General features: G+C 41.5%; 104 protein-coding genes (2 of these 104 running past the window's edge). 23 read left to right on the top strand and 81 right to left on the bottom strand.

Annotated elements, in window-relative coordinates:
• A protein-coding gene (locus IYN84_RS01215; protein ID WP_210330253.1) for a DUF3524 domain-containing protein crosses the window boundary here: on the bottom strand, positions 1 to 580 show its 5' portion. The gene continues 521 nt to the left of window position 1, outside the view; only the first 580 of its 1101 coding nucleotides appear in the window; its start codon is at positions 578 to 580; the stop codon falls past the left edge of the window.
• A gap of 276 nt (positions 581 to 856) precedes the next feature.
• Here IYN84_RS01215 and IYN84_RS01210 point away from each other — a divergent pair, with 276 nt between their 5' ends.
• Positions 857 to 1978, top strand: coding sequence for an OmpA family protein (locus tag IYN84_RS01210; protein ID WP_196137350.1), 1122 nt, complete (start codon positions 857 to 859; stop codon positions 1976 to 1978).
• A gap of 51 nt (positions 1979 to 2029) precedes the next feature.
• On the top strand, positions 2030 to 2857 hold the full coding sequence (locus tag IYN84_RS01205; RefSeq protein WP_196137349.1) for a mechanosensitive ion channel family protein: 828 nt from the start codon (positions 2030 to 2032) through the stop codon (positions 2855 to 2857).
• Positions 2858 to 2918: 61 nt separating this feature from the next.
• Here IYN84_RS01205 and IYN84_RS01200 read toward each other — a convergent pair whose 3' ends face one another.
• From IYN84_RS01200 to IYN84_RS00955, 50 genes are all read right to left on the bottom strand, one after another.
• Complete coding sequence (locus IYN84_RS01200; RefSeq protein ID WP_196137348.1) at positions 2919 to 4298, bottom strand: chemotaxis protein CheW; 1380 nt, start codon at positions 4296 to 4298, stop codon at positions 2919 to 2921.
• A gap of 10 nt (positions 4299 to 4308) precedes the next feature.
• Complete coding sequence (locus tag IYN84_RS01195) at positions 4309 to 5094, bottom strand: ParA family protein (RefSeq protein WP_196137347.1); 786 nt, start codon at positions 5092 to 5094, stop codon at positions 4309 to 4311.
• Between the two features lie 75 nt (positions 5095 to 5169).
• Positions 5170 to 6150 carry a flagellar motor protein MotD gene (gene motD, locus IYN84_RS01190; protein WP_196137346.1) on the bottom strand — a complete coding sequence of 327 codons (981 nt, stop codon included), beginning with the start codon at positions 6148 to 6150 and terminating at the stop codon, positions 5170 to 5172.
• A 4-nt stretch (positions 6151 to 6154) separates the two neighbouring features.
• Positions 6155 to 6898: a flagellar motor protein gene (locus tag IYN84_RS01185; protein WP_196137345.1), complete on the bottom strand. Its 744-nt coding sequence runs from the start codon at positions 6896 to 6898 to the stop codon at positions 6155 to 6157.
• 7 nt (positions 6899 to 6905) lie between these two features.
• Entirely contained in the window at positions 6906 to 7994 is a 1089-nt protein-coding gene (locus tag IYN84_RS01180; RefSeq protein ID WP_196137344.1) for a chemotaxis response regulator protein-glutamate methylesterase, read from the bottom strand.
• 36 nt (positions 7995 to 8030) lie between these two features.
• Positions 8031 to 10346, bottom strand: a complete 2316-nt coding sequence (locus tag IYN84_RS01175; protein WP_196137343.1) for a chemotaxis protein CheA — start codon at positions 10344 to 10346, stop codon at positions 8031 to 8033.
• 10 nt (positions 10347 to 10356) lie between these two features.
• Positions 10357 to 11106 carry a protein phosphatase CheZ gene (locus IYN84_RS01170; protein WP_210330252.1) on the bottom strand — a complete coding sequence of 250 codons (750 nt, stop codon included), beginning with the start codon at positions 11104 to 11106 and terminating at the stop codon, positions 10357 to 10359.
• A gap of 29 nt (positions 11107 to 11135) precedes the next feature.
• Positions 11136 to 11522 (bottom strand): chemotaxis response regulator CheY, encoded by a 387-nt coding sequence (gene cheY / locus IYN84_RS01165; protein ID WP_196137342.1) that lies wholly within the window; start codon positions 11520 to 11522, stop codon positions 11136 to 11138.
• Between the two features lie 73 nt (positions 11523 to 11595).
• Positions 11596 to 12312 (bottom strand): RNA polymerase sigma factor FliA, encoded by a 717-nt coding sequence (locus tag IYN84_RS01160; protein WP_196137341.1) that lies wholly within the window; start codon positions 12310 to 12312, stop codon positions 11596 to 11598.
• Between the two features lie 76 nt (positions 12313 to 12388).
• Complete coding sequence (locus IYN84_RS01155; protein ID WP_210330250.1) at positions 12389 to 13234, bottom strand: MinD/ParA family protein; 846 nt, start codon at positions 13232 to 13234, stop codon at positions 12389 to 12391.
• Positions 13235 to 13356: 122 nt separating this feature from the next.
• Positions 13357 to 14913, bottom strand: coding sequence for a flagellar biosynthesis protein FlhF (flhF, locus tag IYN84_RS01150; protein WP_196137340.1), 1557 nt, complete (start codon positions 14911 to 14913; stop codon positions 13357 to 13359).
• A gap of 51 nt (positions 14914 to 14964) precedes the next feature.
• Positions 14965 to 17067 (bottom strand): flagellar biosynthesis protein FlhA, encoded by a 2103-nt coding sequence (gene flhA / locus IYN84_RS01145; RefSeq protein ID WP_196137339.1) that lies wholly within the window; start codon positions 17065 to 17067, stop codon positions 14965 to 14967.
• A 45-nt stretch (positions 17068 to 17112) separates the two neighbouring features.
• A complete protein-coding gene (gene flhB / locus IYN84_RS01140) occupies positions 17113 to 18240 on the bottom strand; it encodes a flagellar biosynthesis protein FlhB (RefSeq protein ID WP_196137338.1) in 1128 nt (375 codons plus the stop codon).
• Positions 18241 to 18243: 3 nt separating this feature from the next.
• Positions 18244 to 19023 carry a flagellar biosynthetic protein FliR gene (gene fliR, locus IYN84_RS01135; RefSeq protein WP_196137337.1) on the bottom strand — a complete coding sequence of 260 codons (780 nt, stop codon included), beginning with the start codon at positions 19021 to 19023 and terminating at the stop codon, positions 18244 to 18246.
• Between the two features lie 11 nt (positions 19024 to 19034).
• On the bottom strand, positions 19035 to 19304 hold the full coding sequence (gene fliQ / locus IYN84_RS01130) for a flagellar biosynthesis protein FliQ (protein ID WP_196137336.1): 270 nt from the start codon (positions 19302 to 19304) through the stop codon (positions 19035 to 19037).
• A gap of 13 nt (positions 19305 to 19317) precedes the next feature.
• Positions 19318 to 20052: a flagellar type III secretion system pore protein FliP gene (fliP, locus tag IYN84_RS01125; protein WP_196137335.1), complete on the bottom strand. Its 735-nt coding sequence runs from the start codon at positions 20050 to 20052 to the stop codon at positions 19318 to 19320.
• Positions 20052 to 20453: a flagellar biosynthetic protein FliO gene (gene fliO, locus IYN84_RS01120; RefSeq protein ID WP_210330249.1), complete on the bottom strand. Its 402-nt coding sequence runs from the start codon at positions 20451 to 20453 to the stop codon at positions 20052 to 20054. The genes fliP and fliO overlap by 1 nt, the downstream gene beginning before the upstream one ends.
• Before the next feature lie 64 nt (positions 20454 to 20517).
• Positions 20518 to 20901, bottom strand: a complete 384-nt coding sequence (gene fliN, locus IYN84_RS01115; protein ID WP_196137333.1) for a flagellar motor switch protein FliN — start codon at positions 20899 to 20901, stop codon at positions 20518 to 20520.
• Complete coding sequence (gene fliM, locus IYN84_RS01110; RefSeq protein ID WP_196137332.1) at positions 20901 to 21899, bottom strand: flagellar motor switch protein FliM; 999 nt, start codon at positions 21897 to 21899, stop codon at positions 20901 to 20903. The genes fliN and fliM overlap by 1 nt, the downstream gene beginning before the upstream one ends.
• Positions 21900 to 21905: 6 nt before the next feature.
• Positions 21906 to 22409: a flagellar basal body-associated FliL family protein gene (locus IYN84_RS01105; RefSeq protein ID WP_196137331.1), complete on the bottom strand. Its 504-nt coding sequence runs from the start codon at positions 22407 to 22409 to the stop codon at positions 21906 to 21908.
• A 360-nt stretch (positions 22410 to 22769) separates the two neighbouring features.
• Positions 22770 to 24200: a flagellar hook-length control protein FliK gene (locus IYN84_RS01100; protein ID WP_196137330.1), complete on the bottom strand. Its 1431-nt coding sequence runs from the start codon at positions 24198 to 24200 to the stop codon at positions 22770 to 22772.
• Positions 24201 to 24394: 194 nt separating this feature from the next.
• On the bottom strand, positions 24395 to 24730 hold the full coding sequence (locus IYN84_RS01095; RefSeq protein ID WP_196137329.1) for an Hpt domain-containing protein: 336 nt from the start codon (positions 24728 to 24730) through the stop codon (positions 24395 to 24397).
• A gap of 33 nt (positions 24731 to 24763) precedes the next feature.
• Positions 24764 to 26455, bottom strand: a complete 1692-nt coding sequence (locus IYN84_RS01090) for a SpoIIE family protein phosphatase (protein ID WP_196137328.1) — start codon at positions 26453 to 26455, stop codon at positions 24764 to 24766.
• A gap of 35 nt (positions 26456 to 26490) precedes the next feature.
• Positions 26491 to 26793 carry an STAS domain-containing protein gene (locus tag IYN84_RS01085; RefSeq protein WP_196137327.1) on the bottom strand — a complete coding sequence of 101 codons (303 nt, stop codon included), beginning with the start codon at positions 26791 to 26793 and terminating at the stop codon, positions 26491 to 26493.
• Positions 26794 to 27039: 246 nt separating this feature from the next.
• Positions 27040 to 28083, bottom strand: a complete 1044-nt coding sequence (locus tag IYN84_RS01080; protein WP_196137326.1) for a chemotaxis response regulator protein-glutamate methylesterase — start codon at positions 28081 to 28083, stop codon at positions 27040 to 27042.
• Positions 28084 to 28131: 48 nt separating this feature from the next.
• Entirely contained in the window at positions 28132 to 28767 is a 636-nt protein-coding gene (gene cheD / locus IYN84_RS01075; protein WP_196137325.1) for a chemoreceptor glutamine deamidase CheD, read from the bottom strand.
• On the bottom strand, positions 28767 to 29615 hold the full coding sequence (locus IYN84_RS01070; protein WP_196137324.1) for a protein-glutamate O-methyltransferase CheR: 849 nt from the start codon (positions 29613 to 29615) through the stop codon (positions 28767 to 28769). The genes cheD and IYN84_RS01070 overlap by 1 nt, the downstream gene beginning before the upstream one ends.
• A gap of 153 nt (positions 29616 to 29768) precedes the next feature.
• Positions 29769 to 32054, bottom strand: a complete 2286-nt coding sequence (locus IYN84_RS01065) for a methyl-accepting chemotaxis protein (RefSeq protein ID WP_196137323.1) — start codon at positions 32052 to 32054, stop codon at positions 29769 to 29771.
• 58 nt (positions 32055 to 32112) lie between these two features.
• Positions 32113 to 32619, bottom strand: a complete 507-nt coding sequence (locus IYN84_RS01060) for a chemotaxis protein CheW (RefSeq protein WP_196137322.1) — start codon at positions 32617 to 32619, stop codon at positions 32113 to 32115.
• Positions 32612 to 33163, bottom strand: coding sequence for a chemotaxis protein CheW (locus tag IYN84_RS01055; RefSeq protein WP_246722563.1), 552 nt, complete (start codon positions 33161 to 33163; stop codon positions 32612 to 32614). The genes IYN84_RS01060 and IYN84_RS01055 overlap by 8 nt, the downstream gene beginning before the upstream one ends.
• A gap of 12 nt (positions 33164 to 33175) precedes the next feature.
• A complete protein-coding gene (locus IYN84_RS01050; protein ID WP_196137321.1) occupies positions 33176 to 35317 on the bottom strand; it encodes a chemotaxis protein CheA in 2142 nt (713 codons plus the stop codon).
• A 77-nt stretch (positions 35318 to 35394) separates the two neighbouring features.
• On the bottom strand, positions 35395 to 35757 hold the full coding sequence (locus tag IYN84_RS01045; RefSeq protein ID WP_196137320.1) for a response regulator: 363 nt from the start codon (positions 35755 to 35757) through the stop codon (positions 35395 to 35397).
• A gap of 17 nt (positions 35758 to 35774) precedes the next feature.
• Complete coding sequence (locus IYN84_RS01040; RefSeq protein ID WP_196137319.1) at positions 35775 to 36059, bottom strand: lipid asymmetry maintenance protein MlaB; 285 nt, start codon at positions 36057 to 36059, stop codon at positions 35775 to 35777.
• A 272-nt stretch (positions 36060 to 36331) separates the two neighbouring features.
• The gene (gene fliJ, locus IYN84_RS01035; protein ID WP_196137318.1) at positions 36332 to 36790 is read right to left on the bottom strand and encodes a flagellar export protein FliJ; all 459 of its coding nucleotides are present in this window, start codon (positions 36788 to 36790) and stop codon (positions 36332 to 36334) included.
• Between the two features lie 141 nt (positions 36791 to 36931).
• Positions 36932 to 38293, bottom strand: a complete 1362-nt coding sequence (fliI, locus tag IYN84_RS01030; RefSeq protein WP_196137317.1) for a flagellar protein export ATPase FliI — start codon at positions 38291 to 38293, stop codon at positions 36932 to 36934.
• Positions 38283 to 38987 carry a FliH/SctL family protein gene (locus IYN84_RS01025; RefSeq protein WP_196137316.1) on the bottom strand — a complete coding sequence of 235 codons (705 nt, stop codon included), beginning with the start codon at positions 38985 to 38987 and terminating at the stop codon, positions 38283 to 38285. The genes fliI and IYN84_RS01025 overlap by 11 nt, the downstream gene beginning before the upstream one ends.
• Before the next feature lie 37 nt (positions 38988 to 39024).
• Positions 39025 to 40047 carry a flagellar motor switch protein FliG gene (gene fliG / locus IYN84_RS01020; protein WP_196137315.1) on the bottom strand — a complete coding sequence of 341 codons (1023 nt, stop codon included), beginning with the start codon at positions 40045 to 40047 and terminating at the stop codon, positions 39025 to 39027.
• Positions 40040 to 41740 carry a flagellar basal-body MS-ring/collar protein FliF gene (fliF, locus tag IYN84_RS01015; protein WP_196137314.1) on the bottom strand — a complete coding sequence of 567 codons (1701 nt, stop codon included), beginning with the start codon at positions 41738 to 41740 and terminating at the stop codon, positions 40040 to 40042. Before fliF ends, fliG begins: the two co-directional genes overlap by 8 nt.
• Before the next feature lie 146 nt (positions 41741 to 41886).
• Positions 41887 to 42225, bottom strand: a complete 339-nt coding sequence (gene fliE, locus IYN84_RS01010) for a flagellar hook-basal body complex protein FliE (RefSeq protein ID WP_196137313.1) — start codon at positions 42223 to 42225, stop codon at positions 41887 to 41889.
• Complete coding sequence (locus IYN84_RS01005) at positions 42222 to 43577, bottom strand: sigma-54 dependent transcriptional regulator (protein WP_196137312.1); 1356 nt, start codon at positions 43575 to 43577, stop codon at positions 42222 to 42224. Before IYN84_RS01005 ends, fliE begins: the two co-directional genes overlap by 4 nt.
• Complete coding sequence (locus IYN84_RS01000) at positions 43567 to 44895, bottom strand: PAS domain-containing sensor histidine kinase (protein WP_196137311.1); 1329 nt, start codon at positions 44893 to 44895, stop codon at positions 43567 to 43569. Before IYN84_RS01000 ends, IYN84_RS01005 begins: the two co-directional genes overlap by 11 nt.
• A gap of 228 nt (positions 44896 to 45123) precedes the next feature.
• Positions 45124 to 46578, bottom strand: a complete 1455-nt coding sequence (locus IYN84_RS00995) for a sigma-54 dependent transcriptional regulator (protein ID WP_196137310.1) — start codon at positions 46576 to 46578, stop codon at positions 45124 to 45126.
• Positions 46579 to 46798: 220 nt separating this feature from the next.
• Entirely contained in the window at positions 46799 to 47422 is a 624-nt protein-coding gene (locus IYN84_RS00990) for a pseudaminic acid biosynthesis-associated methylase (RefSeq protein WP_196137309.1), read from the bottom strand.
• Between the two features lie 44 nt (positions 47423 to 47466).
• On the bottom strand, positions 47467 to 48534 hold the full coding sequence (pseI, locus tag IYN84_RS00985; protein ID WP_246722561.1) for a pseudaminic acid synthase: 1068 nt from the start codon (positions 48532 to 48534) through the stop codon (positions 47467 to 47469).
• 34 nt (positions 48535 to 48568) lie between these two features.
• Positions 48569 to 49030, bottom strand: a complete 462-nt coding sequence (locus tag IYN84_RS00980) for a GNAT family N-acetyltransferase (protein WP_196137308.1) — start codon at positions 49028 to 49030, stop codon at positions 48569 to 48571.
• Complete coding sequence (pseG, locus tag IYN84_RS00975; protein WP_196137307.1) at positions 49023 to 50120, bottom strand: UDP-2,4-diacetamido-2,4,6-trideoxy-beta-L-altropyranose hydrolase; 1098 nt, start codon at positions 50118 to 50120, stop codon at positions 49023 to 49025. The genes IYN84_RS00980 and pseG overlap by 8 nt, the downstream gene beginning before the upstream one ends.
• A complete protein-coding gene (gene pseF, locus IYN84_RS00970) occupies positions 50117 to 50818 on the bottom strand; it encodes a pseudaminic acid cytidylyltransferase (RefSeq protein WP_196137306.1) in 702 nt (233 codons plus the stop codon). The genes pseG and pseF overlap by 4 nt, the downstream gene beginning before the upstream one ends.
• Positions 50815 to 51963, bottom strand: a complete 1149-nt coding sequence (gene pseC, locus IYN84_RS00965; RefSeq protein WP_196137305.1) for a UDP-4-amino-4,6-dideoxy-N-acetyl-beta-L-altrosamine transaminase — start codon at positions 51961 to 51963, stop codon at positions 50815 to 50817. Before pseC ends, pseF begins: the two co-directional genes overlap by 4 nt.
• 9 nt (positions 51964 to 51972) lie before the next feature.
• Positions 51973 to 52959: a UDP-N-acetylglucosamine 4,6-dehydratase (inverting) gene (gene pseB, locus IYN84_RS00960; RefSeq protein WP_196137304.1), complete on the bottom strand. Its 987-nt coding sequence runs from the start codon at positions 52957 to 52959 to the stop codon at positions 51973 to 51975.
• 71 nt (positions 52960 to 53030) lie between these two features.
• Complete coding sequence (locus tag IYN84_RS00955) at positions 53031 to 54959, bottom strand: tetratricopeptide repeat protein (protein WP_196137303.1); 1929 nt, start codon at positions 54957 to 54959, stop codon at positions 53031 to 53033.
• 873 nt (positions 54960 to 55832) lie between these two features.
• On the opposite strand from IYN84_RS00955, the gene IYN84_RS00950 reads away from it, so the two are divergent.
• The 7 genes from IYN84_RS00950 to IYN84_RS00920 all read left to right on the top strand — a co-directional run bounded on the left by IYN84_RS00950 (position 55833) and on the right by IYN84_RS00920 (position 61325).
• Complete coding sequence (locus IYN84_RS00950; RefSeq protein ID WP_196137302.1) at positions 55833 to 56657, top strand: flagellin; 825 nt, start codon at positions 55833 to 55835, stop codon at positions 56655 to 56657.
• Positions 56658 to 56936: 279 nt separating this feature from the next.
• On the top strand, positions 56937 to 57755 hold the full coding sequence (locus IYN84_RS00945; protein WP_196137301.1) for a flagellin: 819 nt from the start codon (positions 56937 to 56939) through the stop codon (positions 57753 to 57755).
• A gap of 99 nt (positions 57756 to 57854) precedes the next feature.
• Complete coding sequence (locus IYN84_RS00940) at positions 57855 to 58301, top strand: flagellar protein FlaG (RefSeq protein WP_196137300.1); 447 nt, start codon at positions 57855 to 57857, stop codon at positions 58299 to 58301.
• Between the two features lie 346 nt (positions 58302 to 58647).
• Positions 58648 to 60012, top strand: a complete 1365-nt coding sequence (gene fliD, locus IYN84_RS00935; RefSeq protein ID WP_196137299.1) for a flagellar filament capping protein FliD — start codon at positions 58648 to 58650, stop codon at positions 60010 to 60012.
• 39 nt (positions 60013 to 60051) lie between these two features.
• Entirely contained in the window at positions 60052 to 60474 is a 423-nt protein-coding gene (gene fliS / locus IYN84_RS00930; RefSeq protein WP_196137298.1) for a flagellar export chaperone FliS, read from the top strand.
• A 22-nt stretch (positions 60475 to 60496) separates the two neighbouring features.
• Positions 60497 to 60847 (top strand): flagellar protein FliT, encoded by a 351-nt coding sequence (locus tag IYN84_RS00925; RefSeq protein WP_196137297.1) that lies wholly within the window; start codon positions 60497 to 60499, stop codon positions 60845 to 60847.
• Complete coding sequence (locus tag IYN84_RS00920) at positions 60834 to 61325, top strand: GNAT family N-acetyltransferase (RefSeq protein ID WP_196137296.1); 492 nt, start codon at positions 60834 to 60836, stop codon at positions 61323 to 61325. The genes IYN84_RS00925 and IYN84_RS00920 overlap by 14 nt, the downstream gene beginning before the upstream one ends.
• A 24-nt stretch (positions 61326 to 61349) precedes the next feature.
• Here IYN84_RS00920 and flgL read toward each other — a convergent pair whose 3' ends face one another.
• The 13 genes from flgL to IYN84_RS00855 all read right to left on the bottom strand — a co-directional run bounded on the left by flgL (position 61350) and on the right by IYN84_RS00855 (position 73971).
• Positions 61350 to 62564, bottom strand: a complete 1215-nt coding sequence (flgL, locus tag IYN84_RS00915; protein ID WP_196137295.1) for a flagellar hook-associated protein FlgL — start codon at positions 62562 to 62564, stop codon at positions 61350 to 61352.
• 5 nt (positions 62565 to 62569) lie between these two features.
• A complete protein-coding gene (gene flgK, locus IYN84_RS00910) occupies positions 62570 to 64552 on the bottom strand; it encodes a flagellar hook-associated protein FlgK (RefSeq protein WP_196137294.1) in 1983 nt (660 codons plus the stop codon).
• Between the two features lie 12 nt (positions 64553 to 64564).
• Positions 64565 to 65611, bottom strand: coding sequence for a flagellar assembly peptidoglycan hydrolase FlgJ (gene flgJ / locus IYN84_RS00905; RefSeq protein ID WP_196137293.1), 1047 nt, complete (start codon positions 65609 to 65611; stop codon positions 64565 to 64567).
• A gap of 12 nt (positions 65612 to 65623) precedes the next feature.
• The gene (locus IYN84_RS00900; protein ID WP_196137292.1) at positions 65624 to 66724 is read right to left on the bottom strand and encodes a flagellar basal body P-ring protein FlgI; all 1101 of its coding nucleotides are present in this window, start codon (positions 66722 to 66724) and stop codon (positions 65624 to 65626) included.
• Positions 66724 to 67446: a flagellar basal body L-ring protein FlgH gene (flgH, locus tag IYN84_RS00895; RefSeq protein ID WP_210330247.1), complete on the bottom strand. Its 723-nt coding sequence runs from the start codon at positions 67444 to 67446 to the stop codon at positions 66724 to 66726. Before flgH ends, IYN84_RS00900 begins: the two co-directional genes overlap by 1 nt.
• Positions 67447 to 67462: 16 nt before the next feature.
• Positions 67463 to 68251 (bottom strand): flagellar basal-body rod protein FlgG, encoded by a 789-nt coding sequence (flgG, locus tag IYN84_RS00890; protein WP_196137291.1) that lies wholly within the window; start codon positions 68249 to 68251, stop codon positions 67463 to 67465.
• Between the two features lie 32 nt (positions 68252 to 68283).
• A complete protein-coding gene (flgF, locus tag IYN84_RS00885) occupies positions 68284 to 69021 on the bottom strand; it encodes a flagellar basal-body rod protein FlgF (RefSeq protein ID WP_196137290.1) in 738 nt (245 codons plus the stop codon).
• A 46-nt stretch (positions 69022 to 69067) separates the two neighbouring features.
• Positions 69068 to 70357, bottom strand: coding sequence for a flagellar hook protein FlgE (gene flgE / locus IYN84_RS00880; protein ID WP_196137289.1), 1290 nt, complete (start codon positions 70355 to 70357; stop codon positions 69068 to 69070).
• Positions 70358 to 70407: 50 nt separating this feature from the next.
• Positions 70408 to 71085, bottom strand: coding sequence for a flagellar hook assembly protein FlgD (locus IYN84_RS00875; RefSeq protein ID WP_196137288.1), 678 nt, complete (start codon positions 71083 to 71085; stop codon positions 70408 to 70410).
• A 66-nt stretch (positions 71086 to 71151) separates the two neighbouring features.
• Complete coding sequence (flgC, locus tag IYN84_RS00870; RefSeq protein WP_196137287.1) at positions 71152 to 71580, bottom strand: flagellar basal body rod protein FlgC; 429 nt, start codon at positions 71578 to 71580, stop codon at positions 71152 to 71154.
• A gap of 2 nt (positions 71581 to 71582) precedes the next feature.
• Complete coding sequence (gene flgB / locus IYN84_RS00865; RefSeq protein WP_196137286.1) at positions 71583 to 71981, bottom strand: flagellar basal body rod protein FlgB; 399 nt, start codon at positions 71979 to 71981, stop codon at positions 71583 to 71585.
• A 218-nt stretch (positions 71982 to 72199) separates the two neighbouring features.
• The gene (locus tag IYN84_RS00860) at positions 72200 to 73009 is read right to left on the bottom strand and encodes a protein-glutamate O-methyltransferase CheR (protein ID WP_210330246.1); all 810 of its coding nucleotides are present in this window, start codon (positions 73007 to 73009) and stop codon (positions 72200 to 72202) included.
• 35 nt (positions 73010 to 73044) lie between these two features.
• A complete protein-coding gene (locus IYN84_RS00855) occupies positions 73045 to 73971 on the bottom strand; it encodes a chemotaxis protein CheV (RefSeq protein WP_196137285.1) in 927 nt (308 codons plus the stop codon).
• A gap of 147 nt (positions 73972 to 74118) precedes the next feature.
• Here IYN84_RS00855 and flgA point away from each other — a divergent pair, with 147 nt between their 5' ends.
• From flgA to IYN84_RS00840, 3 genes are all read left to right on the top strand, one after another.
• Positions 74119 to 74886 (top strand): flagellar basal body P-ring formation chaperone FlgA, encoded by a 768-nt coding sequence (gene flgA, locus IYN84_RS00850; protein ID WP_196137284.1) that lies wholly within the window; start codon positions 74119 to 74121, stop codon positions 74884 to 74886.
• 49 nt (positions 74887 to 74935) lie between these two features.
• Complete coding sequence (gene flgM, locus IYN84_RS00845; RefSeq protein ID WP_196137283.1) at positions 74936 to 75247, top strand: flagellar biosynthesis anti-sigma factor FlgM; 312 nt, start codon at positions 74936 to 74938, stop codon at positions 75245 to 75247.
• Between the two features lie 103 nt (positions 75248 to 75350).
• Entirely contained in the window at positions 75351 to 75830 is a 480-nt protein-coding gene (locus tag IYN84_RS00840; RefSeq protein ID WP_196137282.1) for a flagella synthesis protein FlgN, read from the top strand.
• A gap of 112 nt (positions 75831 to 75942) precedes the next feature.
• On the opposite strand, the gene rnt is transcribed toward IYN84_RS00840, so the two are convergent.
• Together rnt and IYN84_RS00830 are read right to left on the bottom strand one after the other, a co-directional pair.
• Entirely contained in the window at positions 75943 to 76551 is a 609-nt protein-coding gene (gene rnt / locus IYN84_RS00835) for a ribonuclease T (RefSeq protein WP_210330321.1), read from the bottom strand.
• Between the two features lie 180 nt (positions 76552 to 76731).
• Complete coding sequence (locus tag IYN84_RS00830) at positions 76732 to 79596, bottom strand: molybdopterin-dependent oxidoreductase (protein ID WP_196137280.1); 2865 nt, start codon at positions 79594 to 79596, stop codon at positions 76732 to 76734.
• A 373-nt stretch (positions 79597 to 79969) separates the two neighbouring features.
• Between IYN84_RS00830 and cobA the strand changes: the two genes are divergently transcribed.
• From cobA to IYN84_RS00805, 5 genes are read left to right on the top strand one after another with little or no spacing between them, the layout of a single operon-like run.
• Entirely contained in the window at positions 79970 to 80869 is a 900-nt protein-coding gene (gene cobA / locus IYN84_RS00825) for a uroporphyrinogen-III C-methyltransferase (protein WP_196137279.1), read from the top strand.
• A 19-nt stretch (positions 80870 to 80888) separates the two neighbouring features.
• Positions 80889 to 83510 carry a nitrite reductase large subunit NirB gene (gene nirB / locus IYN84_RS00820; protein WP_196137278.1) on the top strand — a complete coding sequence of 874 codons (2622 nt, stop codon included), beginning with the start codon at positions 80889 to 80891 and terminating at the stop codon, positions 83508 to 83510.
• 28 nt (positions 83511 to 83538) lie between these two features.
• The gene (nirD, locus tag IYN84_RS00815) at positions 83539 to 83871 is read left to right on the top strand and encodes a nitrite reductase small subunit NirD (RefSeq protein ID WP_196137277.1); all 333 of its coding nucleotides are present in this window, start codon (positions 83539 to 83541) and stop codon (positions 83869 to 83871) included.
• 15 nt (positions 83872 to 83886) lie between these two features.
• On the top strand, positions 83887 to 85353 hold the full coding sequence (locus IYN84_RS00810; RefSeq protein ID WP_196137276.1) for a NarK family nitrate/nitrite MFS transporter: 1467 nt from the start codon (positions 83887 to 83889) through the stop codon (positions 85351 to 85353).
• A gap of 31 nt (positions 85354 to 85384) precedes the next feature.
• Complete coding sequence (locus tag IYN84_RS00805; protein WP_196137275.1) at positions 85385 to 87277, top strand: bifunctional protein-serine/threonine kinase/phosphatase; 1893 nt, start codon at positions 85385 to 85387, stop codon at positions 87275 to 87277.
• A gap of 18 nt (positions 87278 to 87295) precedes the next feature.
• Here the strand turns inward: IYN84_RS00805 and IYN84_RS00800 are convergent, their stop codons facing one another.
• Entirely contained in the window at positions 87296 to 88462 is a 1167-nt protein-coding gene (locus IYN84_RS00800) for a bifunctional precorrin-2 dehydrogenase/sirohydrochlorin ferrochelatase (RefSeq protein ID WP_196137274.1), read from the bottom strand.
• A gap of 263 nt (positions 88463 to 88725) precedes the next feature.
• On the opposite strand from IYN84_RS00800, the gene IYN84_RS00795 reads away from it, so the two are divergent.
• Positions 88726 to 89619, top strand: coding sequence for an OmpA family protein (locus IYN84_RS00795; RefSeq protein WP_196137273.1), 894 nt, complete (start codon positions 88726 to 88728; stop codon positions 89617 to 89619).
• Here the strand turns inward: IYN84_RS00795 and IYN84_RS00790 are convergent.
• Positions 89616 to 94337 (bottom strand): hybrid sensor histidine kinase/response regulator, encoded by a 4722-nt coding sequence (locus IYN84_RS00790; protein WP_196137272.1) that lies wholly within the window; start codon positions 94335 to 94337, stop codon positions 89616 to 89618. The two genes, IYN84_RS00795 and IYN84_RS00790, sit on opposite strands and share 4 nt — an antisense overlap.
• Before the next feature lie 276 nt (positions 94338 to 94613).
• Entirely contained in the window at positions 94614 to 96989 is a 2376-nt protein-coding gene (ppsA, locus tag IYN84_RS00785) for a phosphoenolpyruvate synthase (protein WP_196137271.1), read from the bottom strand.
• A gap of 134 nt (positions 96990 to 97123) precedes the next feature.
• Here ppsA and IYN84_RS00780 point away from each other — a divergent pair, with 134 nt between their 5' ends.
• Positions 97124 to 97942, top strand: coding sequence for a pyruvate, water dikinase regulatory protein (locus IYN84_RS00780; protein WP_196137270.1), 819 nt, complete (start codon positions 97124 to 97126; stop codon positions 97940 to 97942).
• 118 nt (positions 97943 to 98060) lie between these two features.
• On the opposite strand, the gene IYN84_RS00775 is transcribed toward IYN84_RS00780, so the two are convergent.
• The 6 genes from IYN84_RS00775 to IYN84_RS00750 form a co-directional block, all read right to left on the bottom strand.
• Complete coding sequence (locus IYN84_RS00775) at positions 98061 to 98822, bottom strand: DUF4097 family beta strand repeat-containing protein (RefSeq protein ID WP_196137269.1); 762 nt, start codon at positions 98820 to 98822, stop codon at positions 98061 to 98063.
• A gap of 393 nt (positions 98823 to 99215) precedes the next feature.
• Entirely contained in the window at positions 99216 to 100082 is an 867-nt protein-coding gene (locus IYN84_RS00770) for an MBL fold metallo-hydrolase (RefSeq protein ID WP_196137268.1), read from the bottom strand.
• Complete coding sequence (gene nhaC, locus IYN84_RS00765; protein WP_196137267.1) at positions 100060 to 101604, bottom strand: Na+/H+ antiporter NhaC; 1545 nt, start codon at positions 101602 to 101604, stop codon at positions 100060 to 100062. Before nhaC ends, IYN84_RS00770 begins: the two co-directional genes overlap by 23 nt.
• Before the next feature lie 78 nt (positions 101605 to 101682).
• Positions 101683 to 102972: an amidohydrolase family protein gene (locus IYN84_RS00760; protein WP_196137266.1), complete on the bottom strand. Its 1290-nt coding sequence runs from the start codon at positions 102970 to 102972 to the stop codon at positions 101683 to 101685.
• Complete coding sequence (locus IYN84_RS00755; protein WP_246722559.1) at positions 102969 to 104375, bottom strand: amidohydrolase; 1407 nt, start codon at positions 104373 to 104375, stop codon at positions 102969 to 102971. The genes IYN84_RS00760 and IYN84_RS00755 overlap by 4 nt, the downstream gene beginning before the upstream one ends.
• 234 nt (positions 104376 to 104609) lie before the next feature.
• Positions 104610 to 106004: a sodium-dependent transporter gene (locus tag IYN84_RS00750; protein ID WP_196137265.1), complete on the bottom strand. Its 1395-nt coding sequence runs from the start codon at positions 106002 to 106004 to the stop codon at positions 104610 to 104612.
• Positions 106005 to 106306: 302 nt separating this feature from the next.
• Here IYN84_RS00750 and IYN84_RS00745 point away from each other — a divergent pair, with 302 nt between their 5' ends.
• A complete protein-coding gene (locus tag IYN84_RS00745; protein ID WP_196137264.1) occupies positions 106307 to 107398 on the top strand; it encodes an isoaspartyl peptidase/L-asparaginase family protein in 1092 nt (363 codons plus the stop codon).
• Positions 107399 to 107494: 96 nt separating this feature from the next.
• On the opposite strand, the gene IYN84_RS00740 is transcribed toward IYN84_RS00745, so the two are convergent.
• Positions 107495 to 108622: a phospholipase A gene (locus IYN84_RS00740; RefSeq protein WP_196137263.1), complete on the bottom strand. Its 1128-nt coding sequence runs from the start codon at positions 108620 to 108622 to the stop codon at positions 107495 to 107497.
• A gap of 136 nt (positions 108623 to 108758) precedes the next feature.
• Here IYN84_RS00740 and IYN84_RS00735 point away from each other — a divergent pair, with 136 nt between their 5' ends.
• Positions 108759 to 109145 (top strand): hypothetical protein, encoded by a 387-nt coding sequence (locus tag IYN84_RS00735; protein ID WP_196137262.1) that lies wholly within the window; start codon positions 108759 to 108761, stop codon positions 109143 to 109145.
• 205 nt (positions 109146 to 109350) lie between these two features.
• Positions 109351 to 110109 carry an SDR family NAD(P)-dependent oxidoreductase gene (locus IYN84_RS00730; protein ID WP_196137261.1) on the top strand — a complete coding sequence of 253 codons (759 nt, stop codon included), beginning with the start codon at positions 109351 to 109353 and terminating at the stop codon, positions 110107 to 110109.
• 90 nt (positions 110110 to 110199) lie between these two features.
• Here IYN84_RS00730 and dinB read toward each other — a convergent pair whose 3' ends face one another.
• The gene (gene dinB / locus IYN84_RS00725) at positions 110200 to 111255 is read right to left on the bottom strand and encodes a DNA polymerase IV (RefSeq protein ID WP_196137260.1); all 1056 of its coding nucleotides are present in this window, start codon (positions 111253 to 111255) and stop codon (positions 110200 to 110202) included.
• A 179-nt stretch (positions 111256 to 111434) separates the two neighbouring features.
• Here dinB and IYN84_RS00720 point away from each other — a divergent pair, with 179 nt between their 5' ends.
• A complete protein-coding gene (locus IYN84_RS00720; protein WP_196137259.1) occupies positions 111435 to 112325 on the top strand; it encodes a hypothetical protein in 891 nt (296 codons plus the stop codon).
• Between the two features lie 56 nt (positions 112326 to 112381).
• Here IYN84_RS00720 and IYN84_RS00715 read toward each other — a convergent pair whose 3' ends face one another.
• The 4 genes from IYN84_RS00715 to IYN84_RS00700 form a co-directional block, all read right to left on the bottom strand.
• Complete coding sequence (locus IYN84_RS00715) at positions 112382 to 113728, bottom strand: ATP-binding protein (protein WP_196137258.1); 1347 nt, start codon at positions 113726 to 113728, stop codon at positions 112382 to 112384.
• 1 nt (position 113729) lies between these two features.
• Entirely contained in the window at positions 113730 to 114410 is a 681-nt protein-coding gene (locus IYN84_RS00710; RefSeq protein WP_196137257.1) for a response regulator transcription factor, read from the bottom strand.
• 58 nt (positions 114411 to 114468) lie between these two features.
• A complete protein-coding gene (locus tag IYN84_RS00705; protein ID WP_196137256.1) occupies positions 114469 to 114837 on the bottom strand; it encodes a PepSY domain-containing protein in 369 nt (122 codons plus the stop codon).
• A gap of 296 nt (positions 114838 to 115133) precedes the next feature.
• Positions 115134 to 115343, bottom strand: the 3' portion of a protein-coding gene (locus IYN84_RS00700; RefSeq protein WP_196137255.1) for an HDOD domain-containing protein. The gene runs 1176 nt beyond the window's last position; the window shows 210 of its 1386 coding nt (coding positions 1177-1386); its start codon lies off the right edge, out of view; its stop codon occupies positions 115134 to 115136.

Raw genomic sequence — 115343 nt, 5'->3', positions numbered from 1 at the left:
GATTCCACAAAATGACTGGCATTGGAGCTCTTTTTTCCTTAGCATTTTCTGGCTGCGACTCTATTGGAACCGGTAGTACAAAACTCTTACTCTCAATTAGCTCTACCAGATTATCGGGCACCTCATCCGGCATTTTCTTTAAGAAGTTTCTTACCCCGCTCAGTGAAGTAGCAAGATTATAGGCTGAATTGAAAATAACTCTGTCAGCACAAACTAAAGTATATATATTAGTAAGCTGGATATTTATCATTTCAGACTGATGAGCTGTTACCGGATAGTCAAATTGATTCTCGTGGCAATATACAAGATTAGGAATACTGGCTAACTTTGGCACCATTCCTCGTAGCGACACCAGGTCCACCATCGAAGTAACAATAAGAAGGTCATAATCTCTGGAAAGTATATCGGCAAACTTTTTGGCAAAAGTAAGACTATTTCCTCTTACTCGCCATTGAAAATAGCGATCAGGGAGAGCGAGTTGAGTCCACTCGAACTCAGGTAAGTTCTTTGCCAATAATTCGCGCCAATACTTGTGGCTTACTGCGTCATAACCAGACAGCAGTAGAATCTTCATATTCATTTAACTTGCATTTTTCGTATCAAACAAAACTTATCCATAAAATATACTGCCAAGCCATGGCTACCACAAGGCAAATAAAACAAGAAATAGCTGTTCCCTATTAACGAAATATCTAATAGCTTGTTCGACCAGTATACAACTCGTATAATTCACCTGGATTATAGAGCTGCATTGCAAGAGAAAGTCTACTCAATACTTTCCGAAAAGTTCTTGTCAAGCTACAACATCTGTGAAGTTAAAAGAGAACAATAAGCACACAATTACGAGGGATTAACCGTGAAACTATTCAAGTACCTAATTATTTCTGCGTTGTCATTTAGTACGCTGAATGCAAATGCCAGCGATAATGAATCATCAGGCCTTCTGGTATCTGTTGGATATGGCAAGTATGCCTTTGACAATACAATTGATCTTTTAGAAGAAGAAGATCTCATCTTAGGCTTGGGTTATCAGATAAATGACCACTGGTCGATTGAGCTGGATTATACTAAATTGGATGCACAATCCTACTCGTTGGTAGACACTGAAGTTGAGTTCGGGTCAATATTTGGCGAATATCGCTTTGACAAAAAGGGTGATAACAGCTGGTACTTACGAATGGGCCTTGGGAGCTACGAAAGTGTGCCAGCGACAATGGATGACTCTGCACTAAAACTTGGCTTTGGGTATGACATAGCACTAAATAATAAGGCTTCTTTTGTACTAGGCACTGACGCTCATTTCATTGATGAGATGTCTGATATGAATGTTGTCGGTTATTTGGGTTTCAAATATCTCTTTGGTGGTTCTTCTGCCAGTCGAAGTCAATCTCCAAAAAAAGCACCGCCGGTTCCGTCCAAACATAAAGACAGCGATAATGATGGTATTTCAGACATGCAAGACAAGTGTCCGACCACCCCTGCAGGTGTGAAAGTTGATGCCAGTGGCTGTGAACTGGATTCGGATAAAGACGGAGTAAAAGACTCGCAAGATCAATGTGCAAATACGCCAGCCGGAGCTAAAGTCGATGACAAAGGCTGTCGCAAAATGCTGACAGAAAATGTTTCGATTACTTTAAATGTTAAGTTTGCAAATAACAGTGATGTAATTGGGGATGAATACGCAAATGAAATAGGCCGCGTTGCATCTTTTATGCGTAGCTATCCCGACACATCGGTGGTCATCGAAGGGCATACTGACTCTCGTGGAGCAGCTACCTACAATCAGCAGCTATCACAAAAGCGTGCCGATGCAGTTCGTCAATTTCTGATTAGCAGGTTTGATATTGACGCATCCAGAGTAAAGTCTATAGGTATGGGCGAGGCAAAACCAGTCGCGACTAACGATACAGCTGAAGGTCGAGCAGCTAATCGCCGGGTACAAGCAGAAATAAAGACCACCGTCACTAAAGCTCAATAAAGTATGACAAAAAGGCCTGTTACTACAGGCCTTTTTGTCCTGGAGAAAAAAATGGAATTGTCACAAGAGTCAATACAACAAATTATAGATAACTATGTTATTCCTTACGGCCTGAATTTTTTATTTGCACTCATCATTTTTATCATCGGTAAATGGGTTGTTAATGCCTTTACCAAGTTAACCAAAAGCCTCATGAAAAAAGCGAGTGTCGATAAAATCCTAATCGACTTTATTTCTGGGATTGTTCATAGCCTGCTACTTCTTTTTGTTATTGTGGCAGCGTTAGGACAACTTGGAGTTGATACTACGTCCCTGGTTGCTCTAATCGGTGCAGCAGGCTTGGCTGTTGGTCTGTCATTACAAAGTTCGCTGCAAAATTTTGCTGCGGGAGTAATGCTAATTGTTTTTCGACCATTCAAAAATGGAGATTTTGTAGATGTTGCAGGTATTGCAGGAGTAGTAGAAAAAATCACTATTTTTACGACTCAGTTGAGAACAGGTGACAACAAGCAAATGATCGTACCTAATGGAAAAATTTATGGCGATGTCATCACTAATTATTCAGCCAAAGAAACCAGGCGAGTTGACATGATCTTTGGTATTGGCTACGACGATGATATCAAAAAAGCCAAAACAGTTTTATTGGACGTATTGGAGAAAGATGATCGGATATTGAAAGATCCTGCCCCCTTGGTTGCTGTTTCCGAACTTGCAGATTCGTCGATAAATTTTGTAGTCCGTCCGTGGGTTAATTCCTCCGACTACTGGAGCGTTTTTTATGACACTCATGAAAATGTAAAGCTGGCATTTGACGACGCAAACATTTCCATCCCATACCCTCAAATGGATGTTCATCTGGATAAGTTGCAAGAAAGTTAATGATAGTAGCAGAGCCTTTGTAATTCAAAGGTTCTGCTTTCCTCCCTACAAAATATTAAAACTAGTCAACAATGGTTTCAGCCAACATGTTGATAAGCTCATCCACTTCAATAAGCGCACTCATATAATCGACAACCATACCTGCAAACCAGGGTCGCCTGGAAGACCTTTCTGACCAACGAATATCATTCTCTGTCAGGTTCTTGGCATCACCAACAGAGTTGCAGGCTAAAGCCCAATTTGAGTCGTCCAGCAGTATCAAGTATTCGTAGTTCATTTCACTCGAAGGCTTGGAGGATTGCTCCGGCATCAAGAATCGCTGAGTATCAACAACCATTAAATTACCTCTGTCATTTGGAACCAATCCAATAAACCAATCGGGTGTTCCGACTAAGGGTGTAATATCCTCCCCGGAAATTTTTACGATTCCACCCAGTTTGAGGAGAGGAACAGCGAGAGGCATTTTTCCTACTTTGAAAATTAAAGTCTGGAAAACATTTGGTAGAATCTTCTTTAATTTTTGAGGAGCGCGCTGCTGAAACGTTGCTTCAGCAGCCTTGGCAGATATTTCGGTTTTAGAAACTTCATCAGAAACGGTGTGTACTTTTCCTTTGCTTCCTGAGTCACTTTTAAGTTCAGTTTCAGGAATATTCACTGCCGGTTGAGAGGCAGCTGAAATTCTCGCAAGTAGTCTTTCTACTCCTGCAAGCCGTTCATCCTTGTGTGGCAAATATTCATCAACAATTTTATTAATTTGACTTGACTCAGCCTCAACATGATTAGTTCTTACAATCTTTTCATGATTACTCACATTTAAATTAAAACTTTCTTTTTGAATACTTTCATCGATATTACTCTTAATGACATCATCACCCCTTGATAATTGATTCTCTATTTCACTAGTAAGAACAGCATCCCATTTCTTTGCCTCTTCTTCTTCAGCTTCCAAGCTAAAATCGTTTGCCTGATGGTGTATCTTGTTATCATTTTCCAAGTTCAGCTCTGAGTATTTCTCATGGTTTTCTCTACCTTCGGAACTAAACTGAGTACGCGGCTTTTTAATCAAATTCTCTTCAGTAGCCTTATCCGATTCATTATTCAACTCCTTAGCTGGTTCCGTTGTAAAGTCCGAGGTATATTCTTCACTCTCAATCGAACTTCGCTCTGAATGCTCTTTAATATTATTTTTCGAAGATGTACTTTCACCATCTTCGCCACCATTTTTGTTAGCGCTTAAAGATTTCTTCGAACTTTCTTCTTTGGGCTTTTCGATAGTTATTAGTTTTGGAATTTCAGAAGCATTCTTTTCGCTACTACTCGAGGCTTCCAATGATTTTTTTGCGTGTATGGGGGTTACGTTAGAACGATCTGTCAGTAGAAAATCGACATACTCTTCCAGAAGCGATTGCTCTTGTGAAACTGGCGGTTTATTTAATTTCATGGCACTTTGCTTACGCTACTTTATGGTCTTTAGATAGCGCCACCAGGGTGTCTGCCAATTTGTAATAGGCCTGTACACCGTGTGTTTCAGGATAGGCATTACTTGGAGTTTGATGCTGTCTTGATGCATCTCTGAACTTTGTGTCAACTGGAATCACTTTTTCCCACAGGTGAATTCCAAATTCATCTCTCATATTTCTAAGCGCTTGTATTGAGGCTTTGGTTCTCCTATCAAACATCGTTGGAACAATAGTATACCCTATCGTATGATGCTGAGCTTTAATCACCATATTTAATGTATTCATCATACGTTCCAAACCTTTAAGCGCTAAAAACTCAGTTTGCACAGGAATCACCAGTTGCTGACAAGCAGCCAGGGCATTAATCAGTAAGACCCCCAGGACAGGAGGGCAGTCTATTAGCACGAAATCAAACTCATTTACCATTAGTTTAAGAACTCGCGAAAATATCAGTCCCATACCTTCTCTTCCAGAAAATCGCTTGTCTAAAGTAGCAAGACTCAAAGAAGCAGGCATAAGACTAATATTTTTCTCGTCAAGCCGAATCAACATATCCACTGCTTGAACTGTTGATGTTGGTGTTTCAGAAAACCAGTTAAACAAGTTTACTTTTAGCTTCTCACTGTCAAAACCAAAGTAAGCAGTAAGCGACGCATGAGGATCGCTATCTATCATTAATACTCTATATCCCCTTTCAGATAGAATGCCCGCAAGTGCGGCAACCGTAGTGGTTTTACCTACACCTCCTTTCTGATTTGCGACAGTCCAAACTTTCAATTTATTTACCTTTATTATTTACCGACAGTCGCCACTTGATAACGATATCGAGTAAAATATCAAACCAATTGTGAGTTAGTTTTCACTCTCCGCAGAGTCATTATTCTTACTAGCATCTGCATTATCTTTTTTATCTTCCGGCAAGTCCTTGCCGCGGATCAAAATTCCGCCTCCGGGAAGCCGAATGACTTTAAACTCGGGCTCTACATCCTTTTGCGGCTTCTCTTGCGTTTTTTCTTCCGCCGAAGGCTCTACCTTCGGCTCCTCATCAACTTTGTCAACCCTCTGCTTTCTTGAAATTGATATCACTACACGACGATTTTTAGCTCGGCCTTCAGGCGTATCGTTACTTGCAACAGGCTGGAACTGTCCGTGACCTTCAACACTCATTCGAGAAGGCTGCACTCCCATATTTTGCAATTTCCGTACCACAGCAACTCCTCGGGCACTCGATAGTTCCCAATTCGATGGAAAACGTTCAGTATCAATGGGTATATTATCGGTATGTCCGTGGACCAATATCATTTGTAAATTGCTATTTAGATGTTTAGATACTTCTTCCATCAATGGACCTGCATTGTCATTAAGATCATCACTTCCTGATGGGAATAACAGACCGCTACGCAAATTAATATTAATCCAGTTTTCATCGCTGGTTATATCCGCCAGTTCCTGTTCGATTAAGTCTCCCAAAGATTCGCGCAAGCCATTCTCGAGTTCTTTAAACTCTTCAGTTGATGCATAGTTTTCAGTTTGTTTTTCACCTGACTCAACTTTTTCTGCTTCAATTTCGGGTCGCTCTTCATTATTGTCGGATACCAGAGCTTCAGATCGGTTAACTTCTCCAATCTGGATAGGTTTCATACTCTTTACCGGAGTATCAAAAGCTTGAACTAATGATTCTGAAAGTATTTTATATTTGGTTTCATTGACTTGTGAAATAGAATACATCACAACAAAGAAGGCAAAAAGAAGGGTGATGAAATCAGCATAAGAAATCAGCCAGCGGCTTGTATCCTGCTCTTCATCCATAAGGTTAGGTTTATTACGACGCATGATTTCACCGCGCAAGATAGCCGCTCAGCTTTCCTTCAATAACTCTTGGGTTTTCTCCTTCTGCAATGCAGGCAATACCTTCAATTATCATCTCGCGATATTGAGACTGTTCTTCGATTACCGCTCTTAATTTATGATAAACCGGAATAAAAAACAGATTCGCAAATCCAACACCGTAGATAGTCGCAACAAATGCTGTCGCAATTCCTGCGCCCAACAATTCAGGATTACTCAAGTTACCCATCACATGAATCAGTCCTAAAACAGCTCCTACGATACCAAGCGTCGGAGAGTATCCTCCCATTGACTCAAAAACTTTTGCGGCTTTCAAAAGTTCTTTGTCGAGAACATCCAGTTCGACATACATTGCCTTGCGGATTGCGTCGGAATCATTTCCATCCACCAGCATATTTAATCCTTTCAAAATAAAAGGCTCTAGTGAGTCGTCGATGTTCTTTTCCAACCCTAGCAAGCCTTCTCTTCGAGCCAGGTTACTCCATGCTGCTACTCTGGTAATCCCCTGTTCTACTGGCTGTGTAGGTGGAACAAATGCCCACACGGAAATTTTCATGGCATTGAAAAATGTTTGACTATGTGATTGCACCATTACCGCTCCGGCACTTCCGCCTACAACGATAACAAAAGCAGCCCAGTCTAAAAGGGCATCAATACTTCCGCCTTCGAGAAGTTGACCACCAAAGATAGCGGCAATTGCAATTATTATTCCCAGGAAGGTTAATCTATCCATAGCATTCCTATTGCAATAGCGCTCTTGAGAATTGTTCAATCGGTAGCTGACTATCCGTAAGGCCAGCTTTGGTGATTGACATTGGCATGCCATAGACAACGCAAGTCGCTTCATCTTGTGCCCAGATAGTACCGCCTTTTGCTTTTATCAATCGCCCACCTTCAGTACCATCAGCCCCCATTCCAGTGAGTACAATCGCCAATATTTTTCCTCCAAAAATTTTTGATGCTGAACCAAATGTTACATCCACTGATGGTGCGAAAGGGATACGGGCATCAGTTGGACGGATTCGAATTCTTGGACTAGAGGTTCCTTCAAAGACCATTTGCTTCCCACCTGGAGCGATATAAACAGTTCCTCTTTCCAGTCGCATACCATCTTGCGCTTCTACAACATTTAAATTACAAAGCGAGTTCATACGTGTCGCAAATGCCCCGGTAAAAGTGCCCGGCATGTGCTGCGTTACGGTGATTGGAAAAGGGTAATTTGAAGGTAAAGGAGACAAAACCTTTTGCAGAGCGACCGGTCCACCCGTCGAAGCGCCTATTACAATTAGCTTTGTATCCGGTTTTATTTTTGAAACTCCACGACTTGGGGGGATCGCTGGTTTTGCTTCGGGTCGTGAGGTTGGAGATGTTGTTTTCTTAGGCTCTGGCTTTTGTGCAGTGGGTTTAGCCGGCTGCAACATCTTAAAGCTTTTTGCTCTTCCTAATTCTCTAATTTTCTTTTGCAGTTGAACAACCAGTCCACTGCTGTCTGACGATAAAGATTCATAAGACTTGAGTAGAAAATCCGTAGCTCCTGCATCCAGTGCATCTAAAGTTATCTTCGCATTTTCATAGGTGAGAGAAGACAACATTAGCACGCGCGCATTGCAAACCTTGACAATTTGTTTCAATGCAGTAACACCATCCATCACCGGCATTTCAACATCAAGAGTAATTACATCAGGTTGCAGCTTTTCGGCTTTTTGTATCGCTTCTTGTCCATTGTTGGCGATTCCCACCACTTCAATATCGTGAGCGGAATGCAAAATCGACCCCACCCTTCTACAAAAGAATTGTGAGTCATCGACTATTAATACTTTAATTGGCATTCACGACTCCAATAAAAAGCGCTATTCAGTTCCAGTTTAACCAGCATAATGTTTTAGTAGACTAGGAATATCGATTATCAAAGCGATACCACCATCACTAGTAATAGTTGCTCCAGCCATTCCTGGTGTGCCCTGAAGAGATTTACCTAACGGTTTTATAACAACTTCTTCCTGTCCAATTAAAGAATCAACTACAAATCCTACCCTTTGAGTTCCTACTTGAACGAGCACTACATGACCTTCTTTTTGTCGTTCCCCATACATTCCATGTTTTGAGAGCCATTCGCCCAGATAGAAAAGAGGAAGAGCCTTGTCACGTACAACAATCACTAGCTGCCCATCGACAATATTAGTTTTGGTTAAATCCAGATGAAAAATTTCATTTACAGAAGTTAATGGCAATGCAAAAGACTGTTCTTTTACTTTCACCATAAGTGTTGGCAGAATAGCAAGTGTAAGGGGAACTTTTATTGAAATTTTCGTCCCAACACCTATCGTCGAATCAATAGATAAAGAGCCATTCAGCTGAGTAATTTTAGTTTTTACAACATCCATTCCAACGCCACGACCTGAAATATCAGAAATCTCCTGCTTGGTTGAAAAGCCAGCCATAAATATCAGGTTATAACATTCTTGTGGAGTTAGCCGATCTGCAGCGTCCTTATCCATCAGCCCTTTTGAAACAGCAATATTCCTGAGAAGATCGGCATCCATTCCTTTACCGTCATCTTGTATTGCCAGGAGAATATGGTCACCCTCTTGAGCAGCAGACAAAATAATTTTCCCGGAGCGAGGCTTACCGGCAGCGACGCGGTCTTCCGGAGACTCTATTCCGTGATCAACAGAGTTTCTGACAAGGTGAACCAAAGGATCGGCTAATGCCTCTACCAGGTTTTTATCCAGATCAGTTTCCTCACCAACCATTTCCAGGTTTATCTCCTTTTTGAGACTCCTCGCGAGATCTCTTACAACTCGCGGAAACCTGCCGAATACTTTCTTGATGGGCTGCATTCGAGTTTTCATTACCGCTCCCTGAAGGTCGCCGGTAACTATGTCGAGGTTAGCAATTGCCTTGGTTAAATCTTCATCCTGGTTAGATTGCCCTAAAGTAATTAGTCGGTTACGGGCAAGCACCAGTTCACCAACCATATTCATGATATCGTCAAGACGTTTTGTATCAACTCTAACGGTTGCTTCTGTAACGTTTGCAGGTGCGTTTTTCTTGGGGATCGGTTTCTTCGCAGCGACAGGAGCAGCCTGTGTCGGTTTAACTGGCTCTTCAGTTGCTTTCTGACTAGCTGGTTTTGCCGTTGCTTTTGATTGGGGTGCTTCTTGACTTTTGCCTGATGAGGCTGAAGTATCTTCTTCGGTCTTGTCAGTCTTTTCCGCTAGCGATGGGCCTTTTCCTGTACCGTGAAGTTGATCGAGCAGAGCTTCAAATTCATCATCATTGATTAGGTCGTCATCTTTGCTCTCTTGTGGAGACTTAGCCGATGAATCCTCGCCTTTAATATTTTCGGTAGTAACAGCACCACCCTTACCATGAAGTTCATCCAGCAACGCCTCAAACTCTTCATCTGTTATATCGTCACTTTCTGGTTTAATCGGTTCGGATTTATTGTTGGCTGTTGCTTCTTTCTTGCCGTCCTGGGTAGTTCCTGAAAACTTTCCTTCTCCATGGAGTTCATCCAGCAGCGCTTCAAATTCTTCATCTGTAATATCATCGCTTGCAGTATTCGATGTTTCAGCTTTTGCCTTCTTGGAACCATCGTCTTTTGAACTAAGCTCATCAAGTAGCGCATCAAACTCTTCATCCGTTATTTCGTCAGACTCAGCAGTTTTGCCTGGTTCATCTGACTCATCAAATAACACTATATCGTCAGCAGTCGCAGCATGACTAGCGCCAGATTCCGTCCCAGCTGTTTCTGTAGGTTGCGCTACCTCCTTGGCTGAGTCGGCAGAATCAGCAACAGCATAGGTTTCTAGTACTTTAAGAAATTCAGGGGCTGCTGCCGTTGGATACTGTCCGCTTCTGACCTCTTCAAACATGTCATTGATGATATCCAGAGCCTTTAGTATCTGGTCCATCAAATCAGCATCGGCAGTTCTTTCTCCATTACGAAGAATGTCAAATATGTTTTCGGTGATATGACATATTTCTACCAATGGTTCGAGTGCGAGGAAACCTGCGCCACCTTTAACAGTATGAAATCCTCTAAATATGCCATTAAGAAGATCCATATCTCCAGGCTCATTTTCCAGGGCGACTAACTGCTCAGACATTGTTTCGAGGATTTCTCCCGCCTCGATTAAAAAGTCTTGTAGGATTTCCTCATCGGCTTCAAACGACATTCATTCACCCCTAAAAGCCCAAACTCGAAAGCAAGTCGTCTACTTCATCCTGACCACTAACTACATCATTCCTTTTATCCTTATTAACAATAGGACCTTCGCTGCCTTTGGGTTGAAGAATTTTTCCTTTGGCGGCCTGGTAACGATCGATACTACCAAACATTTTTATTACATTGACCATACTCTCTTCTACATCATGAACAAGAGTAATAACCTGTCTGATCACTTGTCCGGTTAGATCTTGATAGTCTTGTGCAAGTAACACATCAGAAAGCTCCGAATTGAGCTTTTCCGCTGAGTTCTTATTCTTTTCCAGATGAGACTCGATTCTTTTACATAATTTACGAAAATCCCCGGGCGCTAACTCTCGACGATACAATTTTTGCCACTCGCTTAACAGCTCTTGTGAATCTTTAGCAATAACATCAGCCAACTGGTTACAATGTTCGACCTTATCCATAGTTTTGTTTGCGGCTTCTTCGGTACGTTCTATTACATAATTTAGCCGGTCTTTTGCATCTGGAATTTCAGAAGCAGCAATATCTGTTATCCGTGTATCTAATCTGAATGAGTTTAAAGCCTCGTGTAAGCGACGAGTCAATTTTCCAATTTCGACAAAAAGATCTTCATCACCATTACCTGAAAGTGCTTCAATTTTATCTTGTGCACTTTGGATTTCTTCATTTTCTAGATCGCTTAGTAAAGCCCGAGTAAGCTCAATTGTTTGCTGGAGCTGCTCTTTATCCGAAAGCTTCATCATATGATTTCCTTTTTGAAACCGAGAACCGACTAACCGTCGATTCGCTCAAAGATTTTGCCTAGCTTTTCATTCAGAGTCGCAGCGGTGAAAGGTTTAACTATATACCCATTAACTCCTGCTTGTGCCGCTTCAATAATTTGCTCGCGTTTAGACTCTGCGGTCACCATTAACACTGGAATAGATTTCAGTTTTTCATCCGCACGAACCGCCTTGAGCAGATCAATGCCTTGCATTCCGGGCATGTTCCAGTCGGTGATCAGGAAATCAAAATTACCGGTCTGAAGCATCGGTAACGCAGTGTTTCCATCATCAGCTTCATGAGTATTTGTAAACCCTAAGTCTCGTAATAGATTCTTGATTATTCGACGCATCGTCGAAAAATCATCTACTACCAGGATTTTCATGTTTTTGTCCAAGGTAAATCTCCGTTCGGAATTTTCAATAATTTAATAATAATAATGAGTTACACTTAAATTTAGTCAAGAAACCTTATTTCTTCCAATCTTTTAATCGGGATTGCAATCGTAGCATTGCCTGACTGTTTATTTGACTGACTCGTGATTCACTCACCCCTAAAACCTCGCCTATTTCCTTTAAGTTGAGTTCTTCATCATAATAAAGCGCTAGAACCAGTTTTTCCCGTTCGGGTAAAGACGAGATAGCACCAGCTAGAGAATTTCTAAAGTCTTCCTTTTGCAGTCTTTCGTGCGGGGTCATGGAGCTATCAGATAACCCCTGACTAAAATAGTCCTCAGTCACACCGAGACCTTCAAAGTCCATCATATGACCACTATTAACTTCCATAAGCATCTGTCGATAATCTTCAACTGCTACGCCGATTCGCTCGGCAACTTCCGTATCCCTTGCATCACGCCCGGTTTCCTGCTCTATTTCACTAATAGCCGCTGCAATCGCACGAGAATTCTTGTGTACAGAACGCGGAACCCAGTCTCCTCTTCTAATTTCATCGATCATTGCTCCACGAATACGAATACCCGCAAATGTTTCAAAACTGGCACCTTTGCTCGCATCAAAATTGGATTTTGCTTCAAGAAGGCCAAGCATTCCTGCTTGTAGCAAATCTTCGAACTGTACACTAGAAGGTAGCCGCGCCATCAAATGATGAGCAATACGCTTTACCAGTGGCGCATACCTTTCAGCAAAATTATCTTGCTGGATCTGACTGTATGTATCTGCTCCTGTCACTTCGCTCTGTTTCCTATGCTTTACAGCCCTTTTTTAAAATCAGTATCAATATATGACATACCTGAACCACACTTGACTAACTCGCTCCTGATACAAGCCGCTCCATAAAAAATTCTATGTGCCCACTGGCATCTCTTGGAGGAGGCCACTGTTGAACTTTTTTTGCCAGACTTTTTATTGCAATCGATGCGGGACTCCGAGGAAACGCTTCGACTAAGGCCTTCTGCTTTTTTACAGCTTTGCGGACATTCTCATCTGATGGAATTGAGCCCAGGTAGTCCAAAGTAACATCTAGAAATCGATTACAAACACCACTCAGTTTTGCAAATAGTTCTCGACCTTCCTGGCTCGTGTGAACCATGTTGGCTAGTACATGAAATTTACCGATGCGATGGTCTCTGTTAAGCACCTTCATCAGGGCATATGCATCGGTTATAGAAGTAGGCTCATCACACACCACCGTGAGCACATCCTGTGCTGCTCTGGTAAAACTTACCACCATATCAGTGATTCCCGCCGCAGTGTCCACGATTAGAAAATCCAGATTTTGCCCGATATCACTAAATGCCTGAATAATACCTGCGTGCTCTCTGGCCGATAATTCAGCCATATTTTGAGTACCGGAAGACGCCGGAACAATTTGCAATCCATGAGGTCCATGCACAACAATGTCCTTTAATTCACAATCGCCTCTCAATACGTGAGAAAGGTTTCTTTCGCTTTTCAGACCTAACATTACATCGACATTCGCCAACCCCAGGTCTGCATCGAGTAACATCACTTTATGGCCCAGCTGAGACAAGGCAACAGACAGGTTGACCGAAACATTTGTTTTTCCAACCCCACCTTTACCACCTGTGACCGCTATAACCTTGACGGGCTTTCCAGAGGAATTTTGAGCAATATCAATAACCTGGTTCAAATAGAGCCTCTCATTTATAGTTTTCTAGCATGCTGCAAAGCACAATTTCAAGCCTACCTGTCGCTCTTATTAAGCATAGAACATTTTGAGCCTATTGCGATTAAGTTTAGCCACCAATTGAGCTAAGCAGAGCGCAACTTGCGAAAGTTCTGAGCCAGACTCCAATCATCAGTTTGTTTCGAGTACTTGTTACCCAGCCAAACAGCTTTTGAAACCAAATGATGGCTACGGGCTACGCGAATATCTTCCGGAACCCTTTGTCCGTCAGTCGTATAGGCAACCGGCATTCTTTTCGACATAACGCTAGTTAGAACCTCTCCTAATGAGGTTGCTTCATCAAGCTTGGTAACAATGACCTGTTGCGGCTTAAATCGAGAAAAGAGCTCAAACGACTTTTCAATCGCAGCCTGCTGACAGGACGCAGATATCAGTAAAACCCGATTAATTGCCACAGAAGATTCCAGAAGAGAGGAAAGTTGACTAAATATTGCGGGATCACGAGAACTCACACCCGCTGTATCAATTAGTATTAGTTTTTTGTTCGCATTTCGCTTTATCAAATTATTCAGATTATGTCGCTCAGACACTTTAGCTGTCGGAATTTTTAAAATTTTTCCAAATGTCGCCAACTGCTCGAAAGCGCCTATTCGGTAATTATCTGTCGTTATCAAGGCAACGGAGTCAGGACCATGCTTAATAATAAAACGAGCCGCCAGCTTCGCAATAGTGGTTGTTTTTCCGACTCCGGTAGGTCCCATCAAAGCATATACTCCACCATTCTCAAGTAACGCATCTTCTGTCACTGGAATAGATTTGGAAAGAACAGCAAGAACTTGTTGCCACACACACTCGGTATCCATCTCTCCCAATGTTGAAACTTTTGAAAGAATCGTATCGATAATTTCATTTGAAAGTCCCAGTCGAGTCAGGCGACGAATAATCATCGCGCTGACAGGATTTTTTTCAGCATATCGTCCCCAGTTAATACTGTTTAGCTGTTCAGACATCATACTACGCATCATCCCCAGCTCTTCCCTCATTGCTTGAAGGCTCGGATCCATAGACCATTCAATTTTTGAAGCTTTTTCAAATCCTGGTAAATAAGAATTTCTCAATCCCTGCGCCTGATCATCCTGACCATTTCCTAATAACTCGCGTGCCTGATTTTGAATTGCCTCCCCGTGGCCCTCGAAATGACCTTGAGCGTAGTTCATTGGCTCCTTTCTGGCGGTAGAGTTTTTGCTTACTGATTGCTGAACCAGTTTTTCCAATCCTGCTGAAAAACCAGAGAAATTTTGCGCTTCATCAAGTTTCAGGTCATTTGCGAATGGATTTGTTTGCTGCTCATCTTTTTCAAGAACAACGTTTCGGTAATCACTCCTTTCAAGCGGCTTTTTCACTAAATCTTCATTTATCGATTGTGAGCTTTGGTAGGTGACTTCCTGCGTAGATATATCGACAGAAGAATTTGTGTGAGGTTGCTCTCGATCAGGGTTAGCGCTCTTCGGCTTACTGCTTTTCTGCGGCATTAACGACTCATCGTAATCCAGTGCCGCAATAATTTCGACTCCGCCAGGCACTTTTTTATTGGAAAGAATCGCGGCATCTTCACCAAAAACTTCTGTGACTTCTCTTAAAGCGACTCGAACATTTTTACCGTAGAAACGTCTGATTTTCATTGTCATCTCACATTAGATTACTTTCCATCAACCACAACTGGTTGACTCAATTCAGGTGAGATTGTCAGTGTTACCGACCGTTGCTATTACTTTAATCTGCTTGTTGTCCGGAATTTCCTGATAACTTAATACATGAAGTCCCTTAATTCCAAAGCGAGCAAATTTAGCTAAAGAAGGTCTCAGTGCTGGTGCGGTCAAAAGTATAGCCGGTTGACCTGCAGCTTCTTGTTGTTGAACAACAGACTTTAATGAAGCTTGCATTCGATCCGCTAAACCAGGCTCAATACCAACACTGTCACTGCCATCTCCTGCTAATGATTGTTGCAATATCTGTTCCAACTCAGGAGCAAGTGTAACGACGGGTATTTCTGGCTGTAACCCATTGATATTTTGAATAATTAATCGGCTCAGTGCGATTCTGACTGCCGCCGTTAAAATGGCGGTGTCTTGACTGCGGCCGGAATATTCCGCCAAAGTTTCGGCGATCGTTCGGATGTCTTTGATAGGCACCTGCTCGAGCAATAAATTCTGTAGAACTTTAACCAGAACGCCCAGAGAAATACATTCCGGAACCAAAGTCTCCGCCAGTTTAGGCGCAGTCTTGGCAAGACCTTTTAACAATTGTTCCGCTTCTTCATGACCGAACAGCTCCGCAGCATGGGACTGTAGTAAATGACTTAAATGCGTCGCAATTACTGTGCTCGCATCCACCACGGTATAGCCTAACGACTGAGCATTGTCCTTCTGCTCGGAATTAATCCAGATCGCTTCCAGACCAAAAGCAGGATCGGTAGTCTTAATACCATCGAGTTGTCCAAAAACCTGACCAGGATTAATCGCAAGCTCCTTGTCCGGGAAAACTTCAGCTTCACCTACAGTAGCTCCCAAAATTGCAATTCGATAAGCATTCGGACTAAGCTCCAGGTTGTCTCGAATATGAACCGGAGAAACGAGAAAGCCCAATTCTTGAGAAATCTTCTTTCGAACTCCTTTTATTCGTCCCATTAGTTTTCCGTCCTGATTGGGATCTACCATAGGGATCAAGCGATAACCAACTTCAAGTCCAACTTGATCAACTGGTGGTACATCTTCCCATGAGAGTTCCTTAACAGGTGCCGGTTCCGTCGCTTCAAGTTGTTGCGCTTCAACCAGTTCCCGAGTTTCCTCTTCAACTTCCTGCCTGTTCTGTACCAAGTACCCTAAGCCACCTGATGCTGCGGCTAAAAATAGAAATGCCAAATGTGGCATTCCGGGAATAATGCCTATAGTAAAAAGAACTCCGGAACATACATATAACGCTTTGGGATTACGAATCAATTGTGCCACTAATTGTTCGCTCATGTTTTGCGCCGCATTTTGGCGGGTCACCATAATTGCAGCTGAAGTAGAAAGTAGCAAAGCTGGAATTTGCGCAACCAAACCATCACCAATAGTTAACAAAGCGTAAAATTGCATTGCGGTTGCAAAGTCTAGCCCGTGTTGTCCCATACCAATAGCAACACCACCAAGGATATTGATCAAAAGTATCAGCAGGCCGGCAACAGCATCTCCTCTAACAAATTTAGATGCGCCATCCATCGCTCCGTAAAAATCGGCTTCCTGAGCAACTTCCTTTCGTCTTTCTCTGGCTTCTTCCTGTGTTAAAAGCCCGGCATTTAAATCGGCATCTATTGCCATCTGTTTACCTGGCATTGCGTCCAGGGTAAATCTGGCACTGACCTCTGAAATTCTGCCAGCACCTTTGGTCACAACAACAAAGTTGATAATCACCAAAATAGCAAATACAACCAGACCAACAGCATAATTACCGCCAATGACCACTGAGCCAAAAGACTCAATGACTGAACCAGCAGCGCCAGCTCCGGTATGACCATTGATCAGTACCACCCGTGTTGACGCCACATTAAGGGCTAGCCGCATCAAAGTCGTAACCAATAGGATTGTTGGAAAAACTGCAAAATCTAATGGACGACTTGCATAAACAGTCGCCAAAATAACAACCAGGGCTAAAGAAATATTAAAAGTAAACAGGATATCAAGTAAGATTGTCGGCATTGGCAAAATCATCATCGCCAATAGTACGAGTAATAGCAGAGGCGTTCCCAATCCGGAAAGGCTTCTGGAAGATAAATTTTGTCCTGCTATTTCTGCCATCTTTACTACTCTTATTTCAAAGTAACTATCAAAAACTAGATTGGATTAATGCTTTAACTCTTCTGGTATTGGTAAATTCCTGGGGGTTTTAGGCTTAGCCCCTTTTCCCTGATAATAACTATTTAACTGGAATACATAAGCCAAGACCTGCGCTACAGCCATATACAGCCCATGAGGAATTTCCTGGTCAAGCTCTGTTGTATGAAAGATAGCCCGGGCTAAAGGAGGTGCAGCCAACAAAGGAACATCATTGGCGATAGCAACTTTTCTAATTTGCATTGCAATCACATCGACACCTTTGGCAACAACAATTGGCGCACTTGACCTCATTGCATCATATTTAATCGCAACAGAATAGTGTTCAGGATTAGTCACCACAACGTCAGCATCCGGAACGGCCTCCATCATTCTTCGGTGTGCCATTTCATATTGCATCTGACGAACTTTACTTTTAACTTCAGGTTTACCTTCAGTTTCTTTAAATTCGTCTTTGACTTCCTGTTTGGTCATTTTTAGTTGTTTGGCATGGTTCCAGATTTGATAAGGTACATCAATCAGTGCGATAACAAGAAGAGACAGAGAAATTAAAAAGAAACTTCGTGCTACCAGATCCATAGCCTGACCAATACTCGAATACACGTCTCCGTTGCCTAATTGAGTTAGTTCAGGGAAAACATGACGAATGACCAAAAAGCCAACAAGAAAAACAACGAACACTTTTGCAAGCGCTTTAACCAGCTCCATAAGCGCATGCATACCAAACATTCGTTTGACCCCCTTTAGAGGAGACATTCGATCTAATTTTGGAGCCATAGCCTTCGTACTAAATGTCATTCCGCCGGTTAACATGGTCGATAAAAAAGTAACCGCGTAAAGCAATAAAAATATGGGAGCAACCGAAACCAGAACACCACTAATGAGTTCATACAACGCCTGCAACATTTGATTTGCTTGAAAAATATTTCTTCTGTCAGGAGAAAATGCAGACTTGGCTACCTGTGCAATTCCTTTTCCACTGCTAGACGAAAAAGCATAGAGAGTAAGTGAGGCAGTCATAAGTAATAACGCAGTAGTTAACTCTCTTGATCGCGCCACCTGCCCTTTTTCACGAGCTTCCTTCAGACGCTTGGGAGTCGCCTGTTCTGTACGTTCACCTGCAGGAGATTCAGCCATTTGTTAACATTCCAATGCAACCATCTCACACATCAATTCAGTTGCTCTGGACATTTGAGCTTCGAAATGAGGGAGAAAGAAATTCAAAGTAAACCAGATCAAAATCAAACCTGATACCATTGTTAACGGAAAACCCACTGCAAAAACATTGATCTGTGGTGCGGCTCTGGTCATGACTCCAAAAGAGATGTTGACAATTAGTAGCGATGCAATGCTAACAAGAGCCATCACCAATGCTGTTGCAAAAATCCATCGAGACCAACTTACAATTTGCCAGAACATTTCATAAGAAAAAGGAGAGTTCCCGACTGGTACAGAATAGAAACTCTCAACAACCAAACGAATCATTAACAGGTGACCATCAAAAGAAACAAAAAGAAGGGTACACATCATCAAAAAAAACTGACCAAGAGCTGGAACATTTGTTCCGTTAGCCGGATCGACTAAAGATGCAAAACCTAATCCCGACTGCATAGCAATAATTTGTGCACCTATTACAAAAGTTTCAAGCAGTAATCGCGAAACAAATCCCATTACCACACCAATAATTGTTTGCTCAATTACTAACAGAGCAGCTTGAATCCCGAAAAGCGGTATCGAAGGACTTGCCGGAAGAGTTGGAGCAACCAGCGCTGTTATAGACAAGGCAAATAATAAACGAAACCTCGCGCTGACATTCTTTGAACCGATTAATGCCATAGTCATCAAAAAGCCGGACAAACGGGCAAATGGCAAAATGTACATTGCCATAACTTCCAAAATTTGTTCCGCTTGAATATTCATTAATATAGCCGTCAACCGATAATTTCGGGAATAGAAAGATAGAGCTCCTGTGCAAACCCAATCAGGGTCGCGAAGATCCAGTTTGCCAGATACATTATGGTCGCAAGAGTTACCAGAAGTCTCGGCAGAAATGATAGAGTTTGCTCGTTAATACTTGTAGCAGCTTGAAAAATTGCAACTAGAAGACCGACAATCAAACCAGGTGTAATAACGGCGCCAACAAGCAAAATAATAACGTAGAGTGCGTTTCTAAATACTTCAACAACCGTTTCAGGGCTCATTAGTATTCTCCACTTAAGTAAAGCTATTTGCCAAAGTGCCGACAACCAACGCCCACCCATCGACAAGAACAAACAACATTATTTTAAAAGGTAGAGAAATAATGAGAGGAGACAGCATCATCATCCCCATCGCCATCAAGATACTTGCAATAACCAGATCGATAATCAAAAAGGGAATAAAAAGCAGAAACCCGATTTGGAAGGCTGTTTTTAATTCGCTAATAATAAAGGAAGGAACAAGGACCTTAAAAGGAGGTAGTTCACCTTCTTCAATTTTTTCTGTGCCCGACAAATCCATAAATAGAACCAGATCACTTTCTCGAATCTGCTCCAGCATAAACTCACTAAATGGAATCTGAGCTTTATTCAATGCTTCTGTAACAGAAATAGTATCACTAATATAAGGTTGAACCGCCTCGTCATTAACGCGCTCAATAATTGGTGACATAATAAAAAACGTCAAAAAAAGACTTAATCCTATTAATATCTGATTACTGGGAGTTTGTTGCATACCTAAAGCCTGTCTTAAAATGGCAAAAACAACGGTAACCCGGATAAAGGACGTCATCATCATAATAATGGCTGGCAGAAAAGTCAGTAATGTCATCAAACCCAGCACTTGTAAAGTAATGCTGTATTCCTGATTACCTGACTCATTGGTCTCTACTGAAAGAACGGGAATTCCGTTGTCAGCAAAAACATCTGGAATTACGAACAACAGAACAAAAAATATAATTAGCTTTCGCATCACTCAGTCTCTCCCGCTTGCTTTTTCTTGAAATTAAGCGCTGAGGGTTTAACCAGTTGCTGCATTATCTTTTCAAAATTCAGAACAGTTTTCTTGTCCTCGATGGGATGTTCCAGCTGTGTTAGCATGCTAATGTTATTTGGGGTCACTCCAAGTAGTAATTGCTTATCCTGAACTTTTACAATTAGAAGTTTTTCTTTAGGACCAATTCTTTGGCATTCCAATACTTTAAGCAGGTTGTTCTGGGGCGTAAAATTGGTGAGCTTCTTAAGAAGAAAGGCCAGAAAAAAAATTATTGTGATAACGCATAGCAACCCTAATAGCATTGGCAATAAGCTATCAACCGGAGTTACTTTCTCCAATTTTTCTGCCGAGGACACATATCCGGAAGAAATCAGCAAAAAGATTCCTGCAAATTTGCCAATTGTTGAATACGCGCGAAACAAGACCAAAACTTACTCCTAACTACTTTAGTTTCTGTATTCTTTCTGCCGGACTCATAACGTCCGTTAGACGAATACCATACTTTTCGTTGACCACAACCACCTCGCCATGAGCTATCATAGTTCCATTTACCATGACATCTAATGGTTCACCTGCAAGTCTGTCCAGCTCAACAACGGAACCTTGAGTTAATTGCAATAAAGTCCGTATCGGTATTTGGGTTCGCCCAACTTCCATAGAAAGAGAAACAGGAATATCCAAAATTACGTCGAGTCGCTCATTATTCTGTCCTTGAGGCTTAGCGTCTTCAGTCAAATTCTCCATTTCGGCTGCCCGCGCTTCGGCTTCAGCCTGCTCATTCATTGCGTCAGCCCATTCGTCAGTTTCGTTGTCATCACCAGCCATTACTCGTCCTCAATAATTGTTCTCATAATATGTTCACGTGAAATTTCTTCGATTATCTTAAGTGCCAGATAACCATTGGAAGTACCATAATTAGCTCTAAAACAAGGAGTATCCGCTGCTCTTAAAGTGACATGCTCAGGCATCTCTATTGGTATGATGTCACCTTCCTTAAATTCCATTACATCTCGTAAACTCACTTCTGTTTCTACTAAAGAAGCACCTACTTCAACCTGTGCCGTAAGTACCTCTTCTCTGAGTGCATCAGTCCATCGCTCATCGACATCATCTCTATCACTTTGAATGCCCGCATCGAGCTTATCTCGAATCGGCTCTAACATCGAATAGGGCATGGTCACATGAAAATTGCCACCTCCCCCATCAAGCTCAATATTGAAGCTACACACACACACCACTTCTGAAGGACTGACTATTGTTGCTAACGCTGGATTCACTTCAGAATCCATATACTCAAAATCAACTTTCATCACTGGAGACCAGGCTTCTTTCAAGTCAACAAAAGCCTGCTGCAAGAGTATTTGAATAATTCTTCTTTCAGTTGGAGTAAATTCTCTACCTTCAATTTTTGCGTGAAAGCGACCATCGCCGCCAAAAAAGTTATCTACCAGAATAAAAACCAACTTGGCTTCCAAAGTAAAAAGAGCAGTCCCTCTTAACGGTTTTATCTTAACCATATTCAGACTAGTTGGAACAAACAGACTATGAACATATTCACTGAATTTAATCATCTGAATGCCATTTACAGAAATTTCAGCACTGCGTCTCATCATGTTAAATAGACTAATTCGCATGTGCCGTGCAAAACGCTCATTCACCATTTCCAGCGAGGGCATACGCCCACGTACGATTCTGTCTTGTGAAGAAAAGTCATAAGGACGAGCTTCGGAGGGATCAAGCGAGTCTTCCTCAACATCGATATCACCATCATCTACACCATGAAGTAGCGCATCAATTTCGTCTTGGCTTAATAAATCTGACATATTCGCTCACTGCATAACAAAACTAATAAAAAGCACCTTTTCAACCAGCGGTTCTCCGACTAAAGTTGTCAGCGAAGCCTGTACTGTTTCAAGAGACTTTTGCTGTAAAGCCACTCTACCTTCCGGCGTTCTTAGCTCATCGGCAGATTGCTGACTAACCAGCATTAAAACGTCGTTTTTCAATCTTGGCATATGATCTTTAACTGACTTCACCGCATCGTCGCCTCTAACCATAAATGACATCTTGATTTGAACTGTTCGATTCTTTCGCTTCCCGGCAATATTTGAAGTTATAGCCTCTGGTACAGCTACATATTGAGCGGGAAGCTTCACTTCTTCTGCGGCTTCTTCCACTTCATCACCTGAGCCGCCAGCAAAAATAAAATATGCAGCAACGCCGGCACCAATGAGCAAAACAGCTGCTGCACCGATAAGAATAAATTTTTTGCTCAACCCACCCGACTCATCTTCTTCGATATCGAGTTCCAGGTCTTGATCTTCGTTTGCCATGAACACTCCTAAATTGTTCGTCATTTATTCGGAATTAAAACCATACTTAAACTGCTCAAAAACCGTTGAGTTCGGCTATTTTGAGCCTCTGGTTAACCAACTGCCGATTTATCTAACGCCAATTTATTGATTGATTCAATTTACCTTTAAATATAAGCAATAGATAAAATGCAAAACTCATACCATACAAGCTTTATAAGAATAAAACTCTGTATTTCAAAGAGTTACAGGGGCATTAAGAAAAGTATAGTCAAAAATCTGGCTTGCGAATAAAAACTTGGCAAAGGAAAGCCAAAATTCTGACCTAACGAAGATTAAGGAGTTGCCCCCGAAAATTTTGGGGGCTAAGAATTTAAAGTCTCAGGTATAGGTATCAATAAGAGCGTTATTTTCAATGACGATTGAAGACTCATTTTCGTCACCGACTTCTTCGATGCTGTCAACCAGTTCATCTGTACTTTTCCCATCCTTAGAGTGAGATTCTTCCTGTTGGTGTCTGACCTCAGTATCCGCGATATTAATTCCCTGCTGATTAAGCATTTCTCGCAGCTTACTCAGGTTCTCATCGATTACTTCCTTTGTTGTTTGTTGTGAAACCTGAAATAGAATACTTGTTTCACCATTGGTATGATGGACCTTAACACTAAGCGGCCCCATTTCTGGTGGATCCATCATTATTTCTGCACTTGATAGTGACTGTCGAAACATCCACTTTACTCGTAGCGACAAGTCAGACGCAAAGTTATTTCTGAGATTAAGACCCTGTGGAAAAGCTTGTTCCATTGCTGGCCTGTTCACTGAGCTCAACTCGGCCTTCTGCTCACCAATATTAGTAACACTTAAGCCGGAATAAATATTTTGTACTGTTCCTGTCTCAATGTTACTTCCAGACCTCTCACTTCCAGATATCAAGCGTGAGACCTGGCGCAAACTATCTTGCTTTGCGTTAACCATAGACAATAAAATGTTCTTTTCTGGTGAAATTTTTAACTCACTGTCAAGCTTTACACCTGTCGAGTAATAGTCATTTTTTTCTGAGTTTTTACTTAAAAAAGCATCGCCTTCAAGCACCGCTTTATTGCCAAAACCAGGACTTTCTTTTTGGACCAGATTAAAGCTTTTATCTTCGACTTTTGTATCTTTTCCAGCCAGCTCAAGCTTTCGAAAAACAACGTCTTTTTCTTCTCCGTTTTTCTTCGCTAACACCACTGCACTTCTTTCAAATTTTGAAACATCTTCAGCCGAATTTACTTTTGTTTCAATCGTTGTCTGCCCGAAGCTTTTGTTCTCCGGGCTTTGCATATTAATAAAGTCTCTTAATTTTTCGATCGCAACTTCAATGTCTTTCTCATTGATACTCTCGATATCCTTTCCGCTTTTTAGCTTGAACAAGTGTTCGTCGAATTTCTGAAGATCTTGTTTGAAAAATACTGGCACTTCAGAACTTGAAGTTGCTTCATCGCTAAGGAAGATCGAACCTGTCACTAAAAGAGGTAATGTGTCGCTCTCTTCGGGCTCAAAGCCTGACTGGGTGTTTTTTTCCAAGTCAGGCGGAAAAATATTGCCGTCGGCAAGGATGATGGGATTACCTGGTTTCTCATTCAGAGTCTCCTTACCATCAACAGCCAATATAAAGTCTTTTATAATTTGAGCGAAAGCCTCCCCCTCTTCGCCTTCCACACCGCTCGCTTCTAACTTATTGAAATCAAAAAATAAATCATTATTTTTTGAACTGGGAGCACTGCCAGTAGTAAATAAAAACTGCTTTAAATCCATAGGAAGATTATTCATAAGTTTCAATCCCGTACACCTAACCACCAATTATTCGGGTGCCTGTTCGTATAAATTGATAAATTAAAATAGAGGTAGTAAATACTGTGCAAGGGCAATGCCAGGTTAAGATATGTTTAAAATGAGCAAGGAATCGGGAAGCAGAGAGGTAGCTAACTATTTTTTATGTCGAGAGAATAAAGTCCCGGGGACGGTTAAAACTGTTCGCTTAGAGATTTCAGGGTTAATTCGAGCATATCAACTATCTGTGCAAGAAGCTCATTGCTTTCCTCAAGCTTTCCTTCCCGAGCCTGTTGTTCGAGAGTTTCACATAGGTCGGCCAGCGCTTTTGCACCAACATTCTTACTACTACCTTTAATGCTATGCGCGACTCGCCTGATATCCTCTGCATTCTTTTCTTCAATAACGACAGACAATTCTTTGATTTTTACTCGGCTATCAGCGGCGAAAGTTTCCAACAAAAAGTCAATATCATCGCCCATAATTTCCTTAAGTTCAGCAATTACCTGTGCGTCGAATAAGTTACTCACTTGTGCCTCGATTGAAACTTTAAATATTAAAAACTACTCTTCATCATGTGGTCGCCATCGATAGGTTGCTCGAATATGCCTACCTTCGTCAAAATGTTCCAACTTTTCACATAGGCTTTTTAATAGCGGCAATCCCCTTCCACTATAGGTCTTACTTCCAGCTTCCAAAACTTTTTCGAAATTAAAACCACTCCCACTATCCTTAAAGTCAAACACCAGCTCTCCTCCATCTTTTAGAGGCTTATGATCAATTGACACCTCGACAAAACCATCAGTAAGTCCCATAACGCCTTCGGTTCTCATCTGGTAATACTTGGCAAAACCTTCGCTACCGCTTTTTATCGAGGAATCCAATCCTAATACACCATGCTCTAATGCATTGTTATACAGTTCCGAAACTATGGTGAACAAACGAGAACGATGAGAGTTCAGCTCCCGACATTCGAGCAATGTTTGTAAAAGCATGGGGATAGGATCAAATCTTCCCAAAGACTTTCCTCTAAGGCGCAGTCTGATATTGGAGTCCAGCGTTCCAGTTTGTGCATGAAAGCTACTATCCTCTGCGTCAGGATGTAGCAAGTGGTGATGTGGAAAAGCTACTTCCAGTAAACTTAAATCATCTCCCTGTTCAGCGTCATTGGTATATTCAACGATTTGTTCTACCAGAGCATCACACAAATTATCTTTTTGCAGATTATCCTTGATATAGGCGAGCATACGCTCTTCACCGTACATATCACCCTGCTCATTGGTTGACTCAATTATACCATCGGTTACTGCCAGCAACTTATGATGCTTGGTAAAACGAAAAACGCTTGGCTCAACCTTGAACCTTTGAGGCGACTGAACCCCCAGCGGCAAATGGCATGATTGAACCATCTCTATATCGCCCTTTTCCAAATCGAGCAGATATGCCTGTGGTGCTCCAGCATTCCAGATAGTTATTCTCTCTTCCAAAGTATCGATATCAGCAATAACGACGCAACAGAAAACGCCTCTGGGCAAAACAGAATGAAGTCGCATATTCATTTCTGTCATTACATCTCTTATTGCAAAGCCTTTTTTAGTCATGCCATAAAAAATTTCTGAAGTAGGCATTGCACCAATAGCTGCAGGCAGACCATGTCCGGTGAAATCAGCCAACATGAGCCGCATACCACCCATGGGAGGTTCTGCTGCGAGCATTAGATCTCCATTAAAAATAGACATGGGAGATAAATGGTAGTGAATATTTTCAGCAGCTAAACACCCCCTGTGAGCGATATTATTAAATATCTTTTTAGCTGCCTCCTGCTCTTGAATCAGGTGTTCATTATGAAATTGAATTTCAGACTTTTGTGCCTCGATAGTCTCGTACAGATTAGAAATTCGACTAAATGCATTGACCTTGGCTTTAATAATTACCTTGTTAATCGGTTTGGAAACAAAGTCATCACCACCACAGTCAATACATTTGGCTAAATCATATACATCAGTCAAAGAGGTGAGAAAGATTATAGGAACCCAGCGAACCTGCTTGCTTTCCTTAATAACTGACGCAACTTCATAACCATCTTTGTCAGGCATGAGAACGTCGAGAAACACGAGAGCAGGAGAATGCTCGAAGAAATAGTCAATGGCTTGCTGGCCAGTTCCTGCCTGAACGACTTCGTGTCCTTCTTGCTCAAGAACTTTACACAGGATCAGGCGCTCAACCTTGTTATCATCGGCAATTAGGATTTTCAAAACAGACGGTACTAAATTGTATAATTTATAAACAGCTAAATCTTAAATAGCTGTTCAAAGTTTGAGATCGTCAAGATTTTTCGAATATCTTCATTACAGTTTTTAAGCGTAATGTTTGCAGTATCTCCACCAGCATGATCTCTGAGTAAAAGCAGCATCCCCAAAGCTGAACTATCAAGATAAGTGGTTTCGGCCATATCTACGATAATTTCCGATGGTGTAGGTGTGAGCTTTTCGTACGAATCTCGAAATGCCTGGTGAGCACTGAAATCAAAGCGTCCATTAATAGTGATCGTGAGTACCTTTCCATCAGCAGAAAGATTTGAACCGACAGACATACTTATAAACCCCTTTTTTCGAATATATGAGTAAACCTTTGTTATCGAAGGCTTTATCAGAAAAACCACTTAGCTCTAAGCATAGAACAATCTAAGTCTTTTGACTAATTTTTTTATTCAAATCATTACTTAGACCTCATTATCTCTTACAGAGATTCCCCAAACTAACTTGAATCTCTGCAACAAATGAAAATGGCGAGAATTCCAGGCGCTCTTTACAAGAATTATTTTAAATAATAGTCTGGCTCACTCTGACAATAGCTCAACCAGAGTTTCGGGTATCCTGCTTAAAGATACTACCCGATTTACTGCACCCATTTTTACAGCGGCCCCCGGCATTCCCCAAACTACGCTGGACTCTTCATCCTGAGCAATTGTTATTGCTCCATGAGTTTTGAGGTTAAGCAGCCCTTTAGCGCCATCTTGCCCCATTCCGGTCAGTAATATGCCAATACTTTTTTGACTCGCTGCATTTGCCACGGAATCAAATAAAACATCAACTGATGGCTTATGCCGATTTACCGGCTCTTCATCGCTCAGGTAAGCAAAATATGCAGCTCCGTTCTTTTTAACTTTCATGTGCATATGTCCAGGCGCTAAATATGCACAACCACTCTCCAGTATCTGCGGAGTTCGAACTTCGATAACTTCAATAGCAACCTCAGAGTCCAGCCGCTTGGCATAAGAGGTAGAGAATACATCAGGAATGTGTTGTGCCATCACTATCGGTGGAAGATTCGTAGGAAGTCGTTTGACCAGGTTTTGAATTGCTTCGGTACCACCGGTTGAAGCGCCTACCGCAATAATTTCAAATGCGGAATTCCTTTTTAACAAGGAAACATTACCCTTCTTTGTCAAATTACAGTAATCCAGTGCATTACGATTACACTTTGAAGCTTCCTTTACTTTTCTAATAAGCTCCTCGGAAAGCTCCTTTAGTTTTTCTTTAACTTCAACCGTTGGTTTAGCAACAAAGTCAAAAGCCCCCGCAGCTAATGCGTCTAAAGTTACCTGGGCGCCATCCTGAGTCAGCGATGACACCATAACAACAGGCATTGGCCTTAATCGCATAAGATTCTTAAGAAACGTAATACCATCCATTCGAGGCATTTCAACATCCAGCGTTATCACATCGGGATTATATCTTTTGATTTTTTCTCTTGCTTCATAAGGATCGTTAGCCGTCGCGACAACATTAATATCTTCATCACTTTCCAATATTTGGGACAACAGCATTCGAATCAAAGCTGAATCATCCACAACAAGTACATTGATTGAAGCAGTCGCCATCTTGATTTTCTATTCTCCTAGAGAAGCCTGTGGACAACAATCTGTAGTTTAATCAAATAATTCAACATCACTTTTAACTTCTTCTTTTGAAATTCTAGAAAAGTAGTTTTCATCCCTGGTTTCGATAGTACTATTGTGTGTAGTATATAATTTCTTAATCATTACTTTTCCCGATTTAGGTGAGTAGAGAACTTTTCTAGGATAATTCCCACCAACATCTTCAGCGATCAATTTAAAGCCTTCTATATCAATGTAATCACGAATAAATTGAATATTTCTCTTACCAACATCAGTCATCCCTTTCATGACTTTTCCACCACCAAATATTTTTATTTCCAGATTTTCTCTCTTACCGCCATTGCGCAGAATGTCATTTATCATCTGTTCCATCGCAAAGTTTCCATACCGAGCAGCTTCACTTAAGTTGGTGATGGCCATGTTCTCATTCTGTATCGGCAACATAAAGTGATTCATCCCCCCAATACCAATTACCGGATCTCGGATGCATGCGGAGATACAAGAACCAAGCACTGTTGTAATTAGCTCATCATGCCCAGTGACATAAAACTCTCCTGGTAGTATTTTTGCAGTAGGCTTACCGGTTTTTTTATCCCAGTAACGATTAATATGGTTAAATTCTTGCCAACACGATGGTAGATTTTCTCTATCAAACCCAACAGTCATCAGTACACCTTTCGATAAGTAGTTCTACCAATTGCTGAAAATACATTTTTAGCGGCGCTTAAATTTTCTGAATGCCCTAACATTAAGCATCCATTGGACTTAAGCAGATTTTCATAGCGGGAAACTAATTCTTTTTGTGTCGGTTTATCAAAGTAAATCAAAACATTTCTACAAATAATCAAGTCAAAAGGACCTTTCATAGGCCATTCATGCATGAGGTTCAACTGCTTAAAATAGATTTTACTTTTGAGTTCTGGCACTGCTTCTCGCTCATCGACTTGACAATTTTTAGATTTTACAAAACATTTTTGATACTGAGACTCAACCGACTTCAATTTATCTTCCGAATATACTCCTCTTTTACAAGTTTGCAGGACATTAGTATCTAAGTCGGTCGCCAATATTTTAAAATCTATATCACTCGGTTTATTTGCAATCGATTGCCATACCATTGCAAGCGAATAAGGTTCTTCTCCTGTCGAACAACCGGCCGACCAAAAACGTATTCTTTTCTGTCCACTTTGAATTAGCTCAGGAATATATACATCTTTTAAATAGTCAAAATGATGACTTTCTCTAAAGAAATGAGTTAAGTTGGTCGTCAATGCATTAATGAAGTTCACTTTTTCTTCATCATCTGACTCGAGTAAGGCTATATAAGAATCAAAATCTCTCATACCAAGCCTTCTGATTCGTCTCGCTAATCGAGAATAAACCATGTCAGTTTTTCTGTCTGACAAGCTAATACCAGACAGTCGATTGATCAGGTCTACAATTCTCTCGAAGTTTCTACGGGTAAAAGTAAACTCCCTTTTAACCAGTATTTCAGAACCGTCTAGTCTACCCATTCAAGTTTGACCAATTTCATGTTTGACCAATTTCAAGCATAAACATATATACAAAGTGATTTACTTGAGCCTAACCGCTAGCACTTTAAAATAACGGTCTATATGCTAAATAACATAAACAGCATCAATCGCTATTCCTGTAAATATATCAAGCTAAAACTCTTCCCATTCCTCATCGAGAGGTTTATTAACTTTCCTTGGAGATGGACTAGAAGTACTTTTTACTGGAGAAACAATATCGGCCCCCCTGCTTCCGTATTCATCTCCAGTTTTAAAGAAGCTCATTAACTCCATTAGATTACTGGCTTGCTCATTTAAAGATTCAGCAGATGCCGCAGCCTGTTCTACCAGAGCAGAGTTTTGCTGGGTCATATTATCCATTTGCGAAACGGCCTGATTAATCTGTTCTATACCCGAGGCTTGCTCTTCACTTGCATTTGAAATTTCGCTAACCAGTTCACTGACATTTCGCACTGAATCAACAATTTCATTCAGCCTTTGCCCAGAGTCATTCACAAGTTGACTTCCCTGATCTACTTTATTAACGCTATTGTTAATAAGAGATTTAATATCCTTGGCGGCGCTAGCACTTCTTTGTGCGAGATTTCTTACTTCTGCAGCTACCACAGCAAAACCTCTTCCTTGGTCACCTGCTCTGGCAGCTTCAACAGCAGCATTTAACGCTAGTAGATTAGTTTGGAATGCAATTTCATCAATTACACCAATAATGTCAGAAATTTCCCTGGACGCGTCGTTAATTTCTTTCATCGCCTGAACTGCATCAGCAACAACCTGTCCTCCACTTTCCGCTAGTTTCTCGGTACTTTTTGAGAGTTCATTGGCTTTAGTGGCAGAAGATGCATTCTCTTTCACAGTACTGGTTAACTCTTCCATGCTCGAAGCTGTTTCTTCAAGGCTTGAAGCCTGTTCTTCAGTTCTCTGACTCAGGTCAGTATTACCTTGGGAAATTTCTTTGGCCGAACTTGAAACATGAGCTGATGTTTCCATGATTTCACCGACCATATTGCGTAGATTATCGATGCTGGTATTGATGGAATTTTGTAGTTGTTCAAACATTCCATGATAGCTTCCATCCATACTCTTTTCTAAGTTGCCTGCAGCTAACTGCTCTAAAACAGATTGACAATTTGTTATAGGCTCAACAACCGTATCAAGCATCTCATTTATTCCATTTGACAGGTTTTTCATAAACCCTTCAAATTCATCTGCATTTAATCTTTCTGTTAATTCTCCACGTGAGGCTTTGGCAATCAGATTTTCTACCTGCTCTTGAGCTTTAACCTGTTCAGTAGTATCTATCCATTCCACAGCTGTTCCCAAGTGATTATCACTGCTATCTTTTAGGGCGACAGCAATTAAATCAAAGTGCAATGGACCAACTGTAATGCTCGCTTCGTAAGGCAAGTTTTCCGGCCGAAGAATATTTCTCTGATGTGCAGGATTTTTGTGAAACTCATCAAAACAAGTCCCTATCAAAGTATCTACAGAAAACCCAGGAAGAACAACCTTTAGATCATCTTCCCTTCGCCTTAGCATTTTTTCAACCGCAGGATTAAGGTAATTAATAACTCCATCCACATCAGCCATCATAATATTTGTTGACATTCCCTCCACCGCAGAAACTAGCCTTCCTACTTCTCTTTCCGCAGCGACTTGTTTTGTAATATTCGCCCACTCCAACGAAGATCCTACATGTGTTCCCTCATTGTCGATAATTGCGCAAACATTAAGCTGGATCGAATACTCTCCGATAGTAATTACTGTACGATAGGGCATATTACTGGGATCAGAAAGGATCTTTCTTTGATGTTCAGGCTTCTTATGAAAATCATCAATACATTTTCCTATCATATATTCACTGGTGGCTTCAAAGCCTGGCCAGATTTTTGCAAAAGCGTGTTCTAGCTCTTTTAATAATTCGTAAGTAGCTTTATTACAAAAGGTAACACACAGGTCCTTGTCCACCATCATAGTGGCTGTTTGCGATCCATTAACAGCAGCCTGCATTCTTGAAGCTTGATGGAAAAGTCTCGTTTGTTCTGTAATATCCGAGGCAAACTTTACAACTTTAAAGGGCTTGCCGCTTGAGTCGATTAATGGATTATAAGATGCCTGAATCCAGATCTCCTTTCCATTTTTCCCAAAACGTTTAAACTCTTTAGAAAAAAACTCCCCTCTATTAAGCGCACTCCAAAATTCTCGGTATTCAGAACTTTCAGCGTACTCAGGATCCACAAACATACGATGGTGTTTTCCCTTGATTTCATTCAAGTCATATCCCATTACTTTCAGAAAATTTTCGTTGGCAGTAATGATTGTGCCATCCATATTAAATTCTATTACCGCTTGAGAACGTCTTATGGCATCAATTTGAGCCTCTAGTTCATTATTTTCCAGGGTTTTACCATCAGTTTCCATATCAACACCTTGCTCTTAATAGTAATTTTATTTGAATATTAAAATTATTAAGTTAATACTAATTCTGTAAATCATCGAGATTGATGAGTTTGCCCAGATCGAGTAAAACGATCATATTCTCTTCAACTTTAGCAATTCCTTTCATATAGCGGGTATCTACCCTATTTCCAAAGCTTGGGGCCTCTCGTAAGTTATCTGAAGTGATATCATAGACATCCGATACAGCGTCAACCACGATCCCAACAATTGCTTGTTCAGCAGCATCTTGAATAAAAGCTCTGACAATAATGATTACTGTGGTTTTGTCATACGTTACGGTTTTATATCCGAATCGCACTCTTAAATCAGCAATCGGAACAACAGTGCCTCTCCAATCGATAACCCCTTTAATAAACTCAGGAGTATTTGGAATTGGACGCGGCTCAACCCAGCCATGTATTTCCTGAACAGCAAGAATATCAACTCCGTATTCATCTTTATCCATCAGAAAAGTTAAATACTGGCCATTATTTTTCTCTCTGTTATCGACAACCAGTTCTCTTGTCGTTTCTATAGTATCAACCATTGACAACCTGTCCTCCCGAATACGGGTGCTTGATTAAGTCGAGTTTTAACAAGTTATCCAAATTTAAAAGTGTCACTGCGTTTCCTCCCACAGTCATGATTCCCGATGTAAAGCGACTATCGATATCGCTTCCATACTCAGGTACATCACTAATTTCAGACTCTTCTAAGTTAAATACATCTGACACACCATCAACCACGCAACCCATTAGACAATCCTTACCATTATTCCGGTTTTTTAGAATAATAATGACTGTTGTCGCATTGTAGTTAACCTTCTTAAATCGAAAGCGCATTCTCAAATCCATAACAGGCACTATCGTTCCTCGAAGATTCAATACACCTTTTATATATCCAGGAGAATTGGGTAAGAAAGTGGGGACTTCCCATGCTCGAATCTCCTGAACTTTCAAAATACTTACTGAAAATTCCTCTTCACCGACGATAAAACTCAAATACTGAGAACCGGTTTCATCCGCCATCATATCGGTATCTGAATAAGTTACTTCTTGATTCTGGATGACTTGAACAATTTCGGAAGACATAAGTAAATCCTGTTAAGCGACTCGATTACGATTTCTTGTTGCTCTTTCAGAAGCTCGTTTCGAAAGTCCAACAATATCCAGAATAAGAGAAACTCGTCCGTCCCCTAATATTGTCGCTCCAGAAACGCCTTGAAGAGATTTGTAGTGAGTTTCCAAACTTTTAATCACAACTTGTTGCTGCCCCAGCAACTCGTCAATTCTCAATGCTATTTTTCTGTTTTCACCTTCTACGATCGCTAGAAGGCCTTCGTCGACGCTAGCCATAGGTTGTTTGATTTCAAACTCATCGACAAGATTTAGAATAGGAATATAATCATTGTGAAGTTTGTATACAGGCATATCACCCGCAATTCTTGAAATATCAGTGGTAGAATAAGGTACCGACTCAATAATTGAGACCAGAGGCAATACGAAAACTTCACTTGCCACTCGAATGAGTTGACCATCCAGAATAGCCAGAGTTAACGGCAACCTGATTGTGAAGACGGTTCCTTTACCGGGTTCAGATTCGATATCGACACTTCCTCCCAGATTATTAATATTTCTTTTGACAACATCCATTCCCACACCGCGGCCGGAAACGTCACTAACAACTTCAGCAGTCGAAAATCCGGGCTCCATAATTAAGGATAAAATCTGCTCAGGCGGCATCTCTACTCCATCAGTAATCAACCCTTTATCGACGGCTTTTTTATAAATGATCTCAGGGTCAATTCCTTTGCCATCATCACTCACCTCGATGACAATATTTCCCCCCTGATGAAATGCATTTAAGGTAAGGGTTCCTTCTGCTGATTTACCTGAATCAACCCTTTCTTCTGGTAACTCTATACCATGATCTAATGCATTTCTTACCAGATGAGTCAAAGGATCACCTATCTGTTCCATAACCGTCTTGTCCAACTCAGTAGACTCACCTTTGATCTCAAGGTGAATTTTTTTACCTAGCTGAGTTGATAGATCTCTCACCATTCGCGGTAGACGATTAAAAACAAAGCCTATAGGCAGCATACGGATACGCATAACACTTTCTTGCAGTTCTCGGGTATTTTGCTCTAGCTCACTAAGTCCAGATACAAGTTGATTTATCTTAGACATGGAAAAATTATCACCTAGCTCACTAAGCATTGACTGGGTGATAACTAGCTCACCAACAAGATCGATTAAAGTATCAACTTTATCGATACCTACTCGAATAGAAGCGGTTGATGCTGCCTTTTTGTCTGCTACAAATGACTTTGTTTTTTCGGTTGTAACCATTGTAGTATCAACAGCGACTGCAGTAGGCTGCAGTGAACTAGTACTAGTTTCTTCAAGATTTTCCTCTATTTCAATATCAGTGGACAATTCAATACTGCTTTGTTCAGATTGATCTGCATGGGAGAATTTTTCTTTGTTTAGAGATTGACGGCTGTCTGCCACACTAATCTGAGAGATAGTTAATTCACAGTCATCTTCGACCCATTCAAAGACCTCCATAACAGATTCTTTATCGATTTCAGAATCCAATTCAAGATTCCAGGAAATATGACATGACTCTGGATTTAATTCTTCAAATTCCGGTACCTGGCTTAAATCAGCGTGAACTTTCAAAGCACCAAACGCTTTTAACTCGCGAAACATCCTGAGAGGTTCATTGCCTGTTTCTAGAATATAGCTTTGAGGAACAAACTGAATTTTCCAAAGCATTTCATCACTATTTTTTTCGCGCCCTTCCTGTTCTTGATTTCCCAGATTAGCGATTGTTTCTCCGCCTGCACTACTATTACTCTCGCCTCCAAGCAGTCGATTAAACATATCGATCAGCTCAGTATGTTCATTACCTGCAGAATCGCCATCCTGAATCCTATTGAGCATTCCTCTTAGGCAATCTACCGATCGCAATAGCAGGTCAACAACCTCCTTGGTCACTGGTCGAGCGCCTTCTCGCATTTCATCTAGCAGAGTCTCTAAAACATGAGTAAAGTCTGAAACTTCCTTAAAATTAAAGGTTGCGCTCCCGCCTTTAATAGAATGTGCAGCTCTGAAAATAGTATTAATATTTTCTTTATCAGAATCTTCTTCCAGATTTAGAAGTTCCTGCTCCATTGTATCGAGCCCTTCTAGACTCTCCTCAAAGAAAACCTGGTGAAACTGCCTTAGATCAATTTCCATGATTTCAATACCCTGGTTCCAAATATGCGTTAGATGACAAAACGATTATCAAAACTTATAAACAAGAATAGCTAGCATTACCCAACAACTTTATTGACAGTCGCAAGTAACTGATCCGGATTAAAAGGTTTTACAATCCAACCCGTTGCTCCCGCGGCTCGACCGGCTTGCTTCTTGTCAGTTGATGATTCTGTGGTCAACATTAATATAGGCGTAAATTTATAGTCTGGTAATCCGCGTAGCTCTTTCACCAGGGTCAATCCATCCATATTAGGCATGTTTACATCGGAAATGATCACGTCGAAAGAACCCGATTTGGCAACTTTTAGTGCTTCCACGCCATCAGAAGCTTCCGCCACGTCAAAGCCTGCGGTTTTGAGAGTAAAGCTCACCATTTGCCGCATCGATGCAGAGTCATCGACAGCCAGTATTTTTGTCATTTATAGATCTCCGGTTTTTAAGCAACATCCAGGTAAAGGGCTTCTTGCATTCCAAGAATCTCACTCGCCTGTATCAGGGCGTCACTTGGCTTCTGCCAATTTACCCGATACCCATTTTTTTCAACTTTTTGAATAAAAGCGTATATAAGCTGGAGTCCCGCAGTATCTGCTTTCTCAACCTTGTCAGATATTAGAACGACTGAGAGATTTTTAGCCAGAGCCCCTTCCAATCTTGCTTTCAAGCCGGCAACATTCATGATGTCCAGGGCGCCCCCCAGGCTAACAGTTGTTTTTTTTCCCAAAACGAACTCCTTTTTTATAGCCTCAAGCTATATGCTATTCTCTTTTGCATATACTTAGGTATAGCAGAAAAATGATATGTTAGACCGAATATTGACTAAATTTTTTACTGGTTAGAGGCTGGAAATATACTGGATATCCCTTTTCAGACATGATGAAATGAATACTTTAATTACCAAAGAACAAGAGGCCTGAAGGGAAGCAGCGATATTCATTATCGGTTATGAAAAACAGCTTTCTGACAGAGTGCTGTCAAGTAGCCTTAAGTTGGCGGCTAGTTTTGATTGTTAATCTTTTGTCTACGGATAAATGCTTGTGTAGAGATTTCATCGGTGTTGATGGTTTCTTGCTTTTGCCGCAAAACGTCTTCCTTCGCTTTCAACCGATCAATAGCATTGCCAATAGCCTGGTTTCTACCATGCTCTTTCTGCCAATGCGACTGCTTCGCAGATATACGCTGTTCACAGACTAGTAACACTTCTTTCTGTTGCTTAATGGCAAAGTCCAGCTTACTTAAAAACTGATGATAATGTTGCAAAGAGGCGCCAGAGATACCGGAACTTACCTTCTCGTTCATCGCCGTCATGTATTCAACTCTATAGGTATCAAGCTGTTTTAGTTTATCCTTTTCAAGCTTATAAATTTCAAGAGATTCTCCCAGGCTTCTCGCCGCTTTTTGCTCTTGATTATTCGCCAATTTCTTAATTGGATCTAAACGCTTAGAACTTACCATGACTACTCCAACAAACCATCGACCTACAAGTTTCCTCTTAGAACAAGAATTTCAATTTAAGGTATCTTTAATTATAGCCTTCGAATCGCATTCTCGCCGGATTTGCCTACAGGGTCTGACAAAAAACCTAACACAGGTGTTTTAAAACCTTACAGCGGGCGCTGTTTTTTCTCCCAACATCATCCGTTTTAACTCAGTTACACTATCCTGCATGAGAACCTTTTCATTTAAATTCTGGCAAAGAAACTCCCTAATTCCAGGCATCATATCAATTGCCAGATCAACCGTTTGGTCGCTTCCTTTTTGATAGGCTCCAACCGTAATCAGGTCTTTATTTTGCTGATAATTTGAATACAGAAACTTCAACTGAATAATTGCATCTCGATGTTCTTGACTAGTGATCTGATTAAGTACGCGACTAACAGATTTCTCGATATCAATCGCAGGATAGTGCCCCGAGTCCGCGAGCTCCCGGGAAAGGACCAGGTGTCCATCTAAAATTGCACGAGCGGCATCAACAATGGGATCCTGTTGATCATCACCTTCTGCCAATACTGTATAAAATGCAGTGATTGAACCACCACCTTCATCGCCATTCCCTGCGCGTTCAACAAGCTGAGGTAATAAGGCAAAAACAGAAGGCGGATAGCCTTTAGTTGCTGGTGGCTCTCCGATTGCTAACGCCACTTCTCGCTGCGCCTGGCAAAATCGGGTCAATGAATCCATTAGTAACAGGACATTTTTTCCCTGGTCACGAAAGTATTCTGCAATGGTAGTCGCGGCCATTGCCCCTTGTAATCGCATTAGTGGAGAATAGTCCGCAGGGACAGCTACCACTACCGAACGATTTATCCCTTCATTTCCCAGAATCTGTTCAATAAATTCTTTTACTTCTCTACCGCGCTCACCGATAAGACCCACGACTATGACTTCTGCTTCGGTAAAGCGAGTCATCATTCCCAATAAGACGCTCTTACCAACACCACTTCCTGCAAGTAACCCCATTCTCTGGCCGCGGCCAACAGTTAAGACCGAATTGATTGTTCGAACTCCGACATCTAGAGGTTCTGAAACAGGCTTTCTGTTTAGGGGATTTGTTTCTTGAGCAGCCAGCGGTCGACTTTGCAAACAATGCACCGGGCCCTTGCCATCAATTGGTTTACCCTGACCATCAAGCACTCGCCCCAACAAAGCCTCTCCGACGGGTATCGTCGCCTGACTGTGCGTGGGAATTACACGAGCCCCAGGACCAATTCCGTGGATCTTGCCGATGGGCATCAAATATATTTTATCTTTTGTAAAACCAACTACTTCGGCTTGCTCAAATTTACCCTGAGTAGTCTCGATGTAACATCTCTCCCCTATATTGACACTACATCCCACAGCCTCTAGCGTCATTCCTATCATTCGGGTAAGTCGACCTTCAACAACAATACTTGAAGTATCCTCGATCTTTGTCGGGAAATGCGAAAGATATTCAGCAAATATTTCGTCAGTCAGCATCTATCTCTCCAGCTCTCTGCCCCCCAACCAGCCGGGAAAATAGCACTGCAATCTGTTTGTCAATAGACGCATCAACCGTAGAGTTATCGGTATTCACCCGACAATTCCCTCTTTCAATTGAAGGATCACTCTTAATCGTCCAGTAACTCTTTTCTCCCTCACCAGCTTTTGCCATAACTCCTGAAACAACTTTTTCATCTTCAGGGTGAAGCAAAATCTCTATGCCTTTGGCTCCTACGGGGAGTAACTTCAGCGCTTCTCTGATAATAGCGATAAGCTGAGTGGGGTCCTGAGTGAGCTCTCTTCTTACAATCTGTTTAGCAACAGCAAATGCAAGCTTTAAAAGAGCCTGTTCAGATTGTTCTTTACACACTTTCAAAGGTTCATTTAATTGGGCCCCAATTACCGCCATTAAATCAAGCTGCAATGCAACCTCTTCCTGTGCGGCTCTTAATCCCTCTTCTCTACCGAGCTGAAACCCTTCTTTCCGGGCTTCTTCAATAACCGCCTTACGCTCTTCCTCAAGCTGTCTAGCCAGCTCTTCTTCGTCAATAATTTCCTCTTCTTCCTCATCAACCGGTTGGAAAAAACTCGGCGCGTCTCCAGCTTGAAGTGATGGAATATTCCATGAAGAATAGTTGGCGACATTTTTCATTGGACGTATAGGGTTCTCTGATTTTGCTTTGGTAACCATAGATGTTTACTTTCCTCGAGCGTCGTTCGATGCCTGCTTAAACCATTTCTTCACCGCTTCCACCGAGCACAATTTCTCCAGCGTCAGCCATTCTCCTGGCGACTGTCAGAATTTCCTTTTGAGCAGCTTCGACTTCACTCAGTTTAACCGGCCCCATAGCTTCAAGATCATCACGCATTAACTCAGCAGCACGTTTTGACATATTTTTGAAAATCTTTTCCTTAATTTCTTCATCACAAGCTTTTAGCGCAACAACTAATGTATCAGTAGAAATTTCTCGCAATAGTGACTGGATACCTCGGTCATCTACATCAACCAGATTATCAAAAACAAACATCAAGTCTTCGATCTGTTGCGCCAGGTCCTCATCCGTTTCCTTTATTGAGTCCATAATTAAGGCTTCATTGGCGCCATCCATAAAGTTCATAATATCAGCTACTTTTTTCACTCCGCCGATTTGTCTTGACTGAGTCGAGCCACTTCCTGTGAACTGCTTTTCCATAATGTCGTTCAACTCCTGAAGCGCATCAGGTTGAATGGCTTCAAGAGCAGAAATTCTAAGTGCAAGATCAACTCGAACTTTTTCAGGAAGCAAGGATAAAACATCCGCAGATTGATCAGGATCCAGATAAGAGAGGACTATTGACTGAATCTGAGGATGTTCAAACCTGATTACATCAGCCACGGACCGAGCATCCATCCATTTTAAAGTATCCAAACCTTTGGTATTGGCGCCTGCTAGAATTCTGTCAATTAAGGCGCCCGCCTTATCGTCTCCTAGTGCCGACTTTAAAGTACTACGAATATAATCTTCGGTACCAATTCCAATGCCGGTTTGCTCTTCGACGGCATCCAGAAATTCATCGACAACGTACTCGACAGCTCCCTTTCCTATATTCTTCAAAGAAGCCATTTGCATACCTAAAACCTGTACCTCTTTAGGTCCCATGTGCTTTAAAACTTCTGCCGCAGTTTCTTCGCCAAGAGAAAGCAATAGAATAGCGGCTTTGTCTATGCCGCTCATCTTCATTTCTTTTTTCTTGTTTTCTTCCTCAGTCATTTTCTTCTATCCAGTTTTTAACCAGTTGGGCAACAAGAGTCGGATTATTCGAGACAACACCTTTTGCTTGTTGAAGTTTTTTCACTTCTCCAACTGTTGGTGGAGGAAGCTCAAGGTTGTCATGCCCAGCAAGCACAACCTGATCATCTGCCAGTCCACTTAGATCGGCAGCAGCGCTGAGACCATCAGAGTCGAAACCGCCAAATTCCGCAAAATCTTTGCCTCCACCAGTGCTAGGTACTGTTGACAATCTTTTGAGAGTTGGTTTTAGTACAGCGAATATCAAAATCAGACCTAGCAGTAAACCAATGGCAGGTTTAAGTAATGTTTGAAATAATTCCTGCTCGTAAAAAGGAAGAGGCTCTGGTTCCGGTAATGTTTCCCCTTGAATAAAAGGGAATGATTCAACGCTAACTAAATCTCCACGTTGTGGATTAAAGCCAACAGCAGCTTGAATTAATCTCTGAATTCTCTCTAACTCCAAATTACTGCGAGCCATTTTTTGACCTTGATTATCTGGATCATCAATATAATCTAATCCTACCGAAACACTGATTCTTTTAATTATTCCTACTTGTGGCAAGATATGACTAATTGTGGTGTCCAAATCATAATTTCTTTCCGCTTCCAGCCGACGATTTGCTGAAGCATTTTGACTATTATCATTTGCCTGAGCGTTATTAGTATTTGTCGGAATACTTGCTGCTCCAGGAGGTTGATTACTTAACGCACCAGGTACACCTATAGCTGACAAATCACCACGAGAGTCATCAATCGTTCTCTCACTTCTGACCGCAGGTAGGTCAGGATTAAAGATTTGTTGAGTCTGCTCTTTTTTGGTGAAGTCCATATCTACATTAACTTGGACGGTGTATCCACCGAGTCCTACTATGGGCGTCAATATTTCTTCAATGCGGCTTTTAATATCATCGCGTCGCTCTTTGATGACTTTGAGTTCTTTGCTTGATTGGCGTGATGAAGTTTCCATGGAACCGGAATGATACAAACGACCAAACTGGTCCGTGATTGTCACTCTATTTCTATCCAGATTTGGAATACTGCCCGAGACTAAATCCACCATCGCGTCTACTTGTTCTTCGGAAAGTCCTCCACGGGTATACAGATTTAATAAAACAGAAGCACTAGGCTTTTTACGATTTTTAATAAACGATGACTCTTTAGGAATTGCCAGATGAACCTTGGCACTTCTCACACCATTAAACTGATTAAGTGTATTTGTTAATTGCAACTCCTGATTTCTAAGAAGTCTGGCTTTTTCCATTCTTTGAGAAACACCAAACCCAGAGTCTTTCTTCAGATAAGGATCTTCCGATTGGTCTTCAATAACAATACCTTGAGCGCCTAATTCGATTTGAAGTCTTTTATACTTTTTTTGCGGAACAAGAATTTTGCCATTGGCATCTACTCGATAGGTAATGTCTTGTTGTTCGAGATAGTTAATAACGTCCATTGAGGCTTCTGGGGCTAAAGAGCTTAATGGCCGCATAGGAGGCTCTTTAGACCATAAAGCGATAAATACACCGAGAGCGATACTCGCTGCAATTGCCACGAGAATACCGATCTGCTTCAGGGGCGCAAGGCTGGTCATTCCGGGTAAAATACCCTCGCTAGAAGTTTCAGACGAAGCTTCCTGTTCAACCTGCATCAAATCTGTCGAAGTTGCTTCAGCCAATTTAATTATCTCCAGCTGCTAATACTATTTTAGTTCTCATTGATATTTTCGTTAACAAAGTATCCAATTAGGACTAAGCAAATTGATTTTTGTAGTTATAATGAATAATGACAAGTCTTCCATTCCGGCACATTAACAATGTTGCACTAGATAGGCATATTCATTATATCTTGATAGGCAGAAACAACTTTGTTTCTAACCTGAACTGTCGCTTGAAAAGCAACATTTGCTTTTTGTGAAGCAATAACTGCCTTTACCAGACTAGTTCCACCATCACCAGCCTCAATCTGTCTTGCTGCCTGTGCTGATTCAGCTTGATATTGATTTACCGTATTGATAGCGCTGGTCAATAGGTTTCCGAACTGGCCACCAGGTGTAGCGGTTGATTTGGCCTGATTGACCCCCTGATTAGCTCCTGACTGGGCTAGCCGGTTCAAACGTTGTAACTGTGCCTGTAGCTGTTGTTGAGTCACATTAACTTTCATGCGCATTCTCCTTTTGACGGAATGCAATATCCCAGCTCTCTCATTCGAGCTAACTTGTATCTCAAAGTTCGAGGACTAACCTTCAAAGCTTCAGCAACATCTTTCTTCTTTCCGTTATATTTCTCTAGCGCTTCAATAATTAGCTGAAACTCGTGATGTTGCACATTATTTCCCAGAGTGTTTTCGTCAGGTATTGTGCACGATTCCTCGTTAAATGCTGTTTGACTTTCTGTTTCGTTCTCAAACTGGATATCAGCGGCTTTAACAGCGTTTCCCTGAGTCAGCACAGCCACTCGCTGCATCAGGTTATCTAATTCACGAACATTTCCAGGCCACGGATAAGAGACCAGCTTTGCTTTTGCCTCATTGGAAAGTACCAACCCTCCACGACTTGAAACAAAAGAGTTGTTATTCAGCAAATATTCTGCGAGAGGAATGATATCCTGCGGACGTTCACTGAGAGCAAGACATTTAATCGGAAAAACATTTAAGCGATAGTACAGATCTTCTCGAAAACGTTTCCTTTCAACTTCATGTTTAAGGTTTCTGTTGGTTGTTGCAACGATTCGGACGTCCAGAGGTATTGTTTTCTTTCCACCAATTCTCTCCACTTCTTTTTCTTGAATAACACGCAATAATTTCGCCTGTAGAGACAAATCCATTTCAGAAATTTCGTCTAGCAGAAGCGTTCCCGACTGAGCTTGCTCAAACTTCCCAGCGCTGGACTGATGCGCTCCGGTAAATGCGCCTTTCTCATACCCAAACAAAGTGGCTTCAAGCATATTTTCAGGAATAGCTGCACAATTTATTGCAATAAAAGGTCGTTCCTTTCGAGATGAACTTGAGTGAATAAACTTGGCCATGACTTCCTTCCCGGCACCGCTTGGTCCAGAAAGTAATACATTTGAATCAGTTTGCGCGATTCTTCTGGCATAGTCGTATAGTTCAACGCTAGCAGGATCTTTTACTATAACTTGCTCATCTTCAAATCTTGGCAAATAGCTTTCGATAAGCTGGGTTAGCTCTTTCGCTTCAAAAGGTTTCTGTAAGTAGTCGCAGGCGCCATGCTTCATCGCATCTACAGCATCGCTAACATCGCCATACGCAGTCATGAGAATTACGGGAATATCGGAATTATTCTTTCGCAGATTTTTAAGTAGCTCAATACCACTCATTTTACCCATCTGAATATCCGTTACTACCATATCTGGAATATATTTATCATTTAACAAAGACAAAGCCATTTCTGCAGAATCCGCCGCTTCAGTATTAAAACCACTGATTTTCAAACTGGCAGATAAGGCTTCTCTCAGCGCCGAATCGTCCTCTACAATTAAAACATTAGAGTTCATTGGCGACCTCCTGAGGATATAGAGTGTTTGGTTGACTTGTAACTTGATGGCTATTAGCTGGATGCATATCTTCTGATATATTTTTTGCTGGCAGAAGAATGGTGAAACAAGTTCCTTTGCCTTGGCTGGATTCAACCGAGATTTTTCCACCGTGTTCGATTACCACTCCATGAACGATTGCTAATCCCAAACCATTGCCACTGGATTTTGTTGTACAAAATGGTTCAAAAACTCTGCCCTGAAGCTCATCACTAATTCCACATCCGTTATCACTGACCCTGATGACTATGTGATTATTCTCTTTTTTTAGTTCCAGTTTGACTTTTGGATCTTTAATTCCATCACAAGCCTGGCAGGCATTTTCAAGTAAATTGCTAATTGCCCCCACCAAGGCATCGACATCAGCGATGAGATTCACTTCGTTGAGTTTTTTTGTATTTGTATCTACCGAAACAAAATCAGGTAAAGTGCTAACAATCTTTTCCAATAGCTCTCGCAATTCATTCATTGCAATCGTTTGTTTTTCTTTTCTTTCTCCCTTAACAAAGTTCAACATATCTGTGATTTGTCGTTCCATGTATCTGAGTCTTTCCATTAGATTCTCACTGAACTCCTTTCTGGTCCCACTTTCGATTGCTTGACTGGACAAATGGGAACCATACAGGATCGCAGCTGACAGAGGTGTGCGAATTTGATGTGCAAGAAAAGCAATCATTTTTCCCATGCTTGAAAGTTTTTGTTGCTGACTCAGTTCTGCTTGCAACTGTCTGGTTTTGGTCATATCAGTCAATAAAACTAACTGGCCAGGTTCGGTATCTAGCGCTTTTGTTTCTATATGGATTTTTCGTCCATCGCGTAACGAAATCTGATGTCCATCGTCTGCCTGAGGTGCAAAAGCACGATTGATAACAGAGACCCATAGTTCCCCCAAAAGAGGGCGCCCCAGGAGATCGACCGCCATCGCATTACAATCCTTAACCTGTCCATCACCATCAAGTACGACAACACCTGCAGGCATAATTGCCAGCAAATTTTGTAATCTATCGGATAACTTTATTTTTTCGTCTAACAGCAGTTGCTTTTCTTTTATCGCAAACTGTTTTTCCTGTGACTCACTGTGAAGCTGGTCACTCAACTCAACAACCTGACCTTCCAAATCCTTATATGAGTGCATGAATGACTGCGACAGTTTATTAAGTTGAGACATCACTGTCGCTAGCTGTGGATTATTCTTGTTCAACTCATTTTTATTGAACGCCATTTCAGGAGAACAACCTGAGCTTTGTGATAGACAACTTCGATGACTTGTTTGTGGCATCTTAACCTCGCAATAGCTTTATTCATGTCGACTAACAAGTGTCAAATTATTAGCGACATAAAAGTCTTAATTAAGATAAAGCAAGTAATGTGCCTATTTTTGTTTCATTTATTTTTCAAAGAGTTAAAGATTTAAATAAAAGACTGTGCGCTTAGCGCCAATATAGTGGCGCTAATTTCCGGAGCATTCGGAAATTAATATTCAGTGATGGAAATCAGTGGAATTGGATTAGCTTGCCTTTTGTAAATCATACTTTCGCATTTTCTCTACCAAAGTAGTACGACGCATTCCAAGTCGCTTGGCAGCTCGAGCAACGACCCAGTCTTCTTCAGCCAAAGCCAGCTCGATATAAGATATTTCCAATTTAGCAACGAATTCCTTCAAATTAACGCCGTTTTCAGGAAGGTTGGTTATTGGCGCTGGAGCAGCTCTGGGCGCTTTGTCTTCTTCTTTTTCTTTAGAAATTCTGGATCGTCGGTCTGCCAGGTTTGGCTGAGGATAGGAATCAACGCCGTCATTCTTTTGGTACTCTGACGGCAAGTCTTTTATGTCAACAACACCATACGGGTAAAGAATACAAAGTCTTTCAATCAAATTTGCTAGCTCGCGTACATTGCCCGGCCAGTCACACTGCATTAAAGACTGAATCGCATTGGGACTCAATCTAACCGAGCCACGTTTGTCATTTTCCAGCCTGGCAACCAGCTCATTAATCAATAAAGGTATATCTTCGGCTCTGTTTTTTAACGCAGGCATTTCGATAGGAAACACATTGAGACGATAGAATAGATCTTCTCTGAATCGATTTTCCTTGACCTCAGTTTCCAAATGTCTGTGGGTGGCAGCAATAATTCTCACATCGCATTTAATGGACTGATTGCTGCCAACTCTTTCGAAGGTTCGCTCTTGTAAAACACGTAATAGCTTTACTTGCATCGGAAGTGGCATGTCACCTATTTCATCAAGAAATATAGTTCCTCCCTGGGCTAACTCAAAGCGTCCTTTTCTAGCAGTGAGAGCGCCGGTGAAAGCGCCTTTTTCATGACCGAATAGCTCGCTTTCTAACAACTCCCCAGGTATAGCACCGCAATTTATTGGCACAAATGGCTTGTCAGAACGATTTGATAGATAATGAAGGTTTCTAGCAGCAACTTCTTTTCCAGTACCCGACTCTCCAAGAATAAGAACACTTGCGTCTGTGGTAGCAACTTGTTCGATTAAGCGCCGAATCCCCTGCATGGCATTACTCTTTCCTACCATACTTCTGAATAACTCAAGCGATTTGTTGTGTTCATTAAAAGCATGCTGATTATCACGACAATATTGACAGGAGTGAATGGCTTCAAGTACTTGATTATGTTTTAACGGCCATTCAATTCTTCCAACAATCTGCTGTGATAGCTTGTTAGAAATTCCTCCGGACATTGGTACATCATCCAGTAAAATCACCGGCATTGTTTCATCAACAGCAATAATTTCATTAATAAGTTCAGCTACACTATGATATTCGTCGAGACTTCCCAAGAGCACGCCAACGTATTGCTCTGACTCAAGCAGAACATTTTTCCAGTCTTTGCTACTGGTTTCCAGACAAGATTCTCCAATAAATTCGAAGATCGTCTTTAGGTCGTGACAACGTTCCATATTGTCTTCGATGATTAGAAGTTTTTTATTTTCTGTCATTGGACTGAACTAACCCCGATTACCGCTTCAATTGTGACCCTATAATTATTGGCATTTTGGCCCTTAATAAGATCTAGTAGAGGAATCGGAGTTTGTCAAAGATTTGTCATTACATTATAAAAAGCGTCAAAAATTGACCAGGATAATAGCTGATAAATCTGAGTATAAAAGGGATAAATATTGCTAATATGTTGATTTATTTGGAGTTTATATGAAAAATTTAGTTCTTCTCCTTTTCCAGTAAAAACCAGGTAATATCATCCAGCGGAAATTGATTATCACGATGATAGCAAAAGCCGTAATCCAAAAGTCTCAAGCTATTAAATCTGTCCAACAGCTCTCCTGCAAAATCTCTTTTAAATAACCGGTCTTTATTATTTCGATAGTCGACCGAAACAGGTGAAGGATTATAGTATTCGGCTACCAACAGATATCTACGAGTAGAGGCAAACAACTTGTCGTACACAGAAGGAAGTTCGTCCGGATTTATATGAATCAATACTCCTTTGATTAATACCAGATCAAAAAGATCGACAGGTTGATACTCAAGAATTGATGTCTGATAGACTTCAATGTCATTTAACTCTCTTAACCTGTCGGCAGCTTTTTGGTTTATTTCTATTGCTGACGCTCGTACATTAGGAAGTAAATGCTGTAATGCCCGCAGATTCATTCCAATATTTGCACCAAATTCGATTATTGATTCTATCTTTTCTGTAGCAGAAAGTACTTTACTGAACAGCATAGTATTAGATGCAACTATGGTTTCACTTTCATTTCTAAGCGCATATTCATCGCCAAAATCACCAGCCCAAAATATTTCTTGTTCAGTTTTATATCCCATAAATCAGCTTCTCTATATTCTATTGCAAAATGACGGTAGTAAGTTTACTTACCAATGCAATTCCAGGTCACTGCTTGCCCAAACTCAACATCTTTACTCAAAGTTTTCCCCAGGATTTCATCTAGATATTTGGGCGGCAACCCATATCCTGGACGAATACTTTTAACATTTTCTAAGGTAATCTTTTCGCCAGCTTTCGCGTTCTTGATAAAATAGAGAGAGCGACGAAACTTTAAGTTTTCTTTTTCACTCTTTTTACATTCATAGCTAATTTTCCCTAATGCACTCCAAGCTATACAACTATCTTCACATAGCTGCCTAAGCTCTTCAGGCTGCAGAGAAAAACTATCATCAGGCCCTCCACCACTGCGATCAAGTGTAACGTGTTTTTCTATCAAGCATGCACCTAGAGCTACTGCAGTTATCGCTGTAGTATTACTCAGCGTGTGATCGGACAGTCCTGTCAAAACACCAAATCGTTCAGCCATGTCAGCTATCGTTCTCAAATTGTAGTCTTCAGGTGCAGCAGGATATCCACTCACACAATGAAGAACCACAAGCTGCTCACACCCCGCTTGTTTGGCCACATCTATTGCTTCTTCAATCTCAGAATCGTTAGCCATGCCGGTTGAGATTATCATTGGTTTTCTGGTTGACGCAACGTAGCGAATCAAAGGCAAATCTATCGCTTCGAAGGATGCTATTTTGTATGCGGGCGCATTAAGATCTTCAAGCAAATCAACAGCCGTATTGTCGAACGGCGAACTGAATATTGTAATATCAAGTTGACGAGCTCTATCAAATAAATCCTGATGCCATTCCCACGGTGTATGAGCCCATTCGTACAAATCATATAATGACTTGCCTCTCCAGAGCCCGCTATTTATCTGAAAATCGGGTTTATCACACTTAACAGTAATAGTGTCCGGCCTATATGTTTGAATTTTAATAGCGTTTGCACCAGCAAGCTTGGCATGCTCTATTATTTTAAAAGCATTTTCAATTTCTCCATTATGATTTGCGGAAAGCTCGGCTACGATGTAGGGAGGAACGCCTTCACCAATTTCACAACCATCAATAACAATTCGCTTGCCAGGCTCTTTCATACCCATATATTTATTCTCTCAAAAACACAATTAAACCTTTTTAAAAATTGGTTTGCAGTTCAAAAACTGAATAGTCTTCTTGATTTTTACAATCCTTCTTTGTAAAGCTTAGATTTTCAAAAACTTTCATGGAAGGTAAGTTGCCTTGCTTAACCTTTGCCACGACGCTCTTAACATTTCGATTTTTCATCAAGAGCTTTTCAATTGCACAGCTCATCATTGATGAAGCTAGTCTTTTACCCCTATAATTTTCATCGATTGAATAGTTAACTTCCGCTACTTCATCATCGATCTCAAATCGTACTTGACCAATCGCTGAATTATCCAGCTCGACAACATACAAAATACTTTCCGGTGATTCTAACTTGCCTAAAAACCATACTTTGTGAGTTTTGAATTCAATCGGACTACTTTCAAATGCAGATTCTCTAACCACAGGGTCATTGCGCCAGTCTAAGTAGCGTTGACAGTCTCGCTCATTTGCTAACCTTAAATTAATCAAAATTTATCAGCTCCTCTCTAATACGTTTCGTTCCTTTTCCGTCGCACACTTCAAAGCTAAACTTAACCATTTCCTGATACAACTTTGGATTATTAAGTATAAGTTCGATTGCCTCATTAAGCTCTTGCGCATTACTCCAGGGAATGACCGCTCCCTTTTCGGCTAGAGAACGAATAGTTTTTAACTGATTATCAGCATAAACAAACACTAACGAGGGTAGTCCCAGACAACACCTTTCCCAACTTGCGGTTCCGCCTGAACCAATAGCCAGATCAGATTGAGCCATAAGCTCTGCCATGTTATCAACCTTTTCGAGTATAGTAATTTTATTCTCACTTTTCTCAATAGCAGCTAGTTCTGAAACAAAATTTTTTCTTATTGGCACAACGACCGTAATATCCAAAGCCTTATGCCATCCTTTTTTTATCAATTCAGCCAGCACCGAACCTGCAATATTCTTGCTGTCTTTCCCCCCCATAAAAACTAATAATCTCTGGAGGATAGTAGACTGAGGTCTTTTCTTTTCCATTTCACCTCGTAGAATCTGAAACTCTTTTCTTAGTAACGCATATTGGGAGCCTGTCAATACTCTGCAATCGCTCGAAACCAGGCCAGAATATTCGAAGTTTTCTCGGTTATAGGTTTGATCAAGCAAGATATCACACAAGTAGTTGCGATTGCATAAGTCGTCAATTACCATCAAGTGATAGCACTTTTCCTTGACTAATTTATGCCATTGACTGTCAATACCGTAATGATCGACAATCACCCAATCATCCAGTCCGACAAACTCTAATGTTATTTTTGCGTCCTCTTCAGGAAAGTCACCCAACCAGCCAATATAGCCGACATTTTCATTTACAAACTTTTCACTTCCTTTTAAGCTGCCAATCTGTTGCAAAACAGGGTCAAAAGCATAATTTGCAACGCATGTATTAAACAATTTTTCTTGACCTGCTTCATGACGTCGACAAACAAATATAGTCTCATCAAAGAGATGACTAATCTCCTCAGCCAGGGTCAAGCACCTCATAAGATGCCCTAAGCCAATCTGAGTTGAAAAATCTACTCTGACTACCAATTTCATCATTCGGCCTTTTTCTTTTTTTTCAGGTAATCAAATAGAAACTCTGCAACTTCCCAATCTTCCGGAGTATCAATATCTCGAACGAATATGGATGGAATCACTAACGGCACCGATACAGGTGAATAGATAGTCTTTCCTTCAGCAAACGCATCTCTCTTTCCCCAGTAGAACTGCCCAGCGTCATGATAAAACTCTTTAAGATCCTGAGTTCTGGTCAAGTTGTATTCCGGATGTACACTTTCCAATCTGTTATTTTTATTAATAATTAAGGCTCGTTGAATATTAAAATCAAATGTTGAAACAGGAAATACATAATCAGCATTTTTTGAATTCAGTAAATCAAATGCCTCTTTTAAATGAGTGATTTGCAATAGTGGCGCTGTCGGATATATACAGCATAGCCATTCTGACTTTACTCCTTCTCCTTCAAGAAACTTTATAGCATGCTGAATGACTTCCAGTGTTCCAGTTTGATCATCAGCAAGATGAGCTGGCCTTAAAAAAGGAACTTCTGCCCCAAAAGACTCAGCGACATGTTTAATTCTTTGATCATCGGTTGAAACAATAACACGGTCAAATAAACCACTTTCAATTGCATTCTCAATGGACCATGCGATCATAGGTTTGCCACAAAAATCCTTGATATTTTTCCCTGGAATCCTTTTACTACCGCCTCTAGCTGGAATAATTGCTGTTTTCACCCAAATACCTCTCGAACCACCTCTACCACCTTTTGAGCCTGCGATTCGGACATACTATGAAAAAGTGGAAGCGTGATAGCTTTGGCCGAATATTCTTCAGCAGCAGGAAAGTCACCCACATCAAAACCCAGCTGTCTAAAGTAGGGTTGGGTATGAACTGGTATATAGTGCAAGTTAACCCCAAGACCTAACTCTTTAAGTTTTTCAAATCTGGCCGAACGTTGCTCGGTTTCAACTTGAATAACGTAAAGATGAAAAGCCGAATAAACATTGTCATATACTGCAGGCAGTGTAATCCCAAGATCGGAAAAACTTGAGTTGAAGTATTTAGCAATTTCGTTTCTCCTGGCAACAGACTTATCTAATCGATTTAACTGACTAATCCCAAGTGCAGCGTGAAGATCACTCATGCGATAGTTATATCCAAGAATCTGCTGCTCATAATACCATGAAGCTGCATCATCTTTACAAAGCAGTGCTTTGTCTCTAGTGATACCGTGGCTACGTAGCAGCTGCATCTTTTTCAATAATGTCTCGTCATTGGTGGTCAAGATTCCCCCTTCAGCTGTTGTCATGAGCTTAACAGGATGAAAACTAAACACGGTAATATTTGAAAACTGACAACTACCGATTCTATGCTCATTGTATCGACCACCAATAGCATGAGATGCATCTTCAATAATATGGAAGCCATACTCTTTCGAAAGTTGAGCTATTTTATCCATATCGCAAGACTGTCCTGCAAAGTGTACCGGGATCACTACTTTAGGAAGGGGCAAGCTATTCTTTCTATGGTACTTCAATTTTTTTGCCAGCTTTTCAGCACATAAGTTATAGCTTTTTTCATCGATATCAACAAAATCAATACTGGCACCACAATACAGAGCACAATTTGCTGAAGCAACAAATGTATTCGGAGAAGTCCAAACCCAATCCCCCTCACCGAGGTCTAACGCTAAACAGGCAATATGTAAGGCTGAAGTAGCACTATTTACTGCGCAAGCGAAGGAAACTTCACAATATCGACTAATCGCTGACTCAAATTCCGGAACCTTGGGACCCTGAGTTAAGAAATCGCTACGCAACACCTCAACAACAGACTGGATATCCTCTTCCGTAATTTCCTGTTTTCCATAGGGAATCATTTAACAAACCTACTTAAATAGTTTTATTTCATCAACAGAAAGAAATCTCTCATTATTACCTGAGTTATATTCAAACCCTTGCTCAACAACCTTTGCGCTCTCATTTGCCTTGTTATGCAGGTAATCGTAGTCTTTACTATAAAACTTAATTGTTGGTCGTATGACATAATGATCGTCAAATTCGATGGTTAAGTGGGAGTCATCCGCCGGACACATAATTTCATGCAGTTTTTCTCCAGGACGAATACCTATGATGTGTGTGCTAAGCTTTGGAGCATACGCTTTGGCCAGATCAATAATTCGTACGGAAGGAATTTTAGGAATAAAGATCTCACCACCGTACATTCTTTCGAAATTTTTGAGTACGAAATCTACACCTTGCTGCAGGGTTATCCAGAAACGTGTCATTTCTGGGTGAGTGATCGGAATTGACTCAGCACCCTCTGCTACCAGCTTTTTGAAAAACGGTACTACAGATCCTCTAGATCCAACAACATTGCCATAGCGAACAACTGAAAACCTGCTAGGTCCGCTTCCAACCATATTGTTTGCAGCAACAAATAGTTTATCCGATGCAAGCTTGGTTGCTCCATAAAGATTAATTGGGTTAGCTGCTTTGTCTGTCGACAACGCGATCACCTTCTTAACTTCATTAGCTATAGCTGCTTTGATAACGTTTTCCGCGCCTGTAATATTGGTTCGAATACATTCTGTTGGATTGTATTCAGCGGCAGGAACCTGTTTAAGCGCGGCAGCATGAATAACAAAATCGACTCCTCGCATCGCTTGCATCATACGTTCAGAATCTCTGACATCACCGATAAAATATCGCATACAAGGTTCATTATAAATTTGCTGCATTTCAAACTGTTTTAGCTCATCTCTTGAAAAGATGATTATGCGGCGTGGTCGATAATTCTTTAATAAAGTTTTGGTGTAATGATGCCCAAAAGAACCGGTACCTCCAGTGATCATTACAGACTTATTATCAAACATATTTACACCTTTATTAGACAGAGTGACTTGTTTAATATAATTTCAAATACATTTACTCTGAATTGCGCAATTTAAGATTTACCCAAATTCCGTTCCAATGCTTCTCTTATTAAATCAAGTGATTCAAAAACAGGTTTGCCTACCGACCAAACATATTCAGAATTAGCGTACATAGGATTACTGTTTTTACCATAAACGCCAGCATAGAGTTTTGATTCAGCGAAAGCAAAACACAGACTCTTCTTGCCCAGAGCACCAGTAAGGCACTGAACTGAAGTTAAGGCAGAAAACACAAAATCAGTACTATCAATCAGCGCGGCAAGGTCATCTTGATCATTCTTTAAATCGATATTTGAAAAGTTGAAGAATTTCCCTGGCAGGTGCTCTGCTAAATAGTCAATTTCCTCTTGCGTATAATCATATTGCAGGTTGATGAGGTTAACCTCTTTATCTTTAAACAAAGAAGCGATGGCCTCTACAGTTAAATAGTGACGATTTCTCGTTCTCAAGCTTAAACCTGAGCGCCAGGAAATTCCGATATTCTTTCTTTTTGGAAGCTTTGCTAACTCAATACCCCATTGTTTCTTCAAACTTTTATCAGCCTCAATAAAGCGAACCACTTCTCTTTTATCCGCAGCCTCTTTAATTTTTGGCCAGTATAATAAACCTAAACTACGTTGCAGAATCTGATAGTCAAACTGGCTGAGATCGACGGTATTAATGAACTCACTATCAAATGAACTAAATTTGAAAGAAGGATAAGTTCTCGACAGTAAAGGAATCAGTCTTTTATCCACCTGAAAGGTCACATCAACCTTGTCCTTTTCTAATAACTTGAGATACCATGCAGATTCGATTTGGTCTCCTAAGCCTTGTTCTTTTCTTACTAATACTTTCTTTCCCGAAAGACTTTCACCACTCCAGTTTAACTGTTGATAGCGGATTTTCTGAGATGCAACTCTATTGTGATAGTGCTGAAATGCTTCCTTCAGTTTTCCCTGTCCCATATAAATCATCGCAACATTTACGCTTGCTTGTTCGAAATCGGGATGATTTTGGAGAATCTGTTCATAGATTGAAATGGCTTCTTCAACTCTTTCCTGCTTCTGATAGAGAAATGCAAGGTTAGTTTGAACTGTGGGCATTCCAGGTTTTAGTTCAAGGGATTTTTTATAATAGCGCTCTTCCTTATCTTGTCTGCCAATACTTGCATAGTAAACACCTAGATAAAAATAAGCCTGTTCGGAAGACTTTTTAAGTACAATAAGCCTGGCCAGATATTTTCTCGCTTCTTTATCCAATCCCAAATCCACACAGCAGGTAAATATACCGGCGTTTAAATCAAAATTGTCTGGTTCAACATTCAAACCCTGGCTATATAAATCAATTGCTCGCGGGTAATTAAGCGCTTTTCGATATACCTCACCAAAAAGTTTGTATATTTGAATATTTTCGGGCTCGGAATAAAAGGCTACTTTGAGAAAGTTGATTGCATGTTCCAGTTCCCCAAGTTGAGAAAAACTCTCGGCAACAAGTAGTAATGCCGGAACACTAACCTGTTCTTGAGATGCTGCCAGCAAGGCAAACTGGTTAGATTTCACATAGTCACGCAAGCCAAAAAAAACGCTGGCTATCTGGTAATTAACCTCAACATTGCCGGGATCCAGTTGATGCAGCTTTTCAAGAACCCGTAATTGCTCATCAACGCGCCCCATTTCTTCCATAAGCGCAACCATCAAACATAGCGAATCCACATGCTTAGGCTCCAGAGACAAAGCTCTTTGTAAGGAGAGCTGCGCAAGTAGGTGGTCTTCAAGGCCAATAAAACGTTGAGCTAATTGAAAGTAGCTGTCTGCACCACCATTCCGTTTTTTATTAATTCTTTTTAAAATGTCCAGGGTCGACTTTAGTATCGGTAGATACTCTTTGCCGTATCCTTGCCCGGTTTTAATAATTTGCTTGATGTTTTTTTCCAGTTTTTTGGTATTCAGCTCATTCATTAAAATACTCAGGCCTTTTAACAGATGTTGGAGAAATTATTTCATTTATGTAAATTCTAGTCGAAAGTTACAACTTATTGATAAATTTAATCTTTTATCACAACTATTGCGGAATATACGCAACAGTATTAGGTGTGAGGACATTATTCAGCCCAGAAGAAGGTCGTAACACCTGTTACTCCTTTGTTTTCAAATCTCATGCCAAAAATTCAACAACATCAATAATCAGGTCGACAGGCTAAAATTATTCAGGGATTCGAGCATGGAGGCGGCAACTAGTTGTGAACATTTTTTGCCGTTTCATGGCAATATTCTTCCCAGAAAAAACTAAGGGGCTAATTTCTTAGCCCCTTACCGCACATTGAAGGATTTATAACTCAAATGTTCTCAGCAAATGAATTATCGATTCCCTCTTAAGGGCTCCATAAGCAAATGTTCTCAGCATATGCCACGGTATATCCCTTAGGTATAGCTAACAAGTTATTCTCAGTAACTTGATAACTTTACAAATTGCTCACGATCTATCATGGGTTTTGAAGTTCCGCTTGCAACCTGCACGTAGATTAAAAGCAAGGCATGTGCCAACTTTTAATTAACATTCAGTTATTTTTCTGAAAATTTTTTCAAATAAATTAAAGTCGGTTTTTTTAATACCGATATCTATGGTGACACGATGATATTCTCAATCGTCTCACTGTGTCGGTTTCTCAGACCCTCAGTGCTCTGTCACTTTGATTCAAAGTCAGGTGATAGTTGTACGAAAAGATATTCTCAGTATTTTTTCTCGTTTGTTCAAATAGTTAACTTTGTAGATGCACTCCAATCAGGTTCTCACCCTCTGGATTGCGCATCAGAGTAATTAGGAGTATTAAAATGGGAAATGTAATCCAAACCAATGTAGCTTCACTTAACGCTCAGAGAAATTTGTTTAAGACCAATATTGATCTAACAACAACATTTCAGCGCCTATCATCCGGTTTTCGAATTAATAGCGCGAAAGACGACGCCTCAGGCTTGTTTATCTCAAATCAATTAACTTCTCAGATAAAAGGACTAAACGTCGCGATTCGAAACGCAGGTGACGGTATCTCATTTTCGCAAACTGCTGAAGGGGGTATGCAAGAAATCACCAATATTCTCCAAAGAATGCGAGAACTTGCGGTTCAATCAGCAAATGGTACTAATGGAGCGGTAGAACGAGACGCCTTAAACGAAGAGTTTTCGGCTCTTGAAGCTGAGGTTGCACGTATTACAGACCAAACCACATTTGGCGCGAGAAATGTACTGGACGGCACTTCAGGTAATATCCCCCTTCAGGTCGGGATTAATGCTGGCGAACAGATTACGATCACTGGGACAGACTTGACTACACTTTCGGTGTATACAGCGGCGACCCATACGATATCAACGTCGGCAGGAGCAGACGCTGCATTGGCAGCGCTCGATTTAGATATAAGAGCAGTGGATAGCGCTCGTGCCGGTTTGGGTGCTGTTCAAAATCGACTAATTTCAACTATTGCCAACCTACAGAGCGTTATAGAGAATGCATCAGCTTCTCGTTCCAGAATAAGGGATACCGATTTCGCGCTCGAAACCTCAAACCTGTCCAAAAACCAGGTATTACAACAAGCCGGACTTTCAGTACTGGGACAAGCCAATGCTAGTGGACAAGGCGTATTAAGCTTGTTGCAAGGGTAAGGCAATGACTAGAAACAGGCCCCTTACCGCACAAGGGAACTAATTGTTCATTTATATAGCAGAGACCTCGATATTTTTTCGAGGTCTATCAATATGATTTTAAAGGAAAAATAAAATTAGTTTGAATTAATTTCCAGATTTTTTAAAGACCAGATTTCCGAAGCCGATAATTGTTCTGAGACCAGAATATGTTCTCAGCATATTTTGGTCGGGTTTTATTGTTCACACTTTGTAATGATTGTTTCTCAGGCAATCTATCGAAGGTAACGGAGATCTATCATGGGTAATGTAATTCAAACCAATACCGCGTCGCTTAACGCGCAACGCAACCTATTTAGTACTAACAACAACTTAAGTACCACTTTCCAAAGATTGTCCTCGGGTTTTCGCATTAATAGTGCGAAAGACGATGCTTCTGGCTTGTTTATTTCTAATCAGTTAACTTCTCAGGTTAAAGGATTGAATGTAGCAATTCGTAACGCTGGAGACGGTATTTCTTATGCGCAAACTGCTGAAGGTGGTATGCAAGAGGTTACTAACATACTTCAGCGTATGCGTGAGCTAGCTGTACAGTCTGCGAATGGTATCAACGGTACGGATGAACGTACTGCTCTTGACGCTGAATTTACGGCGCTGGAAGCAGAGGTTGCTCGTATCGTTGACCAAACAGCATTCGGTTCAAAAACAGTGCTAGATGGCTCTGCGGGCCCGCTAAGACTACAAGTAGGTGACGACGCTGGTGAAACTATTACGGTCGCTTCTACCAACTTGACGGCTCTTAGTGCCTATACCGCCGCTGGTACTATCGCTACTTCTGCGGGAGCTGATGCTGCGATTACTGCACTTGATGCGGATATCACAGCCGTTGATACAGCTCGAGCTGACCTGGGTGCGGTGCAAAATCGTTTAAGTTCAACTATCGCTAACTTACAAAGCGTTGTTGAAAACGTTTCAGCATCTCGCTCAAGAATCAGGGATACGGATTTTGCCACTGAAACTTCCAACTTAGCGAAAAACCAGGTATTGCAACAGGCAGGACTTTCTGTGTTAGCGCAAGCAAACGCATCAAGTCAATCAGTGTTGTCACTGTTGCAGTAAGTTAATCGTTAACCTGATTACTCAGTCAATATTGATTTTCAGGTTAGGCGCAGAAGGTAGTTTCGATTACCTTCTGCTGCTAAGAGAAGGAAGTAGACCATGGCCATTAATCCTATGTCAGGCAACTTTCAACCGCTAACTGTGGTAAGCGGCGGCAAGTCGTTGCCGGATGATTCAAAGTCATCGGGTATTCAGGCCAATGCTATATCAAAAGCTGCAACTGAACAGGTTTTGGAAAAGGAATCAATCCAGGAAGTTGAGCTTGCAAAAGCAATTGAAAAGAAACTGTCAGATGGTCAAGGGGCAAGAGAACTTCAGAAGCAATTGGAGAAGTTTGCCCAGGCAGGTCAAAAAATTAGTCGAAGTATACGCTTTCAAGTAGACCAAGATACTGGAAGTACTGTGATTAGTGTTATTGACCGGCAAACGGATGAAACAATTCGTCAAATCCCTCCAGAAGAGCTCTTAACCTTGTCAAAGCGGTTAAAGGAGCTGAACGACGACCTTAGTAAAACCAGAGGCGTTCTGGTTAAAACGCAAGTATAAAGGAAGGAGCAAGCTCCTTCCTTTTACTTTAACCGAACACCAATATTTCCTCCTTGAACCTTTAATCTGAAATATATTCTTAAGCTTGAACCCTAACCATAATCTCTAACCAGCTATGGCACGACTGTTGCAGTTTATTTTTAATGATTTTTTTCGCTCAATAACTGGCATTAAGTCATTGAATAATTTGAATTAAATTAGAAAACAGAAACTAACTTAATAAATATCAATCTATTCATAAAGTCGGCTATTCCATTGCCGATATATTAATCAGTAACTCTCTTGAGCGTTGATTACCGTTTTAGTGAGTAGAATTTATTTTGTTAGATATTAGAGAGAAATATAAATGGGGTTAATCACTTCGGCAGGTATCGGATCAGGCATCGATGTAGAATCGATTATTAGCGCCTTGGTCAACGCAGAAAGAGCGCCTAAAGAAGCCTCTTTAAACCGGCTTGAAAGTGTTACCGAAAGTACACTTTCTGGTTTAGGAACATTAAAGTCAGCTTTGTCTTCATTGCAAGATGCAATCGAAAACTTAACATCGGATGCATTTCAAGCGCGACTTGCGACCTCATCAGACGAAACCCAATTAACCGCGACAGCATCATCTTCTGCTTCCCAGGGAAGCTTCGATGTTACGATTGTACAAACGGCCGACTATACCCAGCTAAGTTCTTCGACCATAGCCGGCGATTCCTCAACTGTTCTCGGTAGTGGCAATCTCACTTTGCAAAATAGTAATGGCGATTCATTTATTGTTGCTGTTGGCGCAACTGATTCGTTAGCTGATATCGTTAATAACATAAATAGTGCCAGCGATAATTTCGGTATAAGTGCTACACTGGTTAATGGCGATAGCGGCACAAAAATTGTTTACCGTGGTGAAGATACTGGTGCTATCTATGATTTTACAGTTACCAATGATAACGCAAATTTAGCGCCCATTTCTGACGGTAATGGAGGTACTTTAACAATTGACCAAACCGCTCAGGATGCCACTATCCAGATTGCAGGACTAGATATTACCAGTACTACTAACACATTCACTGATCCTGTTTTAGGTGTTGATATCACTCTGGATGCTGACGCAGTAGCAGGAACAGTAACTGTCGATGTCGAAAGAGATGTTGATACCGTTAAATCGAATATTGAGGCATTCGTCGACGCCTACAATGAGTTTGTAACAACCACAAATACGTTAGGCTCAGCAGAAGAAGGCGCCGAAGGGGAACTTCTCGGTGATTCAACGTTAAGAAACGTGGTGCGACAAATAAGAACGGTTATTACTGACGCAGTAGTCTCTGCTACCGGAAATTACAACACTTTGGCTTCGATAGATATTACTTCTCTCGATGATGGCACTCTTTCTCTTGGTAGCGACCTGGATGGATTGCTTGCTACTAATTTTGATGATGTCGGTTACTTGTTCAGTGCGACCGATGGTATCGGAGCTCAAATCGACGCAGTCGCCAGTCCGTATACCGACTTCGATGGTTTAATCAAGTCACGAGAAGATTCATTAAATTCGATAATCGATAGAGTTGAAGATGACAGAGTCAACCTCGACTATCGGATGGAGCAGCTTCAAATGCAACTGAGAACCAAATTTGGTGCAATGGATGCTGCCGTTGCACAGTTCAATTTTACTGGACAATACTTACAACAACAGTTTGCATCTATCGCTCTGCAAACAGCCAATAACTCATAATTAAAAACATTTATTTGATTACTATTTCAGAGGTATGAAATGAGCTTGAACAAACTTAAGCAATATCAACAAGCCCAGAATCAATGTGGTATCGCAGCAGCCAACCCCCATAGACTCATTCAAATGTTGATGGAAGGAGCGCTTGAGAAAATGGCGAATGCTAAAGGTTTCATCACCCGGAATGATTTTGCCAATAAAGGAGCTCAAATATCCTGGGCAATCAAAATTATTGGTGGTCTAAAGGAGTCTCTGGACTACGAAAAAGGCGGAGAAATATCAGAAAATCTTGATAAACTTTATGATTTTATGATTTTTAAGTTGTCTGAAGCAAATATAGAAAACTCGGTTGAAAAAATTGATGAAGCTATAACAATCATGAAAAACATCAAGGAAGGCTGGGACGGGATTGAAGAAGAAAGCAAAGCTTTCTTTGAATCATCGGTTAGAGCTGAGTATGCTTAGTCTGGTCTAGAATAGCGATAAAATGATTAATAAACAAAAAATGGACTCTTCGACAAATGAACGCCTGTTAATTTTGGAAGAGGCTCTTTTAAAAACTCGGCAATTTGACAGCTTAATCAGGAACGAAGATTGGGATGAACTAAAAGAACAGACAGAGCAACGACAAAAAATTCTTGAACTTTTTTTCACTAATGAAGTTTCAGATGAGGATAAAACCAAAGTTGCCCAGATTATTGAAGAGATAATTAAACTGGATGAATCCTATAAATCTACTATCTTAGAAAAAAAGACCCTCTCGATTAAGGAAACAGTTGGTATTAAAAATAAATTAAAAGCAGCCAAGGCCTATCAGATAATTAATGACAGACAATAAAATCACAATCAGCTTTGAACAAGCTAATGCGAAAGATCTACCCTTCCTTACGGCAAGTTCACTGGCCCTGCAAGAATTTGAATCAAAAGATGAAGACCTTCCTTTGTCTTTAAATAAAAACTTCGAAAAAGAAATTTATGCCTGGCTTTCAGAAGAGATAAACAACCCTTCCTCTCTACTTTTTCTTATTAACTCAGAAAATAGAGACATTGGATTTGCATTCATCAAGATACTTAGTTCCCCCAATAGCTTTACCGAGTATAAATCTTTTGGATTAATTCAATCCATCTGGATAGAACCAGAATATAGAAAAAAGAACATAGGAAAACAGGTAGTAGCTCTCGCGGAAGAAATATTTAAAGAACAGAATATTCCCTATTATGAAGTCAACTTCACTGCGACTAATAAAACAGCCGAAGACTTCTGGAAACAATGTGGTCTGAGGGTAACATCCAAAACCGCAAGAAAATTTCTATAGCTTTTGAAGTGATAGGAATTGTATTTATAAGAAATTAAACAGATTTAAGTCTCTAACACGTACAAAAGTGGCCTGTGCAGCTTCAAGTGTCGTTAATTGCTGAGAAAAGCGCGAAGATGCTTCAACGACATCAAGATCTTGCACATCGGATAGAGCCGATTTACTGGTCACCAGAAGGGTCAGGTTGCTATTCATTTCAGTATCTATTGCCACAAGACGACTACCCAGACTCCCCCTTATCCGATCAATATTTTGCATATTCATATTTATTGATGCTTCTTGAGCTGCAATCGTACTATTAAAAATAGCTCTTTGGGAAGGTACATCTACAAAATTATCAATCGCGTTAATTACATTTTGTAGACCGGTAAAAAGATCCTGACTACTACTAGGATCAACGGTAAAGACATCTCCTGCAGCAGGCGTACCGTTGATCACAGTTTGAATACCGTTAAAACTGATATCAGCGCCACTTTGAAACGTTGCTGGTCCAGCAAAAATAGTTCCTGAAGTTCTTCCGGTGACGGTATACTCGAGAGCCCCACCTCCTCCGATGGCGAATGAAATATCGTATGGTTCTACCAGAAACTGCGGAGGCGCAGTATAACTACCGGGAACAATGACACCTGTTCCAGTATTTGCCACGTCAGCTCCGGTAATAAACTTGCCATTACCATTTTTCACATCGACAAAAACTTCAAACCCTGAATCTGAAACGGGTACAACAACCCCACTACTGATTCTTAATTTTCTTTGCGTTTGGTCACCGTCATAAATGAAATTTCCTGCATTATCCTGAATAAAAGGTTTCGCCTTAACTTTACTACCGGAAAACAGGTAATCACCATTGGAGTTTTTTGTATTGGCGAGACCTACAAGCTCATTGAGCCTTTCCTGCATTTCCGCCCCAAGAGCTTTTAATTCATTTTCACCGTAGATCCCGTTGCCTACGGACACCATCAACTCCTTCACTCTAAATAAAATATCGGTAATACTCGAAAGCACATCTTCTTCCAGCTCATTTCCACTTTTTGACATTTGAGCGTTCACGTTAAATTGCTCTAACTGTTCTATCTCTGTCTTTAAAAAGGAAATCGAAGTCGCTGCTACAGGATCATCCGATGGAGTTAGCACTCGCTTCTGACTGGATAATTGCAACTGAGTGTACTGCAAATCTGCCTGGCGTAAAAGTATCTGTCTCACACCGGCCGAAGTCATCTGATAGGTTGATAGTCGCATGGTGATTACCTTACAGAATCCAGCACGGTTTGAAATAAGGTTCTCGCGACAGCAATAACCTGAGCACTTGCTTCATAAGCCTGTTGAAAACGAATGAGGTTGGCCGCTTCTTCGTCCAGATTAACTCCTGACGTGCTTGCTTTTCTTTCCGTAGCCTGGAATAACAGGCTTTCCGATGCGTCTCTTTTTATTTCTGAAGACTGCGTCAAAACTCCGACACTAGAAATGATTCGACCAAATGCCTGCTGCAAGTTAGATTGTCCCGAATCCAGTACTGCCTGAAATTGAGTTTCTCCCAAAGCCTGTATATTCGCATTGCTGCCAAACCCATCAACATTATATGAAATATCAAATTGATCTCCGGGTTGAGGATTTCCATTTATTGTCACTTCATAACCGTAAGTGTCAAACGGAGCACCGGCGAGTGCCAGCATGTCATTATTCTGATCGGGAACGAAACCGGCTAATCCTCCTGCCAGCAGAACTGGCACACCTCCACTTATATCGTATATAGAAAACTCGCCAGGAGTCGCATCAAATTCTATTCTTATCGGAGGGTCCAGAGCCAGTGGTATATTACTCATTTGTGGAGTTGATGTGTCATAGACACTAAGACCAGTCACGACCCCTGAGCCAATGTTACTGCTCAGTTGCTCAACTCGTACAGGAGAAGCTGCTGCTATTTGCTCTACAACTGCGACTTCAACATCTATGTCACGGGCAAAATTACGCGAGTTCTGGATTTCGAATCTGTCACCATCTACAGGCGCTCCAGATAAAAAATTAATAGAAAAACCGAAGGCAGTAGCGACAGTTGCAGGTGCTACAGGAGGAGCAAAAGTTGCGACCGTTTGATCGGTATTCTTATCTATCAGCAGAAAATTTCCTCCTGTAAGATAAAGCTCATAATTTGAATCATTCAGCGTGGATACATCATCAATAGTAATACTAACTGCGAGATTGCCAACATTGTTTATAGAAGATATCGCTCGTCCTAGCTCTAATTGGGCGGTGTTAATATCAGTGAAAAAGTCAGTACCGAGATTGTTATTAAGGTCCATTCCCAGGTGATGTTGTGCATTAAATGTGTCTGCCAGTCCCATTGCTACGCGACCCAGGGTATTAAAGGCCGGTTCAATTATCTGGTTAACTGCGTCCAATATTCCGCCTAGCTCACCACCTGTTACATTTCTGGTTATATCGATCGAAGACGAACCCGAAGTAATACTTAAACGCATACTTCTTGGGTCCAATGGATCTACCGAAGCGGTTAAGGAATTAGCAAGAGAACCAACAACTAGCGATTGCCCTGTGCCAATAAATACATTAACGCTACCATCAGATTCCTCAAGCGTTTGTACAGAAACAAGCTCACTGAGTCGATTGATTTCCCGATCTCTTTGATCAAGCAAGTCTGGCGGAAAGTTCCCAGGAGAACCAGCAATCTGATTATTCAAGTTAGCAATAGACTCTGCCAGCGTAGAAATTTCTTTCGCCAGAGAGTCAATGCTTCCGTTGATTTCTGTAATTTGAGTTTCTAGTTGAGAATGAACCAGCTCGAACCGGGATACCAGTGTTTCAGCCTGGCTCAACATGACCTGTCGCGCAGGAATTGATGCAGGATCATTGGCAACGCCTTGTATCGCAGTATAGAACTCTTGAATAGCATTGCTTATTCCAGTATCACTATCAGCTAGTAAAGAATCGACTCTACTCGCCTGATTAAAAAAACTATCATAAGTATAAAAAGCCGAGGTTGCTGCTTGTAGTTCCAGTTGTTGCGATGCTTCAAATATTCGTTTCACATTTCCAATTTCGACTCCAGTTCCAAAGTAATTTCCGCCAATAAACTCTGGAAGACGAGAGGTTTGTATTGCTCTTTGTCGAGAATATCCTTCAACATTAGCGTTAGCAATATTGTGAGAGGTTGTAGCTATCGAAGCCTGATTCGAAAGCAACCCAGAAATACTAATATCAAATAGTCCCATGACAAGCCTCCTCTACTGTGGACCCATATCGAGACTTTGAATGGTCTGATTGTTAAAAATGTTAATAATTTTCTTTGCATAGTCGGGGTCTGTTGCATAGCCAGAATCCTGTAAGGACTGAATATACTCAGCCGGGTCTTGCGTGTTTTCGAGCGCTCTTTGATACCGGCCGTTGCTTTTTATGAAATTTGCATAATCTTGAAAAGATTGTTCAAAATTCCCATAACGACGAAACGCTGCATTAACTTTCTTAAATTCTGCATTTTCAACTTCCAGTGTATCTACACGAATAGATCCACCTTTCCAACGGCTATCCGCTTTAATTCCGAACAGATTAAATCCTGGGCGCCCGTTTTCATCGTGAACTACATGCTTACCCCATCCAGTTTCTAAAGCAGCTTGAGCAAGCAGCAACCTTGGATCCAGATTTAATCTTTTCGCCGCTCGCTTGGCATATGGCATCAAATTTTTCACAAAATCCTTTGCCGAGCTAAACAAGGCTTTTTTCTCTGCTCTGTCGACACCTGGAACTGTGTCCTTTTTAAACTCAGCCTTTAGCGCTTTTTCATAGTTCAGATTCCCCTGTTCCAGAGAAATTGTGCTCACACCTTTCGATTTAGCTTGAGAATATAAAGTCCCACTTCCACTCTTCCTTGTAATCTGCTTTGTACCAGACACGAAGTTTGCTGATTCTGAAGTAGCGGAAATTTTTTGCTCCGATATTCCAAGCTGGCGATATAACTGCTCCATCATTAATTCGGCAATACCCAAACTTCCTTTTTGAGAGAGATCAACAGCCATTTGTTCGTCCATCATACTGACAAACATTTTTTCCTGTTCACTGCCAAAAAGAGTATTCTCTCCCATTGCGTCTCCGGCTTCACGCATAGATTTAAGCATGAGATTTAGAAAATATGCTTCAAATTCTTTCGCAGCAGATTTTATCGCGCCAGCCTCATCAACCAGCCCCTGTTTTCGAATAGCATCAAGGCTGGACAAATCAGAGTGGATACTGGTTTGTTGATTATTTGCTATTGTTAAAAAGTTTGTTGCGTTCATATTAATAACTTTCTAAATAACGATTAATTCACCGTTAATTGCGCCAGCCTGTTTTAAAGCCTCTAAAATAGCCATTACATCACCAGGCGCAGCGCCTACAGCGTTAACGGCTTCGACAAGTTGCTGCAACGTGGCTCCGGGTCTGAAATGAAACATTCTGGTATTGCCTGAATCCAACTCTATACCTGAGTCCAGCGTCGTTACCGTAGTACCTTGTTGAGACAAAGGTGCAGGCTGTGATACTTCTTGCACTTCTTTAATTTTTACGACTAAATTTCCATGGGCCACAGCTGCTTCTTTAAGATTTACGTGTTTACCAATTACAATAGTGCCAGTTCTCGAGTTGACCACTATTTTGCCAACCGATTCTGCAGGCTCGACTTCAATATTTTCCAGCAGTGACAAGTAGTGGATTCTCTGAGCAGAATCTCTTGGCGCATTGACCTGTATCGAAGTTTGGTCGACCGGTCGAGCGGTATTGGGTCCAATTGTCTTGTTGATCGCCTTGGCTAACCTTACTGCAGTGGTGAAGTCGGGCTCATTCAGATTGAACACCAGATGATCTGCTGTTAGAAAATTGGTAGCAACTGTTTGCTCCACAGTCGCTCCATTAGGTACTCTGCCTACAGTCTGGTGATTGACGGAAATTTTTGATCCATCTCCCCCTTGAGCACCAAATCCTCCGACAACAAGATTACCCTGAGCTATTGCATAAGTATTACCATTTGCACCTCTTAGTGGTGTCATTAAAAGAGTACCTCCACGTAAACTTTTTGCTTCACCTAAACTGCTTACTGTTATATCGATTGTTTGCCCGGCTTTGGCAAATGCAGGCAAAGTTGCGTGAACAGCAACAGCGGCAGAGTTTTTCAATTTCAACTGACTTCCCTGAGGAACATTTATTCCAAATCGAGCAAGCATGGTTCTAAAAGTTTGCTCGGTATATTTGGTTTTTTCACCAGTACCGTCCAGGCCCACAACCAGGCCATAACCGATTAACTGGTTTTCTCGTACACCCTGAACGCTGGTAATATCTTTAATCCTTTCGGCAAAAGAATCTAGCGACACAAAGAAACAAATGAAAATCAAAAAAATGTTACGTGAAATGTTCATTAGAAAGGCCACCATCCAGAATTGAAAAATCGAGACAACCATCCTTCCTCATTTGCTTCAGCCAGTGGTCCTGTTCCACCGTAGGAAATTCTAGCGTTGGCGACTCGGGTTGAGGCAATCTGATTATCCTTATCGATATCTTCCGGGCGAATTATTCCAGCAACTCGAATAAACTCACTTCCTTGATTAAGGGAGATCCACTTTTCACCTTTGATTACCAGGTTTCCATTAGGATAAACCTGATGAACTGTAACGGTAATTGTTCCCTGTAGCTTGTTACTTTGCGCAGAATCAGTTTCAGCTTTAAAACTTCTGGAAGCTGTTGCGTCACCACTTAAGCTCGCCTCGTTATTGCTTTGTGTGGTAGGTCCCCATAAACTCACGTTGTTCTTGCCTAAAAGATTTACTTCCGATAAATCCAAACTTGAATCTTTGTCTAACTCGGTGTCTGCAGTTTTTGTTGCATTGGTACTTTCGGTTAAGACGACCGTAATCAGGTCCCCGATTCGATGAGCCTTTTTATCCTGAAAAAGCATTTGTGCTGAACCCGGGTTATAAATAGCACCAGGGTTGCTTTGGCTTGTATCACTAGTTTGCGGCATTGCCGGAGCCCAGTATGGATCATCCTGTTGAGCATCCTGATAAATCGTAGTACAACCGGTAATCATTACAATACTGGCAAATGCAAGGGCAACTTTGATTATGAAGCGGTATGTCATCATTTTGACTCTAGAATGATTAAAGCGTCTGATTAACGAACTGCAACATTTGATCCACTGCCGAAAGTACTTTGGCGTTAGTTTCGTATGTGCGTTGAGTTTCGATCATTGACACTAATTCTTCGACTGTCGAAACGTTTGAAGTCTCCAACATTCCACCTCTGACTGTACCCAAACCATCCAGTCCTGGTGTGCCAATAACCGGAGCACCACTACTACCTGTTTCCAGATAGAGATTTTCACCTATTGGCTGTAAACCCGTGGGGTTAACAAAATCAGCAAGCTGAAGATTTCCTAATATTGTGGGCGCAGCCTGACCTGCTTCCTGTACCGAAATCGTACCATCGATAGCAACATCTAAAGTTACAGACGTTTGCGGAACTGTAATTGCCGGTTGTAGCACATAGCCGCTCCCCTGAGTAACTATCTGACCATTTTCATCCAGAGTAAAATTACCGGCACGAGTATATCCCGTTGTCCCGTCAGGTAGTAAAATCTGAAAGAAGCCCGCTCCTTGAATTGCCATATCTAGCTGATTGTCGGTTGTCTGAAAACTTCCTTGAGTATGAATCTTTTGTGTCGCAACAACCTTTACACCGGTACCAATCTGTAATCCAGTTGGAATACGCGAGTCTTGCGACGCTTGCGCCCCTGGTTGTCTCAAGTTTTGATAAAAAAGATCTTCAAACGCTACCCGAGACTTTTTAAAACCAACGGTACCGGCATTGGCTAAGTTATTTGAAATTACCGCCAAGTCTTTTGTTTGTGCTTCAAGCCCTGTTTTAGAAATCCAAAGTGCGGGGTGCATAGTAGTTACCTCAAAAATAAACTAGCTTTGATCTATGGTTGCAATAATCGATCCAGAACCTGGCCGTTTTCCTCTACTGAAGCCATTAACTTGACCTGTACTTCATATTGACGCGATAAGTTAATCATATTGGTCAACTCGCCAACGACACTAACATTACTCGACTCTAACGCACCACTTTGTAGTGAAACGGCTGCATCGGCAACAAAAGGATTTCCTTCACGACTACGGAAAAGACCATTGGTATCCTTTTCGAGGTCAGAAAGTGCCGGATTAACCATTCGAATGCGGTCAACAATTGCCGTTGCCGTTTCTTCGGCACCTAAAGGAAGAATGGTTATTGTTCCATCCTTTGCAATATCAATTTTTTCAAATGGTGGTAGCGCAATAGGTCCGCCATCTCCGAAAATGGGATTGTCTGCCCCGTTTACTAACTCTCCTGTAGGCAAAATTTTGAGATCCCCTCGACGAGTTAAGCGTTCTTCTCCCTCAGCGTTTTGAGTGACAAACCAACCTTCACCAGAAATTGCAACATCCAGATTTCTTCCGGTAGTTTGGGCACTTCCCTGATCAAAATTATGTCCTGGTCTTTCAGCCATTACAAAAGCACGACTCGGATGTCCATCTCCATAGACAGGCATAGCTCGAAACTGGGCGAGTTCCGCTTTAAAGGCGGTCGTTTTGGCATTGGCTAAATTATTTGCAGAATTGGCCTGTGCCAGAGAAGTTTCTCTAGCACCGGTCATCGCTATATAGAGTAATTTATCCATTTTCGAACATCTCTTAAGTTAATGCTTAAACACCGAAATGATCCCGTTATCGGATGTTAATTATCGCCTGAGTTACTGTATTATTCGTTTCAATTGATTTTGCGTTTGCCTGAAAATTTCGTTGTGCCGAAATTAAATTGACTAACTGTGCAGTTAAGTCCACGTTGGAAACTTCCAAAGCTCCCGAACGAATTTGACCAAAACTAGAAGTTAAAGCCTCACCGACCAGAGGTGTACCTGACTCGATAGTATCCTGCCAGGAGTTATTTCCTATTTGTGCCAGACCTTGTGCATTTTGAAAACGAGACAGGGCTATTTTACCCAGAGCAGTAGTTTGCCCATTGCTGAAGTTTGCTCTAACTACTCCTGTATCAGAAATCTCAACGCCAGTTAAACGACCAATTGGAAAACCATTTTGGTCAAGTACGTTTACTGTAAAAGGCGACGAAAACTGCGTTGTACCGTTGCCAGCATAATTAAATGTCAGAGTTTGAGTCGGATCGGAACCATTACCGAAATCAACTGCGGTGGTTATTATTGGATCAGGCGTATTTGAAAGAAAGCTCCCTGAATTGTCAAAATCGGAAATGTGGTAAAGTTGTCCGCCTGCACCGGCAATTCCCCCTGCGATATCAATAGGCAAAGTAGCACCACCTGCATCTGTGGTATTGTAATAGGTAGCCCATTGATTATCTGCGACTTTTACATAGTAAGCGGTAACAACATGGCTTTCACCCAGGGAATCAAATACAGTCAAAGAAGTTGATGCGTTAAAAGTTGATGCCTGAGTTGGATCAAAAGCCAGAGGGTCGAGAACTGCGCCGGCTGCAGGCAAGTTAACACCAATATCAACCTGTGTAGTAATGGTTGGAACGCCCGCGGTTTGCGGAAGTTGCAAAGCAATGGTACTGGATAAACTTGTAGCCGTTACTGTTCCATCGGCATTTACTGGAAAAACCTGAAGTCTCGCTCCAGCATTGTTGACCACAAAACCATTGCTATCGACGCCTAATTCACCATTTCTTGTAAAAATAGCATTGCTATTATTTTCGCCGGGATTGAGAATGAAAAAACCTTCTCCTGAAACAGCAAGATCGAGTGTGTTGGAAGTAAATTCCAGGTTTCCCTGATTGAACTGTTGCGCCACATTTGCCAGCAATACGCCATTACCGATTGTCGTTGAAGAGCTTCCGAACGAGGTAGTAGAAAATATATCAGCAAACTCCGTTCGCGACTCTTTAAAACCTGTTGTACTAACATTAGCAATGTTATTGGCAGTCACATTCAAATCTGCCTGCGCCGCATTTAAACCACTTAACGCTGTATTAAAAGACATAACAACTCTCCTGCTTTTAAGAAACCTAAAATTTTTTACTAAATTTAAATCTATCCAATCTGTTTAATATCATCAAAATTAACCTGACCTAAGCCGGTCAGATTAACTAAAATTTTTCCGTCGGGACTTCCAAGATTGACACTTTGAACTCTGGCAATGATTGAAGTTTTTAATTGCTCGGTTGAACCGCCTACCTGACCATACGCTGCAACGGTATAGTTCCCTTCAGGTAAAGGCTGACCGCTATCATTCATCCCGTCCCAGATAAAATCAATGTCACCAGCTTCCTGGGTTCCAACCTGTATACTTCGAACAACCTGTCCAGCACTATCTTTAATTTCAAAGCGAATGTTGGTTGTCGTTTGATCAAGATTCAACTGACCTGCTATGCTACCTCCAGGCGTAAGATACCCCTCATTACCTGCTATCAGTACATTTCGACCAACTAATGCCGAAGCCTGAAGCGCTTGATTAGAAGTCAATGAGTTCGATAAGTCAGAAAATTGATTCACAAGTGTTTGCAAACTGTCAACACTTGCAAACTGAGACATCTGCGAAATAAATTCTTTATTATCAACCGGTTCCAGAGGGTCTTGATTCGCTAGTTGAGTCGTCAATAGTGCTAAAAAGTCAGCTTGTCCTAGTTCTTTCTTGATTTCTCTGTTAGCTGCAGAATGTGTATTCAAACCCATCGAAGAATAATCTGTATTATTTACTGTAGTAGTCATGATCTATTCTCTATCTTTACATTGTCAGCGTTTTCTATTTCTCGTAGCGCAGGGAGTAGTTAACTCCTAGCTATTACCTAAGTTGAGAGTTTTGGTTAAAAGATTTTTAGTTAAATTAGCCACTTGAACATTACTTTGATATGAACGTGATGCCGATATCATATTGGCCATTTCTTCAACGATGTTTATATTTGGTGTATATACAAATCCTTTTTCATCAGCTAAAGGATGATCAGGTTGATAACGAGCAACAGCGTCAGCCTGACTCTCTACAATGCCCGCGACCTGCACTCCTGCATTGGGTGATACTCCATGATTTTTTACATCCACTCCATTCATCACTGCCTGAAAAACTGGATGGCGAGCTTTATAAGTTTCATCGGTACTACTAGCAATACTATGAGCATTAGCAATATTGCTCGCGGTGGTATTAAGACGAACGCTTTGCGCGGACATGCCAGAACCACTGATATCGAAGATGTCATATAAGCTCACTTTTACTCTCCTTTAAGGGCCGTTAATAAGCCCTTGATCTTGCCATTTAAAAACTTCAGGGATGTTTGATATTGAAGTGCATTTTCTGCAAATTTGGCCTGCTCAACTTGTGCATCAACAGAATTTCCATCGCCCGTGTCAGGCATGTTAGGAATACGGTAAGAAAGTCCCGGGATTTCCCGACCAAGTTTGGAGTCCAAATGCATATCATGAGTTCTTGCCAGACTTGAACTCAACCCTTCGCTCGCTTGTTTGAGCGCTTGCGTAAAATCAATATCTTGAGCTTTAAAGTTTGGCGTGTCCGCATTGGCGAGATTATTCGCTAATACTTTGGCTCGCTGTGCTCTCAACTCCAAGGCTTGTTCATGAATGCCAAAAGCTTTATCAAAATTGATGGTCATCTCTTATATCTCTTCAAATCAATTTATCAGGGTCTAGACCTTTCAAATCCGAATTCCCTGATTTAGATGTGAAAGTGCAAAGCTTATGCCAATAAAATTAAAGAGAGAAAGAAATTAAGATCCGGGTGCTGAGTTGGCTTATTTAGAGGCTTTAGTGAGGAAAAACATTTTCACTTGTTAACAAAGCGGCAAAGAACAACCGCAAAAGCGGCAACAACCTATACCGATTTTTGATATACCAGTCCGGGATTACAACGAACCATGGATAGGGGCTGACAGTCCCTTGTCAAAGCTTCCGAGGCTCCGAGAAAAAGGTAGCCTCCAGGTTTGAGATTATTGACAAGACCATTGATCACTCTAGTTTTATTTTCATTAGAAAAATAAATTAGAACATTCCGACAAAAAATCACATCAAACTTACCTAAGCCGGCATATGGAAAATTAAGCAGATTCAGAGGTTGAAAACGGATTTTTGTTCGCAGTCGATCGATCACCTGCCAGTTATTATTCGGGGTAGGCTTGAAGTATCGACTTAACTTATCCTGTGGCATTCCGCGGTTAAGTTCGATTTGCTGATAAATACCCTGCTTGGCTTTGTTCAAAACTCTCTCGGATAGATCTGTCGCAATAATCTCAGCATTGTTAAGATTAGCAACTTCGTCCAGTTGCATAGCTATTGAATAGGGCTCCTGTCCGGTAGAACATGCTGCGCACCAAATTCTAAAGTTCAGTGATTTTCGTTTAATCTCTGGGACAATCTGTTTAGTCAGGTATTCGAAAGGATAGCGATCTCGAAACCACAGGGTTTCGTTTGTGGTCATTTTGTCCACAACTTCTTTGAGCAGCCCTGTTCCGCCAATTCTCTCGCTTGCATCAAGCAACTCAGACATACTGGAATAACCTTTGCTTTGCATGAGGGAGCTCAACCTGCTAATCACCAGGTATTGCTTGTTCTCGCCAAGAAGTATGCCGCTCTGTTTCTCAAGAAGAGTTTTAAATCTCGCGTATTCGCCAGCTGAAATTTCCATGAATCAGGATCTTATGAATGTGAAGACCAGGCAATCTAGTCTTCAATTTCCATTCGCTTCTGCACAGCTTGTGCCAACTCATCTGGATTGAACTTGGGAATGAAATCATTCGCTCCAACTTTTTGCACCATCGCCTCATTGAAAACTCCGCTCAGCGAAGTATGCAAAAGGACCCACATATGACTGAGTTTTGGGTTAGCTCGGATTTCGGCAGTCAGTGTGTAGCCATCCATTTCAGGCATTTCGATGTCCGATATCAGCAGTAGAACTTCATCATCAATATTTTTCCCTTCATCAACAATACTGTTTAGCCATTCATAAGCCTCTTTTCCATCTTTGCAAACTTTGGTTTTATACCCAATTTGCTCAATTGTTCGCTTGATTTGGCCACGCGCAACTGCGGAATCGTCAGCAATCAAGACTACTTTATCTTGTGGAGCTCTGTTGATATTTTCTTCAACAATCTCCTGACTTACCTGCGCATTGTTCGGGGTTATCTCAGCCAATATTTTTTCGACATCAATAATTTCAACTATTTCACCGTCAATATCGGTAACGGCCGTCAAATAGCTACTTTTGCCAGACCCCTTCGGAGGTGGATGTATATCACTCCAATTCATATTTACAATTCGTTCTACAGATCGAACCAAAAAACCCTGAACCTTTCGATTATATTCTGCGATTACTACAAAGCAGTTTTTAACATCACCGAGAGAAGGACCTCCGACCGCCAAACTCAAATCAATAACTGAAATGGTAATTCCCCGAATATGAGCGACACCTCTAACTACCGGGTTTCGTTGCGGCAGCTCTGTCAACTCAGGACACTGCAGTACTTCCCTGACTTTAAATACATTGATGCCATAAACCTGCTTTCCACGTAACTTAAACAGGAGAAGCTCCAGCCGGTTTTGACCTACCATTTGGGTTCGTTGATTAACCGAATCTAGAATGCTCGACATTCTTTCACCATCCTATTTTTCGCCAATACTCATTGAAAAGGACCTTCATCATAGTAATGGGCATATTATTTGCTTTATCTTACTAAAAGTTGTCTTCTTTCTGATGAATTTAAGTATAGCCAAAAATTGTCGAAGCACAGGAAAATGATGGAAAAAGGTAAAAAAATCAAAACACAAGCATTCCCCTGGAACTTGGGTAGCCCACTGATTTTGCTCATTTATCTATGCCTGTCATCCCCCTCAGTATTCGCCACACAACAGATTCGTGTAAAGCAGGACCATCAATCGCTTGCAAAAGTTCAACAAGCGGCAAGAATTTTCCTTGAAGAAAAGCAGCATTCTGCCGATAACCAAAGTAGCAGGGTTTCTGTCGATTCTATCGACCCGAGAACCCGTTTGGCTGCCTGTGATGAAAAACTGCAAGTATTCTTATCTCCGGGCTCTAAATTGATCGGTAAAACAACGGTCGGAGTCAAATGCCCGGGAAGCCGACAATGGAAAATTTACTTGTCGGCAAAAGTAGAAGTTATGCAACAGGTTTGGGTTACGACTCGTCAAATGCAAAAAGATGACGTATTTGGCAAGTCTGATTTGATAAAACAGTTGATTTCAATTGAGAACTTCAGAGTCAAGCCTGAGATTCAGATTGAAAAAATACTGGGAACAAGCCCCAAAAGAAATCTACGTGCAGGAAGCGTAGTATTGAGCAACAGTATCTGTATGGTTTGTCGCGGAGAAAAAGTCAATGTATCCGCAAGAAGCGATTTCCTTGCGATTAACGTTGAGGGCATTGCTCTCTCGGATGCCACTCTAGGAGAATCAGTACAGGTACGAAACTCACAGTCAAAACGGGTTTTTGATGCTATAGTTACGGGCAAAAACCAGCTGAGCGTCAAGATAGCAACAAATCAGTAGTTTGACTATCTTGACAATAATTATGGGCAATTTATGGTGACAATTTAATATGGTAATGGATATAAGGAACCTAGTACCTGGTCATGTTAAATCTGGACTGGGAAAAACCAACCGGACCAAATCCAGGGATATTGCCGATAATAGTTCGTCGAGCTCAGATGAAAGTGATGATTCCGTTAGCTTAACCGGCCAAACGTCTCATCTTGCCTCAATTATCCAACAAATGAAATCTTCTCCCGTTGTTGATCCTGATAGAGTTTCTCCAGTAAAAGAGAAAGTAGATAAGGGTGATTACGAAATTGAATACGAAAGAGTTGCTAATAAGATGCTCGATTTTGAAAGTAGCTACTACGACTATTAATCGAAAGTTCTATTCAATTCAACTTCGGTTCGCTCCTATTCAGTTTTACTCAGCATGCACGTTAAACGTGCCAGAGTTAAATTAGCCAAGAAAGGTGAGAAAGATGGATAACAATACACTTTGTTTAACCGTAATAAATCAATGGAAACAGGACTATCAAAACCTGTTTGAAGTTTTATCAAACGAGCAAATGGCGCTAGAAAAGCGAGACTTTGAAGCCCTTGCTGACGCATCTGTTGAGAAACAGCATTGGGTCAATATCATTAATCGACATGAAGTAGCGCCGCAGCTAGTTCAGCAATCTAGTCACGGAGACGCGAAATTTCAGCGCTATACCTTGGTCGATTTTAAAAACCACTGTTATAAAAGTGAGGAAACTCAGCAAGGCTGGATTCAGCTAATGGAGTTGGTATCCAAGTGTAGCTTCCAAAATGAAGTTAACGGTAGACTGCTGCAACTGGTTCAAGAAGCGAGCAAAAGAACTTTTAACTTGATTAGAGGATTCGACCCCGATAACAACATTTACGATTCTTCAGGTAGTCGTTCAATGGTCTCAACTTCAAGAGCGTCTGTGTCAGCCTGATTGGTCATTATTCAGCATCAGGCGACACAAATTTGGTTAAATAAGCAGTTTTAGTTAACGATATAAATTTACTTAACGCTACAATGTAGCGTTTCTATGATCTTGTGTTAATTCAGTCACCTAGCGGCCATCCACCAAGCTTTTTCCAGCGATTGACAATAAAGCAAAAAAGCTCGGCAGTCTTCTCAGTATCGTAGAGAGCCGAATGCGCCTGGTTATTGTCAAAACTGATTCCAGCAGTTTGACAGGCTTTCGCCAATACAGTTTGACCTAATGCTAGTCCCGCCAGGCTGGCTGTATCGAAAGTAGTAAACGGATGAAATGGGTTTCTCTTTGCTTTTATTCGTTCTGAAGCAGCCGAGACAAATCCCATATCGAATCCGGGGTTGTGTCCCACAAGAACACAACGCTGGCACTCGGCTTCTTTTTGTTCAGCTTTCAATCCCTTAAATATCTCATTGAGAGCATGCTTTTCAGAAACAGCTCCTCGTAAGGGGTGAAAAGGATCTATTCCGGTGAATTCAATCGACGCCTGTTCAATGTTGGCTCCCTCAAATGGCTCAACATGGTAATGCCATCGATTGGCGAGATGGAGATATCCTTGCTCGTCGAACTTGAGCGAAACAGCAGCGATCTCTAGCAAAGCATCGGTATTCGCATTAAAACCACCGGTTTCAACATCGACTACCACTGGGTAAAAACCGCGGAATCGGCGGCTCATCATTGTCATAACAGGAAATGGTCCTTAAAACGCCTTTCAGCAGACGCTTATTTTTGATTTTCGTCATTTTAGCAAGGCTTACTATTGAAACCAACAATTAGACTCATTGAGCCCTACATTTATTGACGATTATAGCGCTTACAAGCATTTAGCCTCCTTTTTGATGCATTTACCGGTTAATTATCCGCTCGAACTCTCTCTTAAGTTGAGTGCTGTCCGCGATTGCTCATTATTCAAAGAAAGTGCCATTGAAATCTCGGCGATACAGCTACCGCAGCCTTTTCCGGCACCGGTCGTTCGTATAACTTCTTCCAATAGCTGTTCCTTGTTTTTCTCTTCTTTTGCACAAGTTATTGAATCCAACGATTTAATTTCATGCTCAATATAACTGCGTGAGACTTTTGCGCAAAGACACAGGTAATCTCGATTAATTTCTTTAAGTTCAGAACTTCCGGCTACCAACGCTGCTTTTTGCGACAGGGTCAGCGGACCTTCCAGCAGGGAGTCCATCCATGGAGTTGATACTTTATTGCCAACCTGCCCAATCTGAAAAGCCGCCAATAACGAGCCCTCTTCAAGGATCGCTAATCTTCTAACCTTTTCACTGTATTTTCCTTGCCTGATGATCGATCTGTTTTCACTAGCATTCTGCAAACGCTTCCCTTCGCCTCGCAGTAATTGTCTGGTTCGATTCTCTTCGAATGAGTGAAGATAAGTTCGTCCCATCAACCAACAGTAAAGTTTTTTATATGCCTCATCGATAGTTTCTTCTAATGCCAGAGAGTAGCGATAACCACCTCTGATTTTTATCCTGTACCAATAATGAAAAGGCAACTCTTCAAAGAAAAACGGACTAACCAAAGTTGCTTCACTTTGCATATTCACTGGCTTTATAGAAACTCGAGACTGCTTGAATGCGGGCTGTCCCGACTGAGGATCACATTGTCGATCGACTAGCTGATTAACACCGCCGCTGGACAGGTGATTGTTTGCAAAATGCATAGGAATAAAAAGTTGGCCTCTAGCAACTTCATAAGAATAATTCGCCCGGATTATCATACTTTTCTGAAAACTGGATAGTTCGACAAAACTAGCATCGTTAATTTTGTTTTCAGCGGCATCGATCGGATGCATTGAAACGCATGCTTCTACGACATGGTGGTTTAATTCGGTAGCAAGCTCGGTACGAGTCATCGTGTGCCACTGATCCCGGATACGGCCAGAATTTAAAATAAAACCAGGTTTTGTCTTAGAAGAAGTCAGATGGGATTGAGACAGCAAAGAAACTTTGTTGCTATTTAGATCTTCAACAGAGCGCCAATAATTTACTGCGATCATCTCAGGTCTTTTTGACCGGGTATGAAAGCGGCAATCAAAAAGTGCACTTTGCCCACCCAAAACAATCGATTGGTTGTCAGTTTGCGGCCATTGAACAGGCACCATCCGATCATAGTGTTCACTAGTCAAGTCCTGCAGAGGCTTCAATGCAATGCTCCCCGTCAAGGGATAAGACTCATTCAACAAGGTTATGTGCTCGTTAAAAATCTGGGCAACGTTTGAATAGTTAAAAGCCTTACTAAACCCCATTGCTTTGGCTACCTCACAAATGATCCACCAATCGGGTTTGGCTTCACCCACAGGTTCCATAAACGCCCGTTGTCGAGAAAGCCTCCTTTCTGAGTTGGTCACTGTACCACTTTTTTCTCCCCAGCCTTGTGCCGGCAAGACAAGATCCGCATAGGCCAGTGTCTCACTGGATTGAAAAACCTCATTAACGACAACAAACTCACAAGCATTAAGTGCTTTTTTCACCAGTTGAGTATCTGGCAGAGAAACCAGAGGATTTGTCGCCATAATCCACAGCGCTTTCACTTTCCCTTTCAAAATTCCTTCAAAAATCTCAACCGCTTTTAGACCGGGTGAACGAGGTAGCTGGTGTGACTGCCAAAATGATGAAAGCCAATTTAAATTCTCCTCATTATAATCAAGATGACCGGCCAAACTCGTTGCCATAGCACCGACTTCCCTGCCCCCCATGGCGTTAGGTTGTCCCGTCACAGGAAATGGTCCCATACCGATTCTTGCAATACGGTTGGTATAAAGGTGACAGTTAATGATAGCGCTCGCGGTGTCTACAGCTACTGAGGATTGATTGACGCCTTGTGAAAAAATAGTGACTACCTTTTCTGTGTTCGCGAAAAGTTTCCAAAAATAATGTAATTGCTCCAGAGAAATCCCCGTTTCGTCAATCAACCGCCGAATGTTTCTAAAATCAGTTACTGCATACTCAATTGCGCCTTTTTGAATATCTGGTGAAAAATAATCATTGCAGGCAAGCCCGTGTTGGTGAAGAAACCCTAGCAAGCTGTTAAATAGTAACAGATCGGTCCCGGGGTTTATCGCAAGATGCAGATCGGTAATTTCGATACACGGGGTGATTCTCGGATCAATCAGAATTATTTTCTTTTTCGGGTTTGCTATTTTGGATTCTTTTAGCCTTTGATAAAGCACCGGATGACACCAGGCCAAATTTGAACCAACCAATAGTACAAGCTCTGCCTGCTCAATATCCTGATAATCTGGAACGACGGTATCACTGCCGTAAGCCTTCTTTTGAGCTAATGCCGGTGATGACATACAAAGTCTTGAGTTAGTATCAATGTTGGCACTACCGATAAAGCCTTTCATCAACTTATTGGCAATATAATAATCTTCGGTGAGTAACTGCCCTGAAACATAGAAGGCAATCGAGTCAGGCCCATGCTTATCGATAGTTTGATTAAGCTGACTCGCTACATAGGCGATGGCCTTCGACCATTGAAGATTTCCTGTTGGCGTGTAGGGTTGATGAATTCTCGCATTTCCATCCAGGGTTGAAAGCAAGTTTCTCCCTTTGGTGCAAAGCTTTCCAAAGTTTGCCGGATGAGACTTGTCGCCGCTGAGCGATAGCTTGCCATCGGGACCGCCACTAATTTCTATTCCGCAGCCAACGCCACAATAGGGGCAAGTGGTCCTGACTGGATAATCGCATCTGTATCCTTGCAATTCAATTTCACCTTTAATGATAAAACCATTCGAATTGCAACAAACGATCCAACGAATAATCACCGCTGATACATTCGCTTAAACCCTCATTAACATTGAAAATGTTTTCAAGCGATCTCCTTAATCAGATTCTATTGATTGAAAAATCGCACCAACAGCGTGCAATGATATGACCTTTGACGCTATTTGCGCACAGACCAAGTGCAACCAACTTCATCAATTTAGTTATCGGCTAGTTTGTGTTTTTTCATTCTTAATAATCGAAAGCCCAGAAAAATCGGGCTTATAACAAAAATGAATGCAATCATTTTTCTAGCTGGCATTTTAATTGCTCTGTGTGAACTTATCTTTTCTTATCAGATGAACCGAATCGATGGAAAAAAGTAGTATCTCTAATAAGCACGAAAAACATTTTCAAAAGAGTAACAAGGGCAAAGTGTCTCTAATTGGTGCTGGTCCCGGCGATCCAGAACTACTTACTCTAAAAGCAGTTAAAGCGCTTAATAGCGCTGACGTCATTCTTTATGATCAGCTAGTAGCAGAAGAAATAATCCATGCACTTCCCAAGAGAGTGAGAAAAATTTTTGTTGGAAAACACAAAGACAACCACACTATCTCTCAAAAGAACCTAAATCAACTCTTAATAAAACTTGCTTGTAAAGGCCTCAATGTTTGTCGTTTAAAAGGAGGAGACCCATTTATTTTTGGACGCGGCAGCGAAGAACTACTGGCGTTAAAAGAAAACCAGATTATTGCAGAAGTCATTCCAGGAGTAACCGCAGCATCGGGCTGCTCAAGCTATGCAGGCATTCCTTTAACCCACAGAGGCGTATCTCAGGGTTGCAGTTTTGTTACCGGATTTAGCGCGGAAAAAGACTTAATAAACTGGCAAGCCCTCGCTCAGCTTGGTCATACTCTGGTTTTTTACATGGGACTTAGCCAGTGTTTAAAAATTGAAAATCACCTGCTGGCGAACGGCATGTCAGCGGATACACCAGTAGCGGTCATCGAAAATGGTTGCCGAAAAAACCAAAGAGTCATTCGCAGCCAGCTCGACAACTTGAACAGGTTGCCTGAAAAATTTCAACTAAAGTCTCCTGCATTAATCATTATCGGTGCCTGTGTCGACTTTGCAGAAATATTGAACTGGTTTGATTCAGGAACTCAAGACACTTTTGGCGATGGAGTCTTAAATCCTATAGAAAGTTCAGCACGCTATTCAAGTTCAAACACTCTGGACGCAAGTCCTGTGAAGTCATGGGCAAGGCTATAACTTGCATAAGGAGCAATAAATGAAACACTATGATTTTATCATTGTCGGTAACGGAATGGTTGGCAATAAATTTATCGACTATGCAATTAAATATCGGCACAAAGAAGAAGTTGGTAAGCAATCTAAAGCTCTCTCTTTTCTGGTCCTGAGTGAAGAATCAAAACTGGCATACGATCGAGTGCAACTAAGTAGCTATTTTTCCAATAAGAGCGCGCAAGACCTGTCGCTGGCAAGCGAAGAAGAATACCGAAAAAACAACATTGATTTTGTCACCAATTGCAAGGTGCTTTCGATACATCGCGATGACAAATTAATCTCGACTCAATGTGGCCAACAATTCACTTATCATAAATTAATTCTGGCAACCGGCTCTTTTCCATTTATTCCGGCAATCAAAGGAAGTAAAGGAGAGTCGATTCACGTCTACCGCACATTGGATGATCTCGACGCAATAAAACAAAGCGCCTGCGCGGCATCAACTGGCGTGGTTATCGGTGGAGGTCTGCTCGGTCTCGAAGCAGCCAACGCACTCAACAACTTAAATTTGAAAACCACGGTCGTGGAATTCGCTCCTCGACTAATGCCGGTGCAACTGGACAAGAATGGCTCCAAACTTCTTAAGCAAAAAATTGAATCACTTGGCCTTTCCGTATTACTCGAAAAAAATACCAAAGAAATCATCAGTGGTGAGCAAAGCCGTTACCGTTTGAACTTTACCGATGGCAGTCATTTGGAAACCGACATGATCATTTTTTCCGCAGGTATAAGACCACAGGATAAACTCGCCGCTTCCAGTGGATTGGCTACAGGCGAAAGGGGTGGGATTATGATTGATAGTTATTGCCTAACCAGCGATAAATCAATATATGCAATTGGCGAGTGTGCTTCATGGCAAGGTTCAACTTTCGGTCTGGTTGCTCCTGGATACCAGATGGCAAAAGTAGCTTTTACCCACGCAATAAATACTCTCAAAGAAAATATAGGTAAAACAAAATCCTCGCAAGAAGAGCCCCTCGAATTTTGCGGGTCTGACATGAGTACCAAATTGAAACTACTTGGAGTCGATGTCGCCAGTATCGGAGATGCACATGGTCAAACGGAAAATTGTCTGTGCTATTGTTTTAGCGATGAGACGGATGGCATTTATAAGAAACTGGTAATATCCGCTGATGCCAAACACCTTATCGGCGCAGTTCTTGTTGGTTGCACCAAGGACTATGGACAATGGCTCCAATTATACCTCAACCAGATTGAACTCCCTGCCTCACCGGAAAGGTTGCTTTTTCCAGAGTTTGATGAATCCAGTGAAACCAACGCGAGTGGTGTTCATAGTCTCCCGGATAATGCGCAGATTTGTTCATGCAACGACGTCACCAAAAAACAGATCCATGGATGTATTCAAAGCGGCGTACACGAGCTATCGGTAATAAAACAGGAAACAAACGCGGGCACCGGGTGCGGCGGCTGTACTCAATTGATTGGACAAATTCTTACCTGTGAGCTGGAAAAAATTGGCGTTGCAGTCAATAACCATATTTGCGAGCACTTCGATTATTCAAGACAAGAGTTATTCGATATTGTAAAAACGACCCGAATAAAAACTTTTGCTCAACTCATAAGCGATTACGGACATGGGAATGGTTGTGAACTATGTAAACCGGTTATAGCGTCCATTTTGGCATCACTGTGGAATGAACCAATACTGGACAAGCCTCATCTTGGATTACAAGACACAAATGATGCATTTCTTGCCAATATGCAAAAAGACGGAACCTATTCGGTGGTCCCTAGAATTCCGGGCGGAGAAATTACGCCGGATAAACTAATAGTTATCGGCCAGGTCGCAAAAGATTTTGGACTTTATACCAAAATTACCGGCGGACAAAGAATTGATCTCTTCGGCGCACAACTTCATGAACTACCACAGATATGGAAACGCCTAATCGATGCCGGTTTTGAAACCGGTCATGCCTACGGCAAAGCATTGAGAACAGTAAAATCCTGCGTTGGCTCTACCTGGTGTCGGTTTGGCGTTCAAGATAGCACCGGGATGGCTATCTACCTGGAACAAAGATACCGCGGAGTTCGCTCTCCTCATAAAATAAAAATGGCGGTGAGCGGCTGTGCTCGTGAGTGCGCCGAAGCGCAAAGTAAAGACTTTGGTGTGATAGCAACTGAAAAAGGATGGAACCTGTATGTCGGTGGTAACGGCGGTATGAGACCACGCCACGCAGACCTTTTTGCAACTGACCTTAATGACAAAACTCTTATCCAATATATCGATCGCATCATGGTGTTCTACATTCGTACAGCGGAGCGACTGCAACGAACTTCCGTCTGGCTGGAAAGTCTTGAAGGCGGCCTTGACTATCTAAAAGAGGTTGTAATCAAGGATAAACTTCAGCTAAACGCAGAAATGGAAGATCAAATGAAACATCTGGTAAATAGCTACCAATGTGAATGGAAGAATACCTTGCAAGATACAAAAAAATTGAAACGTTTCAACCATTTTATCAATAGCCGCGCCCCGGATCCGGAAGTAGTATTTGTCGATGAACGAGGACAAAAAAGACCGGCAGATGAAAAGGAAAAGGCGGCAATAAAGAATGCAGCTACAAGTCATTTATTAACCACGGCGTAGTATTCAATTAACTATTCAGGAGATTCCCATGCAAAGCCAATGGCAAGAAATTTGTGAACTTGATGATATTTATCCACATAGCGGAGTCTGTGCAGAAGTTAATGGCCGGCAGGTCGCCATCTTCCGGTTAAGCGAAAACTCTGAGCTTCGTTCAATCGAAAACTTCGACCCTATTGCAAAAGCCAATATTTTATCTCGAGGAATCATCGGCGAACGAAACGGTAAACCGGTTGTTTTTTCCCCGTTATACAAGCACCCATATTGCCTTGACACTGGCGTGTGTCTGGAAGATGAAGGCGTTAGCGTGCCTGTTTATAGCGTTAAAACACTAGAAGAAAAAATCTTAATCCGAGTTAAATAGCCGGCAGGAGTTATCATGAAAAATAGTAGTTTCAAACTGAATCGATTTAGCGGCAAAATGAAAATTCTTCATTTAAGCTGGATGGCTTTTTTCCTGACCTTCCTGGTCTGGTTCAACCATGCCCCACTTCTTGGAGCAATAGCCCAGTCGCTTTCCTTGTCTGCGTCGGAAATTAAGGCGCTATTGATTTTGAATGTCGCCATTGCAATTCCGGCCCGGGTAATTATAGGTATGGTTACGGATCACTTCGGCCCGAGGTTAACCTATAGCCTGCTACTTTTAGTTTGTAGCATTCCTTGTTTTTACTTTTCCCTCGCCGAAAATTTTGAACAAGCAGCAATTGCTCGTTTTCTTCTGGGTTTTATCGGCGCGGGCTTTGTAATTGGTATTCGCCTTGTTAGTGAGTGGTTTCCCGCCAACGAACTCGGAATTGCTGAAGGGATCTACGGCGGTTGGGGTAACTTTGGATCGGCCGCGGCTGCGATAAGCCTTCCTGCATTAGCATTGACTTTTGGGGGCGATGACGGCTGGCGCTATGCAATTTCGATCACGGGGTTACTTTGCGTTATTTTTAGCATCATTTTCTACGTTGAAGTACGAGATACGCCGAAAGGTTCCACCTATTTTAAACCTAAGTCCAGCGGCGCTATGGAAGTTACCAGTCGAGGAGACTTCTTGCTGCTATTGCTCATGAAAATTCCGATGTATCTGGTTTTGGGACTTCTGGTATGGAAACTCTCAAGTTCTCCAATGGTACTATTGTCGGCAAAATCAGCAGAATGGATTTACATTGGTTTGATCCTGGTATATTGCTACGAAGTTATTCAATGCTTTAAGGTCAACAAAAGCATCTTTGTAAAACCGATTGAATCAATCCATCGTTATCAATTCAAACAAGTTGCTATTCTCAATATCCTCTATTTTGCGACTTTTGGCTCCGAGCTCGCCGTAGTTTCCATGCTACCATTATTTTTTGCGGAAACTTTCGAGCTGGACATGGTCTATGCCGGTCTAATTGCTTCAGGCTATGCCTTTATGAACCTCTTTTCAAGACCTGGCGGAGGATGGATTAGCGATCGCTTCGGACGAAAGGCCAGCCTTCTCGTACTCACCAGTGGGCTGGCTGTTGGTTATTTTATGATGGCAATGATATCTTCCCAGTGGCCATTGTTTATCGCCCTTCTGGTTGCCATGAGCTGTTCCTTTTTCGTTCAAGCAGGTGAAGGAGCGGTATTTGCCGCGGTACCTCTAATCAAACGACGATTAACTGGGCAAATAGCAGGAATGACCGGAGCTTACGGCAACGTCGGTGCCGTCTGCTTTTTAACCGTTTTATCTTTCACCAGCTATCAGCTTTTCTTTTTGATCATAGCTCTATGCGCCATGTTGAGTTTGATAGCGCTTATCTTTTTAACGGAACCCAAAGGTAGCATCGCTGAAATTAATGAGGATGGCAGTATAGAATTAATTGGCATTGGTTAAATTGTAATTTGCTAAATCAGGGATTAACCAAATGCAAACGACGAAAAATTACCGAAGCGATAAACATACCGGTGACTTAGCAACTAATACTAGCTTATCAATTTCTATTGGTTGCTTTTCCGCGGCGGGAAAGAAATCTGAAAATCAAGATTGCTGGTCTCTCGGTAAGGCAAAGCAAAAACCAATAGTTTCCAGACAAGAATTGATGGAAACTTATTCGGTTTCATTGACCGATCATTCAATAAGTATTGACGCTTGCGCTCGTTCAGCGCTTCAACCGGAGACAGGGGTTAGCAAAGGGTTAGCTCTCTGTATTGCCGACGGAGTTTCACACTGCCAGGAAGCAAAGGCGGCAAGCGCCTTTGTTACCCGAAAATTTATCGATGAATATTTTAAAACCGAAAAATTTTGGTCTCTTGGGAAAAGCATTAGAGCAACGCTCGACAAGGTAAATTTCCAGCTTTATCAAATGGGAAAAGAAAGCGAGATAGGTAGTTCGACTTCAAATTACTACGACGAATACTCCAGCCGCAACGCCAGACTTACGACGTTTAGTGGTGGAATTATCAGTGGAGAGAATCTGCACCTGTTCCATGTGGGCGACAGCAGAGTAGTTTTACTGCGTGACGGTACTGCCACCCAACTGACTTCAAGTCATAATCAGAAATTAGGCTTTCGAAATAAGGTGTTGACTCGTGCCGTTGGCGCCGACACAAAAGTTTCTGTTGATTATTCCACACATAAAGTTTACCAGTCCGATATATTGATATTGACTACCGATGGCGTTCACGAATTTGTCGATACTACCAAAATTCAAGAAATTGTTGAAAATAACCCGCAATTGGAAGAAGCCGCCAGAATAATCGGCCGGGCAGCTATTAAGATGGGCAGTTACGATAACGTGACTTGTTTAATTGCCAGAATTGACGAACAACCGATCGCCGACATTAGTCAACTCGAAACGACCTTACTAGAACTACAAATTCCGCCAAAGCTTATCCCAGGCAATAGAATTGACAACTACAGGGTAGTCGAAACCCTGCATGAAAACAATCGCTCACATATTTACCTGGTTAACCATATCGATAGCGGTAAAAAATATGTGCTCAAGGTTCCATCGATAAATTTTGCTGAAGACATTTACTATCGGCAAAATTTTAGCAGAGAGCTTTGGCTAGGAGCACAGCTCGACTCTCCATTTTTTATGCGAACTTATCCGAAAAAGGAAAATACCAAGCTATGTTACATCTTATGTGAACATATCAAAGGACAAAATCTACGACAGTGGATCTATGATAATCCCAATCCGTCACTCGCATCTGTGAGAAAAATAGTTTCGCAAATAATCAAGGCACTACGTTTACTTAAACGCCTTGAAATATGTCACCGGGATCTGAAACCAGAAAACTTAATGATCGACACCAAAGGACGAATAAAAATTATCGATTATGGTGCAGCGTCCATCGCAGCAGTGGAGGAATCTTTGCTTAATCTGGCGCCAGACTACCCTGCGGGTACTCAGGGATATATGGCACCGGAAACAGTAAAATATTTAAAACATAATTGGCAAAGTGATTTTTATTCTTTGGCTGTAATTACATTTGAATTGTTGACAGGAAAGCTCCCTTTTAGTTATGAGCACCGGTTCAATCGACGCCCTGAAAAATGGCGATACATTTCGCTCTCGAATTATCGAAATGATTTACCTTTCTGGCTGGATATTGCGTTGGAAAAATCTCTGTCTCAGGATAAAAACTTGAGACAACAATCCTATTCTGAATTTGAGCAGGACATTTCCTGGCCTAACAAAGAAATCGAACGGCTTTATCTTGAAAGACCACTCCTTGAAAGAGATCCGGTTAAATTTTGGCAATACTGCAGCCTCGGACTAACCTGCGCTCTAGTGCTTTCTTTATTCTACTGATCAGCATTTCCATTAAAATCAATGGACCGCCTTAATCAGTTTGATTGAAAATTCAGCTTGAGTAACATGTCTTAAGATTATCTGTTTTATGATTTTGAAGTTTTTCTCAAAAGAATTCCCCTGGCTTAAAAAAAGGATATTCTCTTCGCAGACGATATTATCAAGAATATTTCTTCTCAGTTTGATTTTATCTGGCAGCTCGTTATCCGCCAAATCTTTATTTGCGAGTTCTTCATTTATTCGCTCATTACTGGCAATAACGCTATCATCATTGGAAATGACAAACGATTCTTGTAGTTCTATTTTTTCAGCGTCCCGTCGAAGAAAACTCTGAAGTTCACCTGACATGGAAAAATCATAAATAATACGATCAGCTTTATGCATCGCTCGAAGCGCTGCAACTGTTAGCTCTTCGCTTTGCAACCTGCCTAAGTCACAAAAATAAATCGTTCCTCGAAGTTTCGAACAATGGCCCCGGCAATTATCGACTATTGTTTCATTTTCATTGAATCCGGCTGTTACTTTCAGACTATTTGCGAGCGACTCTATCATAGAGTCTATCTCAGCTTGAGTCTTGAGACTAAACCGAGTGGTTTGTGCAAGATTTTGTGATAGTTTCCAGTCAAGAAGGTCTTCAAACAGTTTTTCCCAAAGAACTCTTCTCATGGTGGGAGATTGAACATTTTGATTAACCCAAGAGCGTTTTGATTCAACCTGTTCAACTAACGTTCCCATTTCGGCGGGTATAAGCCATTCAAATTTTTCACGCAACATTCGCGTTAATACCGGTGTCGCACCACCGGAAGAAATGCCAATTGTCATGGGCGAACGATTGATGATAGAAGGAAAAATAAAGCGACATAATTCGGGAGTATCTACTACATTGACTAGAATATTTTGTTTTTCCGCATCTTCAAACACTTGTCGGTTAACTTGCTCAATATCGGTCGCAGCGATTACCAACCTGACATCCTCAAGTAGTTCAACCTGATAGGTTTGCCTTAACCCGCGGGCTTTTCCACTCTGACAAAGCGCTTGAATGGCACTGTTAATTTGTGGACTGACAAAGGTAACGCAGGCACCAGCATTGATCAGGGTTGTTCCCTTCCGACATGCTACACTGCCACCGCCAACCACCAGCACTTTAATACCGGAAAGCCTTATGTTAATCGGTAAATATTTCATTTCTGGTTGACTCCCAGGTTGTTAAGAGGTCAATAGCGCACCTATAAGAAGCATATTTATTTTAAATATCAATAGGTTACAGATTACCATAAAGTGAAGACTTACAAATAATTCTTACTTAGAACAATTAGATTTAAGTCGTCATTTTTAACGCCGATAACAACAAATAATAGTATTGAAGATTGCTTTCAGTCTGTTAGTAGACGGCTATCATCGTACAGCCTGCAGCAATAGAACTTATTAAAACAAAGGAAAACCTGTTAATGAGGAGTACACGTCAAATTCTTCGTAAATCGCTGCTGGCTATCATCGGAGGAACGATTAGTCTGAGCGCTTTTGCCAGTTTTAAACATTATGAAGCGCCAATGGACGAATCAAGGTGGTACTTCTCAGGCAACCCGATAGAGTGCAAACTAATTCACAACATTCCCATGTATGGCGATGCTGAATTTAGAAAAATTGCAGGTAGACAAGAAATGCTGGGATTCAACCTTGGTTATAAAAGACAGGCGATCGAAAGCAGCAAAGTCGCCAGAGTCATGGCACTCTCGCCTAGTTGGCAACCTCATCAGAACAATAGAGAACTTGGAGAAGTCACACTTAAAACAGGTCCGTATATTGTGAAAAGCTCAGAGAGTTCAAGCTGGCGACTGCTGAACGAGCTCGAAGTTGGCCGGTATCCAACCTTCTATTATCAGGAATTTAATCATCTGGAAGATCAGGTGGCGGTTTCTCTTTCTTCAATTGGTTTCAGACCTCAGTATGATAAATTTCTAGATTGTCTGACCTCGCTAGTTCCTTACAAACTAAATGAACTAACTAAAATGACTCTTTACTTTGATTTTGATCGCTTCAGCGTGAAAACCCTGTATAAAGAAAGACTCTACGCTCTCGCGCAATATATTAAATATGACCCTTCACTAGAAGTTGTATTCATCGATGGTTATACCGACAGTAAAGGCTCTCGATATTACAACCAGAAACTAGCAGAAAGGCGAATTGACTCTGTTAAGAACATTCTGCAGCTTGATGGGGTAAAAGATGAACGTTTTAAAACCACCGCCTTCGGTGAAAAAAAGCCAGCTCAATCGAACAGAACAGCGAAAGGTCGCTCTCTTAATCGTAGAGTACTAATCAAAATTGTGCAAAACGGCTAACGCCTATCGTTCTCCAAATATGACTCAACTAGACGACAAACCTGGTGTAACTTTGAAAGAAAATGACTAAGTTGTTGGTCGTCTAGTGACCGGTCAGAGCTACTTGCTAACTCAAGGCTCAGACAAACCTTCCTGAGTGATTCAGCACCGATAGTCGCTGCCAGCCCCTTTATAGTATGGAAAAAACTTCCCATGCTAATATCTGTAGACTCTTTCTCAATATCTTTTATTGTTCTCATATAGCTGTATTTATCGAAAAACATCCTTAAAACCTCTCGATACAATACCAGGTCATTGTCCATTGAAGCCAGCCCCGATTCGAAATCAATGATTTCTGTCTCGTTAACTTTTTTTATACAGGTTATATCATCCGCCTGTTCAGCATGATTTCGCCTTGAATTTTTTGTAGAAATATTGTGTTCAAAAACTCTCTGGCTTGAGATTTCTTGCAATAACACTGAGAGAGAACGAACTTTGGATTTTTCTTCGTTTAACAGCCAGTTTTTTAAACATTCATACAGTTGCTCAGGCTTAATTGGCTTAGATACATAATCATCCATACCTGCGGCAAGACAACGTTCTTTGTCTCCAACCATTGCATGAGCTGTCATAGCCACAATAGGCTCAGGACCAATCAACTCTTTTTCGCGGATAATTTTAGTCGTTTGAATACCATCGAGTATCGGCATTTGCATATCCATAAAGACCATATCAAAACGTTTTGTCTTTAACTTTTCTATCGCTTCCATTCCGTTATTGGCACAGTCGACATTGATTCCGAAAGCTGAAATCAATTCTCTGGCAACTTGCTGATTAATTTCATTATCTTCGACAACCAGAACTGATTTGGAGGCAAGTTTTTTTATTAACCGTATAGAATCATCTGGTGATAATCGGGCATCTTTTGCTTTTGGCGTCCTTACATCTAAAGTTGACAGCAAGCCATCGTGAAGCTCTGATGGCGTAACCGGCTTTTCAATAATTGTATCGAAAATCCGATGGTGCGCAGGATCAATAATTGTTGAAATTCCGGTCATGAGTAAAACATGGGTACTTCTTTCTCCTAACTTCTGCTTCAAATATTCTCCTATCTCAGTAAAACTCGATGTAGGCAAAGAGCTATCAAGCATAATAAGATTAAACTCAGAAAAGTCGATCCCACTCAACTCTAACTGCCTTGGGCTAATATCGGAGGCAAGATATGGGGTGACATTGATACCAAAAGATTCGAGCATTCTCACCAACGCAACAAGCGTCTCCCGGTTGTCCTCAATCACCAAAACTTTCAGTTGATTAAGAAGAGGTTTATCTTCGAAATAGAGTGATTCTGAATTTGATACAATGCCAAACTTTGCATTGAAACTAAATGTTGTACCTTTTCCCTGTAGACTTGAAACATGGATTTCTCCTCCCATCAACTTCACCAAATGACGACTAAGTGACAATCCTAAACCAGTCCCCCCATACTCTCTGGTAGTTGACATGTCGGCCTGAATAAAAGGTTGAAATATCTTCTGTATTTGATCTGATGACATACCAATACCAGAATCAATAATCGAAACTTTGATCTCAACTTTACTCACCGAACGATGAAGTATTTCGAACTTTAATTCGACATATCCCTCAGCAGTGAACTTTATTGCATTGTTGACCAAATTAATAATAACCTGGCTTAATCTCAATTCATCGCCAACCAGTTTAAAATCGACATCCTCTAAATGAGAAACAATCAATTCCAGTTTTTTCTCGCTTGCTTTCGGAGAAACGACATTTAGCACCTGATTAACAACACTTTCTAATTCAAATGCTCTTTTTTCCAAATCAAGTTTATCGGCATCGATTTTCGAATAATCAAGAATATCGTCAATTATTCTTAACAAGGACTTTGAAGATGAACGAATTTTTCCAATATAATCTTGAAGCTTTTCGTTCATAGGCACTCTTAAAGCCAGCTCACTCAATCCGATAATGGCATTCATTGGTGTCCGAATCTCATGACTCATATTAGCCAGAAATTTTGACTTAAGCTCGTTTGATTTTACCGCATAATCTTTTTCTAACTGAGCAATTTGTCTCGCTTTCTCCATCTCAGTTGCAATCTTTCTCTGTCTAAACACAAACACAACTACTGCGGCGGCAGATACAAGGTAAACAAAGTAGGCCAAATTCGACTTCCACCATGCAGGAAGAATTTCTATTTCCAGTCTTGCGTATTCATCGCTCCAAACCCCACTTCGGTTAGCAGCTTTAACAATAAACGTATACTGCCCAGGATCGAGATTTGTATAAGTTACTCTTCGGTTTTTAGCATCTGTAACCAACCAATCGTCATTAAATCCATCAAGTTTATATCTGAACTTATTGCTTTCTGGTGAGGCAAAATGAAGCGCTGAAAACTCGATCGAAAAAGCATTTTGCAAATAATCCAGAACAATAGAGTCAGTTTGTTCTATCGGAAAAATCAGAACATCGTTGTTCTGGTCTTTATGAGTTACTTCACGATCAAAAAGCATTAGCTTAGTTATTTCAACTTTTGGAGGATACGGGTCTTCAACGATATTTTCAGGCAGAAAGCGAGTTAAACCACTTACTGCGCCAAAATATATAGCACCTCTCGAATCTTTATACTTGGCACCGATATAATAGCCGTCGGTTAATGCTCCGAAACCTTTACCATAAAATTTTATCGTTTCACCATCAGGACTTAATTTTGAGATACCTGTAATCGTACTCGCCCATAAAAAGCCTTGAGCGTCACTATAGACTCCGCCAGTAGGTCCAATAGCCTGTCCTGATTTGGCACCTAGCAATAAAAAAGACAGTTGTTGTCGCTTTTCATCCGACTCTGGAATAGTAACTTTGCTCACGCCTTTATCCGTAGCGACAAAGAAGACTCCAGAATTATCACGATAAATATCATTGATATGATTACTACCAATGTTTCCTTTTTCTTCTGCAAGCTGATAACGCGCAATAACTTTCTTGGAGTTCAAATCAAAAATATCCAGGCCACCGAATTCAGTACCAAGCCAAAGATAGTCTTGTTCAAAAAAGAGACTCACCACCGAGCTATCACTCAAGCTGTCAGTATTTCCCTTTTCACTTAGAAAATTTTCAATTTTTCCTGTTTTAATGTTTAAAAGCGAAATTCCACCACCTCGGGTCGCAAACCATATATTATTTTCAGGACCTTCTCGAATCTGCAGAATTGTATTGCTAACAATTGAGTTATCGCTTTCACGCTCAACTTGAAAGTGTTGAACTGTGTTACTTTTCAAATCAATGGAATAGGCACCCCTCTCTCCTGAGCCAACCCATAGCCAACCTCTCGAATCCTTATAAACCTCTCTTACTTGCCCCGTCTTTGATAGAGGCAAAAAATCAGCGCTCTCTGTCAACCCTGTTTCCAGGTTTAATTTCAACAGTCCACTATTCCATGCTGCCAGCCAAAGATGATTTTCATCATCCTCAACAATGGCTCTTACAGATTGATTTTCTAAATGTGCGCCGCCTCGAGTTTGTAGATATTTCTCAAACATTGCAGCGGTATACCCCAGACGATAAACACCTTTAGTCCAGGTTCCCATCCAGAGAACCTGCGTACGATCGATAAAAAAATCGGTAATATCGTCTTCTTCGATATTGGATGTTAAAGAGTTATCAGCAGAAAGGCCTTTTATTTTATGGCTTGAAGAATCATAGACAAACACTCCTCGATGACTGGTTGATATCCATAACCTTCCCTTTGGACCTACAATGAAATCAGTTACCGCATTACTTTGACCGACCACTGAGAGCTCGTCATTAAGTCGCACGTAAGTTTTGTAACTCTCTTCTGTCCTGTTCATATTATTTGTAGAGTTGCCGGCTTGTGATGCGCTTTCTACTTTTTTAACATTGAAAACCTGATTTCCCCAGGTTCCCACCCAAACAGTATTATTTTTATCTTCGAACAATGCGGTCACACTATTGGTAGGTACACTGTTAAAATTGCCGTCTCTTAAATCGACCTCTACTACATTCAAATTGTCGGGATCGATAATATTTAATCCTCCTAGTGAACGACTTGGTTCAAGCCGACTACGGCCACTGCCAACCCATAGACTTCCATCTTTAGCTACCATCAAACTGGCGATGGTATCATTCACGATCTTTTTCGATGAATCAGTACCTGTTTCAGCACTGAAACGAACAACATCACCGGTGTCGGTATTGAGTCGATTTAAGCCGTTTTTTGAAGTACCGACCCACAAATATCCATTGTGGTCCTCTGCAATCGCAGTAATATAATTTCCTGAGAGACTATTGGGATTTGTCGGATCAAAGTAAAAATGAGAGAAACTTTGCGATTTTGGCTCATACCGATTTAATCCAGTACGAGTACCAACCCAAAGACGCTCTTGACTATCAACATAAAGCGCTAATACAAAACTATCAGAAAGAGAGCTGGAGTCATCAGCATCAGCTCGGAAGACTTTAAAATTGTATCCATCAAAACGATTTAACCCGTCTTGAGTAGCAATCCAGATAAATCCTTGAGAATCCTGAGCAATGTCCAGAACGGTTACCTGAGATAAACCATCTTCTCTACTTAATTTTTTAAATTCAACACGCCCTTCCGCAACAACTACTTTTTGATGAATAAAAAAAGAGAACAACACAATCAAAATTGAATTGATGAGTTTTTTTATAACTTTTGCAGCAGTAGACTTTGTCATGAAAAAGGAATTTTAAAGTCACCCGGTATTCGACGCCTCAGAGGCCAATACGATCCCAAAACCTCAAAAGCCTAAGGACAGACTTTTAAGTGAACAAATCATTACTTATCATAATATTAAGTGTAGTTTAAAGCGTAAATTCTGCTCACAATCTTGAATATCAACGAAAAGCGCTGTTGCAGAAAATACCTATAGCATGATGAGAGGAAAATGAGAGAAGGTCGCGAGGGAGTATAAGGGGAACGAATTCCCCTTCAATTACAACACTATCAGTGGTTATTTATCTTTGTTAGCCAGAAATAACCAGGTTTCCAATACACTATCAGGATTTAAAGAAACACTGTCGATGCCTTCATCCATTAGCCATTGAGCCAAATCTGGATGATCTGAAGGTCCCTGCCCGCAAATACCGACATATTTACCTGCTTTCTTACACGCCTGAATTGCCATACTCAGAAGCGTTTTAACAGCAGGATTACGCTCGTCAAATAAATGAGAAATAATTCCCGAGTCGCGATCAAGGCCAAGTGTCAACTGAGTCAAATCGTTTGAACCAATCGAGAATCCATCAAAATACTCTAGAAACTGCTCTGCTAACAATGCATTTGATGGTAGTTCACACATCATTATCACTCGCAATCCATTTTCACCGCGTTTCAGACCATATTTTTCCAGAAGCGAGATAACCTGAGAAGCTTCTTCCAGAGTTCGCACAAATGGAATCATGATTTCAACATTCTCTAATCCCATTGTCTCACGCACGGTTTTAATTGCCTGACATTCGAGCGCGAAACAATCTTCAAATTCTTCTGATATATAGCGCGAAGCCCCGCGGAATCCAAGCATAGGATTCTCTTCTTCAGGCTCATACAGGTAACCGCCTACAAGATTGGCATACTCATTGGACTTAAAGTCAGACATACGAACTATGACTTTTTGTGGAGAGAACGCGGACGCCAGAGTCGAGATACCTTCAACCAGTTTGTCGACATAAAACTGGACAGGGCTATCATAACCGGCCATGTGATCTTTAATATTTTCAACTAAATCTTCATCATCAAGCTGGTCAAACTCTAATAATGCTCTAGGATGCACGCCTATCATTCTATTGATGATAAATTCAAGACGAGCCAACCCAATACCAAAATGAGGAAGTCGCGCGAAGTCAAATGCACGATCAGGGTTGCCTACATTCATCATTATTTTAAATGGTAAATCAGGCATGTCATCAATCTGGCTTTCATTGACATTAAAGTCGAGGAGACCTTCATATATATTTCCTGTATCTCCTTCAGAACAGGAAACAGTCACTTCCTGATCCATAGCGATTCTGTCAGTCGCATCACCACATCCAACTACAGCAGGAATACCTAGTTCGCGAGCTATAATCGCCGCATGACAGGTTCGACCGCCGCGGTTGGTAACAATTGCGGAAGCCCGCTTCATAATGGGTTCCCAATCAGGGTCTGTCATGTCAGTTACAAGAACATCCCCTTCTTTTACTTTGTTCATTTCACTTAAGTCAGAAATAACTCTTGCAGGGCCTTTACCTATTTTTTGACCAATTGCTCGACCTGTGGCAATGATATTTGAAGTATTTTGTAGAACATAGCGCTCTATAACGCGTCCGTCATCACGACTACGCACAGTTTCCGGGCGAGCCTGAACAATGTATAGCTTGCCATCCGCTCCGTCTTTTGCCCATTCAATATCCATTGGGCGTTTGTAATGACCTTCAATAATTTGCGCTTGCTTTGCCAATTCCTGTACTTCTTCAGAAGTTATACAGAATTGGTGACGTTCAGCCATGGATACTTCGACAGTTTCTACTGATTTCCCGTGATCAGAATTATCCGTATAAATCATTTTTATCGCTTTGCCGCCAAGGGTCTTGCGAACAATAGCTGGTTTTCCTGCATTTAATGTAGGTTTGTGTACATAAAACTCATCAGGATTTACTGCACCTTGAACAACTGTTTCCCCGAGACCGTAGGCGCCAGTAATGAAAACAACGTCATCAAAGCCGGATTCAGTATCAATGGTAAACATTACGCCGCTTGCAGCGATATCACTTCTTACCATCTTTTGTACGCCAGCACTTAGTGCAACTTCTGCATGCTCGAAGCCCTGATGAACTCGATATGAAATCGCTCGATCATTAAATAGAGAAGCAAACACCTCTTTCAGCGCCAATTTTACATTTTCCCATCCGCGGACATTAAGGAATGTTTCTTGTTGTCCAGCAAATGAAGCATCGGGTAAATCCTCGGCTGTTGCAGATGAGCGGACGGCAACCGCAAACTCTTCGTTCGCATCCGCTTTAAGTTCCAAATAGGCTTTTTCTATGGCTTCCTCCAGCTCTGGCTGGAAAGGAGTATCAATTACCCATTGACGAACTTTGGCGCCAGTTTCTGCCAACGCATCTACATCATCCACATCCAGCTTTTGCAGTTCAGCCTGGATTTTATCGTGCAAGCCGCTCTGGGCCATAAAGTCCCTGAAAGCTTGTGCAGTTGTCGCAAATCCGTTGGGAACACTTACTCCCATATTGCTCAGATTGCTGATCATCTCGCCTAGCGAGGCATTTTTTCCACCGACGCGATCAACATCGTCCATTCCTAAGCCATCGTACCAAAGCACATATTCTTGCACGGTCTATCACTCCTAAAGTCGTGTTTTTGTCACAATTAACCACAGTTTACGGGATTTTGTTGCCCAATTCCCTTCTCCGTGATTAAATTCTTTTTTCTTAAAACGCGGGTATTTTACTGCAAGGGCGAGCAAATATGAAACGGAAGGTATTTTTTATATCAGACAGAACAGGAATAACGGCTGAAATGTTTGGCCAATCACTGTTATCTCAATTCGAAACTGTAGATTTTGATGAAAATACCCTTCCCTATGTAGACTCGATAAAAAAAGCAGAAGACGCCAAAGCACAGATAGTGCGCGCGCAGCAGGAAACAGGGCTAAGACCTATTGTATTCGATACCATAGTAACACCAGAAATAAGGCAAGTTATTCAGTCAAGCGAAGCCCTGGTTCTGGATTTTTTTCACACATTTATCGGCCCTCTAGAGACTGAGCTTGGCGAAACTTCTGGCTTTCGCGTCGGTAAAACCCACTCATTAGCAGACAACGAAGCCTATGACTCTCGAATTGAAGCCGTCAACTTCGCACTAAATAACGATGACGGCGTCACTACTCGCCACTACGATAAAGCAGATGTTATCTTAGTCGGAGTCTCGCGCTGTGGAAAAACACCGACATCACTCTATATGGCTATGCAATTTGGCATCAAAGCTGCGAACTACCCCTTTACCGAAGATGATATGGAAAAATTGAGCCTTCCGATTTCGCTGAAAAAGCATAAGCATAAAATCTTCGGGCTAACGATTAATCCCAATCGATTGCATGAAATAAGAACAGAAAGAAAGGCTAATTCTCGTTACGCCTCACTAAAGCAATGTCAATTTGAAGTCAGAGAAGTTGAAGCATTATATCGACGGGAAAAGATACCAAAACTCAATACGACCACTCGCTCAGTCGAAGAGCTAGCCACCAAAATTCTGGCTACAACCGGCATAAAAAGGCGTGTTTTTTAAAGCTGTATCTAGCTTTCAGAGGCTAAAATAAAGCCGGGAATATCCCGGCTTTATTGTTAGTGAGTAAATGCAAACCAAGGTAGTCGATACTCCCTGGAGAAGAACCCACAGACTGAAACTAGTCTTCAGCGTTGATATCACCTTTAACATTTTTCATTGACAGGCCCCCACTTCCCGAATTAATGATTGTTAAACCATCTTCAAGATTGGCTACACGAATAGCTCCAGAACCGTCATCAATAGTAACATGACCACCGATGTTGCTCGCGCTTAACTCGCCGGAACCATCATCAATATTTACCGTACCGCCAACATCGCTCAACTCTATTTCACCAGAGCCGTCATCAATAATGACATTTCCGCCGAGTTTTTTCGCAACAATTTCGCCCGAACCGTCCTCTATTTTTACATTGCCTTGAATGTTTTCTATGTTAATTGGGCCGGAACCATCATCTATTGCCAGATCAGCCTTTAAGTTTTGTACCTCAATAGCCCCTGATCCATCTTCAATGTTAGTTATCATACTTTCGGGAACCCGGACAGTCAGATCAATTTTTGCCGATCTTCCTCCCCAGCTGAAACCACTGGTATTCGCATCAGCTTTTAGAACAGCTTTGCTGCCAACCTTCTCCAAAACTAGCTTATATTCGTCCTTGTCAACTTCAAGCTCAGCCTTGACTTCAATAGCTTCAAGGTCGGCTACACCTTCTACTTTGATAAAGCCTGCACCTGCATCGATATCAAGACGCTCGATACCATTTACAGGCAAAGAAAGGTTTTCAGTAGTCTCGTAATTAATACTAGCCGCGTGAACATGAATACAGCCAGATAGTACGAGTGCGCTTGCGCTAACAGCAAAAAGAGTTTTGATTTGACTCATTATTATTCCTTAAATAACAATTTAATTAGATATTCATCACTACAAGCAATCAGCGTGCCATTGCTTAACTGCTTGAATATTCGCATGAATTAAAGCCTTAGACGACAGAATGGTGAAAATGGTTGGTACAAATGATAAATAATTGGTCTTATTGACAACTTCATGTCATCGACAAAATAATGACAAAAAAAAGCCACCTTACCAGGTGGCTTAAATAATATCGGAGATTCTTCACAAGGAAATCCGACTGCCTAACTAACAACCGAAAGGGGAGTTACATTCTCTGTTAATTATGACTGGCCGAGATCCAAATAGTTCAAAATATATTTGAGATATTTTCTTTTTTTAATAAAAAAAACATTATTCTTTTATTATTCAATAAGTTAGACTAATTTACAGGAGCTTCTCATGCGATAACCTTGGCCAAGTTTGAGAGAGACAGTATTTGCCTTTTTCATTTTTACTCAATTTTCCCATCGCTGTCTGCGAGTCATGAGTAAAGAAAAGGAAAGCGTTTCTTTCTATCAAGTCAGACAGAAGCGCCTCCTTTTCATCGATTAGCTTCTCTGCAAATCGATCATAACCCATGGTTATCGGTAAATGGACCCAGGGAACTCCAGGTATAAGATCCGCACAAAAAACTACTGGACCGGCCGGCATAGAAACCTCGGTCAGCATCATCCCTGGAGTATGTCCATCCGATATATAGAATCGATAATCTTCGCCGAGCAGCGGGTGATTTTCCTGTTCGACCAAGTGCACTTTCTCGCGCTTTTTCAGCATTTCCATAAGCTCAGGAATAAAGGAGGCTCGATCTCTGTAATGAGGAGTCAAGGCTCTATCCCAGGCTTTTTTTCCAATAATGATATCTGCATTGGGAAATAAAAGTTCGCAAGGCTCTCCCTCTCGCCACTCACTGAGTAGCCCTCCAATATGGTCGAAGTGCAGGTGAGATAATACCAAAATATCGATATCCTCATGTTTCAAGCCGTGCTTTTGCAACGATTCAAGCAGCACGTGATGTGGCTCGACAATTCCAAAGCGACTTTTCAATTTGGGTTCGAAAAATGCGCCAATACCGACTTCAAACAAGATATTCTTGTCGCCGTCTTTTACCAGCAATGCTCGACAAGCGAGATCAATTCTATTTTCTTGGTCAACAGTTACCCATTTCTCCCACATTGCTTTCGGAGCGTTACCAAACATGGCTCCGCCATCAAGCTTCTGCGAGTTACCTCTAACTGAGAACAGCGTCTTCACTAGCATCTTCCTTAGTTTTACTTGAGCTTGTCGCATCTATCGAGTCAGAATCGATAGATTCCTCACCCGACTCTTCGATTTTTTCTATCTTAAAATGAGTTATTCCGTAAATAATGGAAACTACAGGATTTGCAAGGTTGAAAAAACAAAACGGGAGATACACCAGAGTAGGAACTCCCAATGTTCCCGCCATAAAAGCACCACAAGTATTCCATGGAATCATCGGAGAAGTAATAGTGGCAGAATCTTCTAAAACTCGAGAAAGATTTTTAGGATGTAACTTACGTTTTTTAAATTCTGCACGATACATTCTGCCGGGAAGAACAATCGCTATATATTGGTCAGCAGCAATTATATTCGTCCCAATACAGGTTCCGATAACTGTTCCAATTAGCGACCCGGTACCTTTCACCATTTTTAGTGCACTAGTAACCAGCCGTTGTAGTAATCCGATTGTTTCCAACACAGCACCAAAAGTCATTGCACATAAAATTAACCAGACAGTGTTGAGCATATTAGCCATACCGCCGCGACCATCACCACCACTACTCAAAAGCTGGTCAACCACTTTATCTCCAGTTACCACGGTAAAACCGCCGTACATTGCTCGCCACACAGCATCAATAGCATTAACCCAATAATACTGAGACGAACCAGACATTTTTTCGACAACAGGTGCCTGGAAAAAAGCGGCAAATAGGCCGCCAACCAAAGCACCAATAAATAGCGTTGGAAATGCCGGCATTTTTTTATACGCCAGAAATAGCACCAAAAATAACGGCAATAACGTGAAAAAAGAAATTGAGAAGTTAGCATTGATGATTGATAAAGTATTTTGCAAACCTTCTGAAGATCCTTCAGCTGAGCCTGTGAAACCGATCACCGTGAAAATAATGATCGCAATCAAAATACTTGGCCCTGTTGTCCAGGCCATATGACGAATATGGGTAAAGAGTTCGGTTCCAGCAACCGCAGGTGCTAAATTAGTCGTATCCGACAGAGGTGACATTTTGTCACCGAAATAGGCACCAGAAATAATTGCCCCAGCAGTGATCGGTAAAGATAGTTCAAGCCCGGCGGCAATACCGATCAGCGCGACCCCGACTGTACCTGCAGTTGTCCATGAGCTACCGATACTGATAGAAACCAATGCGCAGACAACGCAAGCAGCGGCATAAAAAATACTGGGATCCAGTATTTTGAGTCCATAATAAATCATGGTTGGCACAGTACCCGATAAAATCCAGGTACCAATTAAAGAACCAACCATCAACAGAATTAAAATAGCTCCCAATGCCATAGAAATCCCTTTAACAATACCAGTTTCAATATCGCGCCATCGGTATCCATTTTTATGGCCAACAAGCATTGCAATCGCGGCAGCCAGCAATAATGCTATCTGATTAGCTCCGTAGGAAGAGCTATCCCCATATAAAATAACCGAGCCAGCCAACATAATAATTAGCGCAATAATCGGAATTAAAGCATCTAGCAAAGATGGTGCTTTTGTCTTACTACTCATAAATATCTACCTTGTCGGTCCTGATTAATTTTTGTTTTATTCTTAGGAAAGCTACACTTTTATTCTCTGGAGAACCCCCTATCGGCTGTAACCTGTTTGGCTTCCCTTCAATTGCCAATACCTGTCACGCAGGCGAGTCGCCCGGGAAACCATCGACTGTCTCTCCCCTTGTATAAATACTGCGTAAGTATTGCTGGTCACTTCCAGCGGATCTCCATCCCAAATAACCACATCAGCATCCATTCCCGGTTCGAGTTGGCCATAGTTCTTCACGCCGAATACTTCTGCTGCATTAATAGTCATTGCTTCAATCGCGGCAGTATGCGGTAACCCATTAGCAACCGCGTTGCCTGCAGACTGCCTGACCAGGTAAGCGTTGTGAGTGCCACCACCGGTAAAAATCAGTTTCACCCCAGCCTCGTAAAGCTTGGCAGCGCCATCTAGTCTAACCGTTAACGCATCGAACGAAGGGATATTAGCAATAGGATCCATTAATACAGGTACATTGCCCTCAGCCAGCTCTTTAGCAACTTGCCAGGCCTCCCCTGCTCCCGAAACTACCAGTTTAAATCCAAACTTTTTCTTTAAGGCGATCAGGTTCAATATATCATCAGCGCGACCAGCCTCAATAACCAGAGGAACCTGGCCAGTTAAAACCGGTATTAATGCTTTCAGATCATCTAAGGACTGACTGAACTCATATTTAATTCCGGGTTTGAACTGAGACAAATTCGAGCGAACGTACGTAGCTTCGCTCAAAGCCTTTTCCAACCTGGCGTATGCCGCAGCACGAGAACCACCGCTCATGCCAGCCGCAGCGCTACCATATACTGCGCTCTGAACCGCTCGTTGTTTTATCAGTCCGTTCTTTTCAGAGCGCAGAAGGATCAGAGCTCCTTCTCCAGCAAACAAATTATTTCCATTGTACGGCATGACCAGTGCACGCGTTAAACCATTAGTACGGTTTTGCGGAATGAGCGTCGAATGAAAATTGATCGCTGGGGCGATATTAAAAGAGGCTCCCATACCTTCCATTTCAGTAGAAGTATCATTAGTACTCTCCACCGCGCTAATCTCAACCAGTCCCAGTTGAGTTCGGGCGTTCATCAAACCGGGAGTTACATGTTTACCGGTTGCATCAAAAACCTTGTCACCCTCTTGCGGCTCCAGATTGACACCAATTTGCTGTATCTTGCCATTCGCTACTCGAAGATCGGCATGATCTAATCGACCCTTTGCTGTCGCGGTATGCAGTGTCGCATTTTTTATGAGAAACGACTCACTTTCTGTCGCCTGTAGTTGCGGAGCGAAAGCAACGAATACACTTAACCCAATGCCAGAACAAAGCTTTAACGCTGAACATTTCATAGTCGCTCTCCTTCAGGGTCTTCAATGCCTAACTCAAAGTCACTCGCCGCCTGCCTTGATTTATCATCTCGATCAAAAACCAGAGCTCCATCAATAAACACTTTTTCTGCCTTTGCATAGACGCTAAATGGATTTTGATTCCAAATTACAAAATCAGCCATCTTACCGCTCTCTAAAGAGCCTACCAGGGAATCTACCCCCATAGACCTGGCCGAGTTTAACGTTAACCAACGAATCGCGTCTTTTGGTTTGATTTGTAGTCCCATTCGGTTTCCGGCAGCCATTGCTTTGGCGGCTTCCTGATTTAAATGTTGGATTCCTATTGCTGAATCAGAATGAACAATAGCGCAGGCATTCGGACTAGCTTTATCCACCATGGCAACATTTTCTGTAACCGTATCGAATGCTTCATGTTTGAACCCCCACCAGTCAGCCCACATCGCTGCACAAATATTGTTTTCGGCAAGAAGATCAGCCACTTTGTATGCTTCAATTGCGTGATGGAAGGTTGAAATCTTATAACCGAACTCTTTCGCTATATCGATCATTACGGCCATTTCTTCAGCCCGATAACAATGGTTATGAATTCGAATTTTTCCTTCAAGCACGCCTTTTAAAGTCTCTAGCTGCAAATCTCGGCCAGGAGGCTCTACTTCTTCTCCCTGTTCGGCTTTTTTATAGTAATCATCCCATGATTTCTTGTATTCAACCGCCTCTATCCAGGCTTTTCGATATCCTGCAACATTTCCCATCCGAGTCATTGGTGACCGTCCGTCACTCCCATAAACTCTTTTGGGATTTTCTCCACAGGCCATTTTTAACGCATGAGGTGCATTAGGAAACTTCATACCCTGCATAGTTACAGAAGGAACATTTTTCAACGCCACGCCGCGTCCACCAAAAAGGTTTGCCGAGCCAGGTAACACTAACATACTCGTAACCCCACCCGCTCGCGCAAGGTTAAATCCCGGATCTTGCGTCCAAACAGCATGTTCAGCCCAGACTTCAGCTGTATTAGGTGCTGTCATTTCATTCCCATCTTCAGCCATTTTATGCGAAGGCGAAGGATAAACACCCAAATGGGAATGAACGTCAATGATTCCAGGTGTAATCCATTTACCTTTGACATCGACAATTTCCACGTCAGGTGAGACTGCCACACTTTTCCCCACCTCCACTACTTTACCATCTTTGATAAACAGAAAAGCTTTATCAATACGCTCACCAGTACCAACTAGTAGGGTAGCATTTTTGAATAGCATACTTTTGGAGGGTAGTGGTTTGTATGTTGAAACAAATACAGGTTCAGGACGTTTAACTTCTACTTTTTCATGTGGCTTCTCAGGCTGGCAACCAGCACTGACCGAAAGCAAAGCAAATAGTACAAGACGAGAAACTTTCAATTTTTTCTCCAATTAAAAAAATTATCAATTGTAATTTCAACGCTTCGTGCGCAATAGGCCAATAGCTTTACTGGTAGGCAATGCAGGCCCGAATAGTCCATTAATAGTTAATAAACTAATTTATCCCCGACAAAAATACAGGCCTCAACTAAAAAAGTAAAAGCCTGTACCTGAGATTCGCTTAAGTTAAGATTCTTTAGATCGGACTCAAGTAAAAGTTGTCCTCTCCACTCACTAGCCAAGCAACATATTAAGAATTTTCACGCCAAAATAATTATCCAGAACAGTCACAATAAATATAGCCCCCAACAATACCGGACAAATATAGCTAATTGCAAAATCAACGTAAGATTGTAACCAGGTTCCTTTAATTTCCTCGTCACCATGAGAAATCTCTTCGTTAAAGTTTTCTTTTCGCCAAATATAAGCAGTGAATACTGCAATGAGGAAACCTCCTAGAGGTAAGAAAGTATCACTAGCAATCAAAGCAACAAAGCTTAAGAAATCAAGAGTGCCCGGACCTGGCAAGGTAATAAATTTGGTCAATGCCTCAACCGCGCCGGCAGAAAGCAGAGATGGTATACCAACGGCGAAAATAATTAACGCAACAATCCATGTAGCTTTGGTTCGATCAACTTTCTTTTCGTCGACCATATATGCGGTGGGGACCTCTAGCAAAGAAATGGTTGAAGTAAATGCAGCAAATGAAAGAAGCAGAAAGAATAAACTACCTACAATAACTCCTAACACATCCCCCAGAGACTCAAAAACGCCAGGCAGAGTTACAAAAATTAAACCCGGCCCACCATTTGTCTCAATCCCTTGAGAAAATACAAAAGGGAAAATCATAAAACCTGCCAAAACAGCAACGCCAACATCAACCAGAGTAATCTGAGCAGCCGAGCTGACAATATTGTCATTTTTATTGACATAACTACCGTAAGTAATCAAAGCCCCCATTCCTAGAGAAAGAGAGAAAAATGCCTGTCCAAGAGCGGAATAAACCACAGTACCAGTAATTTCACTAAACTCAGGTATCAAATAAAACTTTAATCCCTCCATCGCATTAGGCAAAGTTAGTGCATAAACAATCAGCGCCAAAATCATAACGAATAAGGTTGGCATCAATATTTTTGCAGCCTTTTCAATGCCTCCGGAGATGCCTCTCGAGACAACAAAAGCTGTACCTACCATAAAAATAACGCTGTAGGCGCCGACTTTAATAAAGTCTGCGGTGAAATCTCCAAAGTGCTGGCCGATTTCAAAGTTACCCATGACCATTTCAATAAAGTATCCGAATGCCCACGCAGCAACAACGTTGTAAAAGGAAAGAATTAATACACCGCTGGTAAGTCCAAGGTAACCAATAATCGACCACTTCTTGTGTCCCAGTGCAGTGAAAGCACCAACAGCATTGCGCTGTGTTTTTCGCCCTATGGCAATTTCTGCCACCATCACCGGAAAGCACAAAATGAAACAAAAGGCCAAATACATAACCACGAAGGCAGCCCCGCCACCTTCGCCAACCTCAAAAGGAAACTTCCAAATATTGCCCAGACCAACTGCCGAGCCTGCTGCAGCCAATATAAAACCTAAGCGAGAGCTAAATCCGCCACGTTGTGTTGCCATTACTAATCCTTCTTCATTATTTATTATTCCACTGTCAGCTATTTCAGACAGCATTTTTCAGACGTCAAATATGCCCTAAACTTGCCATAAGACCATAGAACATAGGGGCCCGACAAGAGGGATCGATAAAAAAAATGTCTTGTCAGAGCAGCATTAATCCAGGTGGTTGCAATTTAGACGTCTAAACGTTAGCTTTATCTTCGGCCGGATACTGTTTTTAATCCTCGATAGAAATCCTCCTTCAAAGTCTTTTTACTTCATAGAAGGGGATTGCATCGATAAAATCTCGGATAAATAAAAAGATGAAAATAACTTCCTTTCAGACACCTTTGTTATTGATATCCCTGTTATTCAACCTATTCTTTGGAGAAGCCATGGCACAGGAAAAGAACAAAAAGCCCCCGCTGTCGAACAAAAAGATAGCCATTGCAATCCACGGGGGTGCAGGAACAATATTAAAATCCAATATGAGTCCGGCGCTGGAAAAGGCCTATCACCAAAAACTTAGACAAGCACTAAAAGCCGGGTACCAGTTATTAACGAATGGCGGTACAAGTGTTGAAGCGGTTCAGGCTGCCATCATGGTTATGGAAGACTCCTCCCTGTTTAATGCAGGAAAGGGAGCAGTATTTACCCATCACAAAACCAACGAGCTAGATGCCTCCATTATGGAAGGACAAACTCTCAATGCCGGAGCCGTTGCAGGCGTCTCTCATGTCAAAAACCCTATTTTGTTGGCGAGTGAGGTGATGAACCATTCTCAACATGTCATGCTAAGTGGCAGTGGCGCTGAAGATTTTGCTCAAACTCGTGGAATTGAACTAGTAGCTCCAGAGTACTTTCATACTGAACGTCGCTGGCAACAATTACTTAAAGTTCTGAATGAATCACCTGATAGTTTCAAATTGTCAGAAGACAAAGACGACAAACACGCTAATAACGATAGTACAGATTATCCGGTGTGGCCGGATGATAAGAAGTTCGGTACTGTGGGAGCTGTCGCGCTTGACAGTTTCGGTAATTTGGCAGCGGGAACTTCGACAGGCGGAATGACCAACAAAAAGTATGGACGAGTTGGCGATTCACCGATAATTGGCGCCGGTACTTACGCAGACAACAAAGCTTGTGCGATTTCTGCGACAGGTCACGGTGAATTCTTTATCCGTGCAGCAGTCGCCCACGATATTTGTGCTCGGGTGCTCTACAAAAAAATAACACTACAACAAGCAGCAGATGAAGTCATTCTGGAGAAACTGGTGAAAATGAACGCCGATGGAGGTGTTGTTGCTATGTCGCCTCAGGGAGAGCCAGTATTCTCTTTCAATTCTTCAGGAATGTATCGGGGCTTTATCGATTCACAGGGAAATGTCTACACGGCAATTTATAAAGATTAGCGGTTTTAGAGGCTCTATTGCAATGAGGGAGCTAGTGGTTAGATTAACCTTACTCTGACCACTTCAATCAACCCTGTGCTCAAATTCTAGAGCGGACTAAAAGAAATCAGAGAGCACAACGCCAATACCTGCACGTGTAACAGACCGATCATAGTCAATTAAACTTTCTCCATAACCACTGAAAATCTGAGCGTACCCTTTAAAACGCTTACCCATGGGGAAAGTCCATTCCAGCTGCAACGCACCGTGGTTATCGTCGGAGTCGAGATTATTCCTGAACATAAGGCTAAATGTATGATCATCCCATTTGTAATAACTGGAAAACTCAAAAAATCCCATATATTTGTGTATATCAGGGTTGTCATCACCATCAGATGCTAGCGGGTCATCCTTTTCCTTTTCTGGCAGCCTATACCAGGGCTTAAACATAAAAACCCAGTCTTTCCTTTCCCAGACGATTTGTGCGTAGATTCTGTTCCAGCTTTTTGAGAGTGGCTGAGTACGACCATTGGACTGATGTTCAATCCCGATAATATTGACCAGATTTCGCCATTCGCCAATTTTAAAGTCATTCATAAAACCGTAGAAGACTTCTGGTTGGTAGTTGGTTTCTCTGAAAGGCGATGAAATATCACTATTGTACACTTGCCAAAAAGATTGAAGAGTAAAACCAAAAAAAAGGACATCATTTTTCTTGAAAATATCGTCCGCTAGCGGAGCCTTAAAACTGAGTTGAAATTTAGCTTCAAAATTGTCCAGGGGAGCTTCATTATCAGAGGCTCGAAATCCTAACTCATTGGGGTCATCCACATAGGTAATTGGTAAAAAATAGTTTCTTTTGTGTGGCGTTATAACGCTGGGATTATCTCTGGTAGCCTGTTCCCGTTTTAATCTTTCCTCAAGAGCAGACTCCAGCTCTTTTTCCAGCTCTTCCTTTCCCCTTGATTGCTGCTCAGAGTCTCCAAGGACATCTACCCCACCCGCGTATTTATCGACTAATCTGGAACACACCTTATTTAAGAGAGCTATTGTAGTTTGCTCGTCAAGGGTCTTCATCTTATCCATCAGACAAGAGCTTAAATCTTTGTAACTGGACTGTTCTTTAGAATCGTGTGGGAGCGCTTCGTCAGCAACAGACTGTCCACCAATAACCATGGATAGAGCAGTTAAAACTAAGCATATAGCCAATTGAGATTGATTCATTATATTGATGGTAATATTCACGTTCATTTTCTATATTTGTAATGAAGTCTACTGGAAATAGCGGCAAGTTGAAATGAACGCCCATAAAAACAGGCCGCTTTGAGTACTTTAATTGGGCGATGATGTATTTTTGGGAAATCATTACAAGGAGTTGAATATGTCAATTCAGCAAATTCCGACCATTTTGAAGACTATGCGTCCTCAATTTGAAGCACAAACCGCAATTAAAATCACTAACTCCCAGTTTGATATGATGAAAGAAGTGGTCAGTGATTATTGCAAAACTCATGATGCGCCGCGGCTTTACGGGATACTCGGCCGTATAAGTCGAAGGATGAAACAGGCCAACAACCCTCATTTATGGCAAACGGAATTTGAATACTTCGCCTCCAGTATGATGGATGCTTTGAAAGAAAATGGTTGTTGTCGTATGGATGACACCATCGATGATATTAATGAAATTTTTGCACGCAAAAATAAAGATTCCTTACCCGGACATAACCGACGAGATGATAGATCTCAAATATTGAGCATCTTCGGATAGTCTTTAGGTCAAACAGCTACTCAGAAGCCCAATGTAGTTGGGCTTTGTCGTTCACACTTCTCTTACCAATAATATCCAGCTTTCCTTACCAACAACAAGATCTCAAGAGTCAATAGACTCCTCGGGCGAGAGTTCTCTAATGCCCTTTTATATCGAAACTGATACAATATCTGCCACTTTGTAAATAACCAGCTAAGAAAAAACTATGTCATTTGAAAATACTTATGCCGTTGTAAGTGGTGGCGCATCAGGACTCGGACTGGGAGTGGTCGAACGCATCGTGGCACAAGGCGGTAAAGCAGCCATTTTGGATATCAATGAAGAGCAAGGCGAGAAAGTTGCTGCTCAGTACCCTGAACAGGTAATTTTTGTTAAGACAGACATCAGTAACGAAAATGATGTTGATGGTGCTGTCGACAAAGCAGTGGAGACCTTTGGTCAGATAAACCTCGCAGTTGGCTGCGCTGGAATTCTGGGCGCGGGAAGAATCATCAGCAAAAAGGGCCCCATGCCAGCCGACTATTTTAAAAAGGTTATTGATATCAATCTGGTGGGTAGCTTTCTGTTAACCCGAGCAGCGGCTAGAGTTATGCAGAATAATGAGCCGATCGAAAAAGAACGTGGAGTGATAGTTCATACTGCTTCAATCGCGGCTTTTGAAGGACAGTTCGGACAGGTTGCCTACTCAGCTACCAAATCTGCAATTGTAGGAATGATGCTGCCACTGGCCAGAGAGTTTTCAAAGCTTGGAGTTCGTATCATGGCAATTGCTCCAGGCAGTTTTGAAACCCCTATGATCGCTGATGTTCCGGACGATATTCGTGAACAGCTATGCGCTACAGTGCCTTTCCCTTCGCGCTTTGGCAAGGCTGATGAGTTTGCCCAGTTGGTTCAACAAATCGTTGAAAACCAGATGCTGAATGGCACCACCATTCGACTTGATGGCGCGGCAAGATTGCAATAAGTTGAAAAAGGTCCCTCTGGAGATGCATCATTCTTCGGAGGGAAAGCAGTCCTTTTATTCCCCCCCCCAGATATCGAATCCCCTTTAGAACTAAAATGGTATATCAAGCTGTTCCAGCTTGCTTTTTGGAGTTTGCGGAAACTTAACTCCAATTCCCAGTAAACGAATTGGCTCGGGAAAATTCTTGCGTAACCTTTTGAACAGAGCTGTTATGAGACTAACATCCAGACCTTGGGAAATAGACTCCGCTGATCGAATTTGAAAATCAGCCATCTTTACTTTGACATAGACCTTGTTGATTTTCTCCGCTTTATCGATTTTTTGAAGGCGACGAGTTAAATCAGATATCAGCTCGATTAACTTTGCCTCGCACTCACTCCACTCACTAATGTTTTCATTAAAAGTGTTTTCAACACTGAGAGACTTTCGATCTGAATGCGGCTTAACCGTGCGCTTATCTTCTCCACGACAAAGATCGTATAAATACTTTCCTGTTTTACCAAATTTGTCCAGTAGCACACCGAGCTCAACTTTTTTTAGCTCCCCGCAGGTGAAAATATCCATAGACTCCAGTTTTCGTGCCATAACTTTCCCAACACCATGAAGCTTCTTCACAGGAAGTTTTTCGATAAAGTAAGTTTCCTCTTCAGGTAATATTACCTTCAAGCCAGCAGGTTTATTCCAGTCACTCGCAATTTTTGCCAGAAACTTACTACGGGCAACACCGGCTGAAGCGGTTAACTGGGTTTGCTGATAAATTTCATAACAAATAGCCTGAGCTATCCAGGTTGCACTATTGTGATAGTGAGTGGACTCTGTAGTATCAAGATAAGCTTCGTCCAGCGATAAGGGCTCAACCAGTTCAGTATATTGATGAAAAATTTGGCGGATTTTTTTCGACTCTTCTTTATATTTATTGAGGTTAGGTCGAACGAATACGAGATCCGGACAAAGCCGCGCGGCATGCGCAGATGGCATTGCTGAGTGCACTCCAAAACGCCTGGCTTCATAATTACAGGTCGCTATCACTCCTCTGGAATGAGGATTGCCACCAACGGCTACAGGCATACCTTTTAGTGACGGGTCATCACGCTGCTCAATGGCTGCATAAAAGCAATCCATATCAACGTGAATTATCTTGCGCATAAACAATCTTCAAAACTACTTATATAAGTAGCGCCAATCGTAACATAGTCAACCGCACACACCAAGCAACAGTTAACGAATAAGTTTGACCCTTTTTCGAGGATTCTAACGTTGAGGATTAAATTACTAATATTCGATGACTTTACATCTAACCTGATGGACTAAACAAGAGGTATATTTTGCAACTGTTTCGCCTGTTTTTAATGCTGCTCTCCTTTCCTGCTTATAGTGCTACATATAAGATTCCATTTGATTACGGAGACAATAATGTAGCCTATATCAAGCTGGAAGCTAACACCCACTTATGGCAACCCTGTGATTGTCAGGGCCAGGCATTAACATTAAAAGACATGGGAGTTGAAACTCTGCTGAAAGCGCTCAATGCCGAAAATACAAATATTCCTGATGTCTCTCTTCACGCCACGCTCCAACACTCTCCGCAGGAAATACAGGCTCCTTTACTTATAGTCCCCGGAGGCTATGTTAGCTCAGCATTTCCTGTGACTGCTGAGTATTTTGCAAGTCATGGATATCAGATACTCTATGTCGATACCGGCAGGGAATCGTTAATAGATCAGGTGAAAATGGTCAAACAAGTTTTACACAAATATGAGAAACTGATTCGTCAATCAAGTAAGACTGTGTTTTACGGCTTCCACTCTGGTGCAGGTGTAGCTCTACACCTTTCTGAAACTTTTCCTGCATCCGGTTTAATCAGTATAGAAGGCAATGAAAGTTGGAAAAATGAAAAAATGGGCTGGCCTGCCCTCAAGAAAACTCTCAACGTTAACAAAATAAATTTACCTATCCACCGATTCTATTCGCCTAACAAGCTACCGGAGTGGTACTTCTCTTCCCCCAAAAATACCACTCTTGAATTTTACCAAAACTACTCGGGTCCAACAGAAGTTACCAAACTCGACGAAGAATTGGGACATGATGAGCTCAGCGATCTGGTGTTATGGTTTACCTGGGAACCAAAGCTTTATCAGCCACCGACTCTGGGCCGAGTTGACGAATACAATAGAATGCTGGGGTTAATCAGACAACAGATTGAACAGTGGAAATAAAAATGTCATCTCGACAATGACAGTTGTCGAGCGCCCGCTGCAAAATATCAATTACTTCAGGCGGCGGTTGGAATAGATACTTTGAATCTTGCGCCGCCTAATTCACTTTTATCAATACTTATTTCACCACGATAAGTCTTAATAATGTCCATTACAATTGAAAGGCCAAGTCCTTGCCCTTCAGCTTGCTGATCGAGACGCTTACCGCGTGCTAGAATCAATTCTGTCTTTTCCTGCGGGATGCCAGCGCCATCATCGTCAACAGTAATAAAAAGTTCGGCAAACTGGTTGTCAACACTGATTAGGACTTCACTTTTAGCCCACTTGCAAGCATTGTCGGCGAGATTACCTACGAGTTCCATGAGATCGCCTGGCTCACCCGGGAAAAAAGCTTCATGATGAACATCAGCTTTGATATTCAAACCTTTGGTTTGATGAACTTTGTTAAGCGCATCAACAATTTTATAAACTTCAGGTTCTACAAGACATTTGCGGCGAAGTGTTTGTCCAGCGGAAATTACTGAACGATTTAACTGGTATTTAACGATATCGTCAACGCGCTCAACCTGTTTTGCTAGCTGTTTACGACTTTCAGATTCAGATAAATTCTGCAATTCGCTTTTCATTACCGCAAGCGGAGTTTTTAAGCTATGCGCAAGATTTCCAAGACTATCTCGGTAGCGCCTTTTTTGCAGAGCTTCTGACTCCAGCAAACTGTTGATACTGGAAGTTAGAGGTACTAGCTCTTTAGGGAATACCCCTTCAACCTTATCAGCATCCCCATGTCCAACCATTTCAATTTGCTTCTGCGCTATTTTGAGAGGGCTCAACGAAAGTTCCAATGAAACGATTAAAACCAGCACAATACAAACGGTCGTAACCCAAAGCCAAAGTGAAACCTGAGTTTTAAACTGATTAACCTGCTCCCGCATAATTTCCTGCTTTTCACCGATTAAAAACAGGTACTCTCCTTCCATTCCATTTTCGTGTTCCCAAATTATGGTGTCTCCAACCCAAAACATCGCATATTGATCAAGCTTACCTGAAGTTAGCGAATCCAAAGAGTAAGCTGCAGAGATATCCGGCAAGGTCGCATATGTATCACTAGATTTAGAACGCCAGATCAAATCACCATCGACATCCAGTACATAAGCGACGAGTCCCGAATTTAAATGATTAAGCCGGTCATTTCTTGAAACCAGAGGAATGGTGAGTTGAGCATCACGATCTTCGGCGACAGCCATTAGAGCATAGATTTGCGCGGTCAAACTTTCCTGAATACGAGACTTGCTTGCGTTAATATAGGCTGTTTTGGTTATCACGTAGACAGCATAAAAAGCGAGCATAACGATAGTCGTGCTAACGATAGCCAAGCGCCATTTTAAAGACCAGCGTTTCATCATATCAAGAAAGATATTCAGGGTTCAGACGATACCCTTGTCCACGCAATGTTTGAATCAGCTTTAGCTCTTGATCGGGATCGACTTTTTTACGCAGGCGGCCAACAAAAACTTCAAGAACGTTGCTGTCACGATCAAAATCCTGCTCATAGATGTGCTCTGTCAATTCAGTCTTAGACACTACCTTTTTAGGATTTAAAAACAGATATTCAAGAACTTTGTACTCATAGGCCGTCAGCTCGATTGATTTTCCGGCTTTGGTAACAGACTGAGCCATAGTATCTAGCTCAATATCCGCAAATTTGATTGTTGGCGAAGCATATCCAGCGCTACGTCTTAACAATGCATTACACCGAGCTAACAGCTCTTCAAATTGAAAAGGCTTAGCCATATAGTCATCCGCTCCGGTAGACAAGCCTTCAACTTTATCTTGCCACGAATCTCGAGCAGTTAACACGATTACAGGTAATGAATTTCCATCTTCTCTCAGTCTGGATATCAATTCCAGGCCTGACATCCCGGGAAGGCCAATATCAACAACGACAATATCCAAAGGATACTCGCTCGCTATATATAACCCATCTTCTCCACTTTCTGCTGACTCAGTCGCAAATCCGGCTGACTTAAAAGAGCTTACGAGGTTCTCTCTCAAACGTTGCTCATCTTCAACTATTAATACTTTCATATTTCCCTACACTAAATGTTTTGAGGTAATAATCTGCGGAATACTCAACTGCCTGGATCTAACGACAGGCTTTGACAGTCAGGTTTTTAATTCGCTTGTTTCCAACCAGAACTCTAACTCGATATACGGAGTCAGCGCCTTTTTTTTCCAGTTTAATACTGACTATTTTACCCTCTACTTTCCGATTGGCTTTTTTTATCGCTTCTTGGGTCGTCAAGAGCTGACAGTTTTGTTCCGCGTTTTTGTCTTTTGTAACTTCAGCAAAAGCGACTTTATTAGCAAATTCTGATGGCAAAGGTTCTTCGGCATTAGAAGAGAAAGACAAAACACTCAGTAGTGTCCACACTAGGAATTTTGCGCTTTTCCGCCCTGCTTCTGCTAACCACAAGTCGATTATTTTTCTAGCTGCGTGATATTGATGTTTCATATTAACAGTTAACTCTGAAATATTAGTTGCCTGAAAGACCAAATGAAGGCTAATGACTCTACATATAAATACAAAATCTGCCACACTTTATCAGTCTGCTTAACCAGTTACAAGCAACCTTATTGACTTGCTACAAACCATATTGATTAAGCTTAAGCCTGAATAAATGAACTGCAGCTGAACTGTTAAAATAATAGAAGAGTATTTTGCTTAAACGACGACAAGCGGCTCTCCAAGAGCACTGTCGAATCTACAAAGGCTGAAGATTAAAAACACTATGATTTGTCGGAAAAACTCTACGCGACCAACTGTTTCGCCATCGAGTTTAAGGTATCAGACTCAGCTTCAATTTCTCCCAGATTTTGCTCCACGGTTTCCAAATCAAGGGATAAAAGATCCAAGGTTGATTGTGGCACCACCGTTTCCACAGCATCGCCAATACCAATCCTTTTCAGAAGCCTGTTTGCAACTAGAACAATGTTTGAATAAACAGCATGTTTACTCCA

Origin of the sequence: Aliikangiella sp. G2MR2-5, assembly GCF_015687155.1 — a bacterium.
GTDB lineage: Bacteria > Pseudomonadota > Gammaproteobacteria > Enterobacterales > Kangiellaceae > Aliikangiella.
The sequence above is the reverse complement of the archived record's forward strand: the minus strand, read 5'-3'. Positions and strand labels throughout refer to the sequence as shown.

Excerpts from the sequence above, each read along its gene's own strand:
- IYN84_RS01205 (WP_196137349.1), top strand. The coding sequence starts at position 2,030 with ATGGAATTGTCACAAGAGTCAATACAACAAATTATAGATAACTATGTT.
- IYN84_RS01200 (WP_196137348.1), bottom strand. The coding sequence starts at position 4,298 with ATGAAATTAAATAAACCGCCAGTTTCACAAGAGCAATCGCTTCTGGAA.
- motD (WP_196137346.1), bottom strand. The coding sequence starts at position 6,150 with ATGCGTCGTAATAAACCTAACCTTATGGATGAAGAGCAGGATACAAGC.
- IYN84_RS01185 (WP_196137345.1), bottom strand. The coding sequence starts at position 6,898 with ATGGATAGATTAACCTTCCTGGGAATAATAATTGCAATTGCCGCTATC.
- IYN84_RS01180 (WP_196137344.1), bottom strand. The coding sequence starts at position 7,994 with ATGCCAATTAAAGTATTAATAGTCGATGACTCACAATTCTTTTGTAGA.
- IYN84_RS01175 (WP_196137343.1), bottom strand. The coding sequence starts at position 10,346 with ATGTCGTTTGAAGCCGATGAGGAAATCCTACAAGACTTTTTAATCGAG.
- IYN84_RS01170 (WP_210330252.1), bottom strand. The coding sequence starts at position 11,106 with ATGATGAAGCTTTCGGATAAAGAGCAGCTCCAGCAAACAATTGAGCTT.
- flhF (WP_196137340.1), bottom strand. The coding sequence starts at position 14,913 with ATGAAAATCAGACGTTTCTACGGTAAAAATGTTCGAGTCGCTTTAAGA.
- flhA (WP_196137339.1), bottom strand. The coding sequence starts at position 17,067 with ATGGCAGAAATAGCAGGACAAAATTTATCTTCCAGAAGCCTTTCCGGA.
- flhB (WP_196137338.1), bottom strand. The coding sequence starts at position 18,240 with ATGGCTGAATCTCCTGCAGGTGAACGTACAGAACAGGCGACTCCCAAG.
- fliR (WP_196137337.1), bottom strand. The coding sequence starts at position 19,023 with ATGAATATTCAAGCGGAACAAATTTTGGAAGTTATGGCAATGTACATT.
- fliQ (WP_196137336.1), bottom strand. The coding sequence starts at position 19,304 with ATGAGCCCTGAAACGGTTGTTGAAGTATTTAGAAACGCACTCTACGTT.
- fliP (WP_196137335.1), bottom strand. The coding sequence starts at position 20,052 with ATGCGAAAGCTAATTATATTTTTTGTTCTGTTGTTCGTAATTCCAGAT.
- fliN (WP_196137333.1), bottom strand. The coding sequence starts at position 20,901 with ATGGCTGGTGATGACAACGAAACTGACGAATGGGCTGACGCAATGAAT.
- fliM (WP_196137332.1), bottom strand. The coding sequence starts at position 21,899 with ATGTCAGATTTATTAAGCCAAGACGAAATTGATGCGCTACTTCATGGT.
- IYN84_RS01105 (WP_196137331.1), bottom strand. The coding sequence starts at position 22,409 with ATGGCAAACGAAGATCAAGACCTGGAACTCGATATCGAAGAAGATGAG.
- IYN84_RS01100 (WP_196137330.1), bottom strand. The coding sequence starts at position 24,200 with ATGAATAATCTTCCTATGGATTTAAAGCAGTTTTTATTTACTACTGGC.
- IYN84_RS01085 (WP_196137327.1), bottom strand. The coding sequence starts at position 26,793 with ATGTCTGTCGGTTCAAATCTTTCTGCTGATGGAAAGGTACTCACGATC.
- IYN84_RS01080 (WP_196137326.1), bottom strand. The coding sequence starts at position 28,083 with ATGGCGACTGCTTCAATCAATGTACTTGTTGTGGATGATTCAGCTTTG.
- cheD (WP_196137325.1), bottom strand. The coding sequence starts at position 28,767 with ATGACTGTTGGGTTTGATAGAGAAAATCTACCATCGTGTTGGCAAGAA.
- IYN84_RS01070 (WP_196137324.1), bottom strand. The coding sequence starts at position 29,615 with ATGGGTAGACTAGACGGTTCTGAAATACTGGTTAAAAGGGAGTTTACT.
- IYN84_RS01065 (WP_196137323.1), bottom strand. The coding sequence starts at position 32,054 with ATGGAAACTGATGGTAAAACCCTGGAAAATAATGAACTAGAGGCTCAA.
- IYN84_RS01060 (WP_196137322.1), bottom strand. The coding sequence starts at position 32,619 with ATGGTTGATACTATAGAAACGACAAGAGAACTGGTTGTCGATAACAGA.
- IYN84_RS01055 (WP_246722563.1), bottom strand. The coding sequence starts at position 33,163 with ATGTCTTCCGAAATTGTTCAAGTCATCCAGAATCAAGAAGTAACTTAT.
- IYN84_RS01050 (WP_196137321.1), bottom strand. The coding sequence starts at position 35,317 with ATGGAAATTGATCTAAGGCAGTTTCACCAGGTTTTCTTTGAGGAGAGT.
- IYN84_RS01045 (WP_196137320.1), bottom strand. The coding sequence starts at position 35,757 with ATGACAAAAATACTGGCTGTCGATGACTCTGCATCGATGCGGCAAATG.
- fliJ (WP_196137318.1), bottom strand. The coding sequence starts at position 36,790 with ATGGTAAGTTCTAAGCGTTTAGATCCAATTAAGAAATTGGCGAATAAT.
- fliI (WP_196137317.1), bottom strand. The coding sequence starts at position 38,293 with ATGCTGACTGACGAAATATTTGCTGAATATCTTTCGCATTTCCCGACA.
- IYN84_RS01025 (WP_196137316.1), bottom strand. The coding sequence starts at position 38,987 with ATGGTTACCAAAGCAAAATCAGAGAACCCTATACGTCCAATGAAAAAT.
- fliG (WP_196137315.1), bottom strand. The coding sequence starts at position 40,047 with ATGACTGAGGAAGAAAACAAGAAAAAAGAAATGAAGATGAGCGGCATA.
- fliE (WP_196137313.1), bottom strand. The coding sequence starts at position 42,225 with ATGAAAGTTAATGTGACTCAACAACAGCTACAGGCACAGTTACAACGT.
- IYN84_RS01005 (WP_196137312.1), bottom strand. The coding sequence starts at position 43,577 with ATGAACTCTAATGTTTTAATTGTAGAGGACGATTCGGCGCTGAGAGAA.
- IYN84_RS01000 (WP_196137311.1), bottom strand. The coding sequence starts at position 44,895 with ATGCCACAAACAAGTCATCGAAGTTGTCTATCACAAAGCTCAGGTTGT.
- IYN84_RS00995 (WP_196137310.1), bottom strand. The coding sequence starts at position 46,578 with ATGACAGAAAATAAAAAACTTCTAATCATCGAAGACAATATGGAACGT.
- IYN84_RS00990 (WP_196137309.1), bottom strand. The coding sequence starts at position 47,422 with ATGGGATATAAAACTGAACAAGAAATATTTTGGGCTGGTGATTTTGGC.
- pseI (WP_246722561.1), bottom strand. The coding sequence starts at position 48,534 with ATGGGTATGAAAGAGCCTGGCAAGCGAATTGTTATTGATGGTTGTGAA.
- pseG (WP_196137307.1), bottom strand. The coding sequence starts at position 50,120 with ATGATGAAATTGGTAGTCAGAGTAGATTTTTCAACTCAGATTGGCTTA.
- pseC (WP_196137305.1), bottom strand. The coding sequence starts at position 51,963 with ATGATTCCCTATGGAAAACAGGAAATTACGGAAGAGGATATCCAGTCT.
- pseB (WP_196137304.1), bottom strand. The coding sequence starts at position 52,959 with ATGTTTGATAATAAGTCTGTAATGATCACTGGAGGTACCGGTTCTTTT.
- IYN84_RS00955 (WP_196137303.1), bottom strand. The coding sequence starts at position 54,959 with ATGAATGAGCTGAATACCAAAAAACTGGAAAAAAACATCAAGCAAATT.
- IYN84_RS00950 (WP_196137302.1), top strand. The coding sequence starts at position 55,833 with ATGGGAAATGTAATCCAAACCAATGTAGCTTCACTTAACGCTCAGAGA.
- IYN84_RS00945 (WP_196137301.1), top strand. The coding sequence starts at position 56,937 with ATGGGTAATGTAATTCAAACCAATACCGCGTCGCTTAACGCGCAACGC.
- IYN84_RS00940 (WP_196137300.1), top strand. The coding sequence starts at position 57,855 with ATGGCCATTAATCCTATGTCAGGCAACTTTCAACCGCTAACTGTGGTA.
- fliD (WP_196137299.1), top strand. The coding sequence starts at position 58,648 with ATGGGGTTAATCACTTCGGCAGGTATCGGATCAGGCATCGATGTAGAA.
- fliS (WP_196137298.1), top strand. The coding sequence starts at position 60,052 with ATGAGCTTGAACAAACTTAAGCAATATCAACAAGCCCAGAATCAATGT.
- IYN84_RS00925 (WP_196137297.1), top strand. The coding sequence starts at position 60,497 with ATGATTAATAAACAAAAAATGGACTCTTCGACAAATGAACGCCTGTTA.
- IYN84_RS00920 (WP_196137296.1), top strand. The coding sequence starts at position 60,834 with ATGACAGACAATAAAATCACAATCAGCTTTGAACAAGCTAATGCGAAA.
- flgL (WP_196137295.1), bottom strand. The coding sequence starts at position 62,564 with ATGCGACTATCAACCTATCAGATGACTTCGGCCGGTGTGAGACAGATA.
- flgK (WP_196137294.1), bottom strand. The coding sequence starts at position 64,552 with ATGGGACTATTTGATATTAGTATTTCTGGGTTGCTTTCGAATCAGGCT.
- flgJ (WP_196137293.1), bottom strand. The coding sequence starts at position 65,611 with ATGAACGCAACAAACTTTTTAACAATAGCAAATAATCAACAAACCAGT.
- IYN84_RS00900 (WP_196137292.1), bottom strand. The coding sequence starts at position 66,724 with ATGAACATTTCACGTAACATTTTTTTGATTTTCATTTGTTTCTTTGTG.
- flgH (WP_210330247.1), bottom strand. The coding sequence starts at position 67,446 with ATGATGACATACCGCTTCATAATCAAAGTTGCCCTTGCATTTGCCAGT.
- flgG (WP_196137291.1), bottom strand. The coding sequence starts at position 68,251 with ATGCACCCCGCACTTTGGATTTCTAAAACAGGGCTTGAAGCACAAACA.
- flgF (WP_196137290.1), bottom strand. The coding sequence starts at position 69,021 with ATGGATAAATTACTCTATATAGCGATGACCGGTGCTAGAGAAACTTCT.
- flgE (WP_196137289.1), bottom strand. The coding sequence starts at position 70,357 with ATGTCTTTTAATACAGCGTTAAGTGGTTTAAATGCGGCGCAGGCAGAT.
- IYN84_RS00875 (WP_196137288.1), bottom strand. The coding sequence starts at position 71,085 with ATGACTACTACAGTAAATAATACAGATTATTCTTCGATGGGTTTGAAT.
- flgB (WP_196137286.1), bottom strand. The coding sequence starts at position 71,981 with ATGACCATCAATTTTGATAAAGCTTTTGGCATTCATGAACAAGCCTTG.
- IYN84_RS00860 (WP_210330246.1), bottom strand. The coding sequence starts at position 73,009 with ATGGAAATTTCAGCTGGCGAATACGCGAGATTTAAAACTCTTCTTGAG.
- IYN84_RS00855 (WP_196137285.1), bottom strand. The coding sequence starts at position 73,971 with ATGTCGAGCATTCTAGATTCGGTTAATCAACGAACCCAAATGGTAGGT.
- flgA (WP_196137284.1), top strand. The coding sequence starts at position 74,119 with ATGGAAAAAGGTAAAAAAATCAAAACACAAGCATTCCCCTGGAACTTG.
- flgM (WP_196137283.1), top strand. The coding sequence starts at position 74,936 with ATGGTAATGGATATAAGGAACCTAGTACCTGGTCATGTTAAATCTGGA.
- IYN84_RS00840 (WP_196137282.1), top strand. The coding sequence starts at position 75,351 with ATGGATAACAATACACTTTGTTTAACCGTAATAAATCAATGGAAACAG.
- rnt (WP_210330321.1), bottom strand. The coding sequence starts at position 76,551 with ATGAGCCGCCGATTCCGCGGTTTTTACCCAGTGGTAGTCGATGTTGAA.
- cobA (WP_196137279.1), top strand. The coding sequence starts at position 79,970 with ATGGAAAAAAGTAGTATCTCTAATAAGCACGAAAAACATTTTCAAAAG.
- nirB (WP_196137278.1), top strand. The coding sequence starts at position 80,889 with ATGAAACACTATGATTTTATCATTGTCGGTAACGGAATGGTTGGCAAT.
- nirD (WP_196137277.1), top strand. The coding sequence starts at position 83,539 with ATGCAAAGCCAATGGCAAGAAATTTGTGAACTTGATGATATTTATCCA.
- IYN84_RS00810 (WP_196137276.1), top strand. The coding sequence starts at position 83,887 with ATGAAAAATAGTAGTTTCAAACTGAATCGATTTAGCGGCAAAATGAAA.
- IYN84_RS00805 (WP_196137275.1), top strand. The coding sequence starts at position 85,385 with ATGCAAACGACGAAAAATTACCGAAGCGATAAACATACCGGTGACTTA.
- IYN84_RS00800 (WP_196137274.1), bottom strand. The coding sequence starts at position 88,462 with ATGAAATATTTACCGATTAACATAAGGCTTTCCGGTATTAAAGTGCTG.
- IYN84_RS00795 (WP_196137273.1), top strand. The coding sequence starts at position 88,726 with ATGAGGAGTACACGTCAAATTCTTCGTAAATCGCTGCTGGCTATCATC.
- IYN84_RS00790 (WP_196137272.1), bottom strand. The coding sequence starts at position 94,337 with ATGACAAAGTCTACTGCTGCAAAAGTTATAAAAAAACTCATCAATTCA.
- IYN84_RS00780 (WP_196137270.1), top strand. The coding sequence starts at position 97,124 with ATGAAACGGAAGGTATTTTTTATATCAGACAGAACAGGAATAACGGCT.
- IYN84_RS00775 (WP_196137269.1), bottom strand. The coding sequence starts at position 98,822 with ATGAGTCAAATCAAAACTCTTTTTGCTGTTAGCGCAAGCGCACTCGTA.
- nhaC (WP_196137267.1), bottom strand. The coding sequence starts at position 101,604 with ATGAGTAGTAAGACAAAAGCACCATCTTTGCTAGATGCTTTAATTCCG.
- IYN84_RS00760 (WP_196137266.1), bottom strand. The coding sequence starts at position 102,972 with ATGAAATGTTCAGCGTTAAAGCTTTGTTCTGGCATTGGGTTAAGTGTA.
- IYN84_RS00750 (WP_196137265.1), bottom strand. The coding sequence starts at position 106,004 with ATGGCAACACAACGTGGCGGATTTAGCTCTCGCTTAGGTTTTATATTG.
- IYN84_RS00745 (WP_196137264.1), top strand. The coding sequence starts at position 106,307 with ATGAAAATAACTTCCTTTCAGACACCTTTGTTATTGATATCCCTGTTA.
- IYN84_RS00735 (WP_196137262.1), top strand. The coding sequence starts at position 108,759 with ATGTCAATTCAGCAAATTCCGACCATTTTGAAGACTATGCGTCCTCAA.
- IYN84_RS00730 (WP_196137261.1), top strand. The coding sequence starts at position 109,351 with ATGTCATTTGAAAATACTTATGCCGTTGTAAGTGGTGGCGCATCAGGA.
- dinB (WP_196137260.1), bottom strand. The coding sequence starts at position 111,255 with ATGCGCAAGATAATTCACGTTGATATGGATTGCTTTTATGCAGCCATT.
- IYN84_RS00715 (WP_196137258.1), bottom strand. The coding sequence starts at position 113,728 with ATGATGAAACGCTGGTCTTTAAAATGGCGCTTGGCTATCGTTAGCACG.
- IYN84_RS00710 (WP_196137257.1), bottom strand. The coding sequence starts at position 114,410 with ATGAAAGTATTAATAGTTGAAGATGAGCAACGTTTGAGAGAGAACCTC.
- IYN84_RS00705 (WP_196137256.1), bottom strand. The coding sequence starts at position 114,837 with ATGAAACATCAATATCACGCAGCTAGAAAAATAATCGACTTGTGGTTA.